Genomic DNA, 114,217 nt, shown 5'->3' on the forward strand with positions numbered 1-114,217 from the left:
TCCGCGTCTTCGGATGGGTGCTCGCGTTCATCATCTTCGGCGAACTGGTCAGGCTGCACTGCCAGTACGTGATCGCCGTCAACGAGCGGGCCGAACGCGCCGTCCGCAGCCGGGAGGAGGAGGCCGCGCGCCGCGTCGCCGAGGAACGGCTGCGCATCGCCCGCGACCTGCACGACCTCCTCGCGCACAGCATCACCGTCATCGGGGTCCGCACGTCCGTCGCCTCCCACCTCCTCACCACCGACCCGGGACGCCTCGACCGGCACTCGCTGGCCGAGGCGCTCGACGCCATCGCCGAGACCTGCCGCGAGGCGCGCGCCGAACTGCGCACCACCCTGCGCGTCCTGCGCGGCGACGAGGCGGACGACGAGGGCACGGAGGGAAGCTCGCCGCCGCCGGGGCTCGGGGGCATCCCGGACCTGGTGCGGCACGCGGAGGAGGCGGGGGCGCGCGTGACGCTGACGGCGGGTGTGCCCGAGGCGCTGCCGCCCGTGGTCGGCGCGGCGGCGTACCGGATCGTGCAGGAGGCGCTGACCAACGCGGTGCGGCACGCGGGGCCCGGTGTCGCGGTCACGGTCGCCGTGGACCGTACGGACACCGCGCTGCGGATCGCGGTCGTGGACGACGGCGGTGGTGACGGTGGTGGTGACGGCGGCCGTGACGGCGGGGACGCCGCGCAGCCGCCGGGCTTCGGCCTCACGGGGATGCGCGAACGCGCCCGCAGCATCGGCGGCGTCCTGACCGCCGGGCGCCGCGCGGGCGGCTTCGCGGTGACGGCCGACCTGCCCGTCGCGGCGCCGGGCGGGGAGCCGGGGGAGGACGGCGAACGCGTCGTGGAGGTGGTGGGATGAGCGAGCCGGACATCCGCGTGCTGCTGGCCGACGACCAGACGCTGGTGCGTTCGGCGTTCGCGCTGCTCGTCGAGTCGGCGCCCGGCATGGCGGTCGTCGGCCAGGCGGCCACCGGCCGGGAGGCGGTGGCGGGGGCGCGGGCCTGCCGGGCCGACCTGGTGGTGATGGACATCCGCATGCCCGACATGGACGGCATCGAGGCGACCCGGGCGATCGCCGCGGACGAGGACCTGGCGGGCGTGCGCGTGCTGGTCCTGACGACGTACGACACCGACGAGCACGTCGTGGAGGCGCTGCGCGCGGGGGCGTCGGGCTTCCTGGTCAAGGACACGCGCCCGGCCGACCTGCTCGACGCGATCCGTACCGTGGCGGCCGGGGAGGCGCTGCTCTCGCCGGGACCCACGGCGCGGCTGATCGCCCGCGCGCTGCGCGCACCCACGGCGCCCGTCGCGACGGACGCGCCCCCGGCGCTCGACCGGCTCTCGGACCGGGAGCGCCAGGTCCTCGCCCTGGTGGCGCGCGGGCTGAACAACGGGGAGATCGCCGAGACGCTCGCGCTGTCCCCGCTGACGGCCAAGACGCACGTCAGCCGCATCATGGGCAAGCTCGGCGCCCGCGACCGGGCCCAACTGGTCATCTCCGCCTACGAGTCGGGGCTGATCACACCGGGCGGCGGCTGAGGGGCGGACTCCGGCACCCCGCCCCTCAGCGGTCCGCCAGCTCGTCAGCCGCCGCCGCGCCCGCTTCCGTCACCCTGCGCAGGAAGCCCCCGAGCAGCGCCAGTTCCTCCTCGGTGTAGTCGGCGCACACCCGGTCGAGCGCCTTGTTCATCCCCCCGTACGCCCGGAAGACCTCGGCGGTCCTGCCGGGAACGGCCCGCACGGTCACCGCGCGCCGGTCCGCCGCGTCCGGGTCGCGCTCGCGGACCACCCAGCCGTCGCGCTGGAGCCGGTCGAGGACGCCGGTCATCGTCGCCGGGTGCAGCCCCGCGCGGCGGGCGAGGGCGCTCGGGCTGAGGGGGCCTTCCAGGGCGAGCAGTTCGAGGCAGTCGAGGTCCGCGCCGCGGAGCTTCAGGCGGGTGCCGACCTGGTGGCCGAGCAGCGCGAGCCGGCTCTGGAGGGCGCGCAGGGACCCCTTCACCTCGACCGTGGCCCGCCGGTGCCGTCGTGCCGGCTCCCCACCCTCAGGTGATACGGAACTCATACGTTATGCTCCTCGTATTATCTCGTTCGCGTGGTGACGGTGCGCCCGCACCACCGTACGGCGCGCCCGCGCGCCGCCCACGCCCGGAGCGAAGGAGCACTCCGATCTCCACCGCACACCTGGTCGTCACCCTCTTCGCCGCCCTGGCCAACGGCTTCTCGGGCGTGGGCGCGGTCCTGCGCCTCCCCGCCATCCTCCCGGGCATGGCCCGCGCGGGCGTCCCCGAGTCGTGGCTCGTCTTCCCGATCGGCACGCTGAAGCTGGCGGGGGCCGCAGGACTCCTCCTCGGGCTGCTCGGCGTCCCGCTGATCGGTCCGGCCGCGGCCCTCGGCCTCACCCTCTACTTCCTGTGCGCGATCGGCGTGCACGTCCACGCCCGCGACTTCTCGGCGCAGTTCGGTCTGGCCATCGGCTTCGTCGCGCTCAACACGGCCACCCTCGCGCTCGCCCTCGCCTCGTGACCCGCGCGGGCGGGGCCCGCCCGGTCCGGCAGGATGACGTAACGCCGGTCTGCCCCGCCCGTGCGCGGCTCCTCGACAGCCCCCGCCGCCCGGCGAGGGACGGAGACGGAAGCCGGGCGAGCCGTCCGGCGCCGGCTCCACGCGGCGCTCCTCGGTTCGGGCATCCCGGTACCGGCCCGCCGTCCATGACGGTCATCGCCTCTCCTCCACGGGGTGGTGCCACCGGCCGCATCGACGTACGTGCGCGGCGCGGGGGCGCCCTCGCCGTCCCGGCCGCCGGTCAGGCACGGGTCACCGTCCCCGGCCCGGCCGACCGCCGTCGGGACCGCTCGGCGCGGGGGAGCGGGGGCAACGGCCGCCGGGTCCCGGACAGCCGGACAGCCGGGCCGCCGCTGAACGGTGATCGGTCACCCCATGCCGTTCACTTCCGGAACGGCGGCGACCGCCCAGTAAGCTGGCGCGCATGGAGCACAGCGCCACCGCAGGACGCCAGGGCCTCACGCGGCGGGCCAGACTGCGCGCCGAGACGAGCGCCGAGATCAAGGCCGTCGCCCTCCGCCTGATGTCCGAGGGCGGCCCCGACGCCATCTCGCTGCGCGCCATCGCCCGCGAGATGGGCATGACGGCGGGCGCGATCTACGGCTACTACGCCACCCGCGACGACCTGATCACCACCCTCGTCCGCGACATCTACGGCGCGCTCGCCGACACCGTCGAGGCCGCCCGCGACGCCCTCCCGGCCGAGGACACCGCCGGACGCGTCATGGCGTGGGCCGGGGCGTTCCGCGACTGGGCGCTCGCCCACCCCGAGGGCTTCCGGCTCGTCTACGGCGACCCCGTCGCGGGCTACCAGGTCCCCGAGGGCGGCGCCGCGCCCGAGGCCGAACGGCGCGCCTGCGCCGGGATCAGCGACCTCGCCGCCGCCGCCTGGCCCCACGCCGAGCCGCTCCAGCCCGACGTCGCCTGGGACTGGTCCGACTTCGACCCGCACCTCGCCGACGCCGCGCGCGCCGACCACCCGGAGCTGCCGCCCGCCGCGCTCGCCCTCGGCCTGCGCCTGTGGGGCCGCATGCACGGGCTGGTCTCCCTGGAGGTCTACGGCCACCTGCGCACCCAGACCACCGAGCCGGGCAAGCTCTACCGCGCCGAGATGCTGGCGCTCGTCACCTCTCTCGGTCTCGCCGCGCCGGACGCGGTCCGCCCGTGATGTCAGGGCCGTCCGGGCCGTAGTCGGGCGGCGCCGGGTCGGGGGTCGTCTCGCCGGGCGAGCGGAAGCCGCCGCCCGGCGCCAGCGTGACGGCCAGGATCGCCGTGTCGTCCGCCAGCCGCCCGTGCGTGTGCCACATCACCGCGTCCTCGACCGCGCGGACCAGCGGCGCGGGGGCGGTGTCGCCGTCGCGGGCCAGGTACTGGTCGAGCCGCTCGCCGAGCGGCAGGAACGTCCCCGCCCGGTCGCGCGCCTCCGTCACCCCGTCCGTGAACAGCAGCAGCGTGTCCCGGCGCGAGAACGGCACCCGCAGCACCGGCGGCCGTTCCCCCGTCACGAGCGACAGGCCCATCGGCGGACCCGTCCCCTCCGGCAGCGACCGCACCCCGCCTGGACCGACGACCAGGGCCGCGGGATGGCCGAAGTTCACCACGTCGATCCAGTCCTCGCCCGCCGCGGGGAAGCCGATCAGCAGGGCCGTCGCGAACCGCTCGAACGGCTGGCCCAGCTCGGAGCTGTACTGGTTGTGGCGCCGCATCCGGTTGTCCAGGCGCTCCGCCACCACCTCGAACTCCTCGTAGTACCCGGCCTCGCGGAACGTGCCGAGCAGCGCCGCCGCCGCGTCCACCGCCGACGCGCCCTTGCCCTGGATGTCGCCGAGCAGCACCCGCGTACCGAGCGGGGACGGCTGGACGTCGAAGAAGTCGCCGCCGACCTGGGCGTCCACGTCCGCCGCGAGGTAGGCGCTGGCGAGCAGCAGGTCGCCCGTGTGGGTCGGCAGGGGGCGCAGCACGGCCAGCCGCGTCGCCTCCGCGCCGCTCTCCAGGCTCAGCAGCCTCGTGTACGCGCGCTTGCGCAGCCAGGCCGCCAGCACGCCGAGCAGCCCGCCCGCCACGACCAGCCAGAAGTCCGCCTCGCCCTGCTGGAAGTGGTAGTCCCAGGCGTTGTCCAGCACCCAGTAGCTCGCCGCCGACGCGGCGGCGAACAGCGCGGTCACCACCACGCCGCACAGCGCCGCCGCGATACCGGGCACCAGCACGATCCACGTGACCACCCGGAAGTCGCCCGACGAGTTCCAGTCGCCGACGACGATGCCGATCAGCAGGAGCGCGGGCAGGAGCCAGGACAGGTTCCACCGCCCGGCCTGGAGCGGCCGGGCCGTCCGGAACTCCCGTCTGCGACGGCGCCACCTGGCCATCCGCAGCGACACCGTGCGGTCCTCCACCCCTCCACCATCCGGCACCGGCGCGCTCCCCGCCCGGCGGGGCGGGGGCCGGTGGGCCGTCCAGGGCACGCAGCGGGCGCCGGGGGGCATGCGCGAGAATGGCGGCATGACCCTGTTCCGCGACGACGGCATCGTGCTGCGCACCCAGAAGCTGGGCGAGGCGGACCGGATCATCACGATCCTCACGCGCGGGAACGGGCGCGTGCGCGCCGTCGCGCGCGGCGTGCGCCGTACCAAGTCGAAGTTCGGCGCGCGCCTGGAGCCGTTCACGCACGTCGACGTGCAGTTCTTCGCGCGGGGCAGTGCGCTGGTGGGGCGGAGCCTGCCGCTGTGCACCCAGACCGAGACCATCGCGCCGTACGGCCGCGACATCGTCGGGGACTACCCCCGCTACACCGCCGGCACGGCCATGCTGGAGACGGCGGAACGGTTCACCGACCACGAGGGCGAGCCCAACGTCCAGCAGTACCTGCTGCTCGTCGGCGGGCTGCGCACCCTGGCCGCCGGGGCGCACGCCCCGGGGCTGGTGCTCGACGCGTTCCTGCTGCGGTCGCTCGCCGTGGGCGGCTACGCGCCGAGCTTCGACGACTGCGCGCGCTGCGGACTCCCCGGGCCGAATCGCTTCTTCTCGGTCGCGGCCGGGGGCGCCGTGTGCGGCGACTGCCGGGTGCCGGGCAGCGTGGTCCCGTCGGGCGACGCGCTGCGGCTCCTCGGCGCGCTGCTGACCGGCGACTGGGCCACCGCCGACGCCGCGGAGTCCCGCCATGTCCGGGAGGGCAGCGGCCTCGTCTCGGCGTACCTGCACTGGCATCTGGAGCGGGGACTGCGCTCGCTGCGGTTCGTGGAGAAGGGCTGAGAGGGCTACCCTCGGCGGCAGGATCGAACCGACAACTGGAGTTCCCCTATGGCCCCCCGCGGAATGCTGTCTTCCCGTCCCCGGCAGCGTCGCGACCACCGCGTCCCCGAACCGCATCCGTCCGGCGCACGCCCCCCCAAGCTGCCCGGCGAACTGGTCCCGGGGCACGTGGCCATCGTGATGGACGGCAACGGCCGGTGGGCCAAACAGCGCGGCCTGCCGCGCACCGAGGGGCACAAGGTCGGCGAGAGCGTCGTCATCGAGGTGGTCAAGGGCTGCATCGAGCTGGGCATCAAGAACCTGTCGCTCTACGCCTTCTCCACCGAGAACTGGCGGCGCTCCCCCGAGGAGGTGCGCTTCCTGATGGCCTTCAACCGCGAGGTCATCGACCGGCGCACCGACGAACTGGACGCCATGGGCGTGCGCATCCGGTGGGCCGGGCGTGAGCCGAGGCTGTGGAAGTCGGTCGTCCGCAAGCTCCAGACCGCCGAGGAGCGCACGCGCGAGAACGACGTCATGACGCTCTACATGTGCATCAACTACGGCGGCCGTGCCGAGATCGCCGACGCGGCGGCCCGCCTCGCCGAGGACGTGCGGGCCGGCCGGATATCGCCGGACAAGGTGAACGAGAAGACGCTGTCCCGCTACCTGTACTGGCCCGACATGCCGGACGTGGACCTCTTCCTGCGGCCGTCGGGCGAGCAGCGCACCTCCAACTACCTGCTCTGGCAGAGCGCCTACGCCGAGATGGTGTACCAGGACGTGCTCTGGCCCGACTTCGACCGGCGCAACCTGTGGGACGCCTGCGTCGAGTACGCCTCGCGCGACCGCCGGTTCGGCGGTGCGATGCCGAACGAGATCCCGCCGCAGGCGCAGGGCGGCTGAGCACACGGGGAAGCAGACATGGGCGCCCCCGGTTCCCGCCGGTGAACGGCGGGGGCCGGGGGCGCCGCCGTGCGGTGGACGCCGGGTGAAGACGCGCGGCGTGCGGGGGCACGGGCGGGGTCAGGGGCGGCCCGAGCGCGCGTGCCAGCGGCCGTGCTGCCTGGACACCTCGACGGGCCGTCCGAAGCAGGCGGTCAGCCGCTCGCCGGTGAGCACGTCGTCGGCGGCCCCCGCGGCGAGGACGCGGCCGTCGCGCAGGAGCACGGCGTGGCTCGTCGTCGGCGGCAGCTCCTCCAGGTGGTGCGTGACCGTGATGGTGGTCAGCTCCGGCCGGTTGGCCGCCAGGCGGGTGAGCGCGTCCACGAGGTCCTCGCGCGACGGCAGGTCCAGCGCGTTGAACGGCTCGTCGAGCAGGAGCAGCGACGGGTCGGGCATCAGGGCGCGGGCGATCAGGATCCGGGCGCGCTGGCCGCCGGAGCACACCCGGTACTCGCGGTCGGCGAAGTCCTTGCACTCCAGCTCGGTCAGGAGCGCGCGGGCACGCTCGCGCGTGGCGTCGTCGTACGTGCGCCACAGCGGCTGGATGGTGCCGCTCGCCCCGGTGAGGACGACGGTGTGCGCCGTCTCCTGCTCCGGGACGCGCTGCGCGGAGGAGACATGGCCGAGACGGGCGCGTAGTTCGCGCACGTCCACGCGGCCGAGCTGGTGCCCGAGGACCCTGGCGGTGCCGGTGGTGGGGTGGGACACCGCGCCGACCAGCCGCAGCAGGGACGTCTTGCCCGCGCCGTTCGCGCCGAGCAGGGCCCAGTGCTCCCCGCCGCGCACGGTGAGGGACACGCCGTCGAGGATCACCTGGCCCGTCGTGTAGCGGCGGACGCTGACGTCGTCGAGCTGGACGACCACGGGGCGGTCCATGTTCCCTCCCGATCCCGGAGCGGCCCGGGACTTGATTGTGTGCGCCTCGCAACAATCTATCCCAGCGTGACGGGGCCGGTCGCCACGCGGGGGAGCGCCGGGAAACCGGGGGGAACGCGGGGGCGTCCGGGAAAGGGGTGACGGGCGGGGCGGGGGAGCGCGCGGGGGCGTGCGGTCTTCTCTGATTGTCAAGGTCATGCCATTCTGTACTCGCTCTCTACCCGTGAGTATCTTTTCGAAGGGCGAACACATGACCGTACACATCGGCCGTGCCCTCCGTACGCGCCGTTCCTTAGCCGGGGCCGCGGCGGCTCTCACCCTCGCCCTCCTCGGGACCCTGGCGCCCACCGCCACCGCGGGAGCGGCCGACACGGGACCACCGGGGGCCGGCCCGCCCGGTGCCGCGCCGTCCGGCGCCGAGGACGGCGATCCGGGGCCGCCGACGGGCTCCGGGCCGCAGGAGCCGCTCGCGGAGCGCGGCACCCTCTCGCCGGGGCAACGGGCGGCCGCGGCCCAGGCGTTCCCCGGCCCCGGCGCCCCCGCGCCGGCCGGCGACTACGCGCTGGCGGCGGGCAGCGACCTGAGCGGACGGGTGGCCGCCCTGGACGCGGCGCTGCCGAAGCAGGGCGTGCAGGACCTCCTCGCGCAGGCCAACCGCACGCTGGAGACCGGCGGTTCGTGCCCCGACCCGTTCGGGCGCGGCGACCCCGTCTCCGGCACGAACCCGGCGCTGAAGCCGCCGGTCGCGACGGTCGAGCGGTACTGCTTCGAGCAGGACGACTCCGTCACCACCGAATGGATACCCCAGGCCGTCACCGGCGTCTCGGACGCGCAGGAGGACGAGGCGTGGGGCGCGGCCACCCGCACCGTGCTGACCGGCTGGTACGACAACAGCAACCCCGGCCGCGAGAACGGCTGCACGTCCGGCGAGAACGACGCGTGCAACGAGAAGGGCGTCCGCGTCACCTTCATCGACCCCGCCGCGCGTGCCTACCGGCACGTGCTCCTCGTCTGGCCGTACTACAACTCGTACGACAACATCTCCTTCGACGCCGTCCACGCGAGCGAGAGCCCGATGCAGAACGGCATCCACGCGGGCGGCATGGTCTGGTACGGCAACTACCTGTACGTCGCCGACACGTTCAACGGCATCCGGGTCTTCGACATGCGCTACATCATGGACCTCAACCCGGACCAGGACGCCTCCGTGGACGACCGCACCCCGGACGGCCTGCGCAGCAACGTCCGCGACAACCGGCAGGTCGGGCGGCAGAACAGCGTCTGGTACTCCTACGGCTACCGCTATGTCATGCCGCAGGTCGCGACCTGGCAGCTGTCCTCGACGCAGTACAACTCCGGGTCGTCCAGCGCCTGCGCGGACACCGGCGCGCCCCGGATCTCGTACCTCTCGCTCGACCGCACCGGCACCGACCAGCTCGTGGCGGGCGAGTACTGCGCGCCGACGTCGGGCCTGCCCTCGCTCGGCCGCACCGGCTCCTGGCCCGTCGCGGAGCTGGAACGCCGCTCCGGCCCGGTGGCGGCGAACACGAGCTACTTCCTGCCGGTCCACCAGGTGCAGGGCGTCGCGCGGCAGGACGGCACCTGGTACTTCAACCAGAGCCACCGGTACAGCAACGGCAGCGTGTGGCGGGCCAGGATCACCGGCGGGCGGCTCACCCGCACCGGCGGAGAACTGCGCACGGCCGTCGGCCCCGAGGACCTGTACGCCGAGCACGGCCGCGCGACGGGCAGGGCGCCCCGCCTGTGGTCGGTCTCCGAACACGCGGAGAACACCGCCGACACGTCCTGCGCGGCATCCGGCAACACCCCCTGCGGGCGCGTCCTCTACGCACACTCGCTGAGCACGCTCCAGGCAGCCCCCTGACCACCACCCCACCCTCACCCCGGCCCGGCGGTGACCTCCACCCCCCACACCGCCGGGCCGGGACCTCCCCGGCGGCGCCGGAAGCCCGATCGACAGCAACAGCCGCGCACAGCCGCGCGGTTCGCACGCGCTCGCCGTTCCCATGGCCCGCTCCTCCCCCTCCCGGCACCCCCTCCGGTGCCCGTGCGTGACCAGCCTGCCCCACGCCGCCCACAATGACTACAGAGAGTAGCTAATCTTCATCCGGAAGAGTGACGCCGGGGCGTATCGAGGGGAAGCCGTGCGTCCGCGCCGCGACGACGGCGACCAGCGCCGGAGCCAGCAGCACGAGCACACTCCACGCCAGCGCCCCCGTACCGGCCGCGCCCAGCAGCACCCCGCCGACCACGCCGCCCCCGGCCATCGCCACGTTCCACAGCGTCACGAGCACCGCCTGCGCCGTGTCCGCCGAGTCCCCGCCCGCGTCGGCGGCGGCCGTCTGGAGCAGCGACGGCGCCCCGCCCCAGCCCAGACCCCACAGCCCCACCGCCACGAAGACGAGCGGCGCGCTCCCCGCCCCCACCGCCAGCAGCGTCACCGCGACGGCGAACAGCACCGTCCCGCCCACTGCGAGCAGCCGCAGCCGCCGGTCGATCCGCGCCCCCACGACCCAGATGCTCAGCATCGACGTCACACCGAACACCAGCAGCGCCACATCCGTCGAGCCGCCCATCCCGTGCCGGTCGAGGAACGCCGCGATGTACGTGTACAGCACGTTGTGCGCCAGCACGTAGACCAGCGTCACGAAGAGCACGGGCCGCACCCCCGGCAGCGCCAGCGTCGCCCGCACGGGCGCCGAACCGCCCCGCCCGGGGCCCGGCCGGTCGGGCACCAGCGCGGCGATCCACACCAGCAGCCCCGCCGCGACGGCGGTCATCAGCCCGAACGCCGCCCGCCAGCCGAACGTCTCGCCCAGGTACGTCCCCGCCGGGACCCCCAGCGACAGCGCCACCGGCACACCCGTCATCACGACCGCGATGGCCCGCCCCTGCAGCGGCACGGGCACCATCCGCCGCGCGTACCCGGCCAGCAGCGCCCAGGCGAGACCCGCCGCGACCCCGGCCGCGCCGCGCGCCACCATCGTCAGCGCGTAACTCGCCGACACGGCCGTCACCGTGTTGGCCACCGCGAAGCCCGCCATCGCCGCGAGCAGCAGCCGTTTGCGCGGCCATCCGGCGGTCGCCGCCGACAGCGGGATGGCGGTGAGCGCCGTCCCCAGCGCGTACACGGTCACGGCCTGGCCCATCGCGGACTCGCCGACGCCCAGGTCCCCGCTCATGGCGGGCAGCACCCCGGCCGGGAGCGTCTCGGTCAGCGCGGTGAGGAACACGGCCGTCGTCAGCGCCAGCAGGGCGCGCAGCGGGAGCTTCTCGCGCCCCTTCCCCTCGGCGACGGCGGTCCCGAGGGGCGTTCTCTGTCCTGTCATGCCCCGATGCTCAAACCTTGACATTGATGTGAAGGTCAAGACGGACCGATGTGACGTGGACCACAGGAGTGCCCGGCCTGCGCGCCTAGGCTGGGCCGATGCCGACGGGAACGACAACGTACGCCGCGCTGCTGCGCGGGATCAACGTGGGAGGCGGCCGCAAGGTCCCGATAGCCGAGCTGCGCGCCCTGCTCACCGAGCGGGGCTACGGGCGCGTCCGTACCCACCTCCAGAGCGGGAACGTCGTCCTCGACGCCCCCGCCGCCGACGCGGGCGGCGACCCCGACGCGGCGCTCGCCGCACGCCTGGCGGCGGCCGTCGAGGAGCGCTTCGGCTTCCCCGTCGGCGTCGTGGTGCGCGACCACGCCTACCTCGCGTCGGTCGTGGACGCCTGCCCCTTCGCCGCGGAGGCGCCGGAGGGCAGGCAGCTCCACGTCACGTACTTCTCCCGCCCGGTGGACCCCGCGCGCTTCGCGGCCGTCGACACCGCGGCCCACCTCCCCGAACGCTTCCACCTCGGCGACCGCGCGCTGTACCTCCTCGCCCCCGACGGCATCGGCCGCTCCCGGCTCGCCGACGTGCTCGCCAGGGCGACACCCGCCCGCGAGGGCGTCGTCGCCACCAGCCGGAACTGGAACACGGTCCGCCGCCTCGCCGAACTCACCGCGCCCTGACGGCACGTCGGCTCCCGACGGAACCGATCACCCGCTCGCCGGGCGACGGTACGTCAGGTCCCGTACGCACACGGCCTGTTGACTTGGCACACTGGTAGACCCGGGGCCCGGCAGGGCCGCTCGGCGCGGGTGCGGAGGAGGAGTACGGGGTGGTGTGGCGGAAGCCGGTCGGCAGGCTCGGGCGCGCGCCGTTGCGCGCGTGGACCGTGTCCGACACGGAGTTGTGGACCCACGCCGTGTGCGGCCGGGTGCTGCCCGGCTGGGAGGGCCGCGCGGTGCCGGGCGGCGCCGAGGGCGCCGCCGACGCGCCCGACACCCCGGAAGCGCCCGACACCCCTGAGCCGGAACCGCCGCCCGCCGGGAAGCGCTGAGCGCGCCGCGTAGCGACCACCGACTCGCCGCCGGGCGCGTCACCTGCCACGCCGTCCCCGGCGGCTTCGCGCTGCCCGCGGGCCCCGGAGACGCCGTCCGCCGAGGGGCCGGACGAGGGTGCGCGGACCGCTCACCGGGACGGGCGTGAGGGCACTCGGCCATGCCGCCGCGTACCGCGTCCGGGCGGAAGTCGCCGCCTCTCCGTAACCACTGCGTTAAATAGCAGTGTTGCCAAGAACAGGAAACATAAGAATCCAGTCGCGTCCGATCTGGCATGGCTTCAACAAGCCTTCCGGCGTTCCCCGACCGGCCACCGGCCGGACGCCACCGGCCCGTCAGGGCGCTGATCTCGGCGAGGTAACGCAGCGCAGCACGCCGGGGTTTACGGGCGTAGCGCGGAGCGTGGCGGCGCCGACGCGAAACGCCACCCGGGTACGGTCCCGCGGGAGTGACGAACGTGACTCAAATCCGGTCCAGGCCGATCTAGCGCAGGCGTCACTCCACCAACTACGGTTACGCATGCAGCACAGCGCATGCAAATTCCAATCACATTAGGAGTGTTGACTATGGCTTCCTCCCGCGACTCGATCATTGGCATCATCGGCATCATCGGCATCATTGGCTGAAGCTGATCATTTGTCACCGGAGGGTGGCGGGCGGAGAACCGCCCGCCACCCTTCGTCGTGCCGCCCCGGGGGAGAGGAGCAGCCGGCACCGTGCACCCCGCGCCGCGCCACCGTGACCAGGCCCGTACCGTCGCGGCCCGCATCCGCGGCACGCTCGCCGACCCCGCCGGTACGGCCCCGGACGGCGCCCCTGGCGTCTCCCTCGCCTTCAGCGGCAGCCCCATCGGCGGCGCCGAGTACGCGCGCCTCGCCCGCCGGTACCTCGACCTCGCCGGCACGGCCCCGGCGCCCGCGGCGACCGGCGCGCACGACGGCCACGGCACCCCCGCGTTCGCCCTCCTCGTCGCCCACCGCGCCACCGGCGACCACTTCGGCGCCCTCGAACGGCTCGACGCCCACCACCGCCGCCTCGCCCGCGCCGCGCCCGCGAGGCCGCCCGGCGCGCCCGGCACCCCGTTCGGCGCCCTCGACGGCCTCACCGGCACCGGCCGCTACCTCCTCGCACGCGGCGACGCCTCCGCGCCCGAACTGCACGCCGTCCTGGCACACCTGATCACCCTCAGCCGCCAGACGATCCGCCACCGCGGCCGAACGGTCCCCGCCTGGTGGTCCGCCCCCACGGGCCGTCTCGACCTCGGCCTGGCCCACGGCATCACGGGCCCGCTCGCCCTCCTCGCCGTCGCCCACCGCGCGGGCACCGTCCTCGACGGCCAGCGCGAGGCCGTCGAGAACCTTGTGGGCCTCCTCACCGACTGGGCCGTCCCCCAGGGCGACGGCATCCTGTGGCCCGCCCACCTGACCCTCGACGACTGGGCCGCGGGACCGCGCCACCTCTCCCCGGCGCCCAACCCGCCCACCTGGGCGGACGGCGCCCCCGGCATGGCCCGCGCCGTCCAGCTCGCCGCCCTCGCGCTCGACCGCCCCGACTGGCACACCCTCGCCCACCGCGCGCTGCTGCCGCTCATCACCCAGGAGCCCGAGAAGTGGGGCCTGGACGACCCCGGCATCCGGCACGGCTGGAGCGGCGTCCTGCACATCACGGGACTCCTCGGCGCCCACCTGGACGACCACCGGCTGCCGCTCCTCCAGGACGAGATCGCCTCCGTCGTCCTGGCGCACCACGACCCCAGGGCACGCTTCGGCTACCGCTTCCCCCGCCCCGGCGGGCCCCCGGCCGACCTCTCGTCCTTCCTGGACGGCGCGGCAGGTGTCTGCCTCGCCCTCGACTCCTACGCGTCCGGCGGCGGCCCGGCCGCGCGCGGCTGGGACATGGCCCTGCTGCTCACCTGACGCCCGCCCACACGCTCACCTCCGCGTCCCACACCCCGAGCGCCGCTCCCGCCCCCGATGTCCTGCGGGCGCCAGCGGCGCCAGGTCACGCGTCGCGTGCGTCAGCGCCGGCGCGCTCCCCGACGGCAGCGGGCCCACGACGTCCGCCGGATCGCCCGGCAGGAAGTGCGGCAGCGCGTTCGGGCTCAGGGCGGCGGGCGCCGCCAGGATCGTCCCGGGCCGGGTCGCGTCCGCGTGGACGTACGCGGTGCGGCCCTCCGGCGTGCTGCCGAGGAGAGCGCGATCTCGTGGACGTTCGGCGGCGTCGGTATGCCCGTGTCGATGTCGAGCCACTGCCTGATGCCCTGCGCGACGGTCCGCGCGTGCGGAGGGATACGCAACGCCTGCGCCGCGGCCGCCCGGCCGGGCGTCGCCCCCGCCGCGGCTCTCCCGCGTCAGGAACGCGAGGCCGCGCACTCCCCGCAGGTGCCGAAGATCTCGACCGTGTGCCGCACGTCCACGAAGCCGTGTTCGCGCGCCATCGCGTCGGCCCACTTCTCCACGGCCGGACCCTCGACCTCCACCGCCTTGCCGCAGGCACGGCATACCAGGTGGTGATGGTGGTCATCGCTGCTGCAGCGCCGGTAGACGGCCTCGCCCTCGACGGTGCGCAGCACGTCCACCTCGCCCGCGTCGGCGAGGGACTGGAGGGTGCGGTAGACGGTCGTCAGGCCGACCGAGTCGCCCTTGTGCTTGAGCATGTCGTGCAGTTCCTGCGCGCTGCGGAACTCGTCGACCTCCGCGAGCGCCGCCGCGACGGCCGCGCGCTGGCGCGTCGAACGACCGCGTACCGGTGGTCCCACCGTCTCCACGTCTGCCTCCTCGGCTCGCAGCATCCCCGGGCCCGACCCCGCGTGGCCAGGGTAGCCCTTCTGACAGTGACGGGCACAGTTGGTAGCGGCGTGCCTTGCCGCCCGCCCCCGGCGCGGATCCGGCGGCCTACGCCCCCGGCGCCCCCGCGGGCTCGGGCACCGGCGCGGCGTCCCGTACCGCCTGCCTGCGCGCCCGGCTCCTGGCCAGCGGCAGGGCGAGCAGCGAGACCAGCAGGAACAGCCCCAGGGCGATCAGTACGATCGTCGCGCCCGGCGGCACGTCGGCGTAGTACGAGGTCACCGTCCCCGACAGCGACACGAGCACGCCGAAGACCATGGCGAGGACCAGCGTCATGACGAAGCCGCGCGTCGCCTGCTGGGCGGCGACCACCGGGATCACCATCAGGGCGCTCACCAGCAGCAGCCCCACGACGCGCATCGCCACCGTGACGGTCGCGGCGGCCGTGACGGCGAGCAGCAGGTTCAGCGTCCGCACCGGCAGCCCGGTCACGCGCGCGAACTCCTCGTCCTGGCAGACGGCGAACAGCTGCCGCCGCAGCCCCAGCGTCACCACCAGGACGAACACCGACAGCCAGCAGATCGCCGCGATGTCCGCCTCGGAGACGGTCGTGACCGACCCCCACAGGTATGACGTCAGGTTCGCCGTCGAACCGCCGGGCGCCAGGTTGATGATCATCACGCCGCCCGCCATGCCGCCGTAGAACAGCATCGCGAGGGCCACGTCGCCGCGCGCACGCCCCGACGACCGCAGCAGCTCCATCGCCACCGCGCCGACCGTCGAGACCAGCACGGCCATCCACACCGGGTTCGCGCTCAGCAGGAAGCCGAGCGCCACGCCGGTCAGCGCCACGTGGCCGATGCCGTCGCCCATCAGCGCCTGCTGCCGCTGCACCAGGTAGATGCCGACGGCGGGCGCCGCGAAGCCGATCAGCAGCGCGGCGAGCAGCGCCCGCTGCATGAACGCGTAGTCAAGCACCTCGAACATCAGCGGGGCCTCACAGGATTCCGGTCTGGAGCGACGGCTCGGCGGACGGCGGCAGCTCGTCCGCCGGGTGGCAGGCGTGGCTCTCGGGCAGCTGCGCCGGGTGGTCCACCGTCCGCTCCACGCGGCCGTGCGCCAGGACCACGGCCCGGTCGATCAGCGGCTGGAGCGGGCCCAGCTCGTGCAGCACCAGCAGCACGGACACGCCCTCGGCGGTCAGCGTCCGCAGCGTCCCCGACAGCACGCGCTGGCTCGCCAGGTCCACGCCCGCGAGCGGCTCGTCCATGATCAGCAGCTCGGGGCCGATGGCCAGCGCCCGCGCGATCAGCACCCGCTGGTGCTGCCCGCCGGACAGCGACGCCACGGGGTCGCGCGCCCGGTCCGCGAGGCCCACCAGACCGAGCGCCCGGTCCACGGCGGCGCGGTCGGCGCGGCCCAGCGGGCGCAGCCGCCGCAGCGCGAGCCGCCCCGACAGCACGACCTCGCGGACGGTCGCGGGCACGCCGCCCGCCGCCGTCGAACGCTGCGGCACGTACCCGACGCGCCGCCAGTCGCGGAACCGCCGCACGGGCGTCCCGAACAGCGCCAGCTCGCCGCCGCTCACCGGGACCTGGCCCACCGCGGCGCGCACGGCGGTCGACTTGCCCGACCCGTTCGCGCCCAGCAGGGCCACCACCTCGCCGTGCCGCACGGTCAGGTCCACCCCGCGCAGCACCGGGCGGCCGCCCAGTTCGGCGTGCACGCCCCGCAGGGCTATGACGGGCTCGGACTCCATGGTCGTCTCCCCTTCCCTCAGGCCCTCGGGCCGCTCGCTGTCCGCCGTTCTGCTCGTCCGGCCCCCGTCAGGCGGCCGGGACGCCCAGGGCCTCCTGGAGGGCGGCCAGGTTGGCCCGCATCACGGAGAGGTAGTCGGCGCCGGGGGACTCGTCCGTGATGCCCTCCACCGGGTCGAGCACGGCCGTGCGCAGTCCCAGGTCGTCCGCCAGGGTCCTGGCGGTGTCGTCGCTGACCAGTGTCTCGAAGAAGACGGTGGTGACGCCGTCCGCCTCCGCGATCTCCTGGAGGTCCCGCATCCGCGCGCCGCTCGGCTCCGACTCGGGGTCGATGCCGGTGATGGCCTCCTCGTGCAGACCGTACGCCTCGGCGAGGTAGCCGAAGGCGGCGTGGGTCGTGATGAAGGTGTCGGAGGTGCGGCCTTCCAGGCCCGTGGCGAACTCGTCGTCGAGCGCGTGCAGTTCCGCGACGAGCGTCTCGGTGTTCCGCGCGTAGTCGGCGGCGTGGTCCGGGTCGGCGTCGGCGAGGGCGTCGCCGACGCCCTGGGCTACCTCGGCGTACTTGGCCGGGTCGAGCCAGATGTGGGGGTCGCCGCCCTCGTGGTCGTGGTCGTGCCCCTCGTGGCCCTCCTCGGCGTGCTCGTCGCCGTGCTCGTCCCCGTGGCCGTCGACGTCGTCGCCGTGCTCCTCAAGCGTGGTGAACGACGTCGCCTCCGCCACGTGCTCCACGCCCGCCGTCTCCACCGCGTCGTCCACGGTCGGCTGAAGCCCCGCCAGGTACACCACCAGGTCCGCGTCGCTCACCCTGGCCGTCTGCCGGGGCGACAGCTCCAGGTCGTGCGGCTCCACCCCGGGCTCGGTCAGCGTCGAGACCGAGACATGGTCCCCGCCGATCCGCTCGGCCAGGAACTCCATCGGGTAGAAGGAGGCCACCACGTCGAGCCGGTCGCCGCCCGCGCCGTCCCCTCCGCCCCCGCCGTCGTCCGAGCCGCAGGCCGTCAGGGCGAGGAGCCCCACGGCCGTGGCGCCCGCGGCGAGCGCGGAGCCGGCTATCCGGGAGCGGGATCGGGAACGGGAACGCGTACCAACGCGACGGCTGCTCATGACGACCATTTTCAAATCAGATGACAATCATTGTCAAATGGGTCGGGAGGAATGTGACACCCGCCTCTCCCGGGCCGCGCGGCGCTGTCCGGCGGGCACCCCGCCGATTTGCCGACGCCCCCTCGGACGCCGGTAACCTGATCCAATTCCAACGTCGTCCTTCGTCCCGAAGAGAGCACCGTGGCCGCCGACAAGATCGACACCATCGTCAGCCTCAGCAAGCGCCGTGGCTTCGTCTATCCCAGCAGCGAGATCTACGGCGGGCAGCGTGCCGCCTGGGACTACGGACCGCTCGGCGTGGAACTGAAGGAGAACATCAAGCGCCAGTGGTGGCGCGCGATGGTCACCTCGCGCGACGACGTGGTGGGCATCGACTCCTCGGTCATCCTGGCCACCGAGGTCTGGCAGGCCTCCGGCCACGTCGCGACCTTCACGGACCCGCTGACCGAGTGCACCTCCTGCCACAAGCGGTTCCGCGCGGACCACCTGGAGGAGGCGTACGAGGAGAAGCACGGCCACCTCCCCGCCAACGGCCTCGCCGACCTCAACTGCCCCAACTGCGGCAACAAGGGCGTCTTCACCGAGCCCAAGCAGTTCTCCGGCCTCCTGTCCACGCACCTCGGCCCGACGCAGGACACCGGCTCCATCGCCTACCTGCGCCCCGAGACCGCCCAGGGCATCTTCACCAACTTCGCCGCCGTCCAGCAGACGTCGCGCCGCAAGCCGCCGTTCGGCATCGCGCAGATGGGCAAGTCGTTCCGGAACGAGATCACGCCCGGCAACTTCATCTTCCGCACCCGCGAGTTCGAGCAGATGGAGATGGAGTTCTTCGTCAAGCCGGGCGAGGACGAGGAGTGGCAGACGTACTGGATGGAGCAGCGCTGGAACTGGTACCGCGACCTCGGCCTGTCCGAGGAGAACATGCGGTGGTTCGAGCACCCGAAGGAGAAGCTGTCCCACTACTCGAAGCGCACCGCCGACATCGAGTACCGCTTCAACTTCGCCGGCTCCGAGTTCGGTGAGCTGGAGGGCGTCGCCAACCGCACGGACTACGACCTCGGCGCCCACGCCAAGGCGTCGGGCCAGGACCTCAGCTACTTCGACCAGGAGGCCGGCGAGCGCTGGACCCCCTACGTCATCGAGCCCGCCGCCGGTGTCGGCCGCGCCATGCTGGCGTTCATGCTCGACGCCTACCACGAGGACGAGGCGCCCAACGCCAAGGGCAAGATGGAGAAGCGCGTCGTCATGACGCTCGACCCGCGCCTCGCGCCGGTCAAGGTCGCCGTCCTCCCGCTGTCGCGCAACCCGCAGCTGTCCCCGAAGGCCAAGGACCTCGCGACGGCGCTGCGCCGGCACTGGAACATCGAGTTCGACGACGCGGGCGCCATCGGCCGCCGCTACCGCCGCCAGGACGAGATCGGCACGCCGTTCTGCGTCACCGTCGACTTCGACACCCTGGACGACAACGCGGTGACCGTCCGCGAGCGCGACACGATGAAGCAGGAGCGCGTCTCGCTCGACCAGGTCGAGTCCTACCTCGGCGGGCGCCTCCTCGGCTGCTGAACCGCCGCCGCACGCGCCGCACCCCGCACGCCCCCGGCCCGCCGTACGCGCCTCGCGTCCGGCGGGCCCGCGCGTTCAGGCCGCCGCGCGCGGGCACGGGGTGGCCGGGGTGTCGAGCCACAGGGTGTGCCCGTCGCGGGCCGCCGTGATGCCGAACCGGTCGGGCGCCGGCCGCCCGTGGTGGTCCCACCAGTGCCACGCCGTCTCCACCTCGTCCCACAGCGACCGCGGGCCGTACTGCGCGACCACGAAGCCCACGGAGCCGTCCCGCACGTCCACCGTCGCCCAGGAGCCGCCCGCCTCCTCCTCCAGCCACAGCCGCACCCGCACGCCCTTCGGCTCGGGATCGCCGTCCCACACGTGCCGCACCCCCGGCACGCACGCCCCCACCGCGAACTGCGCCGTGTAGTCCTCGCCCGCCACCGCCCACGGCGACAGGCCCGTACGGCTCGCGCGCGGCGGCTCGTCCACCCGCCCGGGGCCCGCGTCCCCCGCGTCCAGCAGCGGCATGTACGAGCCGCCCGACGTGAACCTCCCGTCCGCGCCCCCGCCGTCCCGCCGCGTCAGCGTCACCGTCCCGAAGGCGCACCACGCCGTGCTCCACGGCACGACGATCCGGCCGCCCGGACGCGTCTGCTCCAGCCACGCCCCCGGCACGCGGCGCACCGAACACGTCGCGAACACCGCGTCGTACGGCCCCCCGTCCGGCCAGCCGAGCGCCCCGTCCGCGCACTCCACGGCGGGCCCGCGCCCGAGCAGCTTGAGGTTGCCGCGCGCCGTCTCCACGAGGTCCGCGTCGAGTTCGAGGCTGATCACGTTCGCGTCGCCCAGGCGGTGCGCGAGCAGGGCGGCCGTGAAGCCGACGCCCGTGCCGATCTCCAGGACGCGGGCCCCGTCGCACAGCGCCAGCGAGTCGAGCATGCGCACCACCGTGCTCGGCGCGGACAGCGACGACACCGGGCGCTGCCAGCCGTCCGGCTCGGTGTCCAGGCGCGTCACCACCGGCTCGTCGGCGGACGCGGCCGCCCACCAGCGCTCGGCGTGCGCGGCCCGGTCGCACACCTCGTAGCCCCCCTCGCCGTCGCGCAGCCACACCGTCCCCGGCAGGAAGACGTCGCGCGGGACGGCCCGCAGCGCCGCCGTCCACTCCGGCGGCACGGGCCGCCCGAGGCGGTGCCGCACCTGCGTCACGAGCCGCTCGGCCGCCGCGTTCCCCTGCCCGCCCCGGCCCGGCCCGGGCTCGGACGGCGGCGGCACGGGACGCCCCGGCTGGTGCCCGTCGTCCCCGATCGGCGACCTGTGTTTCTGCTGCCGCTGCGCGGCCGGCTCTGGCATTGGGAAGCTCCCCCGACTCGACTGAACTGGACGCTACCCATCACGTTATGTGTTCAAAACGATGCGCAGAGTCGCCGGGTGGACGCCCCTCCGGGCTGAATCGTTGCTGCACCGGCCGGGGACGACCCGCACGGGGGAAGGGCCGGGAAGGGGGGACAATGGGGCCATGACCGCACCGCTGCTGCGGATCGGGCCGCACACCGTCGATCCGCCCGTCGTCCTCGCCCCCATGGCCGGGATCACCAACGCGCCCTTCCGCACGCTCTGCCGCGACTTCGCGGGCGGGCGCGGCCTGTTCGTCAGCGAGATGATCACCTCGCGCGCGCTCGTGGAGCGCAACGACAAGACGATGCGGCTCGTCCACTTCGACGACGCGGAGAAGCCCCGCTCGATCCAGCTGTACGGCGTGGACCCGGAGACGGTCGGGCGCGCCGTGCGCATGATCGCCGACGAGGACCTGGCCGACCACGTGGACCTCAACTTCGGCTGCCCCGTCCCCAAGGTCACGCGGCGCGGCGGCGGTTCGGCCCTCCCGTACAAGCGGCCCCTGCTGCGCGCCATCCTGCGCGAGGCCGTCCGCAACGCGGGGAACCTGCCCGTCACCATGAAGATGCGCAAGGGCATCGACGACGACCACCTCACGTACCTCGACGCGGGTCGTATCGCCGTGGACGAGGGCGTAACGGCGATCGCGCTGCACGGCAGGACCGCCGCGCAGCACTACGGGGGCGAGGCGGACTGGTCGGCGATCGCCCGGCTGAAGGAGGCCGTGCCCGAGATCCCGGTGCTGGGCAACGGGGACATCTGGTCGGCCGACGACGCCGTCCGCATGGTCCGCGAGACCGGCTGCGACGGGGTCGTGGTGGGGCGCGGCTGCCTGGGGCGGCCGTGGCTGTTCGGTGACCTGGTGGCGGCGTTCGACGGGCGCGGCGCGGACGGGTACGCGCGGCCGTCGCTGCGGGAGGTCGCCGAGGTGATGCTGCGGCACGCGCGGCTGCTGGGGGAGTGGCTGGAGGACGAGTCGCGCGGCGTCATCGACTTCCGCAAGCACGTCGCCTGGTACACCAAGGGCTTCTCGGTCGGCTCCGAGCTGCGCCGCAGGCTGGCCGTCGCCGCGTCGCTCGACGAACTGGCGGCGCTGCTCGGCGAACTCGACCTGGACCAGCCGTGGCCGGCCGGCGCGGACGGCCCCCGGGGGCGTACGTCGGGCCGCAACCGCGTCGCACTGCCCGACGGCTGGCTGGACGACCCGCAGGCCTGCCCCGTGCCGGGCGAGGGCGCCGAGGACGACACCTCGGGCGGCTGAGCACGACGCCACCGGCCGCCGCCCGGCACCCACGGGGCTCCGGCGGGCGGCGGCGCGCCACGGCGTTCGCGTGGGCGTGGCCGATGGCGGACGGTGCCCTCTACCGGCTCCCCGCCGGTGCGGGAGCGTTGCCCGGCCGTGTCCCGTGGCCGAGCGGTTGCCAGGGGCGGCGCCGGGGCTGTCGGGTCAGCGTCCTGCCGGGGGCACGGTGCTCCATGGGGCAACAGGTCCGTGGCGTGCGGTGGTTCGGGCTATGGGTGAGGAGGCGATCCTTCTCGTCCTGGCATCGGGCGGGCCCGGCCGTATCCAGGGGGCGGCGGGGCTGCGGCCTGTGCCCGGTGCTCCGGGGTGGCGTCTGGCGGGATCAGAGGCGGTCGGTGCGTCCCCGCCCCTGGTGGGGCGGGGGAGAGGCGGGTGCCGTGACCTTTCTGCACCGTTGCCCGTGCGTCCGTCAGGTCGCGTCCCCGCCGGTCAGCGCCGTCGCCAGCGCGAAGGGCGACGCCGCCGCCCACGCCTGCGGCCAGCACGCGTGCGGGTACGGCACGGGCTGCGCGTGCTCCGCCCGCGAGTAGCCCGCGATCAGCTCCGGCAGCCGGTAGCCCGTCCGCGCCGCCAGGTCGAGCAGGCCGCCGACGACCGTCTCCGCCTCCGCCCGCAGCCCGTACCGCGCAAGACCCAGCGCCGCCACCGCGCTGTCGTGCGGCCACACCGTGCCCCGGTGGTACGCGAGCGGGTGGTACGCGGGCTGGTCCGCCGCCAGCGTGCGGATGCCCCAGCCGGTGAAGAAGTCGGGCTCCATGAGGCGCCGCCCCACGCGCGCGCCGCGCTCGCGGTCCAGGATGCCCGTCCACAGCAGGTGCCCCGCGTCCGAGGCGAGGGCGTCCACCGGCGTGCCCGAGCCGTCCAGCGCGAGCGCCGGGAAGTCCGCCTCGGGCAGCCAGAAGTCACGGGCGAAGCGCGCCGCGAGGCCGTCCGCCGCGCCGTCGAGCCGGTCCGCGTACGCGGCGTCGCCCCACGCCGTGCGCGCCAGGCGTGCCGTACGGCGCAGCGCCGCGTACGCGTAACCCTGCGCGGCGGCGGCCGTGATGCGGCCCTTCGCGGTGCTGCCGTCGCGGAAGCAGATGGCGTCGGGCGAGTCCTTCCAGCTCTGGTTCGCGAGGCCGCCCTCGTCCGCGTGGTAGAGGAGGTAGCCGCGCGCGTCGAGGCCGCCGTAGGCGAACATCCACTCCACGGCCGCCCGCGCCTGGCGCTCCAGGCGGCGCGCCGGTTTCTCGTCGCCGGTGCGCGCGGTGTAGGCGCCCAGCAGCATGAGGAACAGCGGCGTGCTGTCCACCGAGCCGTAGTACCGCCCGTACGGCACCTGGTCGAAGTGCGCCAGCTCGCCGGAGCGCAGCTCGTGCACGATCTTGCCCGGCTCGCCGATCCGGGCGGGCTCCTCGTCCGTGGCCTGCGCGGCGGCCAGCGCGAGGAGCGTCGCTGCGGCCTGCTCCGGGTGGCTGTCCAGCGTGAACAGGGAGGTGATCAGCGCGTGCCGCCCGAGCAGGGTGACGAACCAGGGGACGCCCGCCGCCGGTACGCGCAGCGCCTCGCCGTCGGGGCCGGTGGCGGGCACGAGGAGGGAGAGCAGGTCGGCGTGGCCGCGTTCGCAGGCGAGGGCCAGCTCGGGGCGCTCCGCCGGGGCGGGAAGGACCGGGGGCGCGGCGGGGCGGCCGCCCGCCGGGGCGGGGGCGCCGTGCGGCACGGCGGTCACGCGCAGCGTCAGCTCGGCCGAGCCGTGGGGCGGCAGCGCGACGCGCCAGCACAGGCGGCGGGCGCCGCTGCCCGTCTCCTGCACCGCGTCGGGCGCGGGCTCGGCGCTCACGGCGGTCCGCGCCCGCCAGTCCCGCCGCCGGTAGCCGAACTCCACGCCGTCCTCGCGGGCGGCGCGGGTCCGTACGGCGTGCGGCTTGTCGTACCAGCGGTGGTCGGCGCGCAGCTGGAACTGGTCGGCGAAGTCGGCGTCCGCCGTCAGGGCGACGAGGACCTCGGCGGCGTCCCCGGTGTTGCTGCTGAGCACCAGCCGCTCGGTCAGGCCCGCGCCTGTCACGGTCTGGGCGCGGAAGACGGTGAGCGCCGGGGCGTCCGTGCGTCCGCCGGGGGGCGTGAGGACGGCGGTCGCCGTGTCCGCGCCAGGGCCTTCCGGCGTGGCGGGCACCAGCACGGCGGGCGTGCCGCCGTCGAGCGTGAGCTGCCAGCGGCTGAGGTGCCGCGCGTCGCGGGCGAACAGCCCGTACGGCCACGCCCCCCGCTCGCCGGTGATGTCGCCCGCCGGCCCCACCGCGACGAAGGTCCCGTCGCGGACGAGCAGACACTGCTGGTTGGTCGTCACTGCGTCTCCCCTGTTCACCCTGTTCACTTTTTCTGCCCCCCGGCGCGGCTCCCGGCCGCTCAGCGCGACCGGACGGCCAGGTCCATAACCAACGCGGCGGTCCAGCTGAAGTCACGGCTGCCGCGCGCCTCACCCGAGACCGGATCGACGTACTCGGCGAAGCCGGAGGACACCGCCGTCGCCAGCATCGTGTCCGCGAGCGCGTCCGCCGCCGCCGTCGCGCCGTACTGCCGCAGGCCGCGCTCCAGCAGCCAGTTCACGTTGAACCAGGCCGGTCCGCGCCAGTACCTGGCCGGGTCGAACGCCGCGCCCCGCAGGTCGTAGCTCGGCGCCATCCGGGTCGTCGTGCCCAGGCCGAAGTGCTCTCCCGCGAGGGTGGCGAGCAGCGGCGCCACGACCTCCTCGGGCAGTCCCGGCAGGATCAGCGGCAGCAGGCCGCAGGCGCCGCGCTCGCGGACCGGCTCGTTGCCGATCACGTCCTGGCAGAGGAAGAGGCCGGTGTCCTCGTCCCACAGCCGCTTGATGAAGGCCGTCGTCAGCTGCTCGCCGCGCACGAGGTGGTCGGACGGGTCGGCGCCGATGGCCGAGGCGATCCCGGCGAGCGCGTGCTCCGAGGCGATGAGCAGCGCGTTGAACGCCGGGTCCTCGACGGCGAAGAGCGCGGTGTCGGGGCCGTCGGCGTAGCCGTGGTCGCGGTAGGTCGCGGCCAGGCGGACGTAGCGGCAGTAGTCCAGGTCGGTGGGCCGGTCGGCGGGGCAGCCGTGGTCGAGGTCGGCGCGCTGGAACGTTCCCCTGGCGGCCGGTTCGACGCGGGAGAGCGGCGGGTCCCAGCACGGGCTGTTGTCCATGCCGGACTCCCACGGGTGGACGATCGACGCGAGGCCGCGCCCGCCGAGGTCGCGGCGCTCGGTGAGGTACCGCTGCCAGGCGACCAGACGTGGGTAGACATGGGGGAGGAAGCCGCGGCGTTCCGACTCGGCGGGGTCCGCCTCGTGCACCAGCAGTGCGGCGAGCGCGTGCACGGGGGGCTGGACGATGCCGGACGTCTCCACGGCGGTGGGCGCTCCGGCGAGGTCGCCCGCGGAGGAGGAGCGCCAGAAGTCGGGGCTCGGGAAGTAGGCACCGAGGGGGACTGTGGGATTGAACACGATGTGCGGGATACGGCCGTCCGCCCACTGGGCGGTCAGCAGCGTCTCCAGCTCGCGCTGGGCGCGCACCGGCGCGTAGTGCCGCAGGCCGATGGCGATGAACGCCGAGTCCCAGCTCCACTGGTGCGGGTAGAGGGCGCGGGACGGGACGGTGGAGGAGCCCGTCCAGTTGCCTTCGAGCACGCGCCGGGCGCCGTTGTATGCAGCGTTGTCTGAAGGTTCGTGCGTACTGGGGGGTTGATCAGCGCTTTCCACGTCAGCTCCGAGTGGACGTCTGCCTTGTCGCCGCACCGCCACGGCGCCCGTTTGTTTTGTCGAAGGTACCGCAGGGTTACGTCTGCTTAACACGCAAAACTACCGCTGTAATATCTACCGCACAAGCTGAAGGAGGCGTGAAATCCGGCACCGGGAAGGCGAGTCGGCATGAACCAGGCGAGCGCGGGACACCTGCTGTCGCTGATCAGGAACGGTCAGGCCAGCACCCGGGGCGAGCTCCAGCGCGTGACCGGCCTGTCCCGTTCCACGGTGGGCCACCGCCTCGACCAGCTCTTCCGCGCGGGCTGGGTCCGCGAGACCGCGCCCGACCCGGTGGAGGTCACCACCGGCGGACGGCCGCCCGTACGGCTGGAATTCGACGCGGCGCACGCTGTCGTGCTGTGCGCCGACCTGGAGACGCGGCACGCCCGCGCCGCCGTCCTCGACCTCGACGGCACGCTGCTCGCCGAGCACAGCGGCTCCCTGCTGATCAACCAGGGCCCCGACCAGGCGCTCGACCGGCTCGGGCAGTGGTTCGCGCTGCTGCTGGAGAAGGCGGACGTCCCCGTGTCGGCCGTGTGCGGCATCGGCCTGTCCGTGCCGGGCCCGGTGGACGCGCCGACCGGCATCGTCGTGCAGCCGCCGATGATGCCCGGCTGGGACCGCTACCCCATACCGGACGGGATGCGGCGGGCGTTCGCCGCGCATGTGAGCCACGACACGTCGGCCCCGCCCGTGCCGGTGCTGGTGGAGAACGACGCGAACCTCATGGCGTACGCGGAGCAGCGCGACGGGTTCGCGGACTGCCCGGCGTTCCTCCTCGTCAAGGTGTCCACCGGGATAGGGGCCGGGGTGGTCGTCAACGGGGAGATGTACCGGGGCTTCGACGGCGCGGCGGGTGACATAGGGCACATCCGGCTCAGCGGGCACCCGCACGCGCTGTGCCGCTGCGGCTCGTACGGCTGCCTGGCGGCCGTCGCCAGCGGGCGGGCGCTCGCGGAGCAGCTGACGGCGGCGGGCGTGCCGACCGCGTCGGGGTCCGGTGTGCGCGACCAGCTGTCGATAGGGCAGCCGGACGCGGTGCGGCTCGCGCGCGAGGCGGGGCGGCTCGTCGGCGAGGTGCTCGCCACCGTCGTGACGCTGCTCAACCCCGGGGTCCTGATGATCGCGGGCGACCTCACCGGGCCGCCGTTCCTCACCGGGGTGCGGGAGCTGCTCTACCAGCGGGCGATGCCGCGCACCACCGCGTACCTCCAGGTCGTCTCCTCGCGCCTCGGGGACCACGCCGGGCTGCGGGGGGCGGCGGCGATGGTGGTCGAGTCGCTGTACGCGCCGGAGCACGCGGACGCGCGGCTCGCCGCCGCCGTGGCGCACGCCTGACGGCGCGGGCAAGTACGGGCGCGCGGGGGCGCGTTCGGGGGTGTCGGCCGGGGCAGGGCGGGGAAACATCTGTTTCAGGGCGTTTTACGGCGCTCTGCGCGCGTGATGCCTGCCACCAATGATGCGCAGGATGCTCAGATGAGCGATCGGCGGGGTAGTCTCACTGCCGCAGCGGACTTCCCGCCGCCCGGCCACCCGTGGCACGGGCGGCAGCGGCGGCGCCGGGTCCCACCCGGCCGCCGTCGCCTGGCCGCCCGGGCCTCCCCCAGCCCCGACCCTCACCGGGGGAGCCCCCAGGCCGCCAGGGGACACCGAAGGGGCGGCGCCTTGTGCGGAGGCGCCGCCCCTCTTGCACGCCCACGGCGCGCCGCCGGTCAGTCGTACTGCCACTCGCCGCGCGCGTACTCCAGCACCGCCGGGTCCATCAGCGTGCTCGCCCGCACGTCCTCGTGCCGCCGGTCGAGCGGGAAGACCGTCGCCGCGTCGAGCACCGCGTCGTCCAGGAAGCGCAGCGGCGGCACGTCCGCCGGCAGCCGCAGGTCGGGCGGCGCGTCGCCGGAAGCGGCCAGCACGAAGCCCCAGTTGCCGAAGCTCGGCACGTCCACCTGGTACGGCGTCGTCGCGAAGCCCGCCTCCGCGAGCGACGCGTCCACCGACCAGTACGTGCGCGGCGCGAAGAACGGCGACCCCGACTGGACGACGAGCCGCCCGTCCGGCGCCAGCACGTTCGCCAGCATCGCGTACATCTCGACCGAGTACAGCTTCGCCGTCGCCGTGTCCTCCGGGTCGGGGAAGTCCACGATCACCGCGTCGTACGGTCCCGGCGCGTCCCGCAGCCACGTGAACGCGTCGGCGTTGACCACGTCCACGCGCGGGTCCTCGAACGCGCCGTCGTTCAGGTCGCGCAGCGGGTCGTACGTCCTGCCCAGGTCGGTCATCGCCGGGTCCAGCTCGACCAGCGTCACGTCCGCCACGTCCGGGTAGCGCAGCACCTCGCGCAGCGCCAGGCCGTCGCCGCCGCCCAGGATCAGCACGTGCTCCCTGCTCCCCGCCAGCACCGGGTGCACCAGCGCCTCGTGGTAGCGGTACTCGTCGATCGACGAGAACTGGAGGTCGCCGTTGAGGAAGAGCCGCAGGTCCGTCTTCGAGGTGAAGCCGATCGACTCCGTGAGCACGATCTCCTGGTACGGCGTGCGCTCCGCGTGCACGATCGGGTCGCGGTAGAGCCGCTGCCGCGCGGAGATCTCGATGTCGTCGGCCAGCACGTACGCGCCGACCAGCACCGTCAGCACCGCCGCCAGGCCCAGGGCCAGGCCGGCCGCCACCAGCTTCCGCATCCTGCCCCGGAAGATCCACAGCACGCTGACCACACCGGCCACCGCGTTCACCACGCCGACGACCAGCACGCCCTTCAGCTGCCCGAACGTCGGCAGCAGCAGGAGCGGGAAGCACAACCCGCCCACCAGCGCGCCCAGGTAGTCCACCGCGAACACGTCGGCGACCGCCCCGCCCGCCTCCTGCCTGCGGATGCGCTGGAGCATCGTCATCAGCAGCGGGATCTCCGCGCCGATCAGCAGGCCGACGGCGAACGCGATCACCGTCATCGCGGGCGTGTACACACCCACCCACGCGAACAGCACGTACAGCACGAGCACCGAGAGCCCGCCGACCAGCGCCAGCAGCCCCTCCACCACGGCGAACGCGCCCACGGCGCGCCGCTGGAGGGGCTTGGCCGCCAGCGAGCCGATGCCCATCGCGAAGACCATGATGGCCAGCACGAGGGACGTCTGCGTGATGGTGTTGCCGATCAGATAGCCGCCGAGCGCGACCAGCGCCAGCTCGTACACCAGACCGCAGGCCGCGCACAGGAAGACGGTCAGGAGCAGGAGGAAGCGGGCCAGCCGGGGGCGGTGGATCACGAGAGTGCCGCGCCGACCATCAGTGCCGTGCCGACGTACATCGTGCCCTGCACCCAGGCGATCGGGTGCGGACGGCCGTCCTCGTCGTCCTCCAGCACCGCCGCGCCCATCCGGCCAGGCGTGACGATGCCGACGATCGCGAACACCACCGTCATCACCACGACACCGGCCAGCCCGTACACGCCGGTGCTGACCAGCCCGTAGTCGAGGCCGTCCTCGGACTCGCTGGCGAGGATCGCCTGCTGGATCACGATGCCGACGCCGAGCATCTGCCCGGCGAGCACGATGGCCGCGCCCTTGTTGCGCCGCGCCACGATCTTGGCGAGGTTGCCAGGCGTCACCAGGTCGAGCGCGCCGAACGCGACGGCCATCACCAGGAGGCCGACGCCCCCGTAGGCCAGCGTCTGCCCGGCCGATTCGAATATGTCCCCCACGCCGAAGTCCTCTCGCTCTGATCTGGGTTGTCGGTACGGTCGCTGCGGTCGGTACGGATGGCGGTGGTGTGGTGCGCCCGGCTCACTTGCCGGACCCGGGGCCGCCGCCCCGGAAGTCGCTGCCGCTGCGGCTCTGGGCCGCGGGCCAGTGGGAGCCGACGTACGAGCTGTACCGGGACCGGCCGGACTCGTAGTCGTCCACGTCGATCCGGCTGCCGCGGTCGGGCGCGGTGCGCGGCTCTATGGCGACGAGGTGGTCGTCGTAGCGCAGGAAGACGATGGAGTCGCTGACCATGCGGTCCATGGCGGCGCGTTCGCCCTCGATCTCGTCGGCGACGCGGGACGGCGGGTCACGGTCGTCGATGTAGTAGTCGGGCGACCAGTCCGGGTCCTCCGGGTAGTGGTCCTTGATCCACGACATGGGCAGGTCGGGGTCGCTGTCGCCGCCGCAGCCGGTGGCCAGCAGCGCGCCGGCCAGCAGGGCTGCGGCGGCCCGTATGCCGCTGCGGCGGCCCCGGCGCGCGCTCACGCGTCGCCGCCCGGGTAGATGGTGAGCGTGCCGTTCGGGACGCGTTCGCCGAGCGACGCCTCCCAGGAGCCCGCCGCGCCGCCCGCGCCGGGGAAGCGCTCGAACGAGAGGGAACGGCCGCGCGGGCCCTCGTAGTCGGCGTACTCGACGCGGCCGGTGGCGGCGAGACCGGTGGTGCCCTCGGAGCGGTACGTCGCGGTGCCGTGCTCGGTGCGGTGGTACTCGACGCCCTCGACGGTCAGGGTGCGCTCGCTCGGCGTGAGGTCGGCGCCGGTGTACTCGGTCCAGAGCACGACCTCCAGGTCCGGGTCCTCCTCGACGGAGATCCAGCGGCGCCCGGCGTCGGTGCCGTTCATGGCGTCCACGAAGTGCTCCGACCAGCTGAAGCCGCCCTCCGACAGCCGCAGCGAGCCGCGGACGAAGAGCTGTTCGCCGAGGTACTCCACCATGTCGCCCGCCTTCAGCGTGCGCGGGTCGCCGCCGGTGTCCTGGTCGGGGGCGAACGGGTCGCGCGGTGGCGGCGGCGCCTTCGGGGCGGCTTTGCGGCGCGACCGCAGCAGCACGACGACGGCCGCGGCGAGCGCGGCCAGCCCGACTATGGCGAGGGCAAACGCCATGGAAATCCCCCCGGTTGTACGGATCTCAGCGAACGGCGCAGAGTATCGCACGCGTCCGGGGGATCCGGCCCCGGGGGGAGGAAGTCAGGGCCGGGCCGCCTGTGACGGCCCGGCACGGTGTGTCAGTACGGGGGCGGCGGCGAGGCCGGGGGCTGCTGGCCCGGCTGCTGCTGGGGCTGCGGCTGGGACTGCTGCGGGAAGCCCGGGTACGCGCCCGGCTGCGGCCCGGCGGGCTGGCCCGCGTACATCCCGGGCGCCTGCGTCCAGGGCTGCGGCCCCTGCGCGTACTTGACCAGCTGCCGCTGCGTCATCTGCCGCACGACGATGATGGCCAGGATCGCCGCGGCGATGCCGACCAGCCCGTTGATGATCGTGATGGTCGCGTCGACGCGGATGTCGTCGTACTCGTCCGGGTCGATGCGGCCGTCGTCGTCCGGGGAGAACGTCGAGAAGCCGGTGACCCAGGTCGCCACCCACAGGAGCCACCACGCGGTGAGCACGCCGAGCCGCGCGTGCCCGCCCCAGGGGGTGCTGGAGCGCCAGGCGTCGTTCGCGATCTGCTTGGGGAACCAGAAGAAGATCACGGGCACGAACCAGGAGCCGATCGCCCAGCCGCGGCTCAGGCGCTGCCCGGCCGGGTCGAACAGCTCGGCGTTCACCCGCACCCGGTGGAACCAGACGATGAAGACGATGCCGATCGCGATCGTCAGCAGGACGCGGAGGACGCCCACGGCCTGCCAGCCGTCCAGCGTGTCCTGCGCGTCCTGGAAGTCGATGAAGAGCGCCTCGGGGCTCTCCAGGTCGTCCAGCGTGCTGAGCATCCCGGCGCCCGTGCCGAAGCCCGCGAACCAGATGACGATCGCGACGCCGAAGAGGGCGTACAGCGCGATCGCCAGGCCGCGCGGGCTGCCGAACTGCGGCGGCAGCTGCGGGATGCCGCCCGGCTGGCCGGGGAACGGGGCCGGCTGGCCCGGGTACCCGTAGCCGGGCGCGGGCGCGGGCGGCGCGGCGAACTGCTGCGTCCCCGGGTACGGCGCCGGCTGTCCCGGCGGTGCCGCGCCCGGCGGCGGCCCCGGTGCGGCCGGGGGCGGCGTCACGGGCTGTCCGCCGGCCATGGTCGGCTGAGCGGCCACCGCGCCGCTCACGCACTCCTGACACCTGCCGTCGGGCGCGGTGGCCGGCCGCTGACGGCAGCTCCAGCACTGCGCACTCATGTCGCCCCCCAGGGAAGTCATCCATCCGATCCGCTGACGATAACAGCGGGCGGGCCCGGCGCGCCGGGCCCGTCAGGTGGAGGGGGGCGCCGGGAAGTCGTAGGTGACCTGGGTCAGTTCCCCGGAGACCGTCCACAGGCGCGCGGTCATCGCGTCGTTCGTCGTCCAGGGGGCGCGCCAGGTCCTGCCCGCGCCGCCCCTGGCGGCCGCGCGCGGCCCGACGTACGCGTCGGGTGCGACGTCCGGCGCGGTCGCCGCGTGGAGGAGCGGCGCGGCGCCCGCCTCGGGGGCGGAGCCGACGAGCGCGTTCAGGACGCGGGCGGCACGTTCCTGCACCGCGCTGCCCGCCATCCGCGGGCCCTTGGCCTGCAGCTCGGTGGCGGCCCAGCCGGGGTGCGCGGCGGCGGCGACGAGGGCGGTGTGCCGGGCGCGGCGGGCCAGTTCGTGGGTGAACATCAGGTTGGCCGACTTGGACCGGGCGTACGCGACCCAGCGCAGGTAGCGGCGTTCGGCGTGCGGGTCGGACAAGTCCACGTTCGCGGCGAGGTGCGCCATGCTGGAGACCGACACGACGCGCGGCGCCGGGGCGGCCAGCAGGGACGGCAGGAGCAGCCCGGTCAGCGCGAAGTGGCCGAGGTGGTTGACGCCGAACTGCGTCTCGAAGCCGTCCTCCGTCGTGCCGCGCGGGACCGCCATCAGCCCCGCGTTGTTCACCAGCAGGTCGAGCCGCTCGCCGCGCCACTGGGTGGCGAACGCGCGGACCGAGGAGAGGTCGGCCAGGTCGAGCAGCCGCAGCTCGGCGCGTGCCTCGGGGACCTCGCCGCGCAGCCGTTCCAGCGCCGCCCTGCCGCGCTCCCGGCTGCGGCAGGCGAGCACGGTCCCCGCGCCGCGGCGCGCCAGTTCGCGCGCGACGACGTAGCCGAGGCCGCTGTTGGCGCCCGTCACGACCGCCGTGCGGCCCTTGAGGTCGGGGATGTCGCGCACCGTCCAGGCCATGCTGCCCAGGGTAGCCCCGTCGGCCGCCGTCCGGCGGGGAACGGCGTGCGCCGGGGCCCCGGTACGCCGTTGTACCGGGGCGGTGGGCCTGCTCAGCCGTGCTGGTCAGCCGGGAGGGGGCTGACGGCCGTCTCCGTGCGCATCCTGCGGTCGTCGCCCGCCGTGCGGGCGGGGCCGACGAGGGTGAGCGGCACGGTGCGCAGGATCGAGCCGAGGGAGGGGCCGAGGCGCAGTTCGACCGCCCCCGGGTCCACGACGCGACGGCCCGGCGCGAGGGTGTACGCGGTCAGGTCGGTGTGGAAGCCGAACCGCACCTCGGCGGACGCGCCCGCTTCGAGGGGGACGCGGGCGTAGCCGATGAGGCGGTGCACGGGCCGCGTGGTGCGGGCGACCGGGTCGTGCAGGTACAGCTGGACGACCTCCGTGCCCGCGCGGTCACCGGTGTTGGTCACGGTCAGCCGCACCGTGGTGCCGCCGTCCGTGGGGACGGTGTCGTGCTCGGCCACGGCGTCGCCCCACGTGAACTCCGTGTAGGACAGACCGTGCCCGAAGCTATAGAGCGGAGTGGGGTCGATGTTGCTGGCCTCGCCCAACTGGCCGAGCGGCGGCGCGAGGTACGGCGCGGGCTGGCCGCCGGGGTGGCGCGGCACGCCGACCGGCAGCCGCCCCGACGGGTTGACGCGCCCGGACAGCACGCCCGCGACGGCGCCGCCGCCCTCCTCGCCGGGGAAGAACGCCTGCACGCACCCGGCCAGCCGGTCCGCCCAGCGGCCCAGCGCGTACGGCCTGCCGGTGAGCAGCACCAGGACGACGGGCGTGCCGGTGGCCAGGGCCTCGTCGATCAGCTCGCCCTGCGCGTCGGGCAGTTCGAGGTCGGCGGCGTCGCAGCCCTCGCCCGACGTGCCGCGCCCGAACAGGCCGGAGCGGTCACCGGCGACGACCACGCACACGTCGGCCCCGGACGCCCCGGCGGGGGACGTGTGCTCCACGGTGGCGCCGGGGAGTTCGGCGCGCAGTGACTCCAGCAGCGTGGGCACGGCGACGCCGAGGGGGAGTTCGGGGTGCTGCACGCCGACGTGGCGGGGGAAGGTGTAGCAGCCGAGCATGGGGGCGGGGTCGTCCGCGAGGGGGCCGACGACGGCGATGCGGGACGTGCCGGCCAGGGGAAGCGCGCCGTCGGGATTCGCCAGCAGGACGACGGACTCCTCCGCGAGCCTGCGGGCGACGGCGCGCATGTGCGGCGGGTCCAGGTCCACGACCGGGTCTTCCGCCTCCAGCGCGGGCGGTACAGGACTCCAGCCGGGGTCCAGCAGGCCCAGCTCCGCCTTCTGCGTGAGGACGCGCAGCACCGAGCGGTCCACCACGTCCTCGGGGAACTCGCCGGAGCGCACCGCCTTCAGCAGCGGCTCGCCGTAGCAGCGCTGGGCGGGCAGCTCGACGTCGATCCCGGCGGTCAGGGCGAGCGCGGCGGCCTCGGCGGGGGAGTCGGCCACGCGGTGGGTCAGTTCGAGGAACGACACGGCGAAGTAGTCGGAGACGACGGTGCCGGTGAAGCCCCAGCGGTCGCGCAGCAGTTCCGTCAGCAGCCAGCCGTCGGCCGAGGCGGGCACGCCGTCGATGTCGTGGTAGGCGCTCATGACGGACCGCGCACCGCCCTCGCGCAGCGCCATCTCGAACGGCGGGAGGACCACGTCGGCCAGCTCGCGCGGGCCGATGGAGACGGGCGCGTGGTTGCGGGCGCCGCGGGAGGCGGCGTGCCCGGCGAAGTGCTTGAGCGTGGCGATGATGCCCGCCGACTCCAGGCCCCGCACGTACCCGGTGCCGATGGTGGCGACGAGGTACGGGTCCTCGCCGATGGACTCCTCGGTGCGGCCCCAGCGCGGGTCGCGCAGCACGTCGAGCACGGGGGAGAGACCCTGGTGGACGCCGACGTCGCGCATCGACGCGCCGATGAGCCGCGCCGCCTCCTCGACCAGCCCGGGGTCGAAGGAGGCGCCCCAGGCGAGCGGCGTGGGGAAGACGGTCGCGCGCCAGGCCGTGAAGCCGGTCAGGCACTCCTCGTGCACCAGCGCGGGGATGCCGAAGCGGCTGACGCCGGTGATGCGCCGCTGCTCGTCGGCGAGCGCGCGCGCCTTCTCCAGCGGATCGACCGGGGCGGTGCCGAACGGGCGGGTGAGCTGGCCGAGTCCGTGGGCGATCACCGTGTCGGGCGCGGGCGTCGAGGCGGTGAGCTGCCCCTGCATCGGGGCGACGTCGGCCCCCTCGGCGCCGCCCGGCTCCGCCGCCGCGGCGGCCTCGCCCGGGTCCGACTCCGAGCCGGGCCATACGCTGCCGAGCTGGGCGAGCTTCTCCTCCAGCGTGAGGCGGGCGAGCAGGTCCGCCGCCCGGGTCCCCGCGGGGAGTGAGGTGTCCTGCCATGGGTGGTGCTGCATGAGGCTCCTTTGTCTGCGCGTGGGCGTCCGCGCGGGTCCGCGTGCGGTCCTGGCCGGGCCGGTCAGCGTCCGCCGACGCCCATCAGCCCGTTGATGAGCTGGCGGCGGGCGAACAGGTACGCGGTGAAGATCGGCACGATCGACAGGACCACGGCGGCGAGCAGCGCGGGGATGTCCACGCGGAACTCGCCGACGAAGTCGTACAGGCCGAGGGTCAGGACCCGGGACTCCCGGGACTGGGTGAGGATCAGCGGGAACAGGAAGCCGTTCCAGGCGTTCAGCGCCGCGAACACCCCGGCCGTGGAGATCCCGGCACGGGCGACGGGCACGACGAGCTGCAGCAGCATCCGGGCCGGGCCCGCGCCGTCCAGCGCCATCGACTCGTACATCTCCTCGTCGATGTCCCGCATGGTGCCCACCAGGATCAGCACGCTCACCGGGAGCGAGAACGCGGCGGTGGGCAGGATGACGGCCAGCAGCGTGTCGTACAGCTGCAGTTCGGTGATGATCCAGTAGACCGGGATGATCACCGCCTGGGACGGGATGGCGAGCCCGAGCAGGAAGAGCTGGAACGTGCGCCGGGACCACGGGCTGCGGTTGCGCACCACCACATAGCTGACCGTCACGGCGAGCGCGATGACGATCGCGGCGCAGGAGACGGTGACGATCGCGGTGTTGAGCAGGTAGCGCGGGAAGTCGCCCTCCAGCACCTGCCGGTAGCTGCCGAGCCCGGGGTCGGTGGGCAGGGCGAGCGGGCCGTTGTCCAGGTACTCGGGCCGCGTCTGGAGGGTGGAGCTGACCATGGAGTAGAGCGGCACGACGACGATGACCAGCCAGATCAGCGCGCCGAGCGTCCCCGCCCAGTTGAACCGGCGCAGCTGCGCGGCGCGCCGGACCCGCGGGGGGCCCACGGATGCGGTCGGTGTCACATGCCCTCCCGGGTGCTGCGCATCCTGCTGAAGCCGGTCAGGCGCACCAGCAGCAGGGACGTGGCGGTGGCGACGACGACCAGGGCGGCGGCGATGGCGCTGGCGTAGCCGAGGTCGAACGCGCGGAAGCCCTCTTCGTACATCAGGTACGGCACGATGGCCGTGGCGTCGCCCGGTCCGCCGCGCGTGAGGATGAGGACCGTGTCGAAGTACGTCAGCGCGCCGACGACCATCAGCACCGAGGACGTCACGACGGTGTTGCGCAGCTGCGGCAGTGTGATGCTGAAGAACTGCCGCACGGTGCCCGCGCCGTCGATGGCCGCCGCGTCGTAGAGCGAGCGCGGGATCTGCCGTGCGCCGCCCTGGTAGATCAGCATGTGCAGCGGCACGAACTGCCAGCCCGTGACGAACAGGACGGCCGCGAACGCGCCGCGCGAGGTGCCCAGCAGGTCGGCGGTGTCCAGGTCGAACCACTCGGCGACGTCGGCGGCGAGGCCGAGGTTCGGGTCGAACAGCGTGCGCCACAGCAGCGCGAGGGCGACGGACGAGGCCAGCAGCGGCAGGAAGAAGACGGCCGACATGACGGCCCTGTGCCGCTGGCGCCCGGCCGACCACACGCCGAGCAGCAGGGCGATCGGCGTCTGGATCAGCCAGGTCAGGGCGGTGAGCAGCAGGCTGAGCCAGACGGCGTTGCGCAGACGCGCGTCGTTCCACAGCCGCGACCAGTTGTCGAGGCCGGTCCACGACGGGTCGCTCAGGCCGTCCCAGTCGGTGAACGACAGGTAGGCCACCATCACCAGCGGCACGACGGCGAAGAACGCGAAGAACAGCACACCGGGGATCGCCCAGGCGAGGCCCGGGCGACCCGTGCGGGGTGGGAGGGACGTCCTCTCCTTCACCGGCTCCGCCTACAGTTCCTGCATCGCCGCGACGAACTCCTCGGGGCTGAGCTGCCCGCCGAAGAGCTGCTCGATCGCGTCGAGCATCGGGGTGGCCTGCCGGGCGGGGAGCGCCTGGTCCCAGGAGAGCGTGAAGCTGGGGGCGTTCTCGACCATGTCGTACTGGAAGCGCGCGTACTCGGGCTCGGGCGCCTCGTCCAGGAGCGTCTCGGCCCCTGTGGTGGTGGGGATGTCGCCGTTCGCGACGAGGGAACGGGCGTAGTCCTCGCCGCCGTGCAGCTTCAGGAACTCGACGGCTGCGTCCAGCCGTTCGCCCTCGACGTCCGCGTTGACCGACCAGTAGTTGGTGGGGTTGCCGACCAGGGACGCCGGGTCGCCCGCGCCGTCCGCGATGGCGGGGAACGGCGCCCAGGCGAGGTCGTCGGCGGCGAACTCCGGCTGGTTCGCGAGCTGGTTGGCGAACTCCCAGCTGCCCATCAGGTGCATGGCGGCGCCGCCCTGGGCGAAGAAGGTGGAGACGCCGTCGTTCGTGTACGCGACGGAGCGGAAGTTGTTGCCGAACGCGCCGTCGTCCACCAGCGAGGCGACCTCCTGCGCGGCGGCGAGGACGGCCGGGTCGCCCCAGGCCGCCGAGTCGCCGTTCCTGATCGCGTCGAACACCTCGGCGCCGCCGAAGCGGTCGAGCAGGTACTCCAGCCACATCAGCTCGGTCCACGTGTCGGCGCCGCCGAGGGCCACGGGCGTGATGTCGCGGTCGGCGAAGGTGCCGACGAGGGAGCGGAAGTCGTCCCAGTCCTGCGGGGCCTCGACGCCGGCCTCCTCGAACAGGGTGCGGTTCCAGAAGAGGATGACCGGCTGCACGCCGCGCATCGGTATGCCGTAGTACCGCCCGTCCACCGCGCCCGCGTCGAGGATGGCGGGGATGAACGCGCCGCCGAACTCCGGGTCGTCCGCGAGCACGTCGGTCAGGTCGACCAGCATGTCCTCGGCCACGAAGTCGCTGATGCTGCCGCCGCCCCAGTTGAAGAAGATGTCGGGGGCGTTCGGGCTGCCCATGGCGGTGCGCATGCGCTCCTGGTAGTTCTCGCCCGGGATCTGCGTCAGGTTGATGTCGATGTCCGACGTCTCGTTGAACCGCTCCACCAGCTCTTCCTGGAGACGCGTCGAGCCGTCCTGGTAGACCCACACCTCCAGCGTGTCGCCGCCGCGGCCGCCGGGTCCGTCGCTGCCGCACGCCGCGAGGCCGGTGGCCGCGAGGACGCAGGTGACGGCGCTGGTCAGGGTCGCGCGGAACCTGCGGCTCGCGCCGCCGGGCCGCCGGGATTCGAGGCTTTGCATCGTCGCATACCTTCCGGAAGATCACCGATAATTATCGGACCAGTGCCGAAGCAAAGTACGTCCGGGCGCGGGGCGCGTCAACGGTGCGCGCGGCAACAAGACGGTCACGGGCGCCCGTTGCCGCCGGGGCCGTCCGCGTGCGGGCAGGGCGGAGCGGGCCCCGCGCGGGGCCGTGACCTGGGAGGAGGGGGGCGCGTGCCGGACGATCCGGTGGGGGCGGCGGCGCGTGGGCGCGTACCGCCGCGGGGGCCCCGGTGTTGCGGATGCTTTCGGAAGAACGCTCTTTCGCTGGTCGGGTGCTGGTGCGGGTCAGCGCGCGGCGGGTGGCGCCGTGGAGGCGCGGACCACCAGCTCGGTCGCCAGCTCAAGGCGGGGCGAGTCGAGTTCCTCGCCGCGCGCCTGCCGCAGCACCGTGCGCGCGGCCACCTTCCCCATCTCCGCGAGCGGCTGCCGCACCGTCGTCAGCGGCGGCGCGGACCAGCGCATCTCCGGCAGGTCGTCGAAGCCGACGACGCTCACGTCCTGCGGCACCCGCAGCCCGCGCTGCCGCAGCGCCTCGATCGCGCCCATCGCCATCTGGTCGCTGGCCGCGAAGACGGCGGTCGGCGGCTCGTCCAGGTCCATCAGCCGCCCGCAGCCGTGGAAGCCCGACTCGTGGTAGAAGTCGCCGGGCACGGTGAGGCGTTCGTCCACCGGCACGCCCGCCGACTCCAGCGCGGCGCGGTAGCCGTCGAGCCGCGCCCGGCTGCACAGCAGGCGCGGCGGCCCGGCGATGAAGCCGATCCGCCGGTGGCCGAGGCCGAGCAGGTGCTCGGTCGCCGCCAGGCCGCCCGCCCAGTTGGTCGCACCCACGGTCGGCGCGTCCAGCGCCGGCGACCCGGCGGGGTCCACGACGACCAGCGGCACCCCGAGGCGGTGCAACTCCTTGTGCAGGCCGGGTTCGAGCACCGACGTCACCATGATCACGCCGTCCGACGCGCGCGCCCGCAGGTTGGTCATCCACTGCTGCGCCGCGCCCGCGCGGTCGTGGATGGCCGAGACGACCGTGCCCACGCCCGCGTCGTGCGCGACCTCCTCGACGCCCCGGATGATCTCGACGGCCCACGGGCTGTCGAGGTCGTTGAACACCAGGTCGAGCAGGGCGGCCCGGTCGCCGGGCGCGTGGGCGCGCCGCCGGTAGCCGTACTGCCGCAGCAGCTCCTCCACCTTGGCGCGGGTCTCAGGCGCCACGTCTGACCGGCCGTTGACCACCCGGGAGACTGTGGGCACCGAGACCCCGGCCTCCCGCGCGATGGCCGTGATCGTGACCTTGCGCTCCGCACTCATCCAAAACCCTCATCTTTCGCACCCGAAGACCCGGAAGTTTTTCAACATTATTCCGGAAGGGTTGACGGTGCCCAGGGCCGACCGTAGAACGGTCCCGTCAGCCTGCGGGGGCATGACAAACGAGAGGGGCACCACGATGATTCCCCTGGTGCGCAGAGCCGCGGTCGTCCTCGCGACCTCGGCGGCGCTGCTCTCCGGTTCCCTGGTGACCGGCGCCGCACAGGCCGCGGAACGACCGGCCGCCGAGCCGGGCGCCGCGGCCGCCACCCTGCGCGACGCGGCCGAGGAGCAGGGCCGTTTCGTCGGCACGGCCGTCGCGGACGGACGGCTCGGCAACGGCACGTACACCGGCATCGCGAGCCGCGAGTTCAGCAGCGTCACCGCCGAGAACGTCATGAAGTGGGACGCGATCGAGCCGTCGCGCGGTTCCTTCAACTTCGCGCCCGGCGACCGCCTGGTCGACTTCGCGCAGGCCAACGACCAGCAGGTCTGGGGCCACACGCTCGTCTGGCACAGCCAGCTGCCGGGCTGGGTCACCAACGGCGGGTTCAACCAGACGCAGCTGACGCAGGTCATGAACAACCACATCACCAGCGTCATGGACCACTACGAGGGCGACGTCGCGTACTGGGACGTGGTGAACGAGGCGTTCAACGAGGACGGGACGCTGCGCTCCTCGGTTTTCTCGAACACCCTCGGCTCCGGCTACATCGGCACCGCGTTCAGGACCGCCCGCGCGGCCGACCCCAACGCCAAGCTGTGCATCAACGACTACAACACCGAGGGCGTCGGCGCGAAGAGCAACGGGCTGTACAACCTCGTCTCCTCGCTGCTGTCGCAGGGCGTGCCCATCGACTGCGTCGGCTTCCAGTCGCACTTCATCCTCGACCAGATCCCGTCCACCTTCCAGACCAACCTCCAGCGGTTCGCCGACCTGGGCCTCGAAGTGGTCATCACGGAGCTGGACATCCGGATGACCCTGCCGGCGGACAGCGCCAAACTCCAGCGGCAGGCGACGCAGTTCGCCTCCGTCACGCGCACGTGCCTCGCCGTCTCGGCCTGCCGGGGCATCACCGTCTGGGGCTTCAGCGACGCCGACTCGTGGGTCCCCGGCGTCTTCGACGGACAGGGCGCGGCCTGCCTGTACGACCAGAACTACCAGGCCAAGCCCGCGTTCGACGCGATGCTCACCGCCCTCGGCGGCGAGCCGGGCGGCGGCGACCCCGGCGACCCGGACCCGCCCACCGGGCCCTGCCAGGTCACCTGGCGGGTGACCAGCCGCTGGAACGCCGGCTCCGTCGTCGAGGTCGGCATCCGCACGACGGCCGCCGTCAACGGCTGGTCCGCCACCTTCACCCTGCCGTCGGGGCACCGCGTCACCAGCGGGTGGAACGCCGTGTTCAGCCAGTCGGGCGCGACCGTCACCGCCGCCAACGCCCCGTACAACGGGAACGTCGGCGCGGGCGGCACGATCGGATTCGGCTTCCAGACGGACAACGGCGGTCAGTACACACCGCCGACCGTCAGCCTGAACGGCACCGCCTGCACGGCGGCGTAGGCACCCGTCCCGCCGTACGCCCCTCCCCCCCCCGCCCCTGCGAAGGCGACGGGGGAGGGGCGTACCGCTCATTCCCCGGCGCTCATTCCTCGGGGGCCCCGCCGCGCGTGCTCGCCAGCCCGACGTCCGCGCCCAGGCGCCCCACCGCGTGCGCGAAGAACTCCTCGCGCGCCGTCACCACGCCCGTGTACTGCCCGAACACCTCGAAGCTCACCAGCCCCACCAGCTGCGCCCAGGCCGCCACCACCGCCGCCATCACCGGCGCGGGCAGCCCCGGCGCGTACTCCTCCGCCAGCTGCTCCGCCTCCGCCCGCACGTCCAGCGGCAGCGGGTCCCACGACGGCGGCGCGAGCAGCGCGTCCGCGTGCGCGTCCAGCGTCAGCGCGAGCAGGGCGAGCGGTACGCGGGAGCCCGCCGCCGACGTCGTCTGCGGCGCCGCGTAGCCGGGCACGGGGGTGCCGTGCACCAGCGCGAACTCGTGCGGGTGCGCGAGCGCCCACTCCCGTACGGCCGCGCACACGGCCACCCAGCGCGTCGCCGGGTCCTCGCGCGGCGCGGCGGCGAGGGCGCTCTCGGCCGCCCCGCCCATCGCGTCGTAGGCGTCCGTGATCAGCGCGGTCAGCAGGTCGTCGCGGCTCGGGAAGTACCGGTACAGCGCGGACGACGCCATGCCCAGCTCCCGGGCCACCGCGCGCAGCGACAGCCTGGCGGGCCCCTCGGCGGCGAGTCCGCGCCGCGCCTCCTCCTTGATGGCCGTGGTGATCTCACGCCTGGCTCTCGCCCTGGCTCCTTCGATGGCACTCATGGCGGCCAGTCTGCCACCGCGCGGAGCGGTGCACCAAGACGTGAGCAGTGCTCTTGCGTTCGCGCCGGGCGTGTGCCACTGTTGCTCCAGACCGAGAGCAGTGCTCACGAAACAGTCACCCGAGAGGCGCCCACCATGAGCGGCGAAGCCACCCCCCACCTGCGCAAGCCCGGCTGGTTCACCGTCCACGTGCTCAACCGCACCGTCTCCTGGCTCACCCGCAGGGGCCTGAGCGTCTGGGGCTCCCGCGTCCTCGCCGTCAAGGGACGCAAGAGCGGCACCTGGCGCCGCACGCCGGTCAACCTCCTGACCGTGGACGGCGAGCAGTACCTCGTCGCCCCGCGCGGCCACGTCCAGTGGACCCACAACATGCGCGCGGCGGGCGGCGGACAGCTCATCCTCGGCAAGCACGCCACCGACTTCACCGCCACCGAGGTCGCCGACGACGACAAGCCGGAACTGCTGCGCGCCTACCTCACGCGCTGGAAGGCCGAGGTCGGCGTCTTCTTCGACGGTGTCGGCCCGAAGTCCTCCGACGAGGAGCTGCGCCGCATCGCCCCGGACCATCCGGTGTTCCGCGTCACCACCCTGTGAGGGCCGCGCGCGGCGGTCAGTGCGGGATGGCGTCGATGACGTCCCGCGCCCCCTGCCGCAGCAGCGCCACCGCCACCGACATGCCCAGCGCCTCCGGGTCGAGCGGCCCCGCCCACTCGTGCGCGTCCAGCACCGTCTTGCCGTCGGGCGAGAACACCCGCCCCCACAGCTGCAGCCGCCCGTCGCGCTCCGCCCGCGCGTAGCCCGCGATCGGGCTGTTGCAGTGCCCGCGCAGCACATGCAGGAACGTCCGCTCCGCCGTCATCTCCCGCCAGGCGCCCGGGTCCCCGAGCCCCGACACCATCTCCAGCACCCGGTCGTCGTCCGCCCTGCACTGGAGGCCGAGCACCCCCGCGCCCAGCGGCGGGCACATCTCCTCGACGCCCAGCACCTGCGACGCCACCCCGGGCCGCCCGATCCGCGCCAGTCCCGAGACGGCCAGCAGCAGCGCGTCGGCCTCACCGGCGGCGAGCTTCTCCAGGCGGCGGTTGACGTTGCCCCGCAGCGGCACGCACACCAGCCCGGGGTACGACGCGGCGAGCTGCGCGCGCCGCCGCACCGACGACGTGCCGATCCTGCTGCCGTCCGGCAGCTCCGCGAGGGCCAGCCCGCCGGGATGGACCAGGGCGTCGCGGATGTCGTCGCGCCGCAGGTAGGCGGCGAACACGGTGCCGGGCGGCAGCGGCCGGTCGGCGGGCACGTCCTTCATGCAGTGCACCGCGAGGTCCGCCGCGCCCGCCAGGAGCGCGGCGTCCACCTCCTTGGTGAACGCGCCCTTGCCGCCCAGCACGCCCAGATCGCCCGTCCACCGGTCGCCCGAGGTGGTCACGGGCACGACCTCCGTGCGCACCCCGGGGCGCAGCACGGCCAGTTCGGCGCGCACGCGCTCGACCTGCGCCAGGGCCATGGGAGAGGAACGGGACACGATGCGGAGGAGATCACCGGACATGGCGGTCACCCTAGCCGCGCAGCCACCGCCCCCTTGCGGAGTCGAACGGGCGGACGGATACGTTGCCCCCATGGCTGACGACTCCGTTCTGCTGGCCCGGATCGAGAACGACGCGGCGCTGTCCGCGTACCTGGAGGGCCCCTGCGCCTTCGACGTGACGCGGCGGCAGCCCGCCGAGGACCTGCACCTCTCGTCCGGCAGGCCCCTCACCCCGATCGCCGGCTGCGCCACGGGCGGCACGTACTTCCTGTGCGGTGAACGGGACGCGGCCGAGCGCCCGGTCCTCTACACCTCGCCGGAAGGCCAGAGCGGGCTGATCGCGGGCAGCCTCCGCGAGGCCCTGGAACTGCTCGCCCGCGTCCCGTACTGGCAGGACTGCCTGCGCTACCTGCGGCCCGGCGCCCCGGAGACCCCGGGGGAGACCGAACTCGACGCGCTGGAGGACGACTTCCGCGACGTCGTCACCGGCTTCGACCCGGCGCGGCAGCGGGCCGCGGCGCGTGCCCTCGGCATCGACCCGCCGGACCGCGCGACGGTGCTGCGGCGCCTGCGCGACGCGACCGCGCGCACCCGCCCCGACTACGTCGTCCACACGACGGACGGCTGGCCGTACGACACGTTCTGACCGCCCCGCCTCCCGCCCTCGCCGTCCACGCGCCGGGCGGCGGGAGGCACGACCATCCGTACGCGCTCCCGCGCCCTCACCCGTACGAGTTCACCCGCACGGGGGAACGCCGGAGGGGTGGGTACTACGCCGGGGGCAGCGGGCGCGTGGTGTCGCCGCCCTTGGCGCGGCGGTCCGCGCGGCTGAGGGCGTTCGCCTCGCGCAGCAGGTCCTCCAGCTCGGGACGGCGGTCGGGGTTGCGCTGCGCGGGGGACTGCTCGGTGTCGCTCATCGCCCGCACTCCCGCCGGGGGCGCGCGGCCGGAGCAGCCGCGCGGTGGTCGGCCCTGGTGTCCGCGCACGGCGTCGCTGTCGTGTTCACGTGACCTCACCTCTCATCATGGCTCTCATCACATGGTGTGGTGATCTCCCGTCATAGCGTGACCGCATGGCGCCCGAGGGCACAGTGGAAACGGGCCACAACCTTGGTGTGCGCCCGGCGCGTCCGGGGGGCGCACGGCCGGAAACTGACGGCGGATCACGCGCATGGCACCGCCGCGCCGGGGCAGCCGGACCCCGGGAACGCGCACGGTCCCGGCCGCCCGGCGCACGGACCGGCCGGCCGACCGCGCAGTTCCCGGCACCTCGCCGCCCGCACCGCAGGGACGGGCGGCGGGTGGCCGTACGGCACGGGCGCCACCGGGGCGCCGCCGCTCCCGTGGATCCCCCGGGGAATGGCTGACATTGCTCCGGGGCACTTGACAACCGCACGCGCCACCAGCACGGGACGCGCCCCGGCGCGCGTGTCCCGCGAGCCGGGTGAAGGCTGGGAAGAGCGCCGGTCGTCGGGCCGGCCGGGGGTGCCGGTCACGGAGCGGAGAGGTGGTCACCATGGCAGGCCGCGCAAGGCACGCACAGGGCACGGCGCAGGGCGGCACGGGAACGGGTACGCGCACCCATCGCGGCGACGTCGGCCGCCGCGTCGCCATGCGCCGCGAGGAACTCGGCCTCAGCCGCGAGGACGTGGCCCACCGCGCCCGCGTCGCGCCCCAGTACCTCCGCTACCTGGAGGAGAGCCCGGCGTCGCCGACGCTCGACTCGCTCACCCGCGTCGCCCGCGCGCTCGACACGACCGTGGCCGACCTGCGCGGCGCCCGCCCCCTCGCCGGGGCCGCGCCGCACCCGGCGGGCGCCGTCGAACTCGTCGCCCTCGGCAGCGACGAGTGCTACGACCTCGTCGCCCGCCACTCCGTCGGCAGGGTCGCCGTCACGACTCCGGACGGCCCCGCCATCGTCCCCGCCGGCTACCGCCTGATCGAGGGCGCCGTCGTCTTCCGCACGAGCACCGACGCGCCGCCCTCCCTCGACAGCGACGTCGCGTTCGAGGTGGACATGCTGGACGGCGCCGAGGGCGTCGGCTGGAGCGTCCAGATCCTCGGCCGCGCCACCCCGGTCACCGACGAGGACGAGACGGCCCGCCTCGCCGCCGCGACCGGCGGGCGCCGCTGGGTGCGCGGCGAGCGCGAGCTGTGGGTCAGGCTGCGCCCGGTCAGCGTGACCGGCCACCGGCTGCGGCTCGCGACCCGCCGCTGAGCCGTCGCCCGTTTGCGGGACGGCCGCGCCCGGGGTCCCATGGAACGAAGGCGACAGACCGACGTCCGGGAGGCGGTGTGGTGGCTGTGCCGGAGCTTTGGGACTGCCGGGCCGTGGTGTTCGACACCGATGGAGTGATCACCGATTCGGCGCGCGCGCACGCGACCGCCTGGAAGGAGGCGTTCGACACCGTACCCGGCGTCGATCCGCCGTTCGACCAGGAGGACGACTACCGGCGGTACGTCGACGGCAAGTCACGCCTCGACGGCGCCGCCGCCTTCTTCGCCGCGCGGGACATGGACCTGCCCTACGGGGAGCCGGACGACGAACCGGGCACGGACACGGTCTGCGCCGTCGCCGCGATGAAGGACGGGATCTTCAACCGCGTGCTCGACGAGGGCGTCCTGGAGGCGTACCCGGGCACCGTACGGCTGCTGCTCGCGCTGCACAGCGCCCGCGTGCGCTGCGCGGCGATCTCCTCCTCACGCCACGCGCGCGACCTCATCGCGCACGCAGGCGTCCGCTCCATGCTGGAGACGGTCGTGGACGGCAACGACGTGGCGCGCCTCGGACTCGAAGGCAAGCCCGACCCGGCGATCTTCCTGGAGGCCGCGCGCCGCCTGTCGGTCCCCGCCGGGGAGGCCGCCATCGTGGAGGACGCGCTGTCCGGCGTCGAGGCGGGCCGCCGCGGCGGCTTCGGCCTGGTCGTCGGCGTGGACCGCACGCGGAGCGCGACCAGCGCGGACGACCTGCGCGAGCACGGCGCCGACATCGTCGTCCGCGACCTCGGCGAACTCGTCGGCGCCGACGCGGGAGGTGGCGGCGGATGACGGACTCCGCGTGGGAATGGGCGTACGACGGCTACGACCCGGAGGCCGAGCCCCTGCGCGAGGCCCTGTGCACCCTGGGCAACGGCTATCTCGCCACCCGTGGCGCCGCCCCCGAGACGACCGCCGACGGCGTCCACTACCCCGGGACGTACGCCGCCGGGCTCTACAACCGGGCCCCCACCCTCCTCGCCGGCCGCAGGCTGGAGCACGAGGACATGGTGAACCTGCCCAACTGGCTGGTCCTGCGCTTCCGCGTCCGCCCCGAGGACGGCCCCGACGGCGACTGGTTCACCCCGGACGGCGCGGCCGGGGGCGAGCTGCTGGAGTACCGGCAGTGGCTCGACCTGCGCAGCGGCACGCTGGAGCGCCGCTTCCGCTACCGCGACGCGCACGGCCGCCACACCCGCGTCGAGCAGTCCCGCCTCGTCCACATGGGCGACCCCCATCTCGCCGCGCTGCGCACCGCGTTCGTCGCCGAGGACTGGACGGGCGCGATCGAGATCGAGTCGGCGATCGACGGCTCGATCGGCAACACCGGCGTGCCCCGCTACAGCGACCTCGCCGACCACCACCTCACGTCGCTGCACACCGGCGGCGACGAGACCGACCCCGCGATCGTCTGGCTGCGCTGCCGCACGAACGAGTCGGACATCCGCATCGTGGTCGCCGCCCGCACCCGCGTCGAGCCCGAGATCCGCCGGGAGGACATCAGGACCCACCGCTCCGACTTCCGCGTCGGACAGGTGATGGACCTGCCCATCGCGCCGGACCGCCCCGCCGCCGTCGAGAAGACCGTCGCGCTGCACACGTCCCGCGACCCCGCGATCAGCAGCCCGCAGTCCGCGGCGCTCCAGCGCGTGCGCCGCGCCCCCGCGTACGCCGACCTGCTCGGCTCGCACCGCATGGCGTGGGACCGGCTGTGGCGGCACGCCGCGCTCGACGTCCCCGGCGAGCCGGGCCACATCCTGCGCGTGCACCTCTTCCACCTGCTCGCCACGCTCTCGCCCGCGCACACGGCCGAGCTGGACGTCGGCGTGCCCGCGCGCGGACTGCACGGCGAGGCGTACCGGGGCCACGTCTTCTGGGACGAGCTGTTCGTCCTGCCGTATCTGAACCTGCACTTCCCCGACCTGTCCAAGGCGCTGATCAACTACCGCTACCGGCGGCTGCCCGAGGCGTGCCGCTCGGCGCACGCCATCGGCCGGGCGGGCGCGATGTACCCCTGGCAGAGCGGCAGCGACGGCCGCGAGGAGACGCCCGAGGTCCACCTCAACCCGCGCTCGGGCCGCTGGCTGCCCGACAACTCGCGGCTCCAGCACCACGTCGGCTCGGCGGTCGCCTACAACGTGTGGCGGTACGGGCAGGTGACGGGCGACGTCGAGTTCGCGCACTCGCGCGGCGCCGAGATGCTGCTCCAGATCGCCCGCTTCTGGGCCGACTCGGCCGTCTACGACCGGCAGCACGAGCGCTACCGCATCCTCGGCGTCCTCGGCCCGGACGAGTACCACGACGGCTATCCCGACCGGGACACGTCGGGCCTGGACGACAACGCGTACACCAACGTCACCGCGTCCTGGGTGCTGGCGCACGCCGTCCGCGTCGCGCGGACCCTGCCGGTGTCGCGGCGCGGCGAGGTCTTCGAGCGCATCGGCATGGGCGAGGGCGAGCCGGACGAGTGGGACGAGATCTCGCGCCGCCTGTACGTGCCGTTCCACGAGGGCGTGATCAGCCAGTTCGAGGGCTACGGCGACCTGGAGGAGCTGGACTGGGAGGGCTACCGCAAGAAGTACGGCGACATCCGCCGCCTCGACCGCATCCTGGAGTCCGAGCACGACACGGTGAACCGCTACAAGGCGTCCAAGCAGGCGGACACCGTGATGCTCGGCTACCTCTTCCAGCCGCGCGAACTCGTCGCCGTCTTCCACCACCTCGGTTACACCTCCTTCGACGAGGACACATGGCGGGACACCGTCGCGTACTACCTGGACCGCACCAGCCACGGCTCGACGCTGAGCGGCGTCGTGCACGCCTGGGTCCTGGGCCGGTCCCGGCACGCGAAGGCGTGGTCCTATATGCAAGACGCGCTGGCGAGCGATGTTTGTGACATCCAGGGCGGCACCACCTCCGAGGGCATCCACCTCGGCGCGATGGCGGGCACGCTCGACCTCGTGCAGCGCGGGCTGACCGGACTTGAGACGCGCAAGGGCGCGCTGTGGCTCGACCCGGCGCCGCTGCCCGAGCTGTCCGAGTACGCGTTCTCGGTGCGCTTCCGGGGCGTCGAGGTGCGGCTGCACATGCGCCCCGGCGAGGTGAAGGTGTCCGTCCCCGAGTGGGAGGAGGCACCGGCCAGGGTGCGGCTCGGCGAACGGACGGTCGAGGTCGAGCCGGGCGAGGAGACGGTGCTGCCCCTGCCGGAGTGACCGCCGCGCCCCGGGGACCGCCCACCGGCCGCAGGGGCGAACTGCTCGGCGTGGCGGCCTTCGGCGACCCCACGGGCGGAGCGCTGGGGCACGGACACGCTGCTCTCGTGCCCTCCCGGGGACGTGGCCGTGTTCCGCCGCCACTGGACCCGCGTCGAGCCGGAACTGCCCTTGCTGCGGCCCGCCTTCGACACGTACGCCGCCGGCTTCGCCGCGTCCGAGGCACTGGTCACCGCATGGGGCGACGTCGTCTCCCGGGCCGCGGCTGGGGCATCATCGGCCTGCGGTGCCGACTCCCGGCAACGGGCCCTACCCGCCGTGCCGCTCGTACGGCACCACGGCGACCGGCGACGGCGCGTGGTGCAGCGCCGCGTGCGCCACCGACCCGACGCGCATGCTCAGCAGCGACCGGTTCGTGCGCCGCCCCACCACCAGCAGCGCCGCGCTCACCGAGGCGGCGCGCAGCAGTTCCTCCGCCGCGTTCCCGAAGCGCACGTCCTCGATCAGCGGCACGTCCGGGTACTGCAGGCGCCACGGCGCGAGCGCCTCCACCAGCGCCGCCGTCTCCCGCGCCTCGGCGTCGGCGTACGCGTCGCGGTCCTCCAGGTTCTCCGGCAGGTCGGAGCCGAACAGCGACGGCGCCCCGCCCCACACGCGCACCGCCCGCACGGCCGCCCCGCGCGGCACGGCCGAGGCGAACGCGAGCCCGAGCAGCGCGTCCCCCGGCGGCCCGAGGTCCCGCAGGCCGACGACGACCTCGTCCCCCTCGTCGTCCGTCCCGGCGCGCACCAGGACGACGGGCCGCTTGCTGTGCGCCACCACGGGCAGCCCGACCGAGCCGAGCAGGAAGCCCATCACGGGCGTGCGGCCGCGCGAGCCGAGCACCATCACCTCGGCGGCGTCCGCCTTCTCGATCAGCCCGGCCGTCGCGGTCTCCGCCAGCAGCTCGGTCGTGACGGCCAGGTCCGGGTGGCGCGCGCAGACCTCGCGCGCCACCTCCGCGAGCAGCCGCTCACCGTCCCCGCCGTCCGGCACCGTCCCCATGTACAGGGACTCGTCCACCCAGGCGTGCACGAGGTGCAGCCCGAGACCGCGCCGCCCGGCCTCGCGCGCCGCCCACTCGACGGCGGCAGCGCTCTGCGGACTGCCGTCCGCCCCCACCGTGATCGGCCGGACCATGGGCGCACCTCGCTCTCGTGACCGCTGACCGCTAGAACCACTGTGGCGCGGTTCGGCCCCGGGGGCGACCGGTGGTGCGCCCCCGGGGCGTACGGCTCAGGACCAGCCGTTGAGGACCAGCGGCTGCTGGATCCAGGGTGTCTCCGCGTCCGCCGTGGCGCCGACCACCGTGAGCTGCCCGTTCGGGGCGGCCGAGATGCCGTTGAACCAGCGGTAGCCGGGCCCGCCCGCCGGGAGGGCGGGGGTGCTCCAGCTGTCGCCCCGCAGCCGCGTCAGGAAACCGCTGTGGCTGTCGTAGCGCTCGCCGACGGCGGTGATGCCGCCGGGGGTCACCACGATGTCGTCGATGCGGCCGGCGGAGGCGGGGGCGGGGACCCGTTCCCACGTCCCGCCGGTGTTGCGCAGGACGAGCGCGCGGTCGCCGTTGTCGTCCGGCTGCCAGTCCACGTCGTAGGCGAAGCTGCGGCCGGTGGCCCACAGCGTGCCGTCGGGGCCCGGCGTCAGGCCGTACAGCTCGCCGTACTCGCCCGGCAGGTCGGGCAGGTCGGCGGACGTCCAGGTGCCGTCCTCCAGGTGCCGCACCGCAGGGTCGCCGTCGGAGTCCCAGCCGCCGATCCAGAGCTCGCCGGGGGCCGGTGCGAGCAGGCTGCTCACGGTGAGGTCGGTGGCGTCCGGCAGGTCCACCAGCCGCCACGCGGTGCCGTCCCAGTGTTCGAGGACGGCCTCGACGTGCGACGTGATGATCTCGCCGCCCGGCTTGCGCGGATCGGGTACGCGGCTGTCGATGATCTCGGCCCAGCCGACCGCCCACACGTCGTCGGCGGCGAGCGCGGACACCGCCGAGAAACCGCCGAACTCACCGTTCGCGGGCAGCGGCGCGGATACGTTCTCCCAGGTGCCGCCGGACAGGTGCATGGTCGAGACGGTGGCGTCCGCGCCGATGTCGGCGAGGCCCACGAGCCAGGCGTCCTCGCCCCCTGAGCCGGGGACGGCGGCGGCGGCGTTGATCTCGTTGCTGTAGCCGCCGTATGCGGGCAGGGCGATCTCTTCCCAGCCCTTGCCGGATCGGGAGTCGAAACTGTAGAGGAGCGGGCTGTCCTTCGTGCCTTCGCTGCGGTGCATGCCGAACGCCCAGGTGGTGTACGGGTCGATCTGCACCGTGTCGAGCAACTGGCCGCCGTCGCCGGGTGGCAGGGGGAATTCCGTGAAGACCGGCTCGCTGCCCGCGTGGACGGCGGTGGGTGTCGCGGCACCGGCGGCCGGGGCGCCCGCGACGGCCACGGCGGCGCCGGTCGCGAGGGCCGCCAGGGCAAGGGGTATGCGCATGTGTGTGCTTCTCCAGGGGGGAGAGAAACGGATCCGAGGACTCGTGATCCTAGGCCGCTGCGTCGCACAAGTGATCATTTGCAAAGCAAAGTTGTCGGAATGTTGGCCGAATTGAGGAGGGAACCGCCGCCGCGTCAGGTGTCGGTCAGCCGGGTGGGGTACGCCCTGACGGCGCGGTCGGGCGCCGGGTCGTCCAGGCAGGCGCCCGTCCTCAGGTCGAAGCGCTGCTTGAGCAGCGGCGAGACGACGAACGGGCCGCCGGTCCCGCCCGTCGAGCCGAGCAGCCCGCGCGCCAGCACCCGCGCGCCGGTGAACGGGTCGCGGTTGTCGACGGCGTACGTCGCGCCGCCGCTGTCGCGGAAGACGGCGGCCTGCGTCCCGTCCGGCAGCAGGACCGCGACGCCGCGTCCCGGGGTGAGGTCGGCGAGGGCGCAGACCGGCAGCCAGGAGCCGTCGGGCAGGCCGAGTTCGACGGTCGTGGTCGTGGTCGTCGTCGGTGTGGGTGTGGGTGTGGTCGTCATGCGGTCACCTCAGGGGCGAGAACGGTCAGGTCAGGTCGGATCTGGTCGCGTTCCGGCGTGAACGCGACCGTGGGGTCCGGGGTGTCCGGGGCGTTCACGAACGAGACGAAACGCCGCAGCCGCTCCGGGTCGTCCAGCGTCGCGGCCCACTCGTCGCGGTAGCCCGCCACATGGGCCGCCATCAGCGACTCCAGCTCGCCGCAGATGCCGAGCGAGTCGTGCACCACGACGTCCCGCACATGGTCGAGGCCCATGCGCTCCAGCCAGACCGAGGTCCGTTCGAGCCGGTCGGCGGTGCGGACGTAGAACATCAGGAACCGGTCGATCAGCCGGACGAGTTCGGCGTCGGACAGGTCCTGGGCGAGCAGGTCGGCGTGGCGCGGCGTCGCGCCGCCGTTGCCGCCGACGTACAGGTTCCAGCCGTTGGCGGTGGCGATGACGCCGAAGTCCTTGCCCATCGCCTCCGCGCACTCGCGCGCGCAGCCGGAGACCGCCGACTTCAGCTTGTGCGGCGAGCGCAGCCCCCGGTAGCGCAGCTCCAGATCGATTGCCATGCGCACGCTGTCCTGCACCCCGAAGCGGCACCACGTCGAGCCCACGCACGACTTCACCGTCCGCAGCGCCTTGCCGTACGCGTGCCCCGACTCGAAACCGGCCGCCACCAGCCGCGCCCAGATGCGCGGCAGCTGGTCCACGCGCGCCCCGAACATGTCGATCCGCTGGCCGCCGGTGATCTTGGTGTAGAGCCCGAAGTCGCGCGCCACCTCGCCGATCACGATCAGCTTCTCCGGCGTGATCTCGCCGCCCGGGACGCGCGGCACGATCGAATACGACCCGTTGCGCTGCATGTTGGCCAGGAAGTGGTCGTTCGTGTCCTGGAGGGCGGCCTGTTCGCCGTCCAGGACATAGCCGTCCGCGCCGATCACCGGAGCCAGGGACGCGAGGACCGACGCGACCACCGGCTTGCACACCTCGCAGCCCTCACCGCCGCGCGCCTCCGGGCGGCCGTACCCGTCGAGCAGCGCACGGAACGTGGTGATCCGCAGGGCGCGCACGACCTCGTACAGCTCCTGCCTGGTCTGCGCGAAGCAGCCGCACAGGCCGCTGTCCACGGCGACACCGGCCGCCGCCAGCTCCTCGTTCACCAGCTGCCCGAGCACCTTCACGCAGCTCCCGCAGCCGGTGCCCGCCCGCGTGCAGCCCTTGACCTCGGCCACCGAGGCGCAGCCGCCGCCCGCGACGGCCGCCCTGATCGTGCCCTTGGTGACGTTGTGGCAGCTGCACACCACCGCCTCGTCCGGCAGCGCGGACGGGCCGAGGGCGCCGGCCGGCGCCAGCCCGGCGGGCAGCACGAGCTGCTCGGGCGCGGCGGGCGGCACGGAGCCGGTCAGCGGGCGCAGCATGCCGTACGACTCGGCGTCGCCGACGAGGACGCCGCCGAGCAGCGTCCCGTCCGCGCCGACGACGAGCTTGCGGTAGATCCCGGCGCGGGAGTCCGCGTACACGACGTCGAGGCAGCCGTCGGCGCGGCCGTGCGCGTCGCCGAAGGAGGCCACGTCCACGCCGAGCAGCTTGAGCTTGGTGGACGTGTCGGCGCCGGTGAACGGCGCGGTCTCCGCCGCCGCGCCGAGCGTTCCGGCGAGGTGGGCGGCGGCGGTGCCCGCCATCTCGTACCCGGGCGCCACCAGCCCGTACACCACGCCGTCCGCCGCGCGGGCGCACTCGCCGATCGCGTACACGGCCGGGTCCGACGTGCGGCAGCGGCCGTCCACGACGATCCCGCCGCGCTCGCCGACGTCCAGACCGGCCTCGCGGGCGAGCGCGTCACGCGGCCGCACCCCGGCGGAGAAGACGACGAGCCCCGCCGCGACCGACGAGCCGTCCGACAGGGCGATGCCGGTGACGGCGCCCGCCGCGTCCGTGGTGATCTCCTGCCCGCCGACGCCCGTGTGCACGACGACGCCCAGGCCCTCCACGGCCCGGCGCAGCGCCGCGCCGCCGCCCTCGTCCACCTGCACCGCCATCAGGCGCGGGGCGAACTCGACCACATGCGTCTCCAGGCCGAGACCTGTCAGCGCGCCCGCCGCCTCCAGGCCGAGCAGCCCGCCGCCGACGACCACCCCGGCGCGTACCGTCCCGGCGCGTTCCGAGATGGCCCGCACGTCCTCGACGGTCCGGTACACGAAGCAGCCGTCCGCGTCCCGGCCCGGGACCGGGGGGACGAAGGCGTACGAGCCGGTGGCCAGCACCAGCGTGTCGTACGCGACGACCAGGCCCGACGCCGTGGTGACCGTGCGCGCGGCGCGGTCGATCGCCGTCACCGGGTCGCCGGTGCGCGCCTCGATGCCGTGCGTGGCCATGAAGCCGTCGGGGACGAGGGACAGGTCCTCGGGGGTGGCGCCGGTGAAGCAGGAGGTGAGGTGCACCCGGTCGTACGCCTGGCGGGGCTCCTCGCCCAGGACGACGACCCGGGCGGTGCGCGTGACGCCGAGGTCGGCGAGCCGTTCGAGGAAACGCTGGCCGACCATGCCGTGACCGACCAGCACGATGGTGGGTTTGCGTGCGGGGGACATGCTCCGGGGCCTCCGTGAGGGGTGTGCGGGTGCGGGTGCGGGTGGTCAGGGGGCGTCGGGGCCCAGCAGGTGCAGGAGAGGTCCTGCGGGGAGCGGGCCGTCCGTCTGCCAGGCGCGTGCCAGGGGGCCGACGCCGCTCAGGTCGCCCACCAGGACCCCGCCGCGCAGGCGGTCGTCCCGTACGACGAGGGAGCGGTACGTGCCGCGCGTCGCGTCGGCGAGCCGCAGGGTGTCGTCCGGCGGGGCGGGCACGGGCAGTCCGAAGGCCGCCAGGTCGAACGGCACGGGACCGTCGGGCAGGGTGAGGCGTACCAGGGCGCGGGTCCCTGTGTAGCGGGCGGTGCGGTCGCCGTGCAGTGCGGCGGCCAGGGTGTCCGCCTGGTCCAGCGCGGCGCCCGCCAGGCCGTAGGCGACACCGGCGTGTTCGGCGCAGTCGCCGATGGCGTGGACGTGCGGGTCGGCGGTGGTCAGCAGGTCGTCCACCACGATGCCGCCCGCGTTCCCGATGGGCAGTCCGGCGTCCCGGGCGAGCGCGACCCGGGGGCGTACGCCGCAGGCCAGGACGACCACGCGGGCCTCCGCCTCGTAGCCGTCCGCGAGCCGCACGGCCCGGACGGCGCCGGTGCCGGGCTCGGTGCGCAGCGCGCTCACGGCGCACTCGGTGTGCACCTCCACGCCCAGCGCGGCCAGGTGCGTGCGCAGCAGGGCGGCGGCGGCCGGGTCGAGGTGGCGGTCGAGGAGGTGCGCGGCGCGCTGGGCCAGCAGGACGCGTGCGCCGCGCCGTGCGAGCGCGGCGGCGGCCAGCACGCCGAGCAGCCCACCGCCGACGACCACGGCGGGGGCCGACGGTGTGACGGCGGCGCTCAGCGCGTCGCAGTCGGCGAGCGTACGCAGCGCCCGTACGCCCGGCGGCAGGGCGGCGCCGGGGGAGTGCAGCCCGCGCAGGGGAGGCAGCAGGGGGTTGGCGCCGGTGGCGAGGACGAGGGTGTCGTACGGGTGGGAGCTGCCGTCCTGGCACAGCACGCGGCGTGCGGCGCGGTCGATGCGTACGGCCCGCAGCCCGGCGTGCCAGCGCACGGCGTCCGGGGGCCGGGGCAGCTCCATCACCTCGGCCGGGTAGCGCCCCGCGAGCACGTCGGCCAGCAGCACGCGGTTGTACGCCGGCCGCGCCTCCTCGGCCAGCACTGTCACGGACCGCGCCGCCGCCGGGCCGACGCGGCGCGCCAGGCGGGAGGCCGCGGGCCCGCCGCCGACGATCACCAGTCGGCGGTCCGCCGCCGCGCCGTTCGTTCGCATGCCCCGAGCGTGCGCGGGCGCTGTTACCCGGCCGCATCACGCCCGTTTCCCGGGGGGAACGCTGCCCTCCCCGTCCGCCGCGGCCCGCTGTGAGCAGCCCCACCACCCGGGAACATAAGGCACTCATATAAGTGAGTGATATAAATGAATTATGGATTTCCCCCGGGAGGCAGTGTCCTCGCTCGAACGGCTCCTCCGGCTCTTCCGCCGCATGAGCACCCCGAGCGACCTGTCGCTGACCGCCGTCGCCACCCTCTCCACCCTGGAGCGGACCGGCCCCCGCCGGCTCACCGAGCTGGCCGCCGCCGAGGGCGTCACCCAGCCCGCGATGACACAGCTCGTCTCCCGCCTCCAGGACGCGGGCCTCGCCGCGCGCGCCCCCGACCCCACCGACGGCCGGGTCGTCCTCGTCGGCATCACCGACGAGGGCCGCGCCTTCCTCACCCGCCGCCGCGCACTGCGCGCCGAACGCCTCCTCGGCCTGCTCGACCAGCTGACCCCGGAAGACCGGGCGGCCCTCGAAGCCGCGCTCCCGGCCATCGACGCGCTCACCCGCCTGGCACTGGAGGAGCCCCGCCCCGTCCCCGACACCCCGCACACGCCTGGAGCACGCTGATGACCGGCCCCGCCACAGGGCACGCGGCGGCACCCGCCGCCAACCCGTTCAAGCAGCCGAAGGCCGTCTTCGCGGTCGCCTTCGCCTGCGTCGTCTCCTTCATGGGCATCGGCCTCGTCGACCCGATCCTGCCCGCCATCTCCGAGGACCTCGACGCCACCCCGAGCCAGGTCTCCCTGCTCTTCACGAGCTACCTGGTCGTCACCGCCCTCGCCATGCTCGTCACCGGCTGGGTCTCCAGCCGCATCGGCGCCAAGCGCACCCTGATCGTCGGCCTCGCCGTCATCGTCGTCTTCAGCGCGCTCGCCGGTGCCTCCGGCAGCATCAACGGCATCGTCGGCTTCCGCGCCGGCTGGGGCGTCGGCAACGCCCTGTTCATCGCCACCTCGCTCGCCGTGATCGTCGCCTCCGCGAGCGGCGGCTTCGTCGGCGCCATCGTGCTGTACGAGACGGCGCTCGGCCTCGGCATCGCCGTCGGCCCGCTGCTCGGCGGCCTGCTCGGCGACATCAGCTGGCGCGGCCCGTTCTACGGCGTCGCCGTCCTGATGGCCATCGCCCTGCTCGCCACCGTCGTCCTCGTCGAACCGCTGCCACTACCCGCACGGAAGACCCGCCTCAGCGAGCCCCTGCGCGCCCTGCGCCACCGCGGCCTGCTCACGCTGTCGCTGACCGCGCTCTGCTACAACTGGGCGTTCTTCACCATGCTCGGCTACGCGCCGTTCCCCATGGAGCTGAGCGCTGTGAAGCTCGGCCTGGTCTTCACCGGCTGGGGCCTGCTCGTCGCGCTCTTCGCCGTCGCGGGCGCCCCGTGGCTGCAGCGCCGCCTCGGACTGGCCCGCACGCTCTACGCCAACCTCGCGCTGTTCGCGGTCGTCATGGCCGTCATCGCGCTGGGCGTGGACCACAGGGCGGTGCTCATCACGGCCGTCATCGCCTCCGGCATCTTCATCGGGGTGAACAACACCGTCACCACCCAGGCCGTCATGACGGTCTCGTCGGTGGAACGCCCGGTGGCGTCCGCCGCGTACGGCTTCGTCCGCTTCATCGGCGGCGGCCTCGCCCCGTACTTCGCGGGCAAGATGGTCGAGGCCAGCAACATCCACGTCCCGTTCTGGGTCGGCGCGGGCGCCCTGCTCGTCGGCATAGCCATCCTCGCCACGGCCCACGACCTGCTGGGCCAGGCCGAACGCGCCCAGCAGGAGGAGCCCGCCCCCGAGGCCGCCCCGCTGACGGTCGGCCCCGGCATCACCGCCACCGGGCCCGCACCCGCCGCCGGGGACGGCGTGATCGTCGCCGCCGTGGACAGCGGCCCGCTCGCCGCCGAGGTCACCAGGACCGCCGGACGCCTCGCCACCCTCAACGGTCGCACCGTCCACGTCCTGCACGCCCACGAACTGGGCCTGGGCGACGGCACGGCGGCCGAGGCCGAGGACCCCGCCGCGGCGCGCGCGGTCGTCCAGCGCCACGTGGACGCCCTCGCCGGGCACCACGTGCCCGCCACCGGCCACGTCCTGGGCGAGGCCACCGACCACGGCGCGGTCGGCCGGATGATCGCCGCCTACGCGGAACGCACGTCCGCGCGCGCCATCGTCATCGGCGCCCCGACCCACGGCGGCCTCCCGGCCCTGATGGACGCGAGCGCGAGCCGCGAACTGTGGCGCACCGCGAACTGCCACATCCTGATCGTGAACCCCTCACTCCCCCCACTCCCCACCCCCTGACACACCACCTCCCCTCCCCTTGCGGCCCGCGCACAAGCACCAGGCACGGGCCGCAAGTTCACGCAAGCCCATGGTGACCCTGTGCACTCACTGGCACGCTGTCCGTGCAGACACATTCGCACGAGGACAAGGAGTCCCGGTGGCACTGATCAAGCTCGGCAAGGACCCGGAAAGCAAGGTCGAGGGCTCGCCAACCCTTTACTACGACGAGGCCCGGGACACGTACCTCATGCAGTCCTGGCGGGTCACCGACGCGGAGCGCCTGGCCCAGATGGACATTCCCGCCCACGAGACCGTCGTGGAGTTCCCCAAGCGGATGATGCAGTTCTTCCCCGAGGTGACGCGTGACTGAAAGTCCTTCTTTCCGTGAGCTGTTCGCCGGAAGCGCCCGCTCCGCCGTCCATCTGGAGATGCGGGACGGCTACATGAAGTCGGATCCGAGCTACGAGGCATGGCAGCGCGGCCTGCGCGACGCCATCGCCGACATCGATCCGGCGTGGCGTCCGTGGACCCGGCTGGTGCGCGAGACGGTGGACCGGGGCGTCGAGGTACGCCGTGCCCGTATCGTCTCCGAACCCCTCAGTGACTACATCCGCTTCGAGCACCACGTCACGGACGGGAACGTCGAGGCGGGCGAGCAGGTCCGGTGGCTGCCGCGCCGCCGGGCGACGGATCTGGCGCTGCCGGGGAACGACTTCTGGCTGTTCGACGGCGAACTGCTGCTGATCAACCACTTCGACGGTGAGGGCGAGGTCGCGCCCACGGACCCGAGGGAGCTGGTCCACGATCCCGAGGTGGTCAAGCTCTGCGCCACGGCCTTCGAGGCCGTCTGGGAACGGGCCGTGCCCCACGAGGACTACCGGCCCGCCTGAGAATGGTCATGTGGTTGCGTCATCCAGTGTCCTAGAAGCGAGAAGGGCCTTCGGCCGACGTCTGCGTGAGATCCGGGAAGACGCGGGTATCACTGCCAGACGTCTGGCCGAAATGGCCGGCTGGCATGAGTCGAAGTGCTCGCGTATCGAGAATGGCAAGCAAGCGGTCTCGCAGTCCGATATTCGAGTCTGGGCGGCGTGCTGTGCGGCGAGTGATCAAGTGGAAGACCTGCTCGCCGTTTCCCGCGGGCTTGACGGAATGTATGTCGAGTGGAGACGGCTCTGCAGGTCGGGCCTTCGTCAGGTGCAGGAACGGTCACTTCCCCTCTACGAGCGGACGCGTCGTTTCCGCATCTACGAGCCGGGAGTTGTACCGGGCCTGGTGCAGACTGCCGAGTACGCGGCGGCTCTTATGAGATCCATCGCAGCGTTTCTTGCCATTCCGGACGACGTCGACAAAGCCGTCACCGCGCGACTTGCTCGACAGGCGGTCCTGCATACGGGGGACCACCGCGTCGCGATCGTGCTCGAAGAGTCCGCGCTTCGAGCACGAATCGGTGGAACGGATGTCATGGCCGCCCAGCTGGGACAACTTCTGGCTGCGGCAACCTTGCCGCGTGTGAGCCTGGGTGTCATCCCGATGGCCGCTGACAGGGACATGTGGCCGGTGGAGGGCTTCTGGCTGTTCGACGACAGTCTTGCCTTTGTGGAGTTGGTGACGGCGAAGGTCACGGTGACCCAACCTCACGAGTTGCGTACTTATCAGCGCACGTTCGCTCGCTTAGCCGAGATGGCCGTCTATGGGAAAGCCGCACGGCGGTGCATTACCGAGGCAATTGACGCGCTCGGGTGACGTCGTGCAAGTCCTCGCAAGCCGCTGGGCCGCCGGGGCGCCCGCTTTTTAGCGTCCTGTCCTGTGGTTCCCGCAGGGGGAGCCGGAAAGGCGGGTCAGCATGACTGGACGCGACATCTACACGGCCGATCTGGGCGGAGCGGAATTCACCCCGGCGTGCGGCGGAAACGGACCCGACGGTCCCGAGACGTGTGTCACCCTCGCGCCCATTCCGGGGATCGAGGGTGCCTACGCCCTGGGTGACAGCAAGCGGCCGGACGCGCCGCCGCTGCGGTTCACGGCCCGGGAACTGGCCGCGGCCGGGATCGACTTGAGGGCCTTCGGCCTGTGACGCACGTCCACGCCTTCTCCTGGCTGGGGCCGCGTGCCGATCTCGACCGGGAGCGTGAACGGCGGGCGGACAGCCCGTCGTTCACGGCGGTCGGGACGCCGCCGATGCGGGTGGCCGACTGGCTGCGCAAGCCCCGACCGTACGTCAGGGCCACGTTCACCGAACCGTCCGGCGCGGTCGACTGGCTGATCCGGCAGGCCTCCGACGTGGGAGTGGCGGTGTGGCCGTCGCCCGGTGTCCGTGGACGGAACGCGCTCGGCGTGCTCGGCTGGGGCGGGGACGTCGCGTGGGGCCTGTACGGGCCCGGCGTGCGCTACCTCGCGCTCGCCCTGGTCAGCTGCCCCAACCGGGCGGAACCTCACGTGCCCTGTCCCTCGCCGCCCTCCGGCTGAGGGAGGCGGAGGTGGGGGAAGAGGTGGGTCGCGTTGGTTGTGGTCAGGGATCGCCATGTTGTGCCGGGGGGTTGGTCGGCCGTGTCCAGGGAGGCGAGTTGTGCGGCGACCGCCTCTGGTGGTGTCCAGCAGGAGTCGCTGCCGTAGAGCAGCCGTTCGCTGCCGAACGCGCGGACCAGTGCCGGGATCTGGTGAGGGAACGGGGTGCCTGCCATGTCGAACCACACGCCGGACAGCTGCTCGGGGACGGTGGGGCCCTCGGGGCCCGTGCGGCTGAGGCGGGGGCGGAAGAGTTCGAGCCGGTCCGCGAGGAGCGGCAGCGCGCCGCCGCCGTGGGTGAGGATCCAGCGGATGCCGGGGTGGTGCAGCAGGACGCCGCTGAACACCAGGTCGGACGCGGTGCGTGCCGAGTCGAAGATGAACTCGGCCATGGGGCGTGGGCGGCGCAGTGACACCGCGTCGGCGCAGGGCGGTGAGGTGGGGTGGACGAAGACGATGGCGCGGCGCCGGTCGAGTTCGGCCCACAGCGGTTCGTAGCGCTCGTCACCCAGATAGACGCCGTGGGCGTTGGACTCGACGGTCAGTCCGTCGCTGCCCAGGACGTCCAGCGCGTGGGCGGCCTCGGCGAGGGAGCCGTCGACGTCGGGCAGCGGCAGGGAGGCGAAGTGGCCGAAGCGGTCGGGGTGGGCGCGGTGCAGTGCGGCGCCCGCCTCGTTCACCTCGCGGGACAGCGCGCGGGCAGCGCGGTCGTCGCCGAAGTGCGTGCCGGGGGAGGAGATCGACAGCATGGCGGTGGCGATGCCGCCCTCGTCCATCCGCCGCAGCTGGTCGGCGGGGTCGAAGGAGGGCCAGCCCGGCATGCCGTCCGGGTGCGTGTGGCCTGCGGCCTTCGCCGCCGTGACGTACGCGTCGGTGACGAAGTGCGCGTGCGCGTCGACCAGGGGTGTGGGGGAGGGGGGCGAGTCGTTCACGCGGGGCCTCCTGGGGCAGCCGTGTCCGGCTCCCACCTTCGGCGCGTCCCGTCCGGTCGGCAACCGGAGACCGTTACCGACCCGTGATCGAACTTTCTTGATCGCCCGATGATCAGAGAAGGTGAGAGCACGTAAAGGTCGTGGCCGGAGAGTGCATGGGTGACACGCAGGACTTCGAGGAGTACGCGCTGGCGCGCCAGCACTGGCTGTACCGCACGGCCGTGCTGCTCTGCGGCGACCCGTACCGCGCGCAGGACCTGACGCAGACCACCCTCGTGAAGCTCCTCCAGCACTGGGGCAAGGCGGCCCGCGCGGACAGCGTGGACGCGTACGCGCGCACCGTGCTGACCCGCACGTTCCTCGCCGAACAGCGGCGCGGACTCCTCGGGCGGCGCCTCCACGCCGTGGAGGACAACCCCACCTCGTCCGGCGACCCCGCTCTCCGCGTCACCCTGTACGCCGCGCTGCGCAGCCTGCCGCCCCGGGCGCGGGCCATGGTCGTCCTGCGCTACTGGGAGGACCTGAGCATCGAGCACGTCGCCGCCTCCCTCGGATGCAGTCCCGGCACGGTCAAGAGCCAGTGCTCGCGGGCGCTCGCCATGCTGCGCGAACGCCTCAAGGCCGACGAACGCATCACCGCCGAGTGCTGAACCGTGCGCCGGACCGAGTGCTGAGGAGCACCGTGGACACCAACGAAACGCAGGACGCCGCCCGGCTGAGGGAGGCGATGGGCCACGCGGTCGGGGACCTGGAGGCCGCGCCGGAACTGCTCCCGGCCGCCCTCGTCCTCGGCCCGCGCCGCCGTGCCAGGGCGCGCGCCCTCAGGGCGGGCGGCGCGGTCGCCGCGACCGCCGCCGCGGTCGTCGCCGTCGCCCTCGTGACCGGCGCGGGCCCGCGCCCGGCCGACGGCGGCGGTGGCACGGACGTCGCCGCCGGTCCGCCGACGGTCGCCGCGCCGACCGGCGCGCCGTCCCCGTCGGACACCCCCTCGGAGACCGTGCCTCCCGACGCGTCCGCCGACGCCGCGCAGCCACGTTTCCCCGTCGTGCCCGGCATCACGGAGACGCCGGAGGACGCCGCCGTGACCGCCGCGGAACGCGCGCGCGTGGACGACTACCGGCAAGGGGTGGCGCGCGCGCTGGAGATCACGCTGCGGGGGAAGGCGGGCGCCATCCGGATCGTCAGCCAGCCCGTGGAGCTGTACCAGGGCGTCACGGAGGACGGGCGCACGTTCGACCTGGTCGTCTCGGTCCGGCCGCTCACCGGCGGCGCGGACGCCGCCGGTGACCCCGGCGTCTGCCGGGCGGACGAAACCGCCGACGTCTGCCGCGAGACCCTGCTTCCGGACGGCACGTCCGCCGCCGTGCACGGACTGACCGCCGACGCCCTGCGCACGCACGGTGCCAGCGTCTCGTTCCGCGTCGGCGACAGCGCCGTGCTCCTCGCCGCGCCGCCCGACGCGGCCAGCAGCACCGTCAGCCCTGTCGGGACCGAGGACCTGCTGCATCTCGCCGAGGACCCGCGCGCGACCGAGCTGTTCCATCAGGCGGACGCACAGCCCGTCCAAGACCCGGCGTAACACCCACACCACCGGACCGTTCCTCCCAGGAGAGCCCCACCCCATGCCCCGCCGTGCCCCCCTGCCCCCACTCGCCCCGACCCAGCGGCGGCGCCGCAGGAGAGCGCGCCGGTCCCGGCGTGCCGTGCCGCTGCGCGCCCTGACCCTGACCGTGCTGATAGCCGGCCTCGCCGTCGCCGCTGTGGTCTTCCTCCGCGGCGGCAACGCCCCGGCCCGCGCGCAGGAGAACGCCTCGCCCACCGCCGTCCCCACCACGGAGCCGTCCGCGCGGGCCGAGGAACCCCCGCCGCCCGAGGAGCCCACCCCGGAGGAGGAGACGCCGTCCGAGGAGCCCGCGTCCGACCCGGCGGCCGACCAGGCCGCCGATGTCCCGGAGAACGGCCCCGGCACGTTCACCACCGCGCCGGGCGGCGGCGACCCGGTCGGCGGGCAGGCCGTGCTCGCCTACCGCGTGGAGATCGAGGACGGCATCGCGCTCGACCCCGCCGGGACGGCGGCCGAGGTGCACGACATCCTGGGGAACCCGCGCGGCTGGACGAACGAGGGCGACACCGGCTTCGACACGGCCCCCGACGGCGCCACGCCCGACTTCACGGTGCGCATCGCCACGCCCGGCACGGTGGACGCCCTCTGCGGCGAGTACGGGCTGAACACGCGCGGCGAGACGAACTGCTCCATCGGGCAGGTCGTCGTCGTCAACCTGCGCCGCTGGGTGGAGGGTTCCCCGCAGTTCGACGGGCCGATCGAGGAGTACCGGGCGCTGATCATCAACCACGAGGTCGGCCACTTCCTCGGGCACGGGCACGAGACCTGCCCCGCCGAGGGCGCCCCGGCCCCCGCCATGCAGCAGCAGATCATGGGGCTGCACGGCTGCGTCGCCAACGCGTGGCCCTACGACGAGGACGGCAGGTACATCAGCGGCCCCCAGGTGCCCTGACGGTGCGCGGCGGTCCGGCGGCCGCCCGCCGTCATCCCGCAGGCGGCGGCCCCTGGGGGCCCGCCGCCCCGTCCGGGACACCCAGGCCGCCGGGCCGTGCCGCGCCACCCGACAGGTCGCGCTGCATCAGCAGCGTGTCCAGCCACTGCCCGCGCTTGTGGCCGACGGCTGTCAGCCGGCCCGCGTCGCGGAAGCCGAGACGCCTGTGCAGCGCGGGCGACGCCTCGTTGCCGCAGTCGGCGATCACCGCGACGACCTGGCGTACGCCCGCCGCCTCGCACGCGGCGAGCAGCTCCGTCAGCAGCGTCCGCCCCAGACCGCGGCCGGTGCGCCCCGGCGCGAGGTAGACGCTGTTCTCCACCGTGTAGCGGTACGCCTCCTGCGCCCGCCACGGACTGGCGTACGCGAACCCGGCGATCTCGCCGTCCTCCTCGGCGACCAGGAACGGCAGTCCCCGCTCCGCGATGCCCTCCCGCTTGCGCTGCCACTCGGCCGTGGTGGGCGCCGTCTCCATGAAGGTGATCAGCGTGGACGCGACGTAGTGGGCGAAGATCGTGGCGACCTGGAAGAGGTCGTCGGGACCGGCCGGACGCACCACCGCACGTGACCTGGTGCCCGCCACTGCCGGGGCCTCGCTGTGCTCAAGCATGCCCCGACGCTACCTTGCTGCCGTTACGTCACCCTTACGAGCTACGCTCCGGAGCCATGGACAACGCGCTGGGCAGCCTTCTCGACGGCCCCCGGGCCCGTGGGGCGTTCTTGATCAAAGCGGTGCTGGCACCGCCGTGGAGCGTGCGCGTGCGGGACGAGGCGCCGCTGACCGCCGTCTGCGTCGCCAGGGGCGACGCCTGGCTCGTCCCCGGCGACGAGGGCGACACGGCGGGCGCCATACGGCTCACGGCGGGCGACCTCGCGCTCGTACGCGGCCCCGACCCGTACACCGTCGCCGACGATCCCGTGACCCCGCCGCAGGCCGTCATCCGCCCCGGCGGGTGCAGCGTCGCGGCGGACGGCACCGACCTGTGCGAGGAGATGGACCTCGGCGTCCGCACCTGGGGCAACGCCCCCGACGGCCCCACCACCCTGATCATCGGCACCTACCAGCTGCGCGGCGAGATCACCGGCCGCCTCCTCCAGGCCCTGCCGCCCGTCCTCACGCTGCGGCGCGGCGAGTGGAACTCCCCGCTGGTCCCGCTGCTCGACGCCGAGATCGCCCGCGACGAGCCCGGCCAGGAGGTCATCCTCGACCGGCTCCTCGACCTGCTGGTGATCGACGCCCTGCGCACCTGGTACGCCCGCCCCGACGCCACCGCCCCCGCCTGGTACCGGGCGCACGGCGACCCCGCCGTGGCACAGGCCCTGCGCCTGATCCACGACCACCCCGCGCACCCGTGGACCGTGGCCGGCCTCGCCGCCAAGGCCGGGGTGTCCCGCGCGGCGCTGGCGCGGCGGTTCGGCGCGCTGATGGGCGAGCCCCCCATGACGTACCTGACCGCGCGGCGCCTCGACCTCGCGGCCGACCTGCTGCGCGAGCCGGACGCGACCCTGGAGTCCGTCGCGCGCCGGGTCGGCTACGGAAGCGCGTTCGCGCTCAGCACGGCGTTCAAGCGCGAACGCGGCGTGAGCCCGAGCGTCCACCGCGTCCAGGGCAGGGACGGCGGGGGGCGCTGAGCCCGGTCACGCAGGGTGGGATTCGCGGCGCGTGTCGTATACGACCACCGGCTCGGGCGTCGCGGTCACGGACGTCAGGATGATCACCGCGTCGTGCACGGCCGTCAGCGCGTGCCTGCTGTGCGGGACCCGCATCACGTGCCCCGCCTCCAGGTCCGCCGCCACCCCGTCCGACGCGACCAGCCGCACCCGCCCGCGCAGCACCTGGATGCTGGCGGCGGGCGGCGCGTTGTGCTCCTCCAGCACGCAGCCGGCGGTCAGCGCGATGACGCTCTGCCGCAGCGGCCCGTCGTGCAGGAACAGATGCGCGCTGCGCCCGTGGTCCGCCTCGCGCGCCAGCGCCATGTGCGTGTCGGCCAGCTGGGTGATGTCGTCCATCCCTCCATGCTGACCCGCGCCCGGCGATGCGCAACTCGGACCGCCAGGCCCCGCGCGCTCAGTCCTCCCCGCCCAGCCTGGTCACCCGTACGGCGCACACCTTGAACTCCGGCATCCGCGACGTGGGGTCGAGCGCGGGGTTCGTCACCGTGTTCGCCCGCCCCGCGCCCGGCCAGTGGAACGGCATGAACACGGTGTCCTCCCTGATGCCCGCCCCGATCCGCGCCGGTGCCACCGCCCGCCCCCGCCGCGACTCCACGGCCAGCCGGTCCCCCTCCGCCACCCCCAGCCGCGCCGCCAGCCGGGGGTGGAGCTGCACGAACGGGCCGGGGGCCGCCGCGTTCAGCTCCGGTACGCGCCGCGTCTGCGCCCCCGACTGGTACTGCGCCAGCACCCGGCCCGTCGTCAGCAGCAGCGGGTACTCGGCGCACGGCTCCTCCGCCGAGGGCCGGTGCTCCACCCCGGCGAACCGCGCCCGCCCGTCCGGCGTCGCGAAGCGGTCGAGGAACAGCCGGGGCGTCCCCGGGTGCTCCGGGGAGGGGCACGGCCAGAACACCCCGTCGTCCGCCGCTATCCGCTCGTGGCTGATGCCCGCGTAGTCGGCCCTGCCGCCCGCGGACGCCTGCCGCAGCTCCTCGAACACCTCGGCGGCGTCCGCGGGGAAGCCCGTCGCGTGGCCCAGGCGTGCCGCGAGCCCGTTCAGCACCGCGAGGTCGCTGCGGCAGCCGGGCGGCGGGTCCACGGCCTTGCGGCGCAGCAGGACGCGGCCCTCCAGGCTGGTCAGCGTCCCCGTCTCCTCGGCCCACTGCGTGACGGGCAGGACGACGTCCGCCAGCAGCGCCGTCTCGGATGCGACGACGTCGCAGACGGCGAGGAAGTCCAGCGCCCGTATGCGTTCCTCCACATGCGCGGCGCGCGGGGCGGAGACGACCGGGTTCGAGCCCATCAGCAGCAGCGCCCGTACGCCGTCGGGTGTGTCGCGGCCGAGCGCGTCCAGCAGTTCGTAGGCACTGCGGCCGGGCCCCGGCAGGTCCGCCGGGTCCACACCCCACACGGCCGCGACATGGGCGCGGGCCGCCGGGTCGGTCAGTGAGCGGTAGCCGGGCAGCTGGTCGGCCTTCTGCCCGTGCTCGCGCCCGCCCTGCCCGTTGCCCTGGCCGGTCAGGCAGCCGTAGCCGGAGTACGGGCGCCCGGGGCGGCCGGTGGCCAGGCACAGGTCGATCCACGCGCCGACGGTGTCGGTGCCCTTGGACTGCTGCTCGGGGCCGCGCGCGGTGAGGACCATCGCGGCCTCGGGGGCGCAGAACAGCCGGACGGCCTCCCGCAGCGCGGGCAGCGGCACCCCGGTGACGCGTTCCACCAGCTCGGGCCAGTGCGCCATGGCGGCGGCGCGGGCGGCGGGCCAGCCGGACGTGCGCTGCGCGATGTACGCCTCGTCGGTGCGCCCCTCGGCGACCACGAGGTGCAGCAGCCCGAGCGCCAGGGCGAGGTCGGTGCCGGGGCGCGGCGCCAGATGCAGGTCGGCCAGCTCGGCGGTACGGGTGCGGCGCGGATCGACGACGATCAGCGTGCCGCCGTTCGCGCGCAGCTCGGTGAGGTAGCGCACGAAGGGCGGCATCGTCTCGGCCGGGTTGGCGCCGACGAGGATCAGGCAGCCTGTGTGCGGGATGTCGGCGAGCGGGAAGGGCAGGCCCCGGTCCAGGCCGAACGCCCGGGTGCCGGCCGCCGCAGCGGACGACATGCAGAAGCGCCCGTTGTAGTCGATCTGCGAGGTGCGCAGCACGACGCGGGCGAACTTGCCCAGCGCGTACGCCTTCTCGTTGGTGAGTCCGCCCCCGCCGAAGACGCCCACGGCGTCGGGCCCGTGCCGGTCACGCGCGGCGGCCAGTCCGGCGGCCACACGGTCGAGCGCCTCCGGCCAGGAGGCGGGCCGCAGCGGACCGCCCCGGCTGTCGCGGACCAGCGGGCTGGTCAGGCGGGCGGCCGGGTCGAGGACGGCGGGCGCGTTCTGGCCCTTGCCGCACAGGGCGCCACGGTTGACGGGGAACGTCTCGCGCGGCACCACCTCAAGACCGCCGGACGCGCCGGGGCGGCGCCGCAGTCCCATGCCGCACTGGAGGGCGCAGTACGGGCAGTGGGTTTCGGTGATACTGCTCACTGTCCCGGTGGCGTCGGCGTTCATGGGCGCCATGGTGGGTCGCGCCCGTTACGGCTGGTACAGGCCGGAGTTACGCGGCGGGGGCGGCGTGCTCAGCGGCGCGCGGCCCGCGCGGTGAGCCGATGGCGCGGCCATTCGTGACACGTCCGCAATGCGTTCGCAACCGGTCGGGCGCACCCTGGGCGGCATGAGCACCGTCCGCCAGAGCACCCCACCGACGCTCGTCGCCGTCGCGCACGGCTCCCCGGACCCCCGCGCACGCCAGACCGTACGCACTCTCGTGCGGCTCGTCGGCGCCATGCGGAAGGGGCTGCGCGTCGAGCTGGGGCACCTGGACCGCGACGAGCCGCTGCTCGCCGACACGCTCGCGCGGCTGCGCGGCGACGTGGTGCTCGTCCCGCTGCTCTTCAGCCGCGGCTACCACGTCAAGCACGACATCCCGGCGATCGTCGCCGCTGCCCCGCACCTGTCCGTGACCACGGCCGGGTCCCTGGGACCGCACCCGCTGCTCGCCGACGCCCTGTACAGCCGCCTGGTGGAGGCCGGGTACCGCAGGGGAAGCGCGGTGGTGCTCGCGGCGGCCGGTTCGCACGACCCCGAATCCGCAGCCGGCACGCAATACACCGCGCAGATGCTGTCGGCACGCCTGGGCGGCGCCACGGTGCTGCCCGCGTACGCCTCGGCCGCCACACCGACCGTCGCCGACGCGATCGAGACGCTGCGCTCCCTGGGCCACCGCGACATCGCCGTGTCCTCCTGCTTCACCGCGCCCGGCGTCTTCGCCACGCGCTGCGCCGAGGCCGCCCCCGGCCTGCCGGTGGCCAGGCCGCTCGGCAGCCATCCCGCGCTGGCCCGCCTGCTGCTGCACCGCTACGACCGCGCAAGGGGCGTCCTCGGCGCGGACACCCCGCTCGCGGCGACCGCCTGACGCATCCCCGGCCGCCTCCGCGCCTGCGCACAGCCCCGACACCGGGGGCCCACCTGGCGCGGCTGCGCCGCGTGTCCGCACCGAGCCGCCGGTGGTGAGGCCGCTCAGCAGCCATCCCGCGCTGGCCCACCCGCCGCTGCACCGCTGCGACCGCGCCGGGGGTGCGCGGACTTTCCATTCGCCGCGATGCCCTGGCCCATCTCCGACCGCGGCTCGCTCGCGGGACATCCGCGCCACCTCAGCGATCGCACCCGCGCCGGAGGCACTCGCCGTTGGCCAGTCACTCGACGCCGGCCCGCCCGCCGCTGCACCGCCACGGCCCCGTCAGGAGCGTCCCCGGCACGGACACTCGCTCGCGGCGATGACCTGACACCGCTGCGCCGCGTGTCCGCACCGAGCCGCCGGCGGTCAGGCCGCTCGGCAGCCATCCCGCGCTGGCCCGCCCGCTGCCGCGCCGCCACGGCCGTGCCAGGGGTGCGCGGGCACCCCGCTTGCGGTGATCGCCTGACCCGGTCGCCGCTGCGCCGCGATGCCGGGGGCCGTGGTCAGCCTGGCGCCGCCGCGCCGCGGCCGTCCCCGGGCTGCCGTGGTCAGGCCGTCCGGCACTCATCCCGCGTCGGTGCGCCCGCTGTTACGCCGCTACGGCCTTGCGGGCACCGCGCTCGCCGCGCCCTTCCCCGCCCGCGCCCGCTACCGTCGGGACCATGCACCCCGCCCGCCCCGCCCCCCGCGCCGACGCGTACGTCCCCTACGACGAGACAGCCGCCGCCCGCTTCGACCCCGAGCCGGACAAACGGCCGGGCCGCACCGCCTTCCAGCGCGACCGGGCGCGCGTGCAGCACTCCGCCGCCCTGCGCCGCCTCGCCGGCAAGACGCAGATCGTCACCCCCGACACCGGCGACCCCGCCCCGCCCGCCTGGGACATCACGCCCCGCACCCGCCTCACGCACTCGCTGGAGTGCGCGCAGATCGGCCGCGACCTCGGCGCCGCGTTCGGCTGCGACCCGGACATCGTCGAGGCCGCCTGCCTCGCCCACGACCTCGGGCACCCCCCGTTCGGCCACAACGGGGAACGCGCCCTCGACCGCATCGCCGCGCCCTGCGGCGGCTTCGAGGGGAACGCCCAGTCGCTGCGGCTGCTGACCCGCCTGGAGCCGAAACGGTTCACCGGCCCCGGCGGCGACCGCCCCGTCGGCCTCAACCTCACCCGCGCCGTCCTCGACGCCGCCACCAAGTACCCCTGGCCACGCGGCGCGCACCCCACCGACCCCGACTCGCCCAAGTACGGCGTCTACGCCGACGACCTGCCCGTCTTCACCTGGCTGCGCGAGAACGCCCCGCCCGCCGCGCGCTGCTTCGAGGCCCAGGTCATGGACTGGTCCGACGACATCGCCTACTCCGTGCACGACCTGGAGGACGGCATCCACGCGGGCCACCTCGCCCCGGGACTCCTGCACTCCACCCCCGAGCGCGAGACCGTCTTCGAGGTCGCCGCCCGCCGCTACGCCCCCGCCGGTACGGAACGCGGCGCGCTGGCCGCCGCCCTCGACCGGCTCCTCGCCCAGGACTGGTGGCCCGCCTCTTACGACGGCACCGCCCCCGCCCAGGCCCGGCTGAAGGACGCCACCAGCCAGCTCATCGGCCGCTTCTGCCTCGCCGCCGAGGGCGCCACCCGGGCACGTTTCGGCACCGGCCCGCTGCGCCGCTACGCCGCCACCCTCGTCGTCCCCGAGGACGCCCGCCTCGAATGCGCCGTCCTCAAGGCCGTCGCCGACGCCCACGTGATGCAGCGCCCCGAGTTCGAACGGCAGCGCGCACGGCAGCGCGCCCTGCTCACCGAACTGGGCGAGGCCCTCCAGGCCCGCGCCCCCGAAGGACTCGACCCCCAGTACCGCGCGCTGTACCTCGCCGCCGGGGACGACGCGGCCCGGCTGCGCGTACTGGTGGACCAGATCGCCGCCCTCACCGACGCGTCCGCCCGCTCCCTCCACGCACGCCTCACCCGCCACTGACACCCGTGAACGGCGGGTGAACGAGGGGTGAGTCACGCCGGGGCGCGCTCCGGCGCACGTGCCCCCGCCGCCCCCTTCCCGTGAACACCCCAGGTGAGGCAGGCTCCTTGAGCCACACCACGGTTCACCACCTGAACCGCCACACCTGATCTGGAGGCAAGTGCGTGGACGGAACACACCGGACGTTCCTCATCGTCGGCGGCGGCCTGGCCGGTGCCAAGGCGGCGCAGACGCTGCGGGAGGAGGGCTTCACCGGGCGCGTCATCCTGATCGGGGACGAGCACGAGCAGCCCTACGAACGGCCGCCGCTCTCCAAGGACTACCTCCTCGGCAAGGCCCCCCGCGGCAGCGTCCACGTCCACGAACCCGCCTGGTACGTCCACCACCGCGTGGAACTCCACCTCGGCGAGCCCGTCGTCGCCGTCGACCGCGCCGCCCGCGAGGTCAGGCTCGGCGACGGCACCCGGCTGCCGTACGACGCGCTGCTGCTCGCCACCGGCGCCGAGCCGCGCCGCCTCGGCATCCCCGGCACCGACCTGGCGGGCGTCCACCACCTGCGCCGCCTGTCGCACGCCGACCACCTGCGCGGCGTCCTCACCAGCCGCGCCGCGCGCACCGGCGTGCCGCTGGTCATCGCGGGCGCCGGGTGGATCGGCCTCGAAGTGGCCGCCGCCGCGCGCGCCCTGGGCGTGGAGGTGACGGTGGTCGAGCCCGCGCCGACCCCGCTGCACGGCGTCCTCGGGCCCGAGCTGGGCGAGGTCTTCGCCGCCCTGCACCGCGACCACGGCGTGACGTTCCGCTTCGGCACGCGGCTCGCCGCCGTCACCGGGCACGACGGCATGGTCGCCGGTGTCCGCACCGAGGACGGCGAGGAGCTGCCCGCGCGGGCCGTCCTCGCCGCCATCGGCGCCGCGCCCCGCACCGCGCTCGCCGCCTCCGCCGGGCTCGACCTCGCGGCGGACGGCACGGGCGGCGTCCTCGTGGACCGCTCGCTGCGCACCAGCGACCCCCGGATCTTCGCGGCGGGCGACGTGGCGGCCGTCCCCGGCACCCCGCCGGGCGACGGCACCGCCCCGCCCCGCCGCGTCGAGCACTGGGCCAACGCGCTCAACTCCGGGCCCGCCGCCGCCCGCGCGATGCTTGGCCAGGACGTGACGTACGACCGCGTGCCGTACTTCTTCTCCGACCAGTACGACGCCGGCCTGGAGTACTCCGGCTGGGCCCCGCCGGGCAGCTACGACCGCGTGGTGTGGCGCGGCGACGTCGCCAAGCGCGCGTTCATCGCCTTCTGGCTGCGCGGGGACCGCGTCCTGGCCGGGCTGAACATGAACGTGTGGGACGTCACCGGCGACATCCAGGCGCTGATCCGCTCCGGCGCCCCCGTGGACGCCGACGCCCTCGCCGACCCGGAGACCCCGCTCACCGCCCTCGTCCCGGCGGGCTGACGCGGCACGCCCCCGGCCGTCCGCCACGGTGCGGCCGGGGGCGCGGAAAAGGCGCGAACGGCGCGAACAGGGATAAATTGCTCCTGCTGCCCGTTCGTCCGGAAGAGGTGCGTGAGCGATGGCCAAGCAGACCGTGGCGGAACAGTTCGTCGAGATCCTCGCCCGCTCCGGCGTACGCCGCCTCTACGGCGTGGTCGGCGACAGCCTCAACCCCGTCGTGGACGCCATCCGCAGGACCTCCGGCATCGACTGGGTCCAGGTCAGGCACGAGGAGACGGCCGCCTTCGCGGCGGGCGCCGAGGCCCAGCTCACCGGCTCCCTCGCCGCCTGCGCCGGCTCCTGCGGCCCCGGCAACCTCCACCTCATCAACGGGCTCTACGACGCGCACCGCTCCATGGCGCCCGTCCTCGCCCTCGCCTCCCAGATCCCCAGCTCCGAGATCGGCACCAGCTACTTCCAGGAGACGCACCCGGACCACCTCTTCCGCGAGTGCAGCCACTACTGCGAGCTGATCTCCAACCGCCGCCAGATGCCCCGCGTCCTCCAGACGGCGATCCAGCACGCGGTCGGGCGCGGCGGCGTCAGCGTCGTCGCGCTCCCCGGCGACATCGCGGCCGAGCAGGTCCCCGAGCGCGCCGAGGAGCACGCCCTCGTCACGTCGCGCCCGACCGTGCGCCCGGCGGACGCGCAGATCGGCGAACTGGCCCGCATGGTGGACGAGGCGCGGCGCGTCACGCTCTTCTGCGGCAGCGGCACGGCGGGGGCGCACGCCGAGGTGATGCGCTTCGCCGAACGCGTCAAGGCGCCGGTCGGGCACGCCCTGCGCGGCAAGGAGTGGATCCAGTACGACAACCCGTTCGACGTCGGGATGAGCGGCCTCCTCGGCTACGGCGCGGCGTACGAGGCGACCCACGAGTGCGACCTGCTGCTCCTCCTCGGCACCGACTTCCCGTACAACGCGTTCCTGCCCGACGACGTCCGCATCGTCCAGGTGGACGTGCGCGCCGAGCACCTGGGCCGCCGCTCCAAGCTCGACCTGGCCGTGTGGGGCGACGTCAAGGAGACGCTGGATTGCCTGACGCCGCGCGTGCGGGAGAAGAGGGACCGCCGCTTCCTGGACCGCATGCTGAAGAAGCACGCCGACGCGCTGGAGGGCGTGGTCCACGCCTACACCAGGAAGGTCGAGAAGCACACGCCGATCCACCCCGAGTACGTCGCGGCCGTGCTGGACGAGGAGGCGGCGGACGACGCCGTGTTCACCGTGGACACCGGCATGTGCAACGTCTGGGCGGCCCGCTACCTGACGCCGAACGGGCGGCGGCGCGTCATCGGCTCGTTCAGCCACGGCTCGATGGCGAACGCGCTGCCGCAGGCGATCGGCGCCCAGTTCCTCGACCCGCGCCGCCAGGTCGTCACCCTGTCGGGCGACGGCGGCTTCACCATGCTGATGGGCGACTTCCTGACCCTCGTCCAGTACGGCCTGCCGGTGAAGGTCGTGCTGTTCAACAACTCGTCGCTCGGCATGGTCGAGCTGGAGATGATGGTCTCCGGGCTGCCCGCGTACGGCACCTCCTACCGCAACCCCGACTTCGCCGCCGTCGCCCGCGCGGCCGGGGTGCACGCGGAGCGCGTCGAGAAGCCGAAGGACGTGCGCGGCGCGCTGCGCTCGGCGTTCCGCCACAAGGGCCCGGCGCTGGTGGAGGTCGTCACCGACCCGAACGCGCTGTCCATCCCGCCGAAGATCAGGGCGGAGATGGTCACCGGCTTCGCCCTGTCGGCGAGCAAGGTCGTGCTGGAGGGCGGCGTGGGCCGCATGCTCCAGCTGGCCCGCTCCAACCTGCGCAACATCCCGCGCCCGTGACCCCGCCGCCGGGCCGCGCGCGGCGCGCTGTCGGAGGGGCGCCGTAGACTTCTGGCGTGGCGGGCAGGATCAACGACGAGGACGTGAAGACGGTGCGGGACGCGGTCCCGATCGACGCCGTCGTCTCCGAGTACCTCCAGCTCAGGCCCGCGGGCGGCGGGAACCTCAAGGGCCTGTGCCCCTTCCACGACGAGAAGTCCCCCTCGTTCCACGTCAGTCCGAGCAAGGGCCTCTACCACTGCTTCGGCTGCCAGGAGGGCGGGGACACCCTCGCCTTCGTGATGAAGATCGAGCACCTGTCGTTCTCCGAGTCCGTCGAGCGGCTCGCCGCCCAGGCCGGGATCACGCTGCGGTACGAGCAGGGCGGCTACAGCCCCGGCCGCCAGCAGGGCGAGCGCACGCGCCTGGTCGAGGCGCACAAGGCCGCCGCCCAGTACTACACCGAGCAGCTCGCCTCGCCCGAGGCGGAGATCGGGCGGCGCTTCCTCGGCGAGCGCGGCTTCGACGAGGCGGCGGCGGCCCACTTCGGCGTCGGCTACGCCCCGGCGGGCTGGGACCACCTGGTGCGCTTCCTGCGCGGGCGCGGCTTCACCGACCGCGAGCTGCTGGTCTCCGGGCTCGCCCAGGACGGCAGGCGCGGCCCGATCGACCGGTTCAGGGGACGCCTGATCTGGCCCATCCGCGACATCACCGGCGAGGTCATCGGCTTCGGCGCGCGCAAGCTCCGCGACGACGACAACGGGCCGAAGTACCTCAACACGCCGGACACCCCGATCTACCACAAGTCGCAGGTCCTGTACGGCATCGACCTCGCCAAGCGCGACATCGCCAAGACCAACAGCGCGGTCGTCGTCGAGGGCTACACCGACGTCATGGCCTGCCACCTCGCCGGGGTCACCACCGCGATCGCCACCTGCGGCACGGCCTTCGGCGGCGACCACGTGAAGATCCTCCGCCGCCTGCTGATGGACAGCTCGACCGCCCACAGCGCGGGCGAGGTCGTCTTCACCTTCGACGGCGACGCCGCCGGGCAGAAGGCGGCGCTGCGCGCGTTCGAGGACGACCAGAAGTTCGCCGCCCGCACCTCCATCGCCGTCTCGCCCGGCGGCATGGACCCGTGCGAGCTGCGCCTCGCCGAGGGCGACGAGGCGGTGCAGCAGCTGATCGAACGGCGATCGCCGCTGTTCGAGTTCGCCATCAGGTCGATCGTCTCGCAGCACAATCTGGACACCGCGGAGGGCCGTTCCGCCGCCCTGGAGTTCGCCGGGCCGATCGTCGCGCAGATCAAGGACAGCGCCATCCAGCACGAGTACGCCGTCCGGCTCGCCGGGCTCGTCGGCATCCCGGACGAGAGCTTCGTCGTCCGGCGCGTCGGCCAGCTCGCCCGCTGGAACCGGCAGCGCGCGACGGGCGGCGGGGGCACCCGTACGGCGACGCGCGCCCCCGTACGGGGCCAGCAGCCCGCCGCCACCGTGCCGCCCGGACCGCGCACGCCGTCAGGACCCCCGCTCAACCTGCGCAGCCCCGCCCTCCTCGAAGAGCGCGAACTGCTGAAGGTCGCCCTCCAGTTCCCCGCCCTCGTCGCCCCCGCCTTCGACGCGTACGGCGAGGACGAGTTCACCGCCGCGCCGTACGTCGCGGTGCGCCGCGCCGTCATGGAGGCGGGCGGCGTCAGCGGCGCCGACGACGCGTTCCTCGAACGGGTCCGCGAGGCCGCGCCCGACGACTCCGTCCGCACCCTCGTCACCGAACTGGCCGTCGAACCGCTGACCATGCCGCGCCGCCGCCGCGCCGAGACCGACGTCTACGCGGGCCGCCGCCTCGTCCAGGTCAGGCTCGCCGCCGTGGACCGCAGGCTCCGCGACCTGGAGTCCGCCGCACGCCGCGCCGAGGCCCAGGCGGGCAACGCGCAGGCCGCGGCCGACCTGCGCGGCGAGCTGTGGACCCTGGAGCAGTACCGCACCGCCCTGCGCGAACGGGGCGTCGCGGCGCTCTGACCGGGCGCGTCCCGCCGCCGCGAGCCCGGCGGGTGCTCCGGCCCGCGCAAAAAGTACCCGCACGACCCTCGTGGCCGGAGTGTGTCGTGGCGCACACTGAGAGCGGCGCCCGTCCACACACCGTGTCCCCGCGTTCCCCACCGCTTCCGCGCACGCCCGCCCGGCACCGCCGATCACCGACGCCGTCCTCCCGCACGGCGTTCCGCGTCACCGATCCTCGCTGTTTCCGCACTGCCGCGATCACCGGAGGTTCGTTCCCGTGCAGTCCCAGACGCTCACCATCGAGGCCCCGGCCGCCCCCGCCCCGCGGACGGAGACCGCGGGCGGCGCCGGCGACCTCTTCCGCCAGTACCTGCGCGAGATCGGCCGCATACCGCTGCTCACCGCGTCCGAGGAGGTCGAGCTGGCGCGCAGGGTGGAGGCGGGGCTGTTCGCGGAGGAGCGGCTGCTGACCGTCTCCGGGCTCGACGAGCGGACGGCGCTCGACCTCGACCGGCTCGTGGTGCGGGGGCGGCTGGCGAAACGGCAGCTGATCGAGGCCAACCTGCGGCTCGTCGTCTCGGTGGCGAAACGGTACATCGGGCGCGGCATGACGATGCTCGACCTCGTGCAGGAGGGCAACCTCGGCCTGATCAGGGCGGTCGAGAAGTTCGACTACGCGCGGGGCTTCAAGTTCTCGACGTACGCGACGTGGTGGATACGCCAGGCCATGTCCCGCGCCATCGCCGACCAGGCGCGCACCATCCGCATGCCCGTGCACGTCGTGGAGCTGATCAACCGCGTCATCCGCATCCAGCGCAGCGTCCTCCAGGAGCAGGGGTACGAGCCGACCGTCGAGGAGGTCGCCGTCCTGCTCGGCCTCACCCCGGCCCGCGTCGGCGAGATCCTGCGGCTCGCCCAGGACCCGGTGTCGCTCCAGGCGCCGATAGGGGACGAGGACGACGTCAACCTCGGCGACCTCATCGAGGACGCCGACATGCCCTCGCCCGCCGAGACCGCCGCGTTCATGCTGCTGCGCGAGCAGCTGGAGGCCGTCCTGTCCACGCTCGCCGACCGCGAGCGGCGCGTCGTGGAGCTGCGGTACGGGCTGGTGGACGGCAGGCCGCGCACGCTGGAGGAGATCGGCCGCCTCTTCGGCGTGACGCGTGAGCGCATCCGGCAGATCGAGCACAAGACGCTCTCCAAGCTGCGGGACCACACGTACGCGGAGCAGCTGCGCGGCTACCTGGACTGAGGGGCCTGAGGGGCTTGAGAGGGCTGGCGGACCGGGCGCGCCATGACGTCGTCGACCGGCTCCTCGGCCTCCAGCACGAACCCGTGCCGCTCGTAGAGGCGGCGGGCCGCGCTGCCCCGCAGGACGTACAGGACCACGGGCACGCCGTCCGCGTCGGCCCGCGCCAGGACGCCGCGCAGCACGGCGGTGCCGATGCCGCGGCCCTGGTGGCGCGGGGCGAGGTAGAAGTTCTCCAGCCACCGCCTGCCGTCGTCGGCGGGCCTGACCGTGACGCAGCCGGCCAGTTCGCGGCCGACCGCGACGACCGACGTGTGCCGGGGGTCGAACGCGTCGCGCAGCCGCTGCCGCACGCGGTGCCCGTCGTAGCGCCCGAGGCGTTCGAGGTCCGCGCGCAGCACGGTGGCGCGCAGCTCGGCGATGGCCTCCACGTCCGCCGCGACGGCGGGGCGCAGCCGCCAGGGCGCGGTGTGCGGGGGCGTTCCGGGTCGCTCGTCCATGGAACGAGTCTCCCCGGCCCCCGGTCGGCGGGGACCGGGGGAGGGGGACAATGGTGGCGGCCACCACCATCTCCCGAGGAGCGCGTCCCGTGTCGCGGCAGGTCCGTCAGTCCCCGCAGCAGCCCGTACGCGCCACGCCGGACGGCCCGCCGCCCGAGGCGCGGCGGGAGCTGAGCGCGGACTGCGGCGAGTGCTTCGGACTGTGCTGCGTCGCGCTGCCGTTCACGGCGTCGGCGGACTTCCCCGTCAGCAAGGCGGCGGGGAAGGCGTGCGGGAACCTCACCGACGCGTTCCGCTGCGGCATCCACGACCGGCTGCGCGGCGAGGGGTACACCGGCTGCACGGTCTACGACTGCTTCGGCGCGGGGCAGCGCGTCTCGCAGGTCACCTTCGGCGGGCGCGACTGGCGGCGCGAACCGGGCACGGCGCGCGCGATGTTCGACGCCTTCGCCGTCATGCGGCAGCTGCACGAGCTGCTGTGGTACCTCACCGAGGCCGCCGCCCTGCCCGCCGCCCGCCCGCTGCGCGCCGACCTGCGCCGCGCGCTGGCAGACGCGGAACGGCTGGCGGACGGCGACGCGGCGGCCCTGGCCGGTGCGGACGTCCCGGCGCTGCGCGCACGCGTCGGTGAACTGCTCTCCCGTACGAGCGAACGCGTCCGCGCGGCCGTGGCGGGCCGGACGAAGGACCACCGTGGCGCCGACCTGATGGGCGCCCGCCTGCGGGGGGCCGCCCTGCGGGGCGCGACGCTGCGGGGCGCGCTCCTGATCGCCGCCGACCTGCGGAAGGCGGACCTGCGCACGGCGGACCTGCTGGGCGCCGACCTCCGCGACACCGACCTGCGGGGCGCTGACCTGACGGACGCACTGTTCATGACGCAGCCGCAGCTGAACGCGGCGAAGGGCGACACGGCAACCCGCATCCCGCCCCACCTGACCCGCCCGCCGCACTGGAACTGACACCCGCGCCCGTACGCGTGCCCCCTGGCCGGTGGGCCGCGGCACGTCGGCTGCCGGGCCGCCAGGCGGCCGCTACCTCGACTCCGACGGACGAACGGGCTCCCCGGCCGTGACTGTGGTCGGACGCCCGCCCCACCGAACCGCTCCCGGCCCGGGGGGTGCGGCGTTCCGGCCCGTCCGCTCACCTCGAAGGGGCGGGACACGACCGACGGACCTGAGCTGCCGCCCTCCGATCCGCAGCCGGAAGGCGAAGGCGGGAGGCCCTTGCGTCGCGCGACCAGCCCATCCCCTTGACGCACTTCGTGATCGGCTCCCGCGACCGATCGCGAAGGCCCGGCGGGGTGCCGCCGGGCCTTGGGGTCTGTCCGGCGGGTCTCGCCTGTCTGACGACGCCCGGCGTGGGGGTACCTCCCCGGCCTCCGGGCCTGGGGGAACCTCGCTGCGTTGTCGAATCGCGCGAATACGGTCGGGTATGAGCTGCGATCCGGCGCCTTGCGGTGCACCGCATCTGGGGGAGCCGTGAGCCGCGACAGGATCCGCCGGACAGACCCCAGCGCGGAGCAGTGGTCAGCCTTGCCGGCGGAAGTCGAGCATGCAGAAAACCTTGTCGTACCGGTGCTCGCCGACGGCGACGAAGCCGGGGAGACGGCCGTATTCGGTGAAGCCCAGCGACCGGTAGAGGCGCAGGGCACGGGCGTTGTCGCCACGGGCGTCCAGCGTGAGGACCTCGATCCCCGCCTCCCGGGCGTCCGCGACCAGGGCGGCGGTCAGCGACCGGCCGATGCCGCGACCATGGGCGGCGGCGTCCACCGCGATCCTCTCCAGGTCGGCGTGCGGCCGATGGGTCGGCCGGGCGTAGCGGAGCCAATACCCCAACCCGACGAGCCGTCCGTCGAGATAAGCGGCGCGCAGGGCCGCGTCCCCGGCCCGCGCGGCGTGGACGACGTGGCCGAGGAGTTCTGCCACCCCGTCCCGAGAGGGTGGTTCGGTCCAGCCCAGCGCGGCACCGCCACTGACCAGGTCCGCCAAGAGCCGGTGGGCCGACTCCACGAACCGGGCTTCCAGCTCCGGACGGGAAGACAGCCCCCCGGCGTCGAGGACGGCGGGCTCAGTGGCGTCACCGCTGGTCATGGCTGACAGCCTAGCCAGCCCGACGCCCGGCCGGGACTTCGTGCTGGAGCCTCTGGCCGGGCGTGCTCACGGATGACCGGGGCCGTGCGTGCACGCTCCACCGCGTCGTCCGCCATCGGCTGTGCGGAACGCGGTCCACGGTGCGCGGCATCCTGTTCGGCCCGGCCGCGAAGCATCCGGCACGGCACTGGCGCGTGTCTGTCCCGGGCCCGGGACGCTCCACACGCCCGCCCGGGACCGGTGCCGTTCAGGCGTCCAGGGGGGCGAAGGCGCCGGGGTGGTGTTCCTCGCGGACCGCCGCGAACTGCTGGCGCACCGCCGAGCCCACGGCCCGTTCCTCGCCGGGGTCCAGCGTCGCGCCCGGCGCGCCCGGCCAGGCCGGGGGTTCGGCCGGGGTCAGTGTCCCGTCCGCCACGCCCTGGGCCCACGCCGCCTGCCTGGCGGCGCCGATCGCCGTGTAGTCGGCCGGTTCGGGGATGACGACCCGCGCGCCGAACAGCGCCGGGGCCAGCGCCTTGACGGCGGGCAGTTCGGCCGCCGGGCCGAGCAGGAACACGCGGTCGATCCGGACGCCACGGTTCCGCAGGACGTCCGCCGCGTCGGCGAGGCCGCACAGCATGCCCTCGAACGCGGCGCGCGCCAGGTGCTCCGGCTTCATGCTCTCGCGGCGCAGCCCGGCGAGGGTGCCCGCGGTGTGCGGGAGGTCGGGGGTCCGTTCGCCCGCGAGGTAGGGGAGGAGGACCAGGCCGTGCGCGCCCGGCGTGGAGCGCAGGGCCAGTTCGGAGAGGGCCGGGAGGTCCTGCCCGAGCATCTCGGCGGCGCCCCGCAGGACGCGCGTCGCGTTGAGGGTGCGGACGACCGGCAGGTGGCGGCCGGTGGCGTCGGCGAACGAGGTGATGGTGCCGGTCGGGTCGGTCAGCGCCTCGTCGTGCACGGCGCAGACCGAACCGGAGGCGCCGAGCGAGATGACGGCGTCGCCCGGGCCGACGCCGAGGCCGAGGGCCGCCGCCATGGTCTCCCCGGTACCGGCGGATATCAGCAGCCCCTCCGGGGTGCGGCCCGCCGACTCGGCGGGGCCGATGACGTCGGGGAGGTTCACGGGGTGGCCGAGGGCCAGCTCCGCGAGTTCGTAGCGCCAGGTCCCGGACACGGCCGACCAGTAGCCGGTCTCGGAGGCGCAGCCGCGGTCGGTGGTCCAGCGCCGGGGGCGGCCCAGCAGTTCCCAGACGAGCCAGTCCTGGGCCTGGAGCACGGTGGTGGTGCGCTTGGCGGCCTCGGGGTCCTCGCGCGCCAGCCGCCGCAGCCGGGTCACGGGCTGGTTGACGTGCGGCACGGAACCGACCGCCTCCGCCCACGCCGCCCGGCCGCCGAGCGCCTCGACCAGGCCGAGGGCCGCCGTGCGGGCGCCGTCGTCGCCGTCCGCCAGCGCCGTGCCGACCGGCTGCCCGTCGGCGTCCAGGGGGACGAGGCCGAGGGGCTGCGCGGTCACGCCGATGGCGGTGACGCCGTCCAGCATGCCGCCGTCCGTCGCCTCGCCGAGGGAGAGCAGCCACGCCCCGGGGGTGTTGCCGCTGACCGGGTGTTCCGCCATGCCCTGCCGGACGACCTGCCCGGTCTCCGTGTCGCAGACGACGATGCGTGTGTGGACGGACGAGCTGTCCAGACCGGCGACGATTCCCATGAGGTCAGATGATGCCTCATCCGAACGGCCCAGCGGTCCGGTGGTGGTCGTACGGTCGTACCGGTGACAGGGTGCGGGCGGTTCCGTGACACACGCCCCGGCCCGGTGGCGCCGCGTGCCGCCGCACGCGTACGCCGTGGCCGGTGGTCGCCGTACGACGGCCCCGCCCGTCCGTTCTTCCCCCCGGGCGTCTCTCAGACGCCGGATTCGGCCCCGCGCGGTTCGCCGACGACCTGGGCGGTCTCCGGCTGCCGCGAGCGGCGCCACTCCATGACCTTCCGCGCCACCGGCTCCGTCCACCGTGTGGCGAACGGGCCGACGATCACGAGGATCAGCACGTACGCCGTCGCCACCGGCGCGACCCGTGGCTCGGTGGCCGACGCGAGTCCCGCTATGACGATGGAGAACTCGCCGCGCGCCACCAGCGCGCCGCCCGCCCGGAACCGGCCGCGTGGCCCGATCCCCGCGCGCCGTGCCGCGTACCAGCCGGTCGCGATCTTCGTCCCGGCGGTGACCACGGCCAGCAGCAGCGCGGGCACCAGCACCGGCGGGATGTCCGTCGGGTTGGTCGACAGGCCGAAGAAGACGAAGAAGACGGCCGCGAACAGGTCGCGCAGCGGGGTGAAGAGCCGCCGCGTGTTGTGCGCGACCTCCCCCGACAGCGCGATGCCCACCAGGAACGCGCCGACCGCCGCCGACACCTGGAGCCGCTGCGCGACGCCCGCCACCAGCAGCGTGAGGCCGAGGACCACCAGCAGGAGCATCTCCGGGTTGTCCGAGGAGACGGCCTTGCTGATCACCCGCCCGTGCCGCAGCGCGAAGAACAGCGCGACGCCCGCCGTGCCCAGGGCGATCGCCAGGGTCAGGCTGCCGCTGGCGAGCCCCACACCCGCCAGCACGGTGGACAGGACCGGCAGGTAGACCGCCATCGTCAGGTCCTCGATCACGAGGATGCCCAGGATGACGGGTGTCTCGCGGTTACCGAGACGTTTCAGCTCCGTCAGGATCTTCGCGATCACGCCGGACGACGAGATGTAGGTGACGCCCGCCAGCGCGAGCGCGCCCACCGGCCCCCAGCCCAGGAGCAGACCCGCCACCGCGCCCGGGGTGGCGTTCAGCACCAGGTCCACGATGCCGGACGGGTACTGCGTCTTCAGGCTGTCCACCAGCTCGGTGGCCGTGTACTCCAGGCCGAGCATGAGGAGCAGCAGGATGACGCCGATCTCGGCGCCGATCTCGATGAAGTCCTCGGTCGTGGACAGCGGGATGAGCCCCCCGTGACCGAAGGCGAGCCCGATGAGCAGGTACAGGGGGATGGGGGAGAGGCTGAGCCGCCCCGCCAGCCGTCCGACGAGGCCGAGGCCCAGGACGACGGCTCCTAGTTCGATCAGCATGGTAGTTGTGTCGTGCACGATCACCGCACCCTTCGATAGTCGAGGTCATTGACACGGCTCCGTGCAGCGCTGACCGCCGGCGGTCCCGTCCCGGGCGCCGGGTGTCGGGACGTCACACTCCTGCGACGATGTCGGCCAGATCGTCGACGCCCTCACGGGTGCCGACGACCAGCAACGTGTCACCTGCCTCCAGGCGGAAGTCCGGACCCGGAGAGGGGTGCGCCCCGGTCCTGCGGAGCACGGCCACGATCGAGGCGCCTGTCCTGGTGCGGGCCTTGGTGTCCCCCATGGGACGCCCGCGGTAGGGAGAGTCGGGTTCGATCGGGATACGTTCGGTGACCAGGTCGATGCCGAGTTCGGCGACGCCGAGTGCCGCCTCGGCCCGCTCCGGTGCCATCACGGAGGCGAGGCGGGCGGCTTCCTCGGGTTCGAGCGGGACGGTGCACGCGCACGCGTCCGGGTCCTCGGGATCGAAGAAGCTCACGAAACGCCGGCCGTCCTCGTGGGCGACGACGGAGATGTGCCGTCCGTCCCGGGTAGCGACGTCGTACTGGGTGCCGACGCCCGGCAACGGGGTGCGTCGCGTCACCATATGATCTGCCTCCTCAACCGCTGGTCCCCGCCACCCTAACCCGCCCTGCCGGCAACGGATTGGGCCCACCGCGCCCCCGGGCAGGGGTGGAAGGGTGTGCGGCTCCATTGTCGCGGACATGCGGCGAGGAACGAAGTCCCCGGCGGCGCAAGATCGTTGATCATGCGCCAGGTGATGCCGGGACGCGCCCCCCTGCCCCGCCGCCTTTGCCGGACTGTGATCAGTCCGCGGCCTGCTCCCGCCCTCCTCCCGTCCGCGGCCGGTGCCGTGCGAGCCCATCCTCCGACCGCCCGGATTCCTTTGCAAGAAATTTTTTGCAGAAAAGACTTTGCAGCGATCTCTTGGTGGACTACGGTGAGTGACATGACCGAACGACCCGGGTATCCGCTCCCCGAGGGTTCCGACCCGCAGCAGAACGTCGCCCTCGACGCCCGGGGGCTGCGCGCGCTCGCGCATCCCCTTCGCATCCGCCTCCTCGGCCTGCTGCGGGCCGACGGGGCCGCGACCGCCACCGGCCTCGCCCAGCGGACCGGCCTCAGCTCGGGCGTGACCAGCTACCACCTCCGCCAGCTCGCCGCCGCCGGGTTCGTCGCCGAGGACGAGGAGCGGGGCACCGGGCGGGAGCGGTGGTGGCGGTCGGTCCACCGGGGCACCTCGTTCGACGACGTGTCGGTGGCCCGCAGCGAGCCGGAGGCGACCCTCACCTACCTGCTGGCCGTCGCCGCCTCGCACACCGAACTGGCCGAGACGACGATCGGCGCCCTCGACGCCATGCCCGAGGTCTGGCAGGAGTCCGTCGGCCTGTACGACGCCGCGCTGCGCCTCACACCGGAGGAGACCGGGGCGCTGCGCCGCGATCTGCGCGAGGTCGTCGCCCGCTACCGGCGGGACGTCGTGGACGCGCCGGTCGAGGCGCCGCCGGGCGCCGAGCGCGTGGTGCTGGTCATGGAGATCCTGCCGGACCCGGCGATGGCGGCACCGGGCGGCGTCCGGTGAGCGGGCGGCGGCCGCTGTGGGGGCTGCTCGCGGCCTTCGCCGTGGCCAGGACCGGCACCGCCGTCTCGGCCATCGCCCTGCCCTGGTACGTCCTCGTCACCACCGACAGCGCCGTCCGCACCGGCCTCGTCGCCTTCTGCGAGCTGGTCCCCTACGTCGCCGCCAAGGCTCTGGCGGGGCCGGTCGCCGACCGGGCAGGACCGAGGACCGTCTCCTGGACCACCGACCTCGTCAGCGCCCTGTGCATCGGCCTGATACCCCTGCTCGCCGCCGCGGGGGCGCTGCCGTTCCGGCTGCTCCTCGTCCTGGTGGCGCTCATCGGCGCGGCGCGCGGACCCGGCGACCTGGCGAAGGAGGTGATGGTCCCGGAGGCGGCCGACCGCTCCGGCGTCCCCATGGAGCGCGCGACCGGGCTGTCCGGCGTGGTCGAACGGCTCGCGGGGACCGTCGGACCCGCCGTGGGCGGCGTGCTGGTCGCGCTGACCGGCGCGCTCGCCGGACTGGCGGCCAACGCGGTCTGCTTCGCGCTCGGTTCCCTGATCATCGCCGCCGCGCTGCCGCGGGGGATGGGCGCCGCACCGCCGGGGCCGTCCCCCGAAGGGCCCGGGAGCGCCGGGGCCGCGTCCGAGCCGGGCTACTGGCGCAGGTTCGCGGAGGGCCTCGCGTACTTCAGGACCGACCGGCTGCTGAGCGGGGTGATCGTCCTGGTGGCGGTCACCAACTTCCTCGACGCCGCGTTCAGCTCCGTCCTGCTGCCGCTGTGGGCCCGTGAGTCGGGGCACGGCACCTCCGCCGTCGGCCTGGTCGGCAGCTGCTTCGGCGCCGCCGCGATCGCCGGCAGCGTGACGGCCGCCGCCGTGGCGCACCGGCTGCGCCGCCGCCCCGTCTTCCTGCTCGGGTTCCTGATCAGCGGCGCCCCCAAGTTCGGGGTGCTCGCGCTGGCCTCCGACGGGGCGATACCCCTGGGGGCGGCCCTGGTCCTCTTCACGGTCAGCGGCTTCGGCGCCGGGTTCATCAACCCGATCATCGGCGCGATCGTGTTCGAGCGCGTGCCCCGGTACGTGCTGGGGCGGACGCAGGCGTTCGGCGACTCGCTCGCCGCGGCGGGCATACCCCTCGGCGGGCTCGTGGCCGGTGCCGCCGTCTCCGCCGCCGGGCTGCTGCCCGTGCTGCTCGCCGCCACGGCCGTCTACCTCACCGCCACCACCGTGCCCGCGCTGCTGCCGTCCTGGCGCGACATGGACCGGCGGCCGGGCCGGGCGGCCGGACCCGCGGGTCAGGCGCCGCCCACGCCCACGACCCCGCCGACCTCCAGCACTCCGTCGATCTCCGCCACCCCGCCGACCGCCGCGGCCGGGGCGGGGAGCGCGGCCGGGGACACGGGGCCGGTCGCCACGTAGACGAAGGCGGGCGGGAAGTTCCGCCACACCGTGCGGCCCGTCTCCACGCCCGTGAACGCCGCGCGGACCCGGGCACGCTGGCGCCGCGCCGGGGCGGCCCAGCGCGTCCACGAGTAGCTGAACTGCGTGTAGGCGCCACCGGGGGCGAGGACCGAGGCGATGGTGTCCACCAGCGGCCGCTCCCCGCTCTCGAACACGGTGAACGGCAGGCCGCTCACCACCAGGTCGGCCGGTCCCGTGCCGCGCTCGGCGAGGATGCGGGGCAGCGCGTCGGCGCTGTCCTCCACCACCTCGACGCGGGGGAACCGCCGCGCCAGGTGGCCGGTCATGCGCGGGTTCAGGTCGATGGCGACATGGCGGCCGCGGCCGCCGAGCCGCTCCTGGAGGGCGCCGGTGAACGCGCCGGTGCCGGGGCCGAGTTCGACGACGACCGGGTCGCCCGTCGCGGGCACGCGCGCGGCCATGCGCGCGGCCAGCGCGGAGGAGCTGGGCACCAGCGACGCCGTGTGCACCGGGTGCCGGAAGAACTCGCGAACGAACAGCGCGTGCCCCGTGCGCTCCACCATGGTCAGCTCCCTGCCTGTCGCCCTGCGGTGATCACGGTTGATCACGATCGGCGACCGGACGGGCGCGCGGCATCCGCAGACGAGCCGGAGAGAGCGGCCTGAAGGAGGAGGCGATTTCCACCTTGAGGCGTACGCGTCGAGTCGCCGGATGTGCTGTCCCCCGCGCGCCCGGGACAACGCGGGGGGACGGCCCGGGTCACGCGGTGCCGTCCGCACGGCCCTGGGTGAACGCCCGCGGCGCAGCGGCGGGTTGGCCATGACCGCCCCGGACAGGGCGGGCAGGGAGGAGATGAGACGTACGCGGCCGCCTGGGCGGTGGGGTTTCCAGCCGGTCGGGATACTGTCGGGCCGTGCTGTTGACCTGGGTGGGACGTGCGGTGGGCGAACGGTTCGGGCCCGCGCGGTTCGTGCCCCTGCTGATAGGTCCCGGCTACCTGCTCTTCATGCAGCGCACCCCGGTGACCCCCGCCGACTGGGCCGTGACCCTGGCCGCCGCCGGGCTGTTCCTGGCGGGCGGCAGATGGCCGCTGGCCGTGACCGTCGCCGAGTCCGCGCTCATCGTGGCCGCGCACGGCACCGCCGCGTCCACGCCGGTCGTCGCCAAGGTGCTCGCCAGCGTCGCCCTGTTCGAGCTGGCCGTCCGCCGCCCCTACCGCACCGCCCTGCTCGGCATGCTGGCCGTGACCGTCGCGTACGTCGTCGTCCTCGACCAGCACGAGACGGTCGGCGGGGTCCTCGCGGTCGGCTACCGCGTGCTGTGCGTCGTCGGCGCGCCGCTGCTCCTCGGCGCCTACCTCCGCGCGTCCCGCGACGCGCTCGCCCAGGCACGCGCCCGCGCCCGCGAGGCCGAGGAGCGCCGCGAACTGGCCGCCGAGGGCGCCCGGCTCGCCGAACGCACCGAGCTGGCCCGCGAACTGCACGACCTGGTCGCCCACCACGTCGCCTCCATGGCCCTGCGCGCCGGGGTCGCCCACGAGGTGCTCCCGGGGCTGACCCCGCCGGTCCGCGAGGTGCTCGACGACATCCATTCCGCCGCCACCGCCACGCTCGCCGACCTGCGCCGGATGGTCGCCGTGTTACGGGACCCCGCGGCGCTCCAGGACGCCGGACGCGCGGGCTCCCTGCTCGTCGCGCCCGCCGAACTCCCGGCCGCCGTCACCGCCGTCGTCGAGCGCTCCGCGCAGGCCGGGCTGCGCGTCGAGCCCCGCATCGACCCCGGCCTCGACACCCTCGACGCCGTACGGGGCCTGGCCGTCCTGCGCGTCGTCCAGGAGGGCCTGACCAATGTGGCCAAGCACGCGGGCGCGGGCACACGCACCCTTGTGGCCGTCACCCTCGCCCACCCAGCGCCCGCGCCCGTGTCCGCGCCCACCGCCTGCGGCGCGGACACCGGCACCGGCCGCCCCGACTGCACGGACCGCACCGTCCGCGTCGAGGTCACCGACGAGGGACCGGCCGGACCGCCCGCCGCCCGCCTGGCACTCCCCGCCACCTCCACCGGCGGCGGCTACGGGCTCGTCGGCCTGCGCGAACGCGTCGCCCTCTTCGGCGGCACCCTCAGCGCGGGCCCGGCGCCGCGCGGCCCCGGCTGGCGGCTGCGCGCCGAGTTCCCCGCCCCTCGGGTCCCCCGGGAGACGCCGTGATCAGAACGCTGCTCGTGGACGACCAGCGACTCGTCCGCGCCGGTCTGCGCATGCTCTGCGAGTCCACCCCCGACATCCGCATCGTCGGCGAGGCCGCCACCGGCGCGGAGGCCGTCCGCCTCGCCGAGACCGAACGCCCCGACGTCGTCCTCATGGACCTGCGGATGCCCGGCATGGACGGCACGACCGCCACCCGCCGCATCAACGAGGCACGCCCCGCCACCCGCGTCGTCGTCCTCACCACCTTCGACGACGACGACCACCTGTACCCGGCGCTCGCCGCCGGTGCCTGCGGCTTCCTCGCCAAGGACGCGGCCCCCGGCGAACTGACCGACGCGATACGGCAGGCGGCCGGCGGCGGCAGCCCGTTCAGCCAGGCCGTGCTGCGGCGCCTCGTCGGGCACGCGACGCGCGCCTGGCAGGGCCGCGAGACGACCCCCTGCGACGCGCTGCCCGAGCTGACCGCCCGCGAGCGCGAGATCCTCGGCCACGTCGGACGCGGCCTGTCGAACGCGGAGATCGCCGCCCGCGTCCACATCGGCGTGACGACGGTGAAGACGCACGTCGCGAGCCTGATGCGCAAGACCGGCAGCGCCACCCGCGTCCATCTGGCGGTGTTCGCCGTGCGCCATCCGCCCGGTGGTGGGCCGCGCGCGCTTGGCCCATAGTGGACCGGAGGCCGTGCGGGGGATCGGGCGGGGGGCCGAGAGAGGGACGGAGCCCGCGAGAGGAGCCGGTATGCCGCGCGCTGTGAGGTTCGACGAGTACGGGGACGTCGACGTCCTGCGGGTCGTGGAGGTGCCGCGCCCGGTGCCGGGCCCGGGGCAGGTCCTCGTCGAGGTGAAGGCCGCCGGGATCAACCCCGGCGAGGCAGGCATCCGCAAGGGGCTGCTGGACGCGATGTGGCCCGCGTCGTTCCCCTCGGGCCAGGGCAGCGACCTGGCGGGCGTGGTGACCGGCGCCGGGGCGGACGTGACGGCGTTCGCGCCGGGCGACGAGGTGTTCGGCTTCACCGACGACCGGGCGAGCCAGGCCGAGTTCGTCGCCGTGGACGCGCGGAACTTCACGCCGCGCCCCACCGGCGTCTCCTGGGAGGTCGCGGGCGGCCTCCCCGTCGTCGGCACGACGGCCTGGGCCTGCGTACGGGCGGTCGGCGTGACGACGGGCGACACCGTCGTGGTCTCCGGCGCGGCGGGCGGCGTCGGGACGGTCGCCTCCCAGCTGGCGAGGAACGCGGGCGCGACCGTCCTCGGCCTGGCGGGCCCGGCGCATCACGACTGGCTCGCCGAGCACGGCATCGTCCCCGTCGCGCACGGCGCGGGTGTCGCCGACCGGCTGCGGGCGGTCGCGGGCCGGGCGCCGGACGCGTTCATCGACACGCACGGCGACGGCTACGTGCAGCTCGCCGTCGAACTGGGCGTGCGCCCCGAGCGGATCAACACCGTCATCGACTTCGACGCCGCCGAGCGGCACGGCGCGAAGACGGACGGCAACGCCGCCGGGGCGAACGCCGACGTGCTGGCCGCCCTCGCCGCCCAGCTGCACAGCGGCGAACTGGAGCTGCCCATCGCCCGCGCCTACCCCCTGGACGAGGTGCGCGACGCGTACCGCGACCTGGAGGGCGGCCACACGCTGGGCAAGATCGTCCTGGTGCCCTGACCCTCAGCGGACGCGCACGACGGACTTGCCGCGCGTCCTCCCCTCCGCGAGCCGTCCGACGGCCTCCCCGGTCTCCGCGAGCGCGTACTCGGCGGTGACGTCGATCCGCACCCGCCCCGCCGCCACCTCGGCCAGCGCCAAGGCGGCGCTGCCGGCCAGCCGCGCCGGGTGCGTGGTGGCGAGCAGGCTGCTGTTGTAGGCCAGCAGGGACTGGCCCTGGCCGAGCAGGTCGTTGGCCGAGACGGTGACCGGCTCGAACGTGGCGATGTTGCCGTAGACCACGAGCCGTCCGTGGGGCGCGAGCAGCGTGAGGTTCGCGCGCCGGGTCGCGCCGCCGACCGGGTCGAGGACGACGTCGAACGCCTCGCCCTCCAGCGCGGCCGGGAACGCGTCGCGCGTCACCACCCGGTCGCAGCCGTACCGCGCGGCGTACTCCGCCTGCTCCCGGCCGCCGACCACGCCGACGATCCGCCCCGCCCCGGCCAGCCGCGCGAACTGCACCGCCTGGCCGCCCACCCCGCCCGCCGCCGCGTGGACGAGCACGCTCTCGCCTGGCCGCACGCGCGCCACCGTCCCGACCAGGTCGTACGCGGTCGGCGTCGTCCAGCCGGAGGCCGCCGCCGTACGGCCGTCGAGCCCGCCCGCCGCGACCGCCAGCGCCGCGGGCGCGACCGCCACCTCCGCGAACCCGCCCCCCGTCAGCAGCGCCACGACCCGCTCCCCGACCCGCCCCGGGTCCACCCCCTCACCGACCGCGCCGATCCTGCCCGCCGCCTCGAAGCCGGGGACGAACGGCCGCGGTACGGGGAAGTGCCCGTCCCGGACCAGGACGTCGCCCCACTGCACTCCGGCGTGCGTCACCTCGACCTCCACCTCGCCGGGACCTGGCACCGGCTCGGGGGCCTCCGCCACGCTGAACCGGCCGTCCGTGCCCAGGGTCACTGCGCGCATCGTCTCTCATCCTCCTGTGCTGTCTCAGTATCCTGAGACTCGAACACTAGGCAGTATCAACCAGTTGAGTCAACTCAGGAAGTTGCGACACATGGACGACGTGCCCGTCGAGGAGTACCTGTGCACCCGCATCCGCCGCGCCGAGCAGGCCCTCATGGGCCACCACGAGGCGGTCCTGCGCGCCCACGGCCTGACCATGACCCAGTACACGGTCCTGCTCGCGCTCTCCCGCCGGGACGGCATGTCAGGCGCCCAACTGGCCCGCGCCTGCGGCGTCTCGCAGCAGAGCATGGCCACCGTCCTCAACGGCCTGCGGGCCAAGGAGCTGATCGAACGGCGGCCCTCCCCGGTCCACGCCAAGGTCATGACCTCGACCCTCACGCCCGCCGGCCGCGCCGTGCTCGACCGCGCGTACGAGGAGGTCATCGTCCTCGAACGCGCCCTGACCGACCGCTTCACACCCGAGGAGCACCGGGAGATCTGCCGCCTCCTCGACCGGGCCACCGCCGTCCTCGCCGAGCAGACGCCCGCCCCCCGCCCCGCCCGCTGAACCCCGCGTCCCGCCCGGCCGCCCGGGGCGGGAGACTGGCGCGGGCACCATGTGCCCCACCACACACCGGCGACCACAGGAGCACCGATGGAGTACACACGCCTGGGCGGTTCGGGACTGCGCGTCTCGCGGATCGTCCTCGGCTGCATGAGCTTCGGCGACCCCGGCCGCGGCACGCACAGCTGGTCGTTCGGCATCGAGGAGGCCAGGCCGTTCGTCCGCGCCGCGATCGAGGCGGGCATCACCACCTTCGACACCGCGAACTCGTACTCGCTGGGCGACAGCGAGGTCATCACGGGGAAGCTGCTCGGCGAGTTCGCCCGCCGCGACGAGGTCGTCATCGCGACCAAGGTGTACGGCCGCATGGGCGACGGGCCGAAGGACAGCGGCCTGTCGCGCGCCGCGATCCTCGCCCAGTGCGACGCCAGCCTGCGCCGCCTCGGCACCGACCACATCGACCTCTACCAGATCCACCGCTACGACCCGGAGGCGCCGGTCGAGGAGACGATGGAGGCGCTGCACGACCTCGTACGCGCCGGGAAGGTCCGCTACATCGGCGCCTCGTCCATGTGGGCCTGGCAGTTCGCGACCATGCAGCACGCGGCCGACCTGAACGGCTGGACGCGCTTCGTCTCGATGCAGGACCAGTACAGCCTGATCATGCGCGAGGAGGAGCGCGAGATGCTGCCGTACTGCCTGGACCAGGGCGTCGGCGTCCTCCCGTGGAGCCCGCTCGCGCGCGGCCGGCTCGCCCGCGCCCCGGAGACGGTGACGCGGCGCAGCGAGAACGACGCGTTCGGCGCGCGCCTGTACCGGCAGGCGGAGGAGTCCGACCGCGCGGTGATCGAGGCGGTCGGCGCGGTCGCGGCCGAACGGGGCGTGACGCGCGCGCAGGTCGCGCTCGCCTGGCTGCTCCACCAGGCGCCGGTGACCGCGCCGATCGTCGGCGTGACGCGCGAGCAGCACCTCACCGACGCGGTGGCCGCCGTGGACCTCGACCTCACCGACGACGAACTCGACCGCCTGGCCGCGCCCTACGTCCCCCGCCTGCCGGAAGGCTTCTGAACCGACGCCCCCGCCGGGCGGCGCGTGCCCCCGCCTCGCACGCCGCCGGGGCGCGCCGGGTAGATTCTCGGGACATCGGCCGTTCACCGGGCAGACAGCGGACGGCACGCGGCATTCAGCAGACGAAGTCCAGAAGGCGTACGGGTGGCGGAGACCGAGATCGCGAGGGGCGGGCGCGCGTCCCGCGTCCGCCCCGTCGTCCTGTGCGCGCTGTGGCTGCTGGCCGCGGCCGTCGTCGTCCACCGCCTCGCCGCCGTCCTCGGCCTGCCCGGCGGGGAACGGCTCACCGGCCGCCCCGCCTGGCTTGACGACGACGGCCTGCCGCTCCATGACGCGGGCGGCTTCAGCGGCACACCGGCCGCCGCGCTGCTGCTGAAGGCCGTCACCGCCGTCACCGGGGAAGGCGCCGCCTGGGCGTGCGCCGTCCTGCTCGCCGCCGTCGCGGTGGCCGTCATCGCGTGCCGCGCCCTGCCCGCCGCGCAGCGCACATGGGCGCTCCCCGCAGGGATCGCGCTGCTCGTCGCCGCCATCCCCGTGCGCGAGACCGTCACCGAGGCGCGGCTCGACATCGTCGCCGTCCCGCTGGCCCTGGCCGGCTGGCTGCTCGCCGCACGCCGCCCGTACGGCGCCGCGTTCATCGGCGCGGCCGCCGCCCTCCAGCCCGCACTGCTCCTCTTCGCCCCGCTGTTCCTGCTGACGGGCCGACGCAACGCGGCGGTGCTCACCGCCGGCACGTTCGCCGCCGTCACCGCCGCCGCGTGGGCGCTGCTGCCCGGCGACTCCGCCACGTTCTGGCTGCACCACCTCGCGGGCGCAGGGCTCGAACCCGCCCCCGACGACACCGCCAACCAATCACTCCACGGTGCACTGCTGCGACTGGGGCTCAGCGGCCCCGGCGAGATCGTCCTGTTCACGGCACTGGCCGCCGCCGTCTGCGCGCTCGCCCTGCGCCGCGCCGCCCGTTACACCACGGACGGACAGCCGCTGCTGGCCGCCGCCCTCATCGGCTGCGCCGCCCTGGCCGCCACCCCCGCCGCCCCGCAGCAGGCCCAGCTGTGGCTGGCCCTCGCCCTCGCCGGACAGGTCGGCCGCCGCACCGCCGACCGCCCCATGTGGCCGGTGTTCGTCGTCCTCGCCCTGCTCGTGCCCGGGGACGCCCTGCTGCCGAAGATGGACTCGCTGGCCGTCTTCGCCGACAACATCCCGCTGATCTGCGTCCTGCTCGCCACATGCGTGCTGCGCTTCCTGCACCGCGACTCCGAGCTGTGGTCCCACCCGGCACGCGCGGGCCTCGCCTCCCGGCCGAACCTGCTGCTCGAACTCGCCCTGATCCGCGTCGGCTACTGGGCCTACTCCTACGTACGCGGCTACGTGCGCGGTGACCGCGAGACCGTCGAGGCGCACGGCCACCAGATCCTCGACATCGAACGCTTCCTGCGCATCGACATCGAGCACGCGGTCAACCACTTCGTGGCGGACCGGCCCTGGCTCGCGGACACCATGGACGTGTACTACGGCACGTTCCACTTCGCCGTTCCCCTGACGATCCTTGGCTGGCTCCTCGTGCGCCACCCCGGCGCGTACCGCAGGGCCCGGCGCGCACTCGCGTTCACCACGCTCTTCGGCCTGGCCGGTTTCTGGCTCTACCCGCTCGCCCCGCCGCGCCTGATGCCCGGCCTCGGCTACATCGACACGGCCAACGGCCCCCAGGACCTCGACGACCCGCGCTTCGGCGCGCTCACCGGCGTCACCAACCCGTACGCCGCCATGCCGTCGCTGCACGTCGGCTGGTCGCTGTGGTGTGCGCTGGTGCTGTGGCGGTACGCCCCGTACGCGTGGCTGCGCGTGCTGGGCTTCGTCTACCCGGCGGCGACCACCCTCGTCATCGTCGGCACGGCGAACCACTACCTGCTGGACGCGGCGGGCGGCGTCCTCGTCGTCGTCCTCGGCTTCGCCACCTCCCGCGCGATCGGCCGCGCCCTGGCGGCACGGGAGATGGCCACCGGAGCGGCGGAGCGTGCCGACGGCGGGGAGGACCGCCTCCCCGCCCGAGCCTGACCCCGCCGGACCAGCGGCGCGCCACGGGCACGACCGCTGTCCGCGGCGACTGGTACGCGGTGGCGTCCGGGGCGGGGGCGGGTGCGGTGACGTGGAGGTGGTGCAGCCGCCCGGCGCGGCCGGACTGCTGTGTTGTCCCTGGTCTTTCGGGGAGGGAAGCGGAGTGGGGTCACCGACCCCAGGGACTCCGTTGCGGCGTGCCGCAGTCTGCTCGGCCGCCTCACCGCCCCCTTTGCGACGACAGCGCCGGGGCGTGCCGTTCTGCCGTCAGCGGTGGCGCCGGAGCGCACAGGTGTGGCGGCGGTGGTCGGCCCGTTCCTGCCGTGGGCGCGGCCGGACGGTGTGGCTGTCTTCGGTCTTCCGGGGAGGAAGGCGCGGGGTAGGGGCGACCGACTCCGGGGCGCTTCGCTGTGACGTGGTGCGGTGTGCTCGGCCGTCTCACCGCTGTCTTCGCGAGTCAGCGCCGGGCGCGCGGGTGTGGTGACGGTCGTGGGCGGCCGGGACCGCTTCGTCCCGATCCCGCCCGGGGTGTCTGCTCGCGCCGGGCGCGCGTTCCTGCCGTGGGCGGTGGTCAGGCCGCCGCGACCGCGTTCCGCTGGTTCGCCGGACGGCGCGGGGCCGTTGGGCCGGTCGTGCCCGGACTTGCCTGCTGGTCACCGGCGTCCTGGCCGTCGTCGGCGCGCCCCCCGCTCGGGATTTGGCGCGTGTCCGTCACGGCCCCGCCGTCCTCATAGGCGGCGGGGCCGGTCGTGCCCGGGCTCGCCGGTCACCGTCGTCGCCGCCGCGCCGTGTCCGTCGCGGCGGCGACGCCCGGGGTGTCAGGCCAGGCGGTCGTATGTGTCGGCGCGGATCGCGTGCTCCAGCGGCTCGTCGCGCAGGAAGCGCTCGATCTCCGCCACCACGATCGCGCCCTGCGTGCGGCGCGAGTGCCGCGTGGCCGCGCCGATGTGCGGGGTCAGCGTGACGTTCGGCAGCCCCCACAGCGGATCGCCCGGCGTCAGCGGCTCGTCGTCGAAGACGTCGAGCGCCGCCGAGATGCGGCCCGACCGCAGCTCCGCGACCAGCGCGGGCCCGTCGATCAGCGCCGAGCGCGCCGTGTTGACGAGCACGCCGCCGTCCGGGATCAGCGCGAGCCGCCGCGCGTCGAGCATGCCGCGCGTCTCGTCCGTCACCGGCGCGTGCAGCGCGACGACCGGGCAGCCGGCCAGCAGTTCGTCCAGCGGGGTGGGCACCACGCCCAGCCGCTCCGCCTCCGCCGCCGGGAGGTACGGGTCGTACACCGGCACGGTCGCGCCCAGCGCGCGCACCAGCTCGATGTACACCCGGCCCACCCTGCTGGCGCCCACCACTCCGATCCGTGTGCCCGCCACCGTCGTGCCCAGGGGCACCGCCTGCGCGGCGGCCCAGTCCCGCCCGCCGTGCATCGCACGCTCCACACTGTGCAGCGACCGCAGGTGCCCGATCGTGAACCACAGCGCCAGTTCCGCCACCGAACGCGCCATACCCGCCGCCGCGTGACTGAGCGACACCCCGTCGGCCACCAGCGACTTCGGTACGAGCCGCCGTACCGTGCCCGCGCTGTGCGCGACCAGCCGCACCCGGCCGAGCGCCTCCCGCCGCTCCGGCAGCGGCGGCGTGCCCCAGCCCGTCACCAGCACGTCCGCGCCCGCCCGTACGGCCGCGTCGCCGCTGCCCCCGGTCCGCACGACCGCGCCGCACGCCGCCAGCCGCGCCAGCAGGGCCGCGTCGAACAGGTCGTCTGCCAGCTCGTCCCGCAGGTCGAGCGCGATCGTGACTCGCCCGTCCGCCACGCCACTCACCGCCACGCCGCGACGGCCACCGCGGCCACCGCGTCCATGTCGATCACCGTGTCCGCCCGCCCGCTCGCCCAGACGACGCGCACCCGCCCGCCGTCCTCCACCTCGGCCCGTGCCCCGGCGGTGTCCGCCGACGGCGCCGCCGTGGACTCCTCGCTGTCCAGCGACGCCAGCGCGACGTACAGCCCGCCGCCCGCCTCGCCGTACAGCTGCGGCACCACTGCCCACCGCCCATAGGCCGTCCCCGCAGGGGCGATCTCGGTACGCGCCTCCGCCCAGCCGTGCAGCCCCAGCAGCCGCGACGCCAGCGGCGCCCCGTCCACCTCGGCCGACACCGCCACAGACCCGTCCGCCTGCTCCGTCACCAGTGACTCAGGATCCGCACCCGCCACCGCCCAGCCGGACAGCCGCACTGGCGCGCCGGGCGGCACGTTCCACAGCCGGTGCACGCGCACCTCCCACGGCCCGTCCACCGCCACCGCGCTGTCGATGCGCACCGACGGCAGCACCGGCCCGCCCGGCGCGTCCGGGCTCGCCTCGAACGGCGCGAAGTCCGCGAAGCGCGGCGCGTGCCAGGACGCGATCCAGTTGTCCCCGCCCCCCGCCCGGTGGATGCGGCGCCGTACGCTCCAGACCCCCCGGTAGCGCACCGAGACGTCGTTGTCGGGCGCGTTGTGCAGCGGCGTCGGCCCGGTCCGCGTCGAATACGCGAGCCGCGCGTACAGCGGATCGGGCGCCCCGGCGTCCGCCTGGTGCGGCTTGATGTGGTCGCTGCCGTGGTTGTGCACGCGGACGAGCCCGTCCCGCGCGGTGCGCTGCACGAGCAGCCCTGTGGGCAGGATGCTGCGCACGAAGTCCTCCCGCTCGTACGCCGGTGCCTCCTCCGTCGCCGTCCACAGGCCGTGGTCCGCCGGGAGCATCAGCGCCGCGAATCCCTTCGACGCCCAGTACGGCGAGCCCGGCCCCGAGTAGCGCTGCAGCGTCGGCTCGCTGTGCGGCCCGTGCCAGCCGAGGCTGAACACGCCGTCCGTCGTCGCGCCCCGGTCGAGGAAGTAGCGCAGGCAGGCGGACAGGACGCGCCGCGACTGCCCGTGCGTCAGCGGCGTGCGGCCGGTGACCTCGCCCATCGCGACGGCGGCCAGCGTGCCCGTGCGGTACGTCAGCGACCGGCCGTGGTGCAGCGGCGCGCCGTTGCGGTCGAACGTCGGCGCGTAGCTGCCGAGGAACTCCTCAAGCCGGTCCCCGAGCCGCCCCAGCAGCGCCTCGTCGCCCCGCAGCCGCGCGTGCAGCAGCGGGTAGAGGTGCAGCGCCCAGCCCACGTAGTGGTCGAACGCCTGCCCGTCGCCGTCCGAGTACCAGCCCTCGCCCCGGTACCACTGCTCGATCAGGCCGAGGCCGCGCGCGATGACGTACGCCGTCTCCGCGTCGCCGCGGCCCACGCCCTCCAGGAAGCTCGCGATGGTCAGCGGGAAGAGGTACCAGTTGTTGGACGACGGCTCGTGCCGCAGCGCGTGGCGCAGCCAGGCGTCGAGCCGGTCGCGCTCGCCGGGGGAGAGCCGCTCCCACGAGTCGGCCCTGGTGAGGTGCAGGCTGAGCGCCACGGAGGCCGCCTCGACGTGCGCCTGCCCGTGCCGCCCCACGTGCCCGATCACCGGCCAGGCGTCGGTGTCGTCCCGGCCCGGGTGGCGCGTGCCCGCGACGACGCCCTCCAGGTAGCGGTCCAGGTGGCCGTGCGGGTCGGCGCCGCCCTCGCCGACGTGCCGGAACGCGGCGAGCAGGAACGTCCTGGCGAACCCCTCCAGGCCGTCCGTCCGCACGCCCTGCTGCGACGCCGGGCCCGGCAGGTCGATGCGCGCGCCGCCGGGGGAGCGGTAGCGGGCGGCCGACAGCAGCAGGTCGTCGGCCACCGCGAGCCAGTGGGCGCGGGTCAGGCCGGTGTGCGGGCTCAGCGCGCGGTCCTCCGGGGGCGACGCGACCCGCGTGAGCGCGGCGGCGAAGCGGTCGGTGCCGGGCAGTTCGAGCGGGGTGGGGGTCATGCGGGGGATTCCTCCGGGGGATCGGTGAGCAGGGGCGCGGCCCAGGTGCGTACGTGGGTCAGCGCCTCGTCGAGGGTGGGCAGCTCCGGGTGCCACATCCGCTCCCATTCGAGGGACAGCGGGCCCGCGTAGCCGTCGGCGCGCAGTGCGGCGGCCAGGGCGTCCACCGGATAGCCGCCGGTGCCCAGCGGGACGGGCACAGGATCGGCGGGTGCGCGTACGTCCTTGATCTGCGCGTACGCCAGCCAGGGCCGCAGGAGGGCGAGGCTTTCGGCGGGTGTCTCGCCGTGCGTCCAGGTGTGCGCGGTGTCCCAGACGACGCCGCAGCCGTGGCCGGGTGCCTCGCGGTCGAGGAGGGTGAGGAAACGGGCGGTGCGGTCGGCGCGGGAGTGCGAGTCGTGGGTCTCGACGGCGATGGTGACGCCCGCCGCGGCGGCGTGCGGCGCGACGTGCGCGAGCCGGTCCAGCGCGCGCCGCTCGCCCTCGGTCGGCGCGGCGCCGCCCCGTTCGCCCGGATCGTTCATGCTGCTCGGATCGTTCATGAAGGCACGCACGGCCCGCGCGCCCGACGCCGCGGCGAGGTCCACATGGGCGAGCAGCGCGTCCCGCTGGTCGTCGCCCGGCCCGGCGGACGGCGCGCACAGCCGTACGTAGGTGTTCAGCGCGAGCACCGCGAGGCCGGCCGACTCCAGCCCGGCCCGCACCCGGGCCACCCGCGCGGCGGGCAGCCCGGTGTGCAGGAACTCGCCCTCGGCGGCCCGCAGTTCGACGTACGGGCAGCCGTGCCGCCGGGCGAGCGCGGCGACTTCGGCGGGCGGCGCGCCGGGGCAGCCGAGCGTCGCGAAGCCGAGCCGGTCGCGCGCCGCCCGCGGCGCGGGCAGCGGGCTCATCCCTTGAGCCCCGTGTTGGCCAGGCCCGCGATGAAGTACCGCTGGCCCAGGACGAACACCAGGATCATCGGCAGCGTCGCCACCGCCGACATCGCCATCAGGAACGGCCACTGGATGTCGCTGCTCTGCGCGAACGTCGCCAGGCCGAACTGGAGCGGACGCAGGTTCTCCGACGCGGTCGCCACCAGCGGCCACAGGAAGCCGTTCCACGCCGACTCCATGTTGAACAGCGCGATCGTCACCAGCGCGGGCTTCGCCAGCGGCATCATGATCCGCAGGAAGATGCCCAGCTCCGACACGCCGTCCACGCGCGCCGCGTCCGCCAGCTCGCCCGGCAGCGAGATGAAGAACTGCCGCGCCAGGAACACGTACATCGGCCCCGAGACGAACGGGACGATCAGCGCCGCCCATGTGTTGATCCAGCCGGTGCCGCCCGTGCCGAGGATGTCGTTGCCCCCGGCGAGCGGGATGTGCCGCACGACGTGGAACAGCGGCACGATCAGCACCTGGAACGGGACCGTCAGCAGCACGATGAAGTAGTTCAGGAACGTCCTGCTGCCCTTCACCGGCAGGTGCGCCAGCGCGTACCCGGCCGCCGTGGACAGGATCAGCACCGGGATCGTCTGCCCGACCACGACGATCAGGCTGTTGCGGAAGTACATGCCGAACGGCGCCGCGTCCAGGGCGTCCGTGTAGTTGCGCCACTGGATGCCGTCCGGCAGCCAGGAGAACGCCTCCACCTCGCCCATGGACTTGAACGACGTCAGCACCATCCACAGGAACGGCGCGACCATCAGCAGGCCGCCGACGCTCAGCACCACGTACAGCAGTGCCCGTCCGGCGCGGACGCTCGGCGGCCGGTACGAGACCGGCTTCGCGGGGGCCGCGGGGGCCCGGGTGGGTGTCGCCACGGTCCTACACCTCCTTCCGGTCGCGCTGGGTGAGGCGCCCGAGGTATACGAAGGCGCCGACGATCAGGAGCATCACCACGGTCTCGGCCGCCGCGTAGCCGGTGTCGAGCCGCTGGAACGCGTTCAGGAAGATGTCGAACGCCAGGACGTTGGTCGCGTTCGCCGGACCGCCGTTGGTGGTGACGAAGACGAGGTCGAACACCTGGAACGAGGACGCGATCGACGTCACCAGCACGAAGAAGTGCGCCGGGGCGAGGGCGGGCCAGGTCACGTTCCAGAAGACCTGCCAGCGGTTCGCGCCGTCCAGCCGCGCCGCCTCGACCAGCTCGGGCGACACGTTCTGCAGCGCCGCCAGGTACAGCACCATCTTCGCGCCGAGGCCCTGCCAGATGCCGATGGCCATCAGCGCGGGCAGCGCCGAGTCCGGGTCGGTCAGCCAGCCGGAGCGCGACAGGCCGAGGAAGGACAGCACCTCGTTGCCGAGACCGCTCGACGGGTTGTAGATCCACAGCCACACGGCGGCGACCGCGACCGTCGAGGTGACGACGGGGATGTAGAAGAGGGTGCGGAAGACGGCGCGGCCGCGGATGTTCTGGTTCAGCCCGATGGCGACCAGGATGGCGATGGCCATCGCGACGGGCACGACCGCGATCGTGTACACGATGGTGTGCCCGACCGCCTTGCGGAACAGCGGATCGTCCAGCAGCTCGGTGTAGTTGGACAGCCCGATCCACGAACCGCCGCCGATCACCCTGGTGTCGGTGAAGCTGAGCGCGACGACGGTCACGACGGGGATCGCGATGAAGACGAGGGAGTGGAGGAAGGCGGGCGCCAGCAGGAACCAGCCGGCTCGCGCCCTGGCCCTCTCCACCCCGCCGCGGCGGCGGCGCCGCCCGGCCGGTGAGGGTGCGTTGACGACAGACACGGGGGAAAGCTCCGAACCGGTGGTCATGTTCTGGTCCGAGACAGGTCGGCCAGCGAGGAGAGGGCGTCGTCCGGGGATGTCTGGCCGAGGAGCGCCTCGTCCAGGGCCCAGCCGCCCGCGGAGCGGAACTCCAGGAAGTTGGTCCCGCCGTATTCCATGATCGCGGTGTCCAGGTGGTCGACCGCGTACGTGCTCGCGGGGTTGCCGCGCACGAAGTCCGAGTCGGCGGCGGCCTTGTCCACCGGCACGCCGACGTCCATCACGGAGATGGCCTCCTGCGTCGCCGGATCCTGCATCGCGCGGATGAACCCGGCGGCGGCCTCCGGCAGTTCGGTCTGCGCGCCCATCGACGCGATCCGGCCGCCGGTGAACATCGACGGCTGCGCGTCCTGGAGGCTGAAGTACACGAGGTCGTCGCATTTGGCGGCGCCGATGCCGCCCTCGCCGTCCGAGCAGTCCACGTACGGGCTGGCGAAGCCCATGCCCGCCTGGCCCGCCGTCACGAGGGAGGTCTGCGCCGTGTTCTGGTAGCCGTACTGCGAGGAGCCGTCCGCGATCAGGTCGCGCATGGTGGTCAGGGCGCTGACGCCCTCGGGGCCGTCGAAGCGCGGTTCGGTGCCGTCGAAGAGCGTGCCGCCCGCCGCGCCGAGGAAGGCCACGAACTGCTGCCGGTAGCTGCTCGGTTTGGCCCAGAAGTCGAATCCGGCCTGGGTGATCTCGCCGTCCGCGTCGCGCTGCGTCAGCGCCTCGGCGTCGGCGACCAGTTCGCCGAAGTCCCGCGGCGGGCGGTCCGGGTCGAGCCCGGCCGCCTCGAACGCGCTCCTGCTGTAGGCCAGTACGCGCGGGTTGGCCACGATCGGGACCCCGTACAGCTCGCCGTCCTGGAGCATCGGCGGGATGAACGACGGGTAGACCCGTTCCTCCAGCTCCTCGGTGCTGAAGCCGTCGTCCTCCAGGCTGCCGATGGCGCCGAGTCCGGCGAGCGGCTGTATCCAGCCGACACCGGCGGAGATCACGTCGTACGTCGTGCCGGCGGCCAGCGAGGTGGCGATCTTGGCGTTGAGGTTGTCGTACGGGACGAAGTCCGCCTCGACCTTCACGTCGGGGTACGACTCGTGGAATATGTCCACGATGTCGTCGTAGACGGCCTGACCTTGATTGTTCGCCGGGAAGTTGGCCAGAAGAACACGGAGCGTGTTGGCGTCCCCGTGGTCGGCCGAGCAGCCGGTCAGCGTCGTGGTCACCGCCGCGAGGGTGGCGAGCACGGCGGCCAAAGCCCTGCCTGACATGCGGTTTCCACCTTCCCAGGGGTGGCGCCTGCCCCATAGCAAGCGCTTTCCGTGGAAGCTAGCACCACGGTTCCCGGGTTTACAAGGCTGTAGCAGTCTCGACTTTTCCAGGGAGGTTTCGATTACTGTGTGACACTCCAGACGGCGGGTGGAACGGCTGTTCCCCCGCCCCGCGGGCCGCCCGGCGGCGGTTTCCGGCCACTCCGGGACCCCTGCGGCGGACCGGCGTACACGCCAAGGGAGGCGAAGGGCGATGCGGGTCACCTCGGCGCTCACGACGGTGGGCAATGCCCTGATACTCCAGCTCACGTTCCTCGTCTGCGCGCTGCCGCTCGTCACGTACGCGCCTGCCGCCGTCGCCCTCCAGCGGCAGCTCGCCGAGCAGCGCGCCGGGCGGGTGACGGGCGTCGGCACCTACCTGCGGGAGTTCCGCGCCGCCTGCCGCGAGGCGTGGCCGCTCGGCGTGCTGGTCGCGGCGGCGTCGGCCGGCTTCCTGGCGGGCATCCCGTTCTGGTACGCGGCGGGCGGCTGGCCGGGGACGGCCGGGCTCGTCGTCCTCGTCGCGCTGCTCGGCCTCGGCACGGGCTGGTGGCTCGCCGTCCTCCAGGCGGCCGAGGAGCGGCGCGGCACGCACTGGCGCACCTGGCTCGCGCCCGCCGCCGCGCTGCTGGCGGCCCGGCCGCTGCACGCCGCGCTGGCGGTCGTGCAGTTCCTCACGTGGCTGGCGCTGATGGGCTTCGCGCCCGCGCTGGCGATCGTGGGAACGGGGCTCGTCCCCGCGCTGATCACCCGCTGGACCCTGACACCTGGCCGCCGCCACCCCCGCGAGCTGCACGCCGACTGAGCGGGACGGCTGCCACATTCGCCCGCGCGACCGGTCGGGAAGGACCGGCGAGGTTGCGTCCGGCGCGGACCTGGGGGAGTCCGTGCGGTGGGTCGTGCGGTCCCCTGGTGGTCGGCACCGACGGGCTTCGCGCCCTCGCTGGCGGTCGTGGGAACGTGGCTCGTCCCCGGGCTGATCACGTGCTGGCCCTTGCCTCCTGCCCGCCGCCACCCCCGTGAGCTGCTGTCCGGCTGCCGCGTTCGCCTGCGCGACCGGTCGGGAAGACCGGCGAGGTCACGTCCGGCGCGGGCCTGGGGGAGTCCGTACGGCCGGTCGTGCCGTCCCCTCGTGGCGGGCTTCGCGCCCGCGCTGGCGGTCGTGGGAGCGGGGTTCGTCCCGGCGCTGGACCCCGACCCTTGGCCGCCGCCGCCCCCGCGAGCTGCCGTCCGGCTGAGCGGGCCGCTCGTCCGCTGGGTGAGGGGCGGGGGCGTGCAGGCGGGCGCTATCGGGCACGCTGTGGCCTCTGAGACGGCAGTCGCGGGAGAACCTGCCGCGACTTCGCACGGGTGAAGACCCGTCCGGCGCGGCCTCGGGGGAGTCCCTACGGCCGGTCGGCTCCGGAGACCGCCTCGCCCAGGGGGTTGCCGCAGCGGCGGCGCGCGCCGTCCACCGCCACAGTGTCGTTCACACCAAACGCCGTCCTCGACGACCGGATCGCCCCGCGCCCGCCCGGGGACCGGCGGGCCCGTCCGCGTCAAACGCCCCCGCGCGCGGTGCTCGTCGTCCGAGGTCACCGACGCCCACGTGCCGCGCCGTCGGAGCCCGTGTACGCGCCGGGCTCACCGGCCGCCCCCCGGCCCCGCCACGGGCGGCCCGCCGCGGCCCGCCAGCGTCAGCGCCGACACCGCCGCCAGCAGCGGGAAGGCCGCGACCACGCCGAGCACCGCACCGAGGGAGACGTACGCGGCGAGCGCCCCCGCCGTCGCGCTGCCGATCCCGCCGCCGACGAAGAACGCGAGGTTCAGCAGCCCCAACGCCCCTCCCCGCTGCGCCGGTTCGACCCGCCCCGACAGCAGCGCCGTCCCGACGACCTGCGTGACGGCGAACGCCGCGAAGCCCAGCGACGCCCCGGCGACCGGCACCGCCGCCGCCGTCACCCACGACCCCGCGGCCGACACCGCCGCCATCGCCAGCGCCGTCCCGGCCAGCAGCGGCGCACCGCCCGCCGCCACCGGCAGCCGCCCCGCCAGCCGCGACAGCACCGCCCCCACGACCGCCCCCGGCAGCAGCCACGCCCCGACCGCCGTCACCCCCCAGCCGTGCTCCCGCACGAGGATCTGCGGCGTCACGTACATCGCCGCGAACAGCCCCGCGTACACGCACGCCCCCGTCGCCGCCACCCGCAGGAACAGCCGGTCCGCGACCAGCCACCCCGGTACGAACGCCCCCTCCGCCGTCCGCACCCGCCACGCCAGCAGCCCGCCCGCCCCCACGAACGCGGCGCCCAGCGCCACCCCGACCCTCGCCCCCAGCCCCAGCGCAGGCACCTGCACCAGCAGCAGGAACGACGCGGCGGCCACCGTCAGCAGCGCCGCCCCCGGCAGGTCCAGCCGGCGCCCCGACCCCCGCCGCGCCCCGGCGGCGCGCAGGCACAGCGGCACCGCGAGCAGCGACAGCGCGGGCAGCACCAGCGCCACGCGCCACGTCACCCACGCCGTGAGCACGCCGCCCGCGAGCGTCGCGCCCGCCGAGAAGACCGCCACCACCGCGCCGAACCCCGCGAGCACCCGGGCCCGTTCCTCCGGCGCGGCCGAGGCGCAGAGCGTCACCGCGCCGGACGTCATCGCGCCCGACCCCGCCGCCAGGACGAGCCGCCCGGCGACGAGCGTCCCGAGCCCGGGGGCCAGCAGGCACACCACCGCGCCCACGGCCAGGAGCGCGGAACCGGCGAGCAGCGACACCCGCAGCCCCCGTGCGTCGGCCAGGCGGCCGAAGAACGCGGTGCCGACGCCGAGCGCCAGCGCGTGCGCGGTGAGGACCCAGGCGACGGCGGACGGCGTGGCGTCCAGCGCCGCCGCCACGTCGGGCAGCGCGACGCCCGCCGCCGTGACGCCGAAGACGGCCGGTCCGAAGAGCGCGCCGTAGCGCGGTCCGGCGTTCACGCGGCGTCCCGCAGGGTGTGGCCGAGGCGGAAGACGTTCCCCGGGTCGTAGGCCGCCTTCAGCGCGCGCAGCCGGGCGAGGTCGGCGGGGGAGAAGCACTCCGGCGCGGCGTCGGCCGCGCCGGGCCCGGCGAGGAAGTTGGGGTAACGGCGGCCGGTGCCCCAGGGCGCCATGCCGTGCAGCACCGTGTCCGGCACCCCGGGCGGGGACAGCGTCGAGAGGGTGAACGCGCCGTCCCGCGCCGACAGCGTGTCGGGTACCGGCGCGGGGCGGGCCAGCGCGCCGCCCAGGTGGCGCAGTTCGACCATCGTGTCGGCGCACGGGCTGCCCGGACCGGCGAGGGACAGCAGCCGTTCGACGGCCTGCCCGTCCAGTGCGCGCAGCACGATGTTCCGCTCGTGGTACGGCAGCGGCTCGGTGGGGTCCTGGTGGATGTCCGCGACCGACGCGTACGGCATCCCGCGCACGCTGTCCGCCAGCGCGGGCCCGACGGCGCGCAGCGGGCGCACGAGCCGCTCGCCCTCCTCGTCGGGGCCGTCGAACGCGATCCGCAGGTGCGCGGTCAGGCGGCCCCGGAGGAACGCGGGCACCTCCGGCGCGTCGGGCAGCCGCAGCAGCGCGACCGACGACGTCATGGCGTCCGGCACGTCCGCCGTCCACCGCCGCCAGGCGTGCAGCAGCGGCGCGGCCAGCTCGCCGGGGAAGCGGATGCCGCCGCCGTACAGCCGCGCCACCGGGACGAGGCCGAACGTCAGCCGCGTCACGACGCCGAAGCCCGCCTTCCCACCGCCGCGCAGGCCCCGGAAGAGGTCCGCGTGCCGGTCGGGGGTGACGTCCCGCAGGGCCCCGTCCGCCGTGACGAGCTGGGCGCGGGTCACGTGGTCGGCCGCCCAGCCGTACGCGCGCCCGAGCGGCCCGAGCCCGCCGCCCAGCGTGTAGCCGACGACGCCGACCAGCGGCGATGACCCGTTGAGCGGCGCCAGCCCGTGCGGCGCGGCGGCGGCGACGACCTGCCCCCAGCGCGCACCGGCCCCCACCGTCGCCGTACGGGCGCCGGGGTCCACTGTCACGGCGTCCATCCGGCGCGTGCTGACGAGGACGCCGCCGTCGGCCGGGGCGGCGATGCCGTGGCCGGTCGCCTGGACGCCCACGGGGAGGCCGCGCCCGGCGGCGAACCGCACCGCCGCTTGCACGTCCGCCGCCGACTCCGCCCGCACCACGTACGCCGGGCGGTGCCTGGCCACCAGGTCGAAGCCCGCCAGTTCCGCCTCGAACCCCGCGTCGCCCGGCGCGAGGAGCGCGCTCAGGTGTGCCGTCATGGACCGTTCCCTCCTGCTGCCAGCGGTTACGGACAGCAGTGTCGGGCGCGGCGGCGGCCCGCCCCCATCCCGCGCGAACGGGGCGGCCCGGCTGGCGACTTCCCCTCATTTGAGGGGATGCCGGGCGCGGTCCGCCGCTATACCGGAGACAGAGGCCGCCGGGCGTGCGGCCGGACAGGGGGAACCATGGAACTGCTGGTGATACTCGGCATCGGGTTCGTCATCTGGGCGATCGCGAGCGGCGGGAGCGGCGGCGGGACGACCGGCGGCACGTACCGGCCGACCCGGCGGAGGACCAGGTACGACAGGCAGTTCGAGAAGCGGATGCGGCGCCGGAACGAGAAGACGCTCCGGGAGATCCGCAGGAACTCGCGCGGCTACGGGGGCGGCGCGGGCGGCTCCCCCGGCCGCGGTGACGGCGGCTGGGGCGGCGACGGCGGGGACGGCGGCGAGTGACCCCCGCGATCGGGGGGTTGGTCCGCACGCCCCGGCCTGCGACGATCGGCACGTGACCTCATCGACGGCCTCCCGGCGCGCGACCGGCCCCGCCCGCGTGATCGCCCGCGCCGCCAAGGCGCCCGACGCGCTCGGCATGTTCGCCGAGGCGTCGTCCGGGCTGCGCGCCCTGCTGCCGTACGACGCGTCCGTGTGGCGCGCCACCGACCCGCTCACCGGGCTGATGGCCGCGCCCGTCCGGGCCGAGAACCTCGACGAGGGCGGCTGCGCGGTCTACTGGGAGTGCGAGCTGTTCACCGAGAACGTCAACCTCTACCGCGACCTCGCCGAGGCGCCTGAGCCGGTCGCGAGCCTCCGCGAGGCCACCGGCGGCCTCCCGGCCCGCAGCACCCTGTACCAGCGGTTCATGCGCCCGCGCGGATTCGCGGACGAGCTGCGCGCCGTCCTGCGCGTCGGCGGACGGCCGTACGGGCACCTCAGCCTCTTCCGCGCGAAGGGCCGCCCGGCGTTCGACGAGGCGGAGACGCGCCTGGTCGCGGGCCTGGTCACCCCGCTCGCCCGCGTCCTGCGCTCCTTCGCCGAGCCCGCGTCCCACCCGCCGCCCGGCGCCCCGCACGGCCCGGGGCTGCTCCTCCTCGGCCCCGCGGGCGACCTGCTCTCGGCGAACGACGAGGCCCGCGCGTACCTGGACGACCTCCCCGCCGGGCCCGCCACGCCCACCGCCCTCGGCATCCGCCTCCCGGCCTGGGTACGGGCGACCGCCCTCAAGGCCCGCGCCGTCGCGGACGGCCACGACCGTGGCCCGGCGCGCGTCCGCGTCCGCACCCGTTCGGGCCGCTGGCTGGTGTGCCACGCCTCCTGCCTGCGCGGCGCCGACGGCGCCCCCGGCCCGTCCGCCGTGGTCCTCGAACCCGCCGCCACCTCGGAGATCGTCCCGCTCATCGTGGACGCCTACGAACTGACCGAGCGGGAGAGCCAGGTGACGCAGTGCATCGCGCGCGGACTGCCGACCGACAGGATCGCGCGGGAACTGCACCTGTCGCCGCACACCGTCCGCGACCACGTGAAGGCCGTGTTCGAGAAGGTCCGCGTCTCCAGCCGCGGCGAGCTGGTCGGCAAGCTCTTCACCGACCACTACGCCCCCTTCGCCGAAGCGGGGACCATCCGCCCGCGGCTCCCCTGACCCGCCGGGACCACCCGGCGGAACGGACGAACGCCCCCGGCGTGCTGCCGTGGGTGCGCCTGAACCAGCGGTGGAAACGCGCCTGGTCCGGGAAACCGGCCCAGGCCGCCCCGGAGCGGGCCGCGGGCGTGCCGGGCACCGGGCGCCATGCCGTACTCCTCGCGGAAGGCCCGGTACAGCGCGAACCGGCCGCACCCCGCGACCGGTTCGCGGACCCGCCGTCGCGCGCACCGACGGACCGGTGACCCCGGCGGCACCGAAGGTTGACCGGTTCCGGCCCCCGGATTCAGCCCTTGTGCGCGGAATTGGGGGAGACGCGCTGTCCGGAACCGCCACTTCGACCGGCGAGAACGCGCCTCCCGCGGGCCGGAGGGAAGACGGCGAAAGCCGGGGAGAAAGCCGGAAGGAAAGCCGGGGAAAGCCGGAAGAAAGAGGAACGGGCGATCCGCTGCCCGGCGGAATGGAAGAACGGGAGTTCAGCCCGCACTTCGCGGTGCCTTCCGGCGGGGGGAACGGAACGCCGCCGAGCCCTCGGTGGAGCGCTCGGGATGATCGCGCGCCATCGCCACACCTCACGACAAAACGCCCGGCGGACACCGCGGGCGCGCCCTCGGTGCGCCGGGCATCCGGCTCGAATCTCGCGCAGGTCCGGTTGAAGTGGCCAAATCATGGCTCTAAAGTGGGCGACGTTCTCGGACGGACATGCAGAGACGTGTCCGTCCCTGTCTGCCTGTTTGAACAACCCCGGCGTCCGACTGAAGAATGGAGTATTCCCGGTGGCGAGGGTCGTGGTGGTGAGCGGAGGCGGAACGGGAATTGGCCGTGCCGTGGCCGAGAGGTTCGCCGCGGAGGGCGATGAAATTTTCGTCCTGGGCCGGCGGGCCGAACCCCTGGAGCGGCTCGCGGCGGCGCACCCGGAGGGCGCCGTCCACCCTGTCGCCGTGGACCTGACGGACACCGACCAGGTGATCGAGGCCGGGAAACGGCTCGGGGACCGGACCGTGGACGTCCTGGTCAACAACGCGGGCGGGATCGTCCGGGAGGAGGAGCCGGGCCTGGCCGGCGCCTTCGACACCTTCCGCCGCACCCTGGAGCGGAACCTGCTGTCGGCGATGATGCTGACCGAGGCCCTGTGGCCCGCCGTGCGCCGCCCCGGCGGGCGGGTGGTCAACATCGGCTCGATCGCCGGTCAGCGGGGCGGCGGCGACGCCTACGCCGCCGCCAAGGCCGGGATCATGGCCTTCGGGTACGACCTCGCCGCCCGCGGCGGCGGTGACGGCATCACCGTCAACACGGTCTCGCCCGGCTATGTGCAGGACACCGAGTTCTTCAACGCCGAGGGGCGCTCGGCGCGGCACGACAGGCTGGTCGCCCAGACCCTGGTGGGCCGGGCGGGCACCCCCGCGGACATCGCGTCCGCCGTCCACTTCCTCGCCTCCGACGAGGCGTCCTGGATCACCGGTCAGGTGCTCGGGGTAAACGGCGGCGCCCTCCTGGGGCGTTGAGATGACACCCTCGGCGTCACATTCCGGCAATGCCGCGCAACGTATTCTCTACTTATTCCCCGACCGCGGTTCCCGGGCCGCCGGCGAATGGGAACGAGCCTCTTTCTGGCCGGTCTACCGCAAAGCGGCCGAGGATGTCGGCCTCGATTTCGGCGTCGCCAATCCGGAGCACATTGTCCTGAGCGGACGGGACGCGTACTGGAATGACGAGCCACTTCTTCCCGAACGCGACGTACTCGTCTACGACATACGCCCGGAGCCGGCCCTCGACGTCGATCTGTGGACGAGCCTCACGCTGGTCCGCGCGTTACGCGAAATCGGATTCTTCACGCCCATCCCCTTGTCGGCCGCCCTGCTGTTCAACGACAAGTTCGCGACCGCGGAGGCTCTCGCCGACTCCCCGGTCCCCCTCATCCCCTCCGTGCGCGTCACCACCGGACGCGACCTGGCGCGGCTGGACTACCAGCGGCTCGTCCCCGACGCCTGGTTCCCGGTCTTCGTCAAGCCCGCCTCGTGGGGGCGCGGCCTCGGCTGCGTCCGCTGCCCCGACCGGGCCACCCTGGACGCCGTGCTGGGGCTGGCCTCCGGCAGCGGCGCGGCCATGGTCGTGCAGCCCTCGCTGGGCGAGCGGCTGACCGACCTGCGGGTGGTCGCCGTCGAGGGCGAGATCGTCGCGATGTACGACCGGACCGGCAGCGGCGACTCCCACGTCGCCAACGTCTCCCGGGGCGGTTCCGTACGGGAGCGCACCGATGTCGCGCCCGAGGTGCGCGCGCTCCTCGCACTGGTCCACCGGCGGTTCGACCTGCCCTACGTGTGCGTGGACCTGCTCCGCACCCCCGACGGACGGCTGTGGCTGTCCGAACTGGAGCTGGACGGCGCGGTCTCCGCGCTCTTCGGCTCCCCCGAGGCCGTGCGGCGGGTGGTCGGCGGGCGCTTCCTCGCCTACGCCGCCCGCCTGGCCGGCCACCTCGGCGCTCCCGGTGGACGCGCGACAGAACGCCTGGAACGCGCGGAACACGCGACAGAACAGCGGCCGTCGACCTCTGCAGGAAGGCACGAGCGATGAGCACGACGATCGGTTCCGCCGACACCGCCGCGCGACTGGGCGTCCACGGTGGCGAGTACGGCGACGGGCCAGGTGCGGCGGACCGCGAGGCGCCCTGGGACCACGCCCGCCTGCGGGAGCTCACCGAGGAACGGGCCAGGTCCGCCGGCGGGGTGTTCGTGGCCAGCGGCGGGACCAGCGGCACGCCCAAACTGACCGTCATGGCACCCGACCTGGGCGTGCCCGGGGTCGTGGCGCACTGGCGGCCGCTGGGCCCGGGTGACGTCCTGCTCAACCTGTTCTCGACAGGCAGGATGTGGGGCGCCCACTACTTCTACAACGCGCTCGCCACCGCCTGCCACGGCACCGTGGCGCCCATGGGGGCGCTGCACCCCGAGGAGTTCGGGCAGTGGGTGGACATCATCCGCGACATGCGGGTGAACGCGCTGGCCGGTGCCCCCAACGTGCTGGCCCGCTTCGCCGGGGCCGCGCTCGCCGCCGGGGTGGAACTGCCGGTGCGCGCCGTGCTCTGGGCCGGCGAGCCGATGACCAGGGCCAGGGCCGCCACCCTCGGCGCGGCCTTCCCCGAGGCGGGGCTGTGGGGCAACTACGGCTCCATCGAGACGTTCGTCATCGGGACCAGCCGCCCCGGCTGCCGACTGGGCACGCTGCACCTGCTCCCCGGCCAGCTGCTGGAACTGGAGGACGACGGCGCGCTGCTCACCCGGGTCGGCGACGGCTGGCCCGCCCCGGCCCGGCGGTTCCGGCTCGGCGACCGGCTGCGCGCGGCGGCGTGCCCCTGCGGGACGGACGACGCCTTCGAGGTGGTGGGCCGCGCCGACGACAACGTCAAGCTGTGCGGCGGCATGGTGTCCCTCGGCGAGGTGCACGAGCGCGCCGGCCGCGTGGACGGCGTGGACGACACCCAGCTGGTCTGCTACCACGATCCCGAAGTGCCTTCGGCGGTGCTGGCGATGCGGCTGCGCTACACCGGCCGGCACCGGGATGCCGCCGCGCTCCGCGCCGTTCTGGTGGGCGCCATGGAGGACCTGGAGCTGTGCGACCGGCACACGCCCGAGGCGTTCACCGTCGAGCACGTCGCCGAGGTGGAGCGGAGCCCGCGTACCCACAAGGTGCTGCCCGTGGTGTGGCGTCCGGCCGGGGACCTGGCCGGTGTGGCCGGAGGCGTGGCGTGAGCGCCGCGCCGGTCCCCGGGGTCCTGGAGAACGCGCCGACCCGCGCGTTCCTCGCGGGCCGGGCCGACGGGTCGATTCCGCCGCTCGACCCGCGACTGCCCGGCTACGGCCGCTTCCGCTCCTGGTTCACCCGGCCGCTGCTCTCGCGCCCCGCGATCCTCGACGCGGCGCAGACCTCCACCCTGGACCACGACCTGCCGCTGCTGCTGCGGACGCTCCAGGCGCTCCCCGACAGGCTCTTCGGCGGGGACCAGGAGCGTTTCGCCAGGGCGCTGGGCTGGCGGGGACCCGGGGTGGCGGCCGGGCTGCGGCTGCTGTCCGGGCCGCCGGTGCCGCTCGGCCGCGCCGATCTGGTGCACACCGCGGACGGCTTCCGGCTGGTGGAGTTCAACACGTCGAGTTCACTGGGCTCGCTGGAGTTCGGCGAGCTGTGCCGCGCGGCGCTGGCCGACCCGGCGTTCGGTGGCTTCGCCGCGGAGCACCGGCTCACGTACCTGGACCCGATGGCGCTCATGGCGGACACGCTGCTGCGGTACTCCGGCTGGGACGCGCCCGGCCGGCCGGTGATCGCCCTGGTGGACTGGGTCACCTCACCGGTCGCGGTGAACGCCTCGCTCTTCGTGGACCTGCTGGCCGAGCTGGGTTTCCGGATCGTGGCCTGCACCGTGAAGGACCTGGAGTTCGGCCCCGGGGGGCTGTTCGCGCACGGCGAGCGGATCGACGTGGTGTACCGGACGTTCCTGTTCAAGACCGTCGCCGAGGACCCGGCGGCCGGCGAGCTGCTCGAACCGCTCGCCCGAGCGGTGCGGCACGGGGCGGCCCGGGTGTTCTCCCCGCTCAACGCCGACCTGTCCGGCTCCAAGCTCTGCATGGCGATGCTCAGCGACCCGGGGGAGTCCGACGCGCTGACCGCCGAGGAGCGCGAGACCGTGGACCGGGTCCTGCCGTGGACCCGGTCGATGCGGAACGCCGACGCGGCGCCCGCGCCGGGCGGCGGCACGCTCGCCGGACTCGTCCGCGCCGAGCGCGAGCGGCTGGTGCTCAAGCCGAGCATCGGCCACGCGGGCCGGGGCGTCGTCGCCGGCTGGCTGACCGAGCCGGACGCCTGGGCGGAGCTGGTGCGCACGGCCTGCGCGGGGGACGCGGGGGAGTACGTGGTGCAGCGCCGGGCGGTCTCGGTCGCCGAGCGCTTCGACCCCCCGGACACCCCGGACACCCCGGATACAGGAGGACCGCCCACGGCGACCTGCCTCCTGCACTGGGGCCTGTTCGTCACCGGCGCGGGCCTGAGCGGCGGCTTCGTCAAGGGGCTTCTCGACCACGAGCAGGACATCCGCTATCTGGGCGATGGCTCGCACGTGGGCTGCGTCTTCCACTCCGCCGCCTGACCGGCGCGCCGACCCGGAGGGACCGCCAGGTGATCATCAACTCCAAGGAACGACTCGAAGCCGTGCTCGAAGCCGAACTCCAGTTCGGCAAGCTGTGCGGTGAGCTGCCCCCGGAGGACTTCTACCGGGAGAAGATCGCCCAGTCCTGGGCGCGGGCCGGAAGGTCCGCCGCCTACCGCGGCCTCGGCGCGTTCGACTGGTCCGCGTTCCAGGCCCTGCCCGTCACCCCCAAGGAGCGGCTGAAGGCCGACCCCTGGAGCTTCGTCGCGACCACCCTCCAGGCCAGCGCG

100 protein-coding genes and 3 pseudogenes (2 of these 103 cut by a window edge) are annotated in these 114,217 nt (G+C 74.4%); 53 read left to right on the forward strand and 50 right to left on the reverse strand.

Annotated features, from left to right (window positions below):
- Window positions 1-851: the 3' portion of a sensor histidine kinase gene (locus ACIBPC_RS03125; protein WP_398840884.1), read on the forward strand. Its footprint begins 424 nt before the window's first position; the window shows 851 of its 1,275 coding nt (coding positions 425-1,275); the start codon falls outside the window, past its left edge; the stop codon is at window positions 849-851.
- The gene (locus ACIBPC_RS03130; RefSeq protein ID WP_362955815.1) at window positions 848-1,531 is read left to right on the forward strand and encodes a response regulator transcription factor; all 684 of its coding nucleotides are present in this window, start codon (window positions 848-850) and stop codon (window positions 1,529-1,531) included. Before ACIBPC_RS03125 ends, ACIBPC_RS03130 begins: the two co-directional genes overlap by 4 nt.
- A 25-nt stretch (window positions 1,532-1,556) precedes the next feature.
- On the opposite strand, the gene ACIBPC_RS03135 is transcribed toward ACIBPC_RS03130, so the two are convergent.
- Entirely contained in the window at window positions 1,557-2,054 is a 498-nt protein-coding gene (locus tag ACIBPC_RS03135; protein ID WP_398840885.1) for a MarR family winged helix-turn-helix transcriptional regulator, read from the reverse strand.
- Between the two features lie 5 nt (window positions 2,055-2,059).
- On the opposite strand from ACIBPC_RS03135, the gene ACIBPC_RS03140 reads away from it, so the two are divergent.
- Together ACIBPC_RS03140 and ACIBPC_RS03145 are read left to right on the forward strand one after the other, a co-directional pair.
- Window positions 2,060-2,515, forward strand: coding sequence for a DoxX family protein (locus tag ACIBPC_RS03140; RefSeq protein WP_398840886.1), 456 nt, complete (start codon window positions 2,060-2,062; stop codon window positions 2,513-2,515).
- Between the two features lie 463 nt (window positions 2,516-2,978).
- Window positions 2,979-3,722, forward strand: a complete 744-nt coding sequence (locus ACIBPC_RS03145) for a TetR/AcrR family transcriptional regulator (RefSeq protein ID WP_398840887.1) — start codon at window positions 2,979-2,981, stop codon at window positions 3,720-3,722.
- On the opposite strand, the gene ACIBPC_RS03150 is transcribed toward ACIBPC_RS03145, so the two are convergent.
- Window positions 3,679-4,947, reverse strand: a complete 1,269-nt coding sequence (locus ACIBPC_RS03150) for a PP2C family protein-serine/threonine phosphatase (RefSeq protein ID WP_362955826.1) — start codon at window positions 4,945-4,947, stop codon at window positions 3,679-3,681. The genes ACIBPC_RS03145 and ACIBPC_RS03150 overlap by 44 nt on opposite strands.
- Before the next feature lie 106 nt (window positions 4,948-5,053).
- Here ACIBPC_RS03150 and recO point away from each other — a divergent pair, with 106 nt between their 5' ends.
- The gene (gene recO / locus ACIBPC_RS03155; RefSeq protein ID WP_362955828.1) at window positions 5,054-5,803 is read left to right on the forward strand and encodes a DNA repair protein RecO; all 750 of its coding nucleotides are present in this window, start codon (window positions 5,054-5,056) and stop codon (window positions 5,801-5,803) included.
- A 48-nt stretch (window positions 5,804-5,851) separates the two neighbouring features.
- Window positions 5,852-6,688, forward strand: a complete 837-nt coding sequence (locus ACIBPC_RS03160; protein WP_362955831.1) for an isoprenyl transferase — start codon at window positions 5,852-5,854, stop codon at window positions 6,686-6,688.
- Window positions 6,689-6,808: 120 nt separating this feature from the next.
- On the opposite strand, the gene ACIBPC_RS03165 is transcribed toward ACIBPC_RS03160, so the two are convergent.
- The gene (locus tag ACIBPC_RS03165; RefSeq protein ID WP_398840889.1) at window positions 6,809-7,603 is read right to left on the reverse strand and encodes an ABC transporter ATP-binding protein; all 795 of its coding nucleotides are present in this window, start codon (window positions 7,601-7,603) and stop codon (window positions 6,809-6,811) included.
- A gap of 250 nt (window positions 7,604-7,853) precedes the next feature.
- Between ACIBPC_RS03165 and ACIBPC_RS03170 the strand changes: the two genes are divergently transcribed.
- Window positions 7,854-9,488, forward strand: coding sequence for a hypothetical protein (locus tag ACIBPC_RS03170; RefSeq protein WP_398840891.1), 1,635 nt, complete (start codon window positions 7,854-7,856; stop codon window positions 9,486-9,488).
- Between the two features lie 232 nt (window positions 9,489-9,720).
- Here the strand turns inward: ACIBPC_RS03170 and ACIBPC_RS03175 are convergent, their stop codons facing one another.
- The gene (locus ACIBPC_RS03175) at window positions 9,721-10,953 is read right to left on the reverse strand and encodes an MFS transporter (protein ID WP_398840893.1); all 1,233 of its coding nucleotides are present in this window, start codon (window positions 10,951-10,953) and stop codon (window positions 9,721-9,723) included.
- Window positions 10,954-11,051: 98 nt separating this feature from the next.
- Between ACIBPC_RS03175 and ACIBPC_RS03180 the strand changes: the two genes are divergently transcribed.
- From ACIBPC_RS03180 to ACIBPC_RS03190, 3 genes are all read left to right on the forward strand, one after another.
- Window positions 11,052-11,627 carry a DUF1697 domain-containing protein gene (locus ACIBPC_RS03180; protein ID WP_398840895.1) on the forward strand — a complete coding sequence of 192 codons (576 nt, stop codon included), beginning with the start codon at window positions 11,052-11,054 and terminating at the stop codon, window positions 11,625-11,627.
- Between the two features lie 149 nt (window positions 11,628-11,776).
- Window positions 11,777-11,998 (forward strand): hypothetical protein, encoded by a 222-nt coding sequence (locus ACIBPC_RS03185; RefSeq protein ID WP_362955845.1) that lies wholly within the window; start codon window positions 11,777-11,779, stop codon window positions 11,996-11,998.
- 717 nt (window positions 11,999-12,715) lie between these two features.
- The gene (locus tag ACIBPC_RS03190) at window positions 12,716-13,915 is read left to right on the forward strand and encodes a lanthionine synthetase C family protein (RefSeq protein ID WP_398840897.1); all 1,200 of its coding nucleotides are present in this window, start codon (window positions 12,716-12,718) and stop codon (window positions 13,913-13,915) included.
- A gap of 15 nt (window positions 13,916-13,930) precedes the next feature.
- Here the strand turns inward: ACIBPC_RS03190 and ACIBPC_RS03195 are convergent.
- The 5 genes and pseudogenes from ACIBPC_RS03195 to ACIBPC_RS03215 form a co-directional block, all read right to left on the reverse strand.
- Window positions 13,931-14,295, reverse strand: a pseudogene (locus ACIBPC_RS03195) (SAM-dependent methyltransferase).
- 54 nt (window positions 14,296-14,349) lie between these two features.
- A complete protein-coding gene (locus tag ACIBPC_RS03200) occupies window positions 14,350-14,766 on the reverse strand; it encodes a Fur family transcriptional regulator (RefSeq protein ID WP_362955851.1) in 417 nt (138 codons plus the stop codon).
- Between the two features lie 127 nt (window positions 14,767-14,893).
- Window positions 14,894-15,772, reverse strand: a complete 879-nt coding sequence (locus ACIBPC_RS03205) for a metal ABC transporter permease (protein WP_398840899.1) — start codon at window positions 15,770-15,772, stop codon at window positions 14,894-14,896.
- A 10-nt stretch (window positions 15,773-15,782) separates the two neighbouring features.
- The gene (locus ACIBPC_RS03210) at window positions 15,783-16,544 is read right to left on the reverse strand and encodes a metal ABC transporter ATP-binding protein (protein WP_398840901.1); all 762 of its coding nucleotides are present in this window, start codon (window positions 16,542-16,544) and stop codon (window positions 15,783-15,785) included.
- A 67-nt stretch (window positions 16,545-16,611) separates the two neighbouring features.
- A complete protein-coding gene (locus tag ACIBPC_RS03215) occupies window positions 16,612-17,646 on the reverse strand; it encodes a metal ABC transporter substrate-binding protein (RefSeq protein WP_398840903.1) in 1,035 nt (344 codons plus the stop codon).
- A gap of 180 nt (window positions 17,647-17,826) precedes the next feature.
- Between ACIBPC_RS03215 and ACIBPC_RS03220 the strand changes: the two genes are divergently transcribed.
- Complete coding sequence (locus tag ACIBPC_RS03220; RefSeq protein WP_362955862.1) at window positions 17,827-19,209, forward strand: glycine--tRNA ligase; 1,383 nt, start codon at window positions 17,827-17,829, stop codon at window positions 19,207-19,209.
- A 75-nt stretch (window positions 19,210-19,284) separates the two neighbouring features.
- Here the strand turns inward: ACIBPC_RS03220 and ACIBPC_RS03225 are convergent, their stop codons facing one another.
- The gene (locus ACIBPC_RS03225) at window positions 19,285-20,544 is read right to left on the reverse strand and encodes a methyltransferase domain-containing protein (RefSeq protein ID WP_398840905.1); all 1,260 of its coding nucleotides are present in this window, start codon (window positions 20,542-20,544) and stop codon (window positions 19,285-19,287) included.
- Window positions 20,545-20,710: 166 nt separating this feature from the next.
- Between ACIBPC_RS03225 and dusB the strand changes: the two genes are divergently transcribed.
- Entirely contained in the window at window positions 20,711-21,850 is a 1,140-nt protein-coding gene (gene dusB / locus ACIBPC_RS03230) for a tRNA dihydrouridine synthase DusB (protein WP_398840906.1), read from the forward strand.
- 451 nt (window positions 21,851-22,301) lie between these two features.
- On the opposite strand, the gene ACIBPC_RS03235 is transcribed toward dusB, so the two are convergent.
- Together ACIBPC_RS03235 and ACIBPC_RS03240 are read right to left on the reverse strand one after the other, a co-directional pair.
- Window positions 22,302-24,218, reverse strand: a complete 1,917-nt coding sequence (locus ACIBPC_RS03235) for a glycogen debranching N-terminal domain-containing protein (protein ID WP_398840908.1) — start codon at window positions 24,216-24,218, stop codon at window positions 22,302-22,304.
- 59 nt (window positions 24,219-24,277) lie between these two features.
- On the reverse strand, window positions 24,278-25,621 hold the full coding sequence (locus ACIBPC_RS03240) for an MGH1-like glycoside hydrolase domain-containing protein (RefSeq protein ID WP_398840910.1): 1,344 nt from the start codon (window positions 25,619-25,621) through the stop codon (window positions 24,278-24,280).
- Window positions 25,622-25,789: 168 nt separating this feature from the next.
- Between ACIBPC_RS03240 and ACIBPC_RS03245 the strand changes: the two genes are divergently transcribed.
- Window positions 25,790-27,001: an ROK family protein gene (locus ACIBPC_RS03245; RefSeq protein ID WP_398840911.1), complete on the forward strand. Its 1,212-nt coding sequence runs from the start codon at window positions 25,790-25,792 to the stop codon at window positions 26,999-27,001.
- A 374-nt stretch (window positions 27,002-27,375) separates the two neighbouring features.
- On the opposite strand, the gene ACIBPC_RS03250 is transcribed toward ACIBPC_RS03245, so the two are convergent.
- From ACIBPC_RS03250 to ACIBPC_RS03300, 11 genes are all read right to left on the reverse strand, one after another.
- Window positions 27,376-28,920 carry a polyamine aminopropyltransferase gene (locus ACIBPC_RS03250; protein ID WP_362955880.1) on the reverse strand — a complete coding sequence of 515 codons (1,545 nt, stop codon included), beginning with the start codon at window positions 28,918-28,920 and terminating at the stop codon, window positions 27,376-27,378.
- Window positions 28,917-29,354 carry a DUF350 domain-containing protein gene (locus ACIBPC_RS03255; RefSeq protein ID WP_362955883.1) on the reverse strand — a complete coding sequence of 146 codons (438 nt, stop codon included), beginning with the start codon at window positions 29,352-29,354 and terminating at the stop codon, window positions 28,917-28,919. Before ACIBPC_RS03255 ends, ACIBPC_RS03250 begins: the two co-directional genes overlap by 4 nt.
- A gap of 82 nt (window positions 29,355-29,436) precedes the next feature.
- Window positions 29,437-29,883, reverse strand: coding sequence for a DUF4247 domain-containing protein (locus ACIBPC_RS03260; RefSeq protein ID WP_362955886.1), 447 nt, complete (start codon window positions 29,881-29,883; stop codon window positions 29,437-29,439).
- Window positions 29,880-30,500: a DUF4178 domain-containing protein gene (locus tag ACIBPC_RS03265; RefSeq protein ID WP_362955889.1), complete on the reverse strand. Its 621-nt coding sequence runs from the start codon at window positions 30,498-30,500 to the stop codon at window positions 29,880-29,882. Before ACIBPC_RS03265 ends, ACIBPC_RS03260 begins: the two co-directional genes overlap by 4 nt.
- Window positions 30,501-30,622: 122 nt before the next feature.
- A complete protein-coding gene (locus tag ACIBPC_RS03270; protein WP_398840914.1) occupies window positions 30,623-31,645 on the reverse strand; it encodes a DUF4328 domain-containing protein in 1,023 nt (340 codons plus the stop codon).
- 141 nt (window positions 31,646-31,786) lie between these two features.
- Window positions 31,787-32,710 carry an oxidoreductase gene (locus ACIBPC_RS03275; protein WP_398840916.1) on the reverse strand — a complete coding sequence of 308 codons (924 nt, stop codon included), beginning with the start codon at window positions 32,708-32,710 and terminating at the stop codon, window positions 31,787-31,789.
- Between the two features lie 92 nt (window positions 32,711-32,802).
- On the reverse strand, window positions 32,803-35,142 hold the full coding sequence (locus ACIBPC_RS03280; RefSeq protein WP_398840917.1) for a glycoside hydrolase family 3 N-terminal domain-containing protein: 2,340 nt from the start codon (window positions 35,140-35,142) through the stop codon (window positions 32,803-32,805).
- 62 nt (window positions 35,143-35,204) lie between these two features.
- On the reverse strand, window positions 35,205-36,071 hold the full coding sequence (locus ACIBPC_RS03285) for a carbohydrate ABC transporter permease (RefSeq protein ID WP_398840919.1): 867 nt from the start codon (window positions 36,069-36,071) through the stop codon (window positions 35,205-35,207).
- Entirely contained in the window at window positions 36,068-36,970 is a 903-nt protein-coding gene (locus ACIBPC_RS03290; protein WP_362955901.1) for a sugar ABC transporter permease, read from the reverse strand. Before ACIBPC_RS03290 ends, ACIBPC_RS03285 begins: the two co-directional genes overlap by 4 nt.
- 9 nt (window positions 36,971-36,979) lie before the next feature.
- Entirely contained in the window at window positions 36,980-38,308 is a 1,329-nt protein-coding gene (locus ACIBPC_RS03295; RefSeq protein WP_398840920.1) for an extracellular solute-binding protein, read from the reverse strand.
- A gap of 309 nt (window positions 38,309-38,617) precedes the next feature.
- Window positions 38,618-39,634 carry a LacI family DNA-binding transcriptional regulator gene (locus tag ACIBPC_RS03300; protein WP_362955906.1) on the reverse strand — a complete coding sequence of 339 codons (1,017 nt, stop codon included), beginning with the start codon at window positions 39,632-39,634 and terminating at the stop codon, window positions 38,618-38,620.
- 148 nt (window positions 39,635-39,782) lie between these two features.
- Here ACIBPC_RS03300 and ACIBPC_RS03305 point away from each other — a divergent pair, with 148 nt between their 5' ends.
- Window positions 39,783-41,192, forward strand: a complete 1,410-nt coding sequence (locus ACIBPC_RS03305; RefSeq protein ID WP_362955909.1) for an endo-1,4-beta-xylanase — start codon at window positions 39,783-39,785, stop codon at window positions 41,190-41,192.
- Between the two features lie 82 nt (window positions 41,193-41,274).
- Here the strand turns inward: ACIBPC_RS03305 and ACIBPC_RS03310 are convergent, their stop codons facing one another.
- Complete coding sequence (locus ACIBPC_RS03310) at window positions 41,275-41,997, reverse strand: TetR/AcrR family transcriptional regulator (protein WP_398840922.1); 723 nt, start codon at window positions 41,995-41,997, stop codon at window positions 41,275-41,277.
- 135 nt (window positions 41,998-42,132) lie between these two features.
- Between ACIBPC_RS03310 and ACIBPC_RS03315 the strand changes: the two genes are divergently transcribed.
- Window positions 42,133-42,591 (forward strand): nitroreductase family deazaflavin-dependent oxidoreductase, encoded by a 459-nt coding sequence (locus ACIBPC_RS03315; RefSeq protein WP_362955915.1) that lies wholly within the window; start codon window positions 42,133-42,135, stop codon window positions 42,589-42,591.
- A gap of 16 nt (window positions 42,592-42,607) precedes the next feature.
- Here the strand turns inward: ACIBPC_RS03315 and hemC are convergent, their stop codons facing one another.
- Window positions 42,608-43,540 (reverse strand): hydroxymethylbilane synthase, encoded by a 933-nt coding sequence (gene hemC / locus ACIBPC_RS03320; RefSeq protein WP_398840924.1) that lies wholly within the window; start codon window positions 43,538-43,540, stop codon window positions 42,608-42,610.
- Window positions 43,541-43,610: 70 nt separating this feature from the next.
- On the opposite strand from hemC, the gene ACIBPC_RS03325 reads away from it, so the two are divergent.
- On the forward strand, window positions 43,611-44,165 hold the full coding sequence (locus ACIBPC_RS03325; protein ID WP_362955921.1) for a hypothetical protein: 555 nt from the start codon (window positions 43,611-43,613) through the stop codon (window positions 44,163-44,165).
- 124 nt (window positions 44,166-44,289) lie between these two features.
- Here the strand turns inward: ACIBPC_RS03325 and ACIBPC_RS03330 are convergent, their stop codons facing one another.
- A complete protein-coding gene (locus ACIBPC_RS03330; protein WP_362955924.1) occupies window positions 44,290-44,436 on the reverse strand; it encodes a hypothetical protein in 147 nt (48 codons plus the stop codon).
- 598 nt (window positions 44,437-45,034) lie between these two features.
- Between ACIBPC_RS03330 and ACIBPC_RS03335 the strand changes: the two genes are divergently transcribed.
- From ACIBPC_RS03335 to ACIBPC_RS03345, 3 genes are all read left to right on the forward strand, one after another.
- The gene (locus ACIBPC_RS03335) at window positions 45,035-45,736 is read left to right on the forward strand and encodes a helix-turn-helix domain-containing protein (protein ID WP_398840927.1); all 702 of its coding nucleotides are present in this window, start codon (window positions 45,035-45,037) and stop codon (window positions 45,734-45,736) included.
- A gap of 77 nt (window positions 45,737-45,813) precedes the next feature.
- Window positions 45,814-46,566: an HAD family hydrolase gene (locus tag ACIBPC_RS03340; RefSeq protein WP_398840929.1), complete on the forward strand. Its 753-nt coding sequence runs from the start codon at window positions 45,814-45,816 to the stop codon at window positions 46,564-46,566.
- Window positions 46,563-48,986 (forward strand): glycoside hydrolase family 65 protein, encoded by a 2,424-nt coding sequence (locus ACIBPC_RS03345; protein ID WP_398840930.1) that lies wholly within the window; start codon window positions 46,563-46,565, stop codon window positions 48,984-48,986. The genes ACIBPC_RS03340 and ACIBPC_RS03345 overlap by 4 nt, the downstream gene beginning before the upstream one ends.
- Before the next feature lie 309 nt (window positions 48,987-49,295).
- Here ACIBPC_RS03345 and ACIBPC_RS03350 read toward each other — a convergent pair whose 3' ends face one another.
- From ACIBPC_RS03350 to ACIBPC_RS03370, 5 genes are all read right to left on the reverse strand, one after another.
- A complete protein-coding gene (locus tag ACIBPC_RS03350; RefSeq protein WP_398840932.1) occupies window positions 49,296-50,165 on the reverse strand; it encodes a universal stress protein in 870 nt (289 codons plus the stop codon).
- 96 nt (window positions 50,166-50,261) lie between these two features.
- On the reverse strand, window positions 50,262-51,491 hold the full coding sequence (locus ACIBPC_RS03355) for a hypothetical protein (protein ID WP_398840933.1): 1,230 nt from the start codon (window positions 51,489-51,491) through the stop codon (window positions 50,262-50,264).
- A gap of 134 nt (window positions 51,492-51,625) precedes the next feature.
- On the reverse strand, window positions 51,626-52,012 hold the full coding sequence (gene nirD, locus ACIBPC_RS03360) for a nitrite reductase small subunit NirD (protein ID WP_398840935.1): 387 nt from the start codon (window positions 52,010-52,012) through the stop codon (window positions 51,626-51,628).
- A complete protein-coding gene (nirB, locus tag ACIBPC_RS03365) occupies window positions 52,009-54,585 on the reverse strand; it encodes a nitrite reductase large subunit NirB (protein ID WP_398840936.1) in 2,577 nt (858 codons plus the stop codon). The genes nirD and nirB overlap by 4 nt, the downstream gene beginning before the upstream one ends.
- 45 nt (window positions 54,586-54,630) lie before the next feature.
- On the reverse strand, window positions 54,631-55,881 hold the full coding sequence (locus tag ACIBPC_RS03370) for an NAD(P)/FAD-dependent oxidoreductase (RefSeq protein WP_398840938.1): 1,251 nt from the start codon (window positions 55,879-55,881) through the stop codon (window positions 54,631-54,633).
- 151 nt (window positions 55,882-56,032) lie between these two features.
- On the opposite strand from ACIBPC_RS03370, the gene ACIBPC_RS03375 reads away from it, so the two are divergent.
- From ACIBPC_RS03375 to ACIBPC_RS03405, 7 genes are all read left to right on the forward strand, one after another.
- Window positions 56,033-56,497 carry a MarR family transcriptional regulator gene (locus tag ACIBPC_RS03375; protein WP_362955949.1) on the forward strand — a complete coding sequence of 155 codons (465 nt, stop codon included), beginning with the start codon at window positions 56,033-56,035 and terminating at the stop codon, window positions 56,495-56,497.
- Window positions 56,497-58,218: an MFS transporter gene (locus tag ACIBPC_RS03380; protein ID WP_362955951.1), complete on the forward strand. Its 1,722-nt coding sequence runs from the start codon at window positions 56,497-56,499 to the stop codon at window positions 58,216-58,218. Before ACIBPC_RS03375 ends, ACIBPC_RS03380 begins: the two co-directional genes overlap by 1 nt.
- A gap of 139 nt (window positions 58,219-58,357) precedes the next feature.
- Window positions 58,358-58,570: a hypothetical protein gene (locus ACIBPC_RS03385; RefSeq protein ID WP_398840940.1), complete on the forward strand. Its 213-nt coding sequence runs from the start codon at window positions 58,358-58,360 to the stop codon at window positions 58,568-58,570.
- Window positions 58,563-59,090, forward strand: coding sequence for a DUF6879 family protein (locus tag ACIBPC_RS03390; protein ID WP_398840941.1), 528 nt, complete (start codon window positions 58,563-58,565; stop codon window positions 59,088-59,090). Before ACIBPC_RS03385 ends, ACIBPC_RS03390 begins: the two co-directional genes overlap by 8 nt.
- 10 nt (window positions 59,091-59,100) lie before the next feature.
- Window positions 59,101-59,943, forward strand: a complete 843-nt coding sequence (locus ACIBPC_RS03395; RefSeq protein ID WP_398840943.1) for a helix-turn-helix domain-containing protein — start codon at window positions 59,101-59,103, stop codon at window positions 59,941-59,943.
- 100 nt (window positions 59,944-60,043) lie between these two features.
- Window positions 60,044-60,274, forward strand: coding sequence for a DUF397 domain-containing protein (locus tag ACIBPC_RS03400; RefSeq protein ID WP_398840944.1), 231 nt, complete (start codon window positions 60,044-60,046; stop codon window positions 60,272-60,274).
- Entirely contained in the window at window positions 60,271-60,666 is a 396-nt protein-coding gene (locus tag ACIBPC_RS03405; protein WP_362955963.1) for a hypothetical protein, read from the forward strand. Before ACIBPC_RS03400 ends, ACIBPC_RS03405 begins: the two co-directional genes overlap by 4 nt.
- Here ACIBPC_RS03405 and ACIBPC_RS03410 read toward each other — a convergent pair.
- Window positions 60,633-61,637, reverse strand: coding sequence for an amidohydrolase family protein (locus ACIBPC_RS03410; RefSeq protein WP_398840946.1), 1,005 nt, complete (start codon window positions 61,635-61,637; stop codon window positions 60,633-60,635). The genes ACIBPC_RS03405 and ACIBPC_RS03410 overlap by 34 nt on opposite strands.
- Window positions 61,638-61,792: 155 nt before the next feature.
- Between ACIBPC_RS03410 and ACIBPC_RS03415 the strand changes: the two genes are divergently transcribed.
- From ACIBPC_RS03415 to ACIBPC_RS03425, 3 genes are read left to right on the forward strand one after another with little or no spacing between them, the layout of a single operon-like run.
- A complete protein-coding gene (locus ACIBPC_RS03415; RefSeq protein ID WP_398840948.1) occupies window positions 61,793-62,287 on the forward strand; it encodes a SigE family RNA polymerase sigma factor in 495 nt (164 codons plus the stop codon).
- Between the two features lie 32 nt (window positions 62,288-62,319).
- The gene (locus ACIBPC_RS03420; RefSeq protein WP_398840950.1) at window positions 62,320-63,216 is read left to right on the forward strand and encodes a hypothetical protein; all 897 of its coding nucleotides are present in this window, start codon (window positions 62,320-62,322) and stop codon (window positions 63,214-63,216) included.
- Window positions 63,217-63,259: 43 nt separating this feature from the next.
- Complete coding sequence (locus tag ACIBPC_RS03425; protein WP_362955974.1) at window positions 63,260-64,153, forward strand: DUF3152 domain-containing protein; 894 nt, start codon at window positions 63,260-63,262, stop codon at window positions 64,151-64,153.
- 31 nt (window positions 64,154-64,184) lie between these two features.
- Here the strand turns inward: ACIBPC_RS03425 and ACIBPC_RS03430 are convergent, their stop codons facing one another.
- Entirely contained in the window at window positions 64,185-64,802 is a 618-nt protein-coding gene (locus ACIBPC_RS03430; RefSeq protein ID WP_362955977.1) for an N-acetyltransferase family protein, read from the reverse strand.
- A gap of 56 nt (window positions 64,803-64,858) precedes the next feature.
- Between ACIBPC_RS03430 and ACIBPC_RS03435 the strand changes: the two genes are divergently transcribed.
- Window positions 64,859-65,824, forward strand: coding sequence for a cupin domain-containing protein (locus tag ACIBPC_RS03435; protein ID WP_398840952.1), 966 nt, complete (start codon window positions 64,859-64,861; stop codon window positions 65,822-65,824).
- Window positions 65,825-65,830: 6 nt separating this feature from the next.
- Here the strand turns inward: ACIBPC_RS03435 and ACIBPC_RS03440 are convergent, their stop codons facing one another.
- Both ACIBPC_RS03440 and ACIBPC_RS03445 read right to left on the reverse strand, forming a co-directional pair.
- On the reverse strand, window positions 65,831-66,202 hold the full coding sequence (locus ACIBPC_RS03440) for a cupin (protein WP_362955982.1): 372 nt from the start codon (window positions 66,200-66,202) through the stop codon (window positions 65,831-65,833).
- A 58-nt stretch (window positions 66,203-66,260) separates the two neighbouring features.
- Complete coding sequence (locus ACIBPC_RS03445; RefSeq protein ID WP_398840953.1) at window positions 66,261-68,384, reverse strand: molybdopterin oxidoreductase family protein; 2,124 nt, start codon at window positions 68,382-68,384, stop codon at window positions 66,261-66,263.
- 163 nt (window positions 68,385-68,547) lie between these two features.
- On the opposite strand from ACIBPC_RS03445, the gene ACIBPC_RS03450 reads away from it, so the two are divergent.
- The 6 genes and pseudogenes from ACIBPC_RS03450 to ACIBPC_RS03475 all read left to right on the forward strand — a co-directional run.
- Window positions 68,548-69,288, forward strand: a complete 741-nt coding sequence (locus ACIBPC_RS03450; protein ID WP_398840955.1) for a sirohydrochlorin chelatase — start codon at window positions 68,548-68,550, stop codon at window positions 69,286-69,288.
- Between the two features lie 704 nt (window positions 69,289-69,992).
- A complete protein-coding gene (locus ACIBPC_RS03455) occupies window positions 69,993-71,300 on the forward strand; it encodes a deoxyguanosinetriphosphate triphosphohydrolase (protein ID WP_398840956.1) in 1,308 nt (435 codons plus the stop codon).
- Window positions 71,301-71,464: 164 nt separating this feature from the next.
- A complete protein-coding gene (locus ACIBPC_RS03460) occupies window positions 71,465-72,745 on the forward strand; it encodes an NAD(P)/FAD-dependent oxidoreductase (protein WP_398840958.1) in 1,281 nt (426 codons plus the stop codon).
- A 118-nt stretch (window positions 72,746-72,863) separates the two neighbouring features.
- Entirely contained in the window at window positions 72,864-74,606 is a 1,743-nt protein-coding gene (locus tag ACIBPC_RS03465; RefSeq protein ID WP_398840960.1) for a pyruvate dehydrogenase, read from the forward strand.
- A 56-nt stretch (window positions 74,607-74,662) separates the two neighbouring features.
- Entirely contained in the window at window positions 74,663-76,603 is a 1,941-nt protein-coding gene (dnaG, locus tag ACIBPC_RS03470) for a DNA primase (RefSeq protein ID WP_398840962.1), read from the forward strand.
- 284 nt (window positions 76,604-76,887) lie between these two features.
- Window positions 76,888-77,837: pseudogene (locus ACIBPC_RS03475) on the forward strand (RNA polymerase sigma factor); the annotation flags it as partial.
- On the opposite strand, the gene ACIBPC_RS03480 reads toward ACIBPC_RS03475, so the two are convergent.
- Window positions 77,825-78,334, reverse strand: a complete 510-nt coding sequence (locus ACIBPC_RS03480) for a GNAT family N-acetyltransferase (RefSeq protein WP_362956002.1) — start codon at window positions 78,332-78,334, stop codon at window positions 77,825-77,827. The pseudogene ACIBPC_RS03475 and the gene ACIBPC_RS03480 overlap by 13 nt on opposite strands.
- A gap of 89 nt (window positions 78,335-78,423) precedes the next feature.
- Here ACIBPC_RS03480 and ACIBPC_RS03485 point away from each other — a divergent pair, with 89 nt between their 5' ends.
- Window positions 78,424-79,293: a pentapeptide repeat-containing protein gene (locus tag ACIBPC_RS03485; protein WP_398840964.1), complete on the forward strand. Its 870-nt coding sequence runs from the start codon at window positions 78,424-78,426 to the stop codon at window positions 79,291-79,293.
- A gap of 567 nt (window positions 79,294-79,860) precedes the next feature.
- Here the strand turns inward: ACIBPC_RS03485 and ACIBPC_RS03490 are convergent.
- The 4 genes from ACIBPC_RS03490 to ACIBPC_RS03505 all read right to left on the reverse strand — a co-directional run bounded on the left by ACIBPC_RS03490 (window position 79,861) and on the right by ACIBPC_RS03505 (window position 84,091).
- Window positions 79,861-80,424 (reverse strand): GNAT family N-acetyltransferase, encoded by a 564-nt coding sequence (locus ACIBPC_RS03490; RefSeq protein WP_398840965.1) that lies wholly within the window; start codon window positions 80,422-80,424, stop codon window positions 79,861-79,863.
- 247 nt (window positions 80,425-80,671) lie between these two features.
- On the reverse strand, window positions 80,672-82,105 hold the full coding sequence (locus tag ACIBPC_RS03495) for an FGGY-family carbohydrate kinase (RefSeq protein WP_398840966.1): 1,434 nt from the start codon (window positions 82,103-82,105) through the stop codon (window positions 80,672-80,674).
- Window positions 82,106-82,299: 194 nt separating this feature from the next.
- Entirely contained in the window at window positions 82,300-83,517 is a 1,218-nt protein-coding gene (locus tag ACIBPC_RS03500) for a cation:proton antiporter (protein ID WP_362956013.1), read from the reverse strand.
- Window positions 83,518-83,611: 94 nt separating this feature from the next.
- Window positions 83,612-84,091: a cation:proton antiporter regulatory subunit gene (locus ACIBPC_RS03505; protein WP_398840968.1), complete on the reverse strand. Its 480-nt coding sequence runs from the start codon at window positions 84,089-84,091 to the stop codon at window positions 83,612-83,614.
- Window positions 84,092-84,454: 363 nt separating this feature from the next.
- Here ACIBPC_RS03505 and ACIBPC_RS03510 point away from each other — a divergent pair, with 363 nt between their 5' ends.
- Entirely contained in the window at window positions 84,455-85,087 is a 633-nt protein-coding gene (locus ACIBPC_RS03510) for a winged helix-turn-helix domain-containing protein (RefSeq protein WP_362956017.1), read from the forward strand.
- Entirely contained in the window at window positions 85,084-86,487 is a 1,404-nt protein-coding gene (locus tag ACIBPC_RS03515) for an MFS transporter (RefSeq protein WP_398840970.1), read from the forward strand. The genes ACIBPC_RS03510 and ACIBPC_RS03515 overlap by 4 nt, the downstream gene beginning before the upstream one ends.
- A 143-nt stretch (window positions 86,488-86,630) precedes the next feature.
- Here the strand turns inward: ACIBPC_RS03515 and ACIBPC_RS03520 are convergent.
- Window positions 86,631-87,311: pseudogene (locus ACIBPC_RS03520) on the reverse strand (class I SAM-dependent methyltransferase); the annotation flags it as partial.
- 92 nt (window positions 87,312-87,403) lie between these two features.
- Between ACIBPC_RS03520 and ACIBPC_RS03525 the strand changes: the two are divergent.
- The 3 genes from ACIBPC_RS03525 (at window position 87,404) to ACIBPC_RS03535 (ending at window position 90,355) form a co-directional block, all read left to right on the forward strand.
- Window positions 87,404-88,696, forward strand: a complete 1,293-nt coding sequence (locus ACIBPC_RS03525; RefSeq protein WP_398840972.1) for a sensor histidine kinase — start codon at window positions 87,404-87,406, stop codon at window positions 88,694-88,696.
- Window positions 88,693-89,364, forward strand: a complete 672-nt coding sequence (locus ACIBPC_RS03530; RefSeq protein WP_398840974.1) for a response regulator — start codon at window positions 88,693-88,695, stop codon at window positions 89,362-89,364. The genes ACIBPC_RS03525 and ACIBPC_RS03530 overlap by 4 nt, the downstream gene beginning before the upstream one ends.
- Window positions 89,365-89,434: 70 nt before the next feature.
- Complete coding sequence (locus ACIBPC_RS03535; RefSeq protein WP_398840975.1) at window positions 89,435-90,355, forward strand: NADP-dependent oxidoreductase; 921 nt, start codon at window positions 89,435-89,437, stop codon at window positions 90,353-90,355.
- Between the two features lie 3 nt (window positions 90,356-90,358).
- Here the strand turns inward: ACIBPC_RS03535 and ACIBPC_RS03540 are convergent, their stop codons facing one another.
- The gene (locus ACIBPC_RS03540; RefSeq protein ID WP_398840976.1) at window positions 90,359-91,306 is read right to left on the reverse strand and encodes a zinc-binding alcohol dehydrogenase family protein; all 948 of its coding nucleotides are present in this window, start codon (window positions 91,304-91,306) and stop codon (window positions 90,359-90,361) included.
- Window positions 91,307-91,397: 91 nt separating this feature from the next.
- On the opposite strand from ACIBPC_RS03540, the gene ACIBPC_RS03545 reads away from it, so the two are divergent.
- From ACIBPC_RS03545 to ACIBPC_RS03555, 3 genes are all read left to right on the forward strand, one after another.
- Window positions 91,398-91,856, forward strand: coding sequence for a MarR family transcriptional regulator (locus tag ACIBPC_RS03545; protein WP_362956032.1), 459 nt, complete (start codon window positions 91,398-91,400; stop codon window positions 91,854-91,856).
- Window positions 91,857-91,943: 87 nt separating this feature from the next.
- Entirely contained in the window at window positions 91,944-92,921 is a 978-nt protein-coding gene (locus ACIBPC_RS03550) for an aldo/keto reductase (RefSeq protein WP_398840978.1), read from the forward strand.
- Window positions 92,922-93,065: 144 nt separating this feature from the next.
- The gene (locus tag ACIBPC_RS03555; protein ID WP_398840979.1) at window positions 93,066-94,979 is read left to right on the forward strand and encodes a phosphatase PAP2 family protein; all 1,914 of its coding nucleotides are present in this window, start codon (window positions 93,066-93,068) and stop codon (window positions 94,977-94,979) included.
- Between the two features lie 818 nt (window positions 94,980-95,797).
- Here the strand turns inward: ACIBPC_RS03555 and ACIBPC_RS03560 are convergent.
- From ACIBPC_RS03560 to ACIBPC_RS03585, 6 genes are read right to left on the reverse strand one after another with little or no spacing between them, the layout of a single operon-like run.
- Window positions 95,798-96,790: a hydroxyacid dehydrogenase gene (locus ACIBPC_RS03560; RefSeq protein WP_398840981.1), complete on the reverse strand. Its 993-nt coding sequence runs from the start codon at window positions 96,788-96,790 to the stop codon at window positions 95,798-95,800.
- 5 nt (window positions 96,791-96,795) lie between these two features.
- Window positions 96,796-98,832, reverse strand: a complete 2,037-nt coding sequence (locus tag ACIBPC_RS03565; protein ID WP_398840982.1) for a DUF2264 domain-containing protein — start codon at window positions 98,830-98,832, stop codon at window positions 96,796-96,798.
- Window positions 98,829-99,722: a sugar phosphate isomerase/epimerase family protein gene (locus ACIBPC_RS03570; protein ID WP_398840984.1), complete on the reverse strand. Its 894-nt coding sequence runs from the start codon at window positions 99,720-99,722 to the stop codon at window positions 98,829-98,831. Before ACIBPC_RS03570 ends, ACIBPC_RS03565 begins: the two co-directional genes overlap by 4 nt.
- Complete coding sequence (locus ACIBPC_RS03575; protein ID WP_398840985.1) at window positions 99,719-100,633, reverse strand: carbohydrate ABC transporter permease; 915 nt, start codon at window positions 100,631-100,633, stop codon at window positions 99,719-99,721. The genes ACIBPC_RS03570 and ACIBPC_RS03575 overlap by 4 nt, the downstream gene beginning before the upstream one ends.
- A 4-nt stretch (window positions 100,634-100,637) precedes the next feature.
- Window positions 100,638-101,558: a sugar ABC transporter permease gene (locus ACIBPC_RS03580; RefSeq protein WP_362956050.1), complete on the reverse strand. Its 921-nt coding sequence runs from the start codon at window positions 101,556-101,558 to the stop codon at window positions 100,638-100,640.
- Between the two features lie 23 nt (window positions 101,559-101,581).
- On the reverse strand, window positions 101,582-102,847 hold the full coding sequence (locus tag ACIBPC_RS03585; RefSeq protein ID WP_398840987.1) for an extracellular solute-binding protein: 1,266 nt from the start codon (window positions 102,845-102,847) through the stop codon (window positions 101,582-101,584).
- 253 nt (window positions 102,848-103,100) lie between these two features.
- Between ACIBPC_RS03585 and ACIBPC_RS03590 the strand changes: the two genes are divergently transcribed.
- Window positions 103,101-103,691, forward strand: coding sequence for a hypothetical protein (locus ACIBPC_RS03590; protein ID WP_398840989.1), 591 nt, complete (start codon window positions 103,101-103,103; stop codon window positions 103,689-103,691).
- An 818-nt stretch (window positions 103,692-104,509) separates the two neighbouring features.
- Here ACIBPC_RS03590 and ACIBPC_RS03595 read toward each other — a convergent pair.
- Window positions 104,510-105,832, reverse strand: a complete 1,323-nt coding sequence (locus ACIBPC_RS03595; protein ID WP_398840990.1) for an MFS transporter — start codon at window positions 105,830-105,832, stop codon at window positions 104,510-104,512.
- Window positions 105,829-107,151 (reverse strand): FAD-binding oxidoreductase, encoded by a 1,323-nt coding sequence (locus ACIBPC_RS03600; protein WP_398840991.1) that lies wholly within the window; start codon window positions 107,149-107,151, stop codon window positions 105,829-105,831. The genes ACIBPC_RS03595 and ACIBPC_RS03600 overlap by 4 nt, the downstream gene beginning before the upstream one ends.
- A 186-nt stretch (window positions 107,152-107,337) precedes the next feature.
- Here ACIBPC_RS03600 and ACIBPC_RS03605 point away from each other — a divergent pair, with 186 nt between their 5' ends.
- From ACIBPC_RS03605 to ACIBPC_RS03635, 7 genes are all read left to right on the forward strand, one after another.
- On the forward strand, window positions 107,338-107,607 hold the full coding sequence (locus tag ACIBPC_RS03605; RefSeq protein WP_398840993.1) for a hypothetical protein: 270 nt from the start codon (window positions 107,338-107,340) through the stop codon (window positions 107,605-107,607).
- Window positions 107,608-107,659: 52 nt separating this feature from the next.
- On the forward strand, window positions 107,660-108,790 hold the full coding sequence (locus ACIBPC_RS03610) for a LuxR C-terminal-related transcriptional regulator (protein ID WP_398840995.1): 1,131 nt from the start codon (window positions 107,660-107,662) through the stop codon (window positions 108,788-108,790).
- 794 nt (window positions 108,791-109,584) lie between these two features.
- A complete protein-coding gene (locus ACIBPC_RS03615; RefSeq protein ID WP_398841761.1) occupies window positions 109,585-110,295 on the forward strand; it encodes an SDR family NAD(P)-dependent oxidoreductase in 711 nt (236 codons plus the stop codon).
- 340 nt (window positions 110,296-110,635) lie between these two features.
- A complete protein-coding gene (locus ACIBPC_RS03620) occupies window positions 110,636-111,364 on the forward strand; it encodes a RimK family alpha-L-glutamate ligase (protein WP_398840997.1) in 729 nt (242 codons plus the stop codon).
- Window positions 111,361-112,539: an AMP-binding protein gene (locus ACIBPC_RS03625; protein WP_398840998.1), complete on the forward strand. Its 1,179-nt coding sequence runs from the start codon at window positions 111,361-111,363 to the stop codon at window positions 112,537-112,539. The genes ACIBPC_RS03620 and ACIBPC_RS03625 overlap by 4 nt, the downstream gene beginning before the upstream one ends.
- Window positions 112,536-113,927, forward strand: a complete 1,392-nt coding sequence (locus ACIBPC_RS03630) for a hypothetical protein (RefSeq protein WP_398841000.1) — start codon at window positions 112,536-112,538, stop codon at window positions 113,925-113,927. Before ACIBPC_RS03625 ends, ACIBPC_RS03630 begins: the two co-directional genes overlap by 4 nt.
- 29 nt (window positions 113,928-113,956) lie before the next feature.
- Window positions 113,957-114,217, forward strand: partial view of an AMP-binding protein gene (locus tag ACIBPC_RS03635; RefSeq protein WP_362956079.1) — the 5' portion only. Its footprint extends 1,053 nt past the window's final position; the window shows 261 of its 1,314 coding nt (coding positions 1-261); the start codon lies at window positions 113,957-113,959; its stop codon lies beyond the right edge, outside the window.

This window comes from Streptomyces sp. NPDC049879 (assembly GCF_044461265.1).
Classification (GTDB): Bacteria; Actinomycetota; Actinomycetes; order Streptomycetales; family Streptomycetaceae; genus Streptomyces.

Bases quoted from the DNA above. Each gene is read 5' to 3' on its own strand.
- ACIBPC_RS03380 (WP_362955951.1), top strand. From the start codon at position 56,497: ATGACCGGCCCCGCCACAGGGCACGCGGCGGCACCCGCCGCCAACCCG.
- ACIBPC_RS03505 (WP_398840968.1), bottom strand. From the start codon at position 84,091: ATGGTGACGCGACGCACCCCGTTGCCGGGCGTCGGCACCCAGTACGAC.
- ACIBPC_RS03425 (WP_362955974.1), top strand. From the start codon at position 63,260: ATGCCCCGCCGTGCCCCCCTGCCCCCACTCGCCCCGACCCAGCGGCGG.
- ACIBPC_RS03480 (WP_362956002.1), bottom strand. From the start codon at position 78,334: ATGGACGAGCGACCCGGAACGCCCCCGCACACCGCGCCCTGGCGGCTG.
- ACIBPC_RS03145 (WP_398840887.1), top strand. From the start codon at position 2,979: ATGGAGCACAGCGCCACCGCAGGACGCCAGGGCCTCACGCGGCGGGCC.
- ACIBPC_RS03585 (WP_398840987.1), bottom strand. From the start codon at position 102,847: ATGTCAGGCAGGGCTTTGGCCGCCGTGCTCGCCACCCTCGCGGCGGTG.
- ACIBPC_RS03605 (WP_398840993.1), top strand. From the start codon at position 107,338: ATGGAACTGCTGGTGATACTCGGCATCGGGTTCGTCATCTGGGCGATC.
- ACIBPC_RS03135 (WP_398840885.1), bottom strand. From the start codon at position 2,054: ATGAGTTCCGTATCACCTGAGGGTGGGGAGCCGGCACGACGGCACCGG.
- ACIBPC_RS03415 (WP_398840948.1), top strand. From the start codon at position 61,793: ATGGGTGACACGCAGGACTTCGAGGAGTACGCGCTGGCGCGCCAGCAC.
- ACIBPC_RS03325 (WP_362955921.1), top strand. From the start codon at position 43,611: ATGGCTGACGACTCCGTTCTGCTGGCCCGGATCGAGAACGACGCGGCG.
- ACIBPC_RS03400 (WP_398840944.1), top strand. From the start codon at position 60,044: ATGACTGGACGCGACATCTACACGGCCGATCTGGGCGGAGCGGAATTC.
- ACIBPC_RS03275 (WP_398840916.1), bottom strand. From the start codon at position 32,710: ATGGCCTGGACGGTGCGCGACATCCCCGACCTCAAGGGCCGCACGGCG.
- ACIBPC_RS03175 (WP_398840893.1), bottom strand. From the start codon at position 10,953: ATGACAGGACAGAGAACGCCCCTCGGGACCGCCGTCGCCGAGGGGAAG.
- ACIBPC_RS03140 (WP_398840886.1), top strand. From the start codon at position 2,060: ATGCTCCTCGTATTATCTCGTTCGCGTGGTGACGGTGCGCCCGCACCA.
- ACIBPC_RS03495 (WP_398840966.1), bottom strand. From the start codon at position 82,105: ATGGGAATCGTCGCCGGTCTGGACAGCTCGTCCGTCCACACACGCATC.
- ACIBPC_RS03265 (WP_362955889.1), bottom strand. From the start codon at position 30,500: ATGGCGTTTGCCCTCGCCATAGTCGGGCTGGCCGCGCTCGCCGCGGCC.
- ACIBPC_RS03590 (WP_398840989.1), top strand. From the start codon at position 103,101: ATGCGGGTCACCTCGGCGCTCACGACGGTGGGCAATGCCCTGATACTC.
- ACIBPC_RS03535 (WP_398840975.1), top strand. From the start codon at position 89,435: ATGCCGCGCGCTGTGAGGTTCGACGAGTACGGGGACGTCGACGTCCTG.
- ACIBPC_RS03445 (WP_398840953.1), bottom strand. From the start codon at position 68,384: ATGAACGCCGACGCCACCGGGACAGTGAGCAGTATCACCGAAACCCAC.
- ACIBPC_RS03315 (WP_362955915.1), top strand. From the start codon at position 42,133: ATGAGCGGCGAAGCCACCCCCCACCTGCGCAAGCCCGGCTGGTTCACC.
- ACIBPC_RS03450 (WP_398840955.1), top strand. From the start codon at position 68,548: ATGAGCACCGTCCGCCAGAGCACCCCACCGACGCTCGTCGCCGTCGCG.
- ACIBPC_RS03130 (WP_362955815.1), top strand. From the start codon at position 848: ATGAGCGAGCCGGACATCCGCGTGCTGCTGGCCGACGACCAGACGCTG.
- ACIBPC_RS03435 (WP_398840952.1), top strand. From the start codon at position 64,859: ATGGACAACGCGCTGGGCAGCCTTCTCGACGGCCCCCGGGCCCGTGGG.
- hemC (WP_398840924.1), bottom strand. From the start codon at position 43,540: ATGTCCGGTGATCTCCTCCGCATCGTGTCCCGTTCCTCTCCCATGGCC.
- ACIBPC_RS03180 (WP_398840895.1), top strand. From the start codon at position 11,052: ATGCCGACGGGAACGACAACGTACGCCGCGCTGCTGCGCGGGATCAAC.
- ACIBPC_RS03465 (WP_398840960.1), top strand. From the start codon at position 72,864: ATGGCCAAGCAGACCGTGGCGGAACAGTTCGTCGAGATCCTCGCCCGC.
- ACIBPC_RS03160 (WP_362955831.1), top strand. From the start codon at position 5,852: ATGGCCCCCCGCGGAATGCTGTCTTCCCGTCCCCGGCAGCGTCGCGAC.
- ACIBPC_RS03300 (WP_362955906.1), bottom strand. From the start codon at position 39,634: ATGAGTGCGGAGCGCAAGGTCACGATCACGGCCATCGCGCGGGAGGCC.
- ACIBPC_RS03545 (WP_362956032.1), top strand. From the start codon at position 91,398: ATGGACGACGTGCCCGTCGAGGAGTACCTGTGCACCCGCATCCGCCGC.
- ACIBPC_RS03430 (WP_362955977.1), bottom strand. From the start codon at position 64,802: ATGCTTGAGCACAGCGAGGCCCCGGCAGTGGCGGGCACCAGGTCACGT.
- ACIBPC_RS03350 (WP_398840932.1), bottom strand. From the start codon at position 50,165: ATGGTCCGGCCGATCACGGTGGGGGCGGACGGCAGTCCGCAGAGCGCT.
- ACIBPC_RS03565 (WP_398840982.1), bottom strand. From the start codon at position 98,832: ATGACCCCCACCCCGCTCGAACTGCCCGGCACCGACCGCTTCGCCGCC.
- ACIBPC_RS03600 (WP_398840991.1), bottom strand. From the start codon at position 107,151: ATGACGGCACACCTGAGCGCGCTCCTCGCGCCGGGCGACGCGGGGTTC.
- nirD (WP_398840935.1), bottom strand. From the start codon at position 52,012: ATGACGACCACACCCACACCCACACCGACGACGACCACGACCACGACC.
- ACIBPC_RS03210 (WP_398840901.1), bottom strand. From the start codon at position 16,544: ATGGAGTCCGAGCCCGTCATAGCCCTGCGGGGCGTGCACGCCGAACTG.
- ACIBPC_RS03310 (WP_398840922.1), bottom strand. From the start codon at position 41,997: ATGAGTGCCATCGAAGGAGCCAGGGCGAGAGCCAGGCGTGAGATCACC.
- ACIBPC_RS03330 (WP_362955924.1), bottom strand. From the start codon at position 44,436: ATGAGCGACACCGAGCAGTCCCCCGCGCAGCGCAACCCCGACCGCCGT.
- ACIBPC_RS03510 (WP_362956017.1), top strand. From the start codon at position 84,455: ATGACCGAACGACCCGGGTATCCGCTCCCCGAGGGTTCCGACCCGCAG.
- ACIBPC_RS03440 (WP_362955982.1), bottom strand. From the start codon at position 66,202: ATGGACGACATCACCCAGCTGGCCGACACGCACATGGCGCTGGCGCGC.
- ACIBPC_RS03625 (WP_398840998.1), top strand. From the start codon at position 111,361: ATGAGCACGACGATCGGTTCCGCCGACACCGCCGCGCGACTGGGCGTC.
- ACIBPC_RS03455 (WP_398840956.1), top strand. From the start codon at position 69,993: ATGCACCCCGCCCGCCCCGCCCCCCGCGCCGACGCGTACGTCCCCTAC.
- ACIBPC_RS03205 (WP_398840899.1), bottom strand. From the start codon at position 15,772: ATGTTCGAGGTGCTTGACTACGCGTTCATGCAGCGGGCGCTGCTCGCC.
- ACIBPC_RS03245 (WP_398840911.1), top strand. From the start codon at position 25,790: ATGAACCAGGCGAGCGCGGGACACCTGCTGTCGCTGATCAGGAACGGT.
- ACIBPC_RS03170 (WP_398840891.1), top strand. From the start codon at position 7,854: ATGACCGTACACATCGGCCGTGCCCTCCGTACGCGCCGTTCCTTAGCC.
- ACIBPC_RS03215 (WP_398840903.1), bottom strand. From the start codon at position 17,646: ATGAGCAGCCGTCGCGTTGGTACGCGTTCCCGTTCCCGATCCCGCTCC.
- ACIBPC_RS03345 (WP_398840930.1), top strand. From the start codon at position 46,563: ATGACGGACTCCGCGTGGGAATGGGCGTACGACGGCTACGACCCGGAG.
- recO (WP_362955828.1), top strand. From the start codon at position 5,054: ATGACCCTGTTCCGCGACGACGGCATCGTGCTGCGCACCCAGAAGCTG.
- ACIBPC_RS03355 (WP_398840933.1), bottom strand. From the start codon at position 51,491: ATGCGCATACCCCTTGCCCTGGCGGCCCTCGCGACCGGCGCCGCCGTG.
- ACIBPC_RS03295 (WP_398840920.1), bottom strand. From the start codon at position 38,308: ATGCAAAGCCTCGAATCCCGGCGGCCCGGCGGCGCGAGCCGCAGGTTC.
- nirB (WP_398840936.1), bottom strand. From the start codon at position 54,585: ATGTCCCCCGCACGCAAACCCACCATCGTGCTGGTCGGTCACGGCATG.
- ACIBPC_RS03335 (WP_398840927.1), top strand. From the start codon at position 45,035: ATGGCAGGCCGCGCAAGGCACGCACAGGGCACGGCGCAGGGCGGCACG.
- ACIBPC_RS03570 (WP_398840984.1), bottom strand. From the start codon at position 99,722: ATGAGCCCGCTGCCCGCGCCGCGGGCGGCGCGCGACCGGCTCGGCTTC.
- ACIBPC_RS03540 (WP_398840976.1), bottom strand. From the start codon at position 91,306: ATGCGCGCAGTGACCCTGGGCACGGACGGCCGGTTCAGCGTGGCGGAG.
- ACIBPC_RS03280 (WP_398840917.1), bottom strand. From the start codon at position 35,142: ATGCAGCACCACCCATGGCAGGACACCTCACTCCCCGCGGGGACCCGG.
- ACIBPC_RS03225 (WP_398840905.1), bottom strand. From the start codon at position 20,544: ATGCCAGAGCCGGCCGCGCAGCGGCAGCAGAAACACAGGTCGCCGATC.
- dusB (WP_398840906.1), top strand. From the start codon at position 20,711: ATGACCGCACCGCTGCTGCGGATCGGGCCGCACACCGTCGATCCGCCC.
- ACIBPC_RS03375 (WP_362955949.1), top strand. From the start codon at position 56,033: ATGGATTTCCCCCGGGAGGCAGTGTCCTCGCTCGAACGGCTCCTCCGG.
- ACIBPC_RS03370 (WP_398840938.1), bottom strand. From the start codon at position 55,881: ATGCGAACGAACGGCGCGGCGGCGGACCGCCGACTGGTGATCGTCGGC.
- ACIBPC_RS03165 (WP_398840889.1), bottom strand. From the start codon at position 7,603: ATGGACCGCCCCGTGGTCGTCCAGCTCGACGACGTCAGCGTCCGCCGC.
- ACIBPC_RS03490 (WP_398840965.1), bottom strand. From the start codon at position 80,424: ATGACCAGCGGTGACGCCACTGAGCCCGCCGTCCTCGACGCCGGGGGG.
- ACIBPC_RS03550 (WP_398840978.1), top strand. From the start codon at position 91,944: ATGGAGTACACACGCCTGGGCGGTTCGGGACTGCGCGTCTCGCGGATC.